106 protein-coding genes and 2 tRNA genes (2 of these 108 running past the window's edge) are annotated in these 115343 nt (G+C 33.4%); 41 read left to right on the plus strand and 67 right to left on the minus strand.

Features of this window, described 5'->3' with window-relative positions; genetic code table 11:
* Positions 1 to 1668: the 5' portion of a patatin-like phospholipase family protein gene (locus EQ921_RS00820; protein ID WP_128330206.1), read on the minus strand. 522 nt of this gene lie to the left of the window's left edge; only the first 1668 of its 2190 coding nucleotides appear in the window; its start codon is at positions 1666 to 1668; its stop codon lies beyond the left edge, outside the window.
* Between the two features lie 119 nt (positions 1669 to 1787).
* On the opposite strand from EQ921_RS00820, the gene EQ921_RS00825 reads away from it, so the two are divergent.
* The 13 genes from EQ921_RS00825 (at position 1788) to EQ921_RS00885 (ending at position 11874) form a co-directional block, all read left to right on the plus strand.
* Positions 1788 to 2339, plus strand: coding sequence for a glycosyltransferase (locus EQ921_RS00825; RefSeq protein ID WP_128330207.1), 552 nt, complete (start codon positions 1788 to 1790; stop codon positions 2337 to 2339).
* Positions 2339 to 3490: a glycosyltransferase gene (locus EQ921_RS00830; RefSeq protein ID WP_128330208.1), complete on the plus strand. Its 1152-nt coding sequence runs from the start codon at positions 2339 to 2341 to the stop codon at positions 3488 to 3490. The genes EQ921_RS00825 and EQ921_RS00830 overlap by 1 nt, the downstream gene beginning before the upstream one ends.
* 18 nt (positions 3491 to 3508) lie before the next feature.
* Positions 3509 to 4432 (plus strand): glycosyltransferase family 2 protein, encoded by a 924-nt coding sequence (locus tag EQ921_RS00835; protein WP_128330209.1) that lies wholly within the window; start codon positions 3509 to 3511, stop codon positions 4430 to 4432.
* 2 nt (positions 4433 to 4434) lie between these two features.
* On the plus strand, positions 4435 to 4971 hold the full coding sequence (locus EQ921_RS00840; RefSeq protein WP_128330210.1) for a serine O-acetyltransferase: 537 nt from the start codon (positions 4435 to 4437) through the stop codon (positions 4969 to 4971).
* A 6-nt stretch (positions 4972 to 4977) separates the two neighbouring features.
* Positions 4978 to 5517: a serine acetyltransferase gene (locus EQ921_RS00845; protein ID WP_128330211.1), complete on the plus strand. Its 540-nt coding sequence runs from the start codon at positions 4978 to 4980 to the stop codon at positions 5515 to 5517.
* Positions 5517 to 6671: a glycosyltransferase gene (locus tag EQ921_RS00850; protein ID WP_128330212.1), complete on the plus strand. Its 1155-nt coding sequence runs from the start codon at positions 5517 to 5519 to the stop codon at positions 6669 to 6671. Before EQ921_RS00845 ends, EQ921_RS00850 begins: the two co-directional genes overlap by 1 nt.
* A 6-nt stretch (positions 6672 to 6677) precedes the next feature.
* Complete coding sequence (locus tag EQ921_RS00855) at positions 6678 to 7226, plus strand: serine O-acetyltransferase (RefSeq protein ID WP_128150243.1); 549 nt, start codon at positions 6678 to 6680, stop codon at positions 7224 to 7226.
* Positions 7227 to 7234: 8 nt separating this feature from the next.
* Positions 7235 to 8350: a glycosyltransferase gene (locus tag EQ921_RS00860; RefSeq protein ID WP_128330213.1), complete on the plus strand. Its 1116-nt coding sequence runs from the start codon at positions 7235 to 7237 to the stop codon at positions 8348 to 8350.
* 6 nt (positions 8351 to 8356) lie between these two features.
* The gene (locus EQ921_RS00865) at positions 8357 to 9280 is read left to right on the plus strand and encodes a dimethylarginine dimethylaminohydrolase family protein (RefSeq protein WP_128150247.1); all 924 of its coding nucleotides are present in this window, start codon (positions 8357 to 8359) and stop codon (positions 9278 to 9280) included.
* The gene (gene ctlX, locus EQ921_RS00870) at positions 9270 to 10217 is read left to right on the plus strand and encodes a citrulline utilization hydrolase CtlX (protein ID WP_128330214.1); all 948 of its coding nucleotides are present in this window, start codon (positions 9270 to 9272) and stop codon (positions 10215 to 10217) included. The genes EQ921_RS00865 and ctlX overlap by 11 nt, the downstream gene beginning before the upstream one ends.
* A gap of 64 nt (positions 10218 to 10281) precedes the next feature.
* Positions 10282 to 10355: transfer RNA gene (locus EQ921_RS00875), tRNA-Met, on the plus strand.
* A 438-nt stretch (positions 10356 to 10793) separates the two neighbouring features.
* Entirely contained in the window at positions 10794 to 11285 is a 492-nt protein-coding gene (locus tag EQ921_RS00880; RefSeq protein WP_255424405.1) for a hypothetical protein, read from the plus strand.
* Entirely contained in the window at positions 11269 to 11874 is a 606-nt protein-coding gene (locus EQ921_RS00885; RefSeq protein ID WP_128330215.1) for a DUF4352 domain-containing protein, read from the plus strand. Before EQ921_RS00880 ends, EQ921_RS00885 begins: the two co-directional genes overlap by 17 nt.
* 74 nt (positions 11875 to 11948) lie before the next feature.
* Here EQ921_RS00885 and EQ921_RS00890 read toward each other — a convergent pair whose 3' ends face one another.
* The 4 genes from EQ921_RS00890 to EQ921_RS00905 all read right to left on the minus strand — a co-directional run bounded on the left by EQ921_RS00890 (position 11949) and on the right by EQ921_RS00905 (position 15774).
* A complete protein-coding gene (locus EQ921_RS00890; RefSeq protein WP_128330216.1) occupies positions 11949 to 12929 on the minus strand; it encodes an alpha/beta hydrolase in 981 nt (326 codons plus the stop codon).
* A 206-nt stretch (positions 12930 to 13135) separates the two neighbouring features.
* On the minus strand, positions 13136 to 14353 hold the full coding sequence (gene eis / locus EQ921_RS00895) for an enhanced intracellular survival protein Eis (protein WP_128150255.1): 1218 nt from the start codon (positions 14351 to 14353) through the stop codon (positions 13136 to 13138).
* Positions 14354 to 14438: 85 nt separating this feature from the next.
* Complete coding sequence (locus tag EQ921_RS00900) at positions 14439 to 15014, minus strand: threonine/serine exporter family protein (protein WP_128330217.1); 576 nt, start codon at positions 15012 to 15014, stop codon at positions 14439 to 14441.
* Positions 15001 to 15774, minus strand: coding sequence for a threonine/serine exporter ThrE family protein (locus tag EQ921_RS00905; protein WP_128330218.1), 774 nt, complete (start codon positions 15772 to 15774; stop codon positions 15001 to 15003). The genes EQ921_RS00900 and EQ921_RS00905 overlap by 14 nt, the downstream gene beginning before the upstream one ends.
* Positions 15775 to 15938: 164 nt before the next feature.
* Here EQ921_RS00905 and EQ921_RS00910 point away from each other — a divergent pair, with 164 nt between their 5' ends.
* The 4 genes from EQ921_RS00910 (at position 15939) to EQ921_RS00925 (ending at position 20257) form a co-directional block, all read left to right on the plus strand.
* The gene (locus tag EQ921_RS00910) at positions 15939 to 16508 is read left to right on the plus strand and encodes a DUF4136 domain-containing protein (protein WP_128330219.1); all 570 of its coding nucleotides are present in this window, start codon (positions 15939 to 15941) and stop codon (positions 16506 to 16508) included.
* A 431-nt stretch (positions 16509 to 16939) separates the two neighbouring features.
* Positions 16940 to 18277 (plus strand): sugar porter family MFS transporter, encoded by a 1338-nt coding sequence (locus EQ921_RS00915; RefSeq protein WP_128330220.1) that lies wholly within the window; start codon positions 16940 to 16942, stop codon positions 18275 to 18277.
* A 35-nt stretch (positions 18278 to 18312) separates the two neighbouring features.
* Positions 18313 to 19320, plus strand: a complete 1008-nt coding sequence (locus tag EQ921_RS00920) for a substrate-binding domain-containing protein (RefSeq protein WP_128330221.1) — start codon at positions 18313 to 18315, stop codon at positions 19318 to 19320.
* A 10-nt stretch (positions 19321 to 19330) separates the two neighbouring features.
* A complete protein-coding gene (locus EQ921_RS00925) occupies positions 19331 to 20257 on the plus strand; it encodes a carbohydrate kinase (protein ID WP_128150266.1) in 927 nt (308 codons plus the stop codon).
* Positions 20258 to 20418: 161 nt separating this feature from the next.
* Here the strand turns inward: EQ921_RS00925 and EQ921_RS00930 are convergent, their stop codons facing one another.
* Positions 20419 to 22065, minus strand: coding sequence for a fumarate hydratase (locus EQ921_RS00930; RefSeq protein WP_128330222.1), 1647 nt, complete (start codon positions 22063 to 22065; stop codon positions 20419 to 20421).
* A 257-nt stretch (positions 22066 to 22322) separates the two neighbouring features.
* Positions 22323 to 24515, minus strand: a complete 2193-nt coding sequence (locus tag EQ921_RS00935; protein WP_128150270.1) for a glutamine synthetase III — start codon at positions 24513 to 24515, stop codon at positions 22323 to 22325.
* Between the two features lie 381 nt (positions 24516 to 24896).
* On the opposite strand from EQ921_RS00935, the gene EQ921_RS00940 reads away from it, so the two are divergent.
* The 3 genes from EQ921_RS00940 (at position 24897) to EQ921_RS00950 (ending at position 27651) form a co-directional block, all read left to right on the plus strand.
* A complete protein-coding gene (locus EQ921_RS00940; RefSeq protein WP_128330223.1) occupies positions 24897 to 25880 on the plus strand; it encodes an aldo/keto reductase in 984 nt (327 codons plus the stop codon).
* A 9-nt stretch (positions 25881 to 25889) separates the two neighbouring features.
* Positions 25890 to 26609 carry a 3-ketoacyl-ACP reductase gene (locus tag EQ921_RS00945; protein ID WP_128150274.1) on the plus strand — a complete coding sequence of 240 codons (720 nt, stop codon included), beginning with the start codon at positions 25890 to 25892 and terminating at the stop codon, positions 26607 to 26609.
* Between the two features lie 70 nt (positions 26610 to 26679).
* Complete coding sequence (locus EQ921_RS00950) at positions 26680 to 27651, plus strand: D-glycerate dehydrogenase (protein WP_128330224.1); 972 nt, start codon at positions 26680 to 26682, stop codon at positions 27649 to 27651.
* A gap of 100 nt (positions 27652 to 27751) precedes the next feature.
* On the opposite strand, the gene EQ921_RS00955 is transcribed toward EQ921_RS00950, so the two are convergent.
* The 11 genes from EQ921_RS00955 to EQ921_RS01005 all read right to left on the minus strand — a co-directional run bounded on the left by EQ921_RS00955 (position 27752) and on the right by EQ921_RS01005 (position 45558).
* The gene (locus EQ921_RS00955) at positions 27752 to 28459 is read right to left on the minus strand and encodes a T9SS type A sorting domain-containing protein (protein ID WP_128330225.1); all 708 of its coding nucleotides are present in this window, start codon (positions 28457 to 28459) and stop codon (positions 27752 to 27754) included.
* A gap of 23 nt (positions 28460 to 28482) precedes the next feature.
* On the minus strand, positions 28483 to 29841 hold the full coding sequence (locus EQ921_RS00960) for a hypothetical protein (RefSeq protein ID WP_128330226.1): 1359 nt from the start codon (positions 29839 to 29841) through the stop codon (positions 28483 to 28485).
* Between the two features lie 450 nt (positions 29842 to 30291).
* The gene (locus EQ921_RS00965) at positions 30292 to 33114 is read right to left on the minus strand and encodes an FAD-binding and (Fe-S)-binding domain-containing protein (RefSeq protein WP_128330227.1); all 2823 of its coding nucleotides are present in this window, start codon (positions 33112 to 33114) and stop codon (positions 30292 to 30294) included.
* A 233-nt stretch (positions 33115 to 33347) separates the two neighbouring features.
* Positions 33348 to 35732, minus strand: a complete 2385-nt coding sequence (locus EQ921_RS00970; protein WP_128330228.1) for a hypothetical protein — start codon at positions 35730 to 35732, stop codon at positions 33348 to 33350.
* Between the two features lie 201 nt (positions 35733 to 35933).
* Complete coding sequence (locus EQ921_RS00975; RefSeq protein WP_128330229.1) at positions 35934 to 36680, minus strand: hypothetical protein; 747 nt, start codon at positions 36678 to 36680, stop codon at positions 35934 to 35936.
* A gap of 454 nt (positions 36681 to 37134) precedes the next feature.
* Positions 37135 to 38640 (minus strand): glycerol kinase GlpK, encoded by a 1506-nt coding sequence (gene glpK, locus EQ921_RS00980; RefSeq protein ID WP_128150285.1) that lies wholly within the window; start codon positions 38638 to 38640, stop codon positions 37135 to 37137.
* Between the two features lie 75 nt (positions 38641 to 38715).
* Positions 38716 to 40017, minus strand: a complete 1302-nt coding sequence (locus EQ921_RS00985; RefSeq protein WP_128330230.1) for a hypothetical protein — start codon at positions 40015 to 40017, stop codon at positions 38716 to 38718.
* Between the two features lie 119 nt (positions 40018 to 40136).
* Positions 40137 to 40997 (minus strand): hypothetical protein, encoded by an 861-nt coding sequence (locus EQ921_RS00990; protein ID WP_128150289.1) that lies wholly within the window; start codon positions 40995 to 40997, stop codon positions 40137 to 40139.
* A gap of 201 nt (positions 40998 to 41198) precedes the next feature.
* Positions 41199 to 42434 carry a glycerophosphodiester phosphodiesterase family protein gene (locus EQ921_RS00995; RefSeq protein ID WP_128330231.1) on the minus strand — a complete coding sequence of 412 codons (1236 nt, stop codon included), beginning with the start codon at positions 42432 to 42434 and terminating at the stop codon, positions 41199 to 41201.
* Positions 42435 to 42567: 133 nt separating this feature from the next.
* Positions 42568 to 43947 carry a phosphoglycerate transporter protein PgtP gene (gene pgtP / locus EQ921_RS01000; RefSeq protein WP_128330232.1) on the minus strand — a complete coding sequence of 460 codons (1380 nt, stop codon included), beginning with the start codon at positions 43945 to 43947 and terminating at the stop codon, positions 42568 to 42570.
* Between the two features lie 30 nt (positions 43948 to 43977).
* On the minus strand, positions 43978 to 45558 hold the full coding sequence (locus EQ921_RS01005; RefSeq protein ID WP_128330233.1) for a glycerol-3-phosphate dehydrogenase/oxidase: 1581 nt from the start codon (positions 45556 to 45558) through the stop codon (positions 43978 to 43980).
* A 285-nt stretch (positions 45559 to 45843) separates the two neighbouring features.
* Between EQ921_RS01005 and EQ921_RS01010 the strand changes: the two genes are divergently transcribed.
* On the plus strand, positions 45844 to 46611 hold the full coding sequence (locus tag EQ921_RS01010; protein ID WP_128150298.1) for a DeoR/GlpR family DNA-binding transcription regulator: 768 nt from the start codon (positions 45844 to 45846) through the stop codon (positions 46609 to 46611).
* Positions 46612 to 46695: 84 nt separating this feature from the next.
* Here EQ921_RS01010 and glpC read toward each other — a convergent pair whose 3' ends face one another.
* The 5 genes from glpC to EQ921_RS01035 form a co-directional block, all read right to left on the minus strand.
* Positions 46696 to 47910, minus strand: a complete 1215-nt coding sequence (gene glpC / locus EQ921_RS01015; RefSeq protein ID WP_128330234.1) for an anaerobic glycerol-3-phosphate dehydrogenase subunit GlpC — start codon at positions 47908 to 47910, stop codon at positions 46696 to 46698.
* A complete protein-coding gene (gene glpB / locus EQ921_RS01020) occupies positions 47891 to 49174 on the minus strand; it encodes a glycerol-3-phosphate dehydrogenase subunit GlpB (protein ID WP_128150302.1) in 1284 nt (427 codons plus the stop codon). Before glpB ends, glpC begins: the two co-directional genes overlap by 20 nt.
* Positions 49171 to 50826, minus strand: coding sequence for an anaerobic glycerol-3-phosphate dehydrogenase subunit A (gene glpA / locus EQ921_RS01025; protein ID WP_128330235.1), 1656 nt, complete (start codon positions 50824 to 50826; stop codon positions 49171 to 49173). The genes glpB and glpA overlap by 4 nt, the downstream gene beginning before the upstream one ends.
* A 220-nt stretch (positions 50827 to 51046) precedes the next feature.
* Positions 51047 to 51865: a 1,4-dihydroxy-2-naphthoyl-CoA synthase gene (gene menB / locus EQ921_RS01030; protein ID WP_128150306.1), complete on the minus strand. Its 819-nt coding sequence runs from the start codon at positions 51863 to 51865 to the stop codon at positions 51047 to 51049.
* A gap of 32 nt (positions 51866 to 51897) precedes the next feature.
* Positions 51898 to 52881 carry a glycosyltransferase family 2 protein gene (locus EQ921_RS01035; protein ID WP_128330236.1) on the minus strand — a complete coding sequence of 328 codons (984 nt, stop codon included), beginning with the start codon at positions 52879 to 52881 and terminating at the stop codon, positions 51898 to 51900.
* Between the two features lie 189 nt (positions 52882 to 53070).
* Here EQ921_RS01035 and EQ921_RS01040 point away from each other — a divergent pair, with 189 nt between their 5' ends.
* On the plus strand, positions 53071 to 53415 hold the full coding sequence (locus EQ921_RS01040; RefSeq protein WP_128330237.1) for a hypothetical protein: 345 nt from the start codon (positions 53071 to 53073) through the stop codon (positions 53413 to 53415).
* 30 nt (positions 53416 to 53445) lie between these two features.
* Here the strand turns inward: EQ921_RS01040 and EQ921_RS01045 are convergent, their stop codons facing one another.
* A complete protein-coding gene (locus EQ921_RS01045) occupies positions 53446 to 54846 on the minus strand; it encodes an amino acid permease (protein WP_128330238.1) in 1401 nt (466 codons plus the stop codon).
* A gap of 178 nt (positions 54847 to 55024) precedes the next feature.
* Here EQ921_RS01045 and EQ921_RS01050 point away from each other — a divergent pair, with 178 nt between their 5' ends.
* The 3 genes from EQ921_RS01050 (at position 55025) to lpxB (ending at position 57132) form a co-directional block, all read left to right on the plus strand.
* Positions 55025 to 55804, plus strand: a complete 780-nt coding sequence (locus tag EQ921_RS01050; protein ID WP_128330239.1) for an alpha/beta fold hydrolase — start codon at positions 55025 to 55027, stop codon at positions 55802 to 55804.
* A gap of 90 nt (positions 55805 to 55894) precedes the next feature.
* Positions 55895 to 56020, plus strand: a complete 126-nt coding sequence (locus tag EQ921_RS14860) for a hypothetical protein (protein ID WP_255424407.1) — start codon at positions 55895 to 55897, stop codon at positions 56018 to 56020.
* Positions 56017 to 57132 (plus strand): lipid-A-disaccharide synthase, encoded by a 1116-nt coding sequence (gene lpxB / locus EQ921_RS01055; RefSeq protein ID WP_128330240.1) that lies wholly within the window; start codon positions 56017 to 56019, stop codon positions 57130 to 57132. The genes EQ921_RS14860 and lpxB overlap by 4 nt, the downstream gene beginning before the upstream one ends.
* A 12-nt stretch (positions 57133 to 57144) precedes the next feature.
* Here lpxB and tsaB read toward each other — a convergent pair whose 3' ends face one another.
* The 4 genes from tsaB to tgt are packed head-to-tail and all read right to left on the minus strand — an operon-like array spanning position 57145 to position 60268.
* The gene (gene tsaB, locus EQ921_RS01060) at positions 57145 to 57810 is read right to left on the minus strand and encodes a tRNA (adenosine(37)-N6)-threonylcarbamoyltransferase complex dimerization subunit type 1 TsaB (protein WP_128330656.1); all 666 of its coding nucleotides are present in this window, start codon (positions 57808 to 57810) and stop codon (positions 57145 to 57147) included.
* Positions 57811 to 57816: 6 nt separating this feature from the next.
* Complete coding sequence (locus EQ921_RS01065) at positions 57817 to 58017, minus strand: hypothetical protein (protein WP_128150318.1); 201 nt, start codon at positions 58015 to 58017, stop codon at positions 57817 to 57819.
* A gap of 23 nt (positions 58018 to 58040) precedes the next feature.
* A complete protein-coding gene (locus tag EQ921_RS01070) occupies positions 58041 to 59141 on the minus strand; it encodes an LptF/LptG family permease (RefSeq protein WP_128330241.1) in 1101 nt (366 codons plus the stop codon).
* On the minus strand, positions 59138 to 60268 hold the full coding sequence (gene tgt / locus EQ921_RS01075; RefSeq protein WP_128330242.1) for a tRNA guanosine(34) transglycosylase Tgt: 1131 nt from the start codon (positions 60266 to 60268) through the stop codon (positions 59138 to 59140). The genes EQ921_RS01070 and tgt overlap by 4 nt, the downstream gene beginning before the upstream one ends.
* Before the next feature lie 483 nt (positions 60269 to 60751).
* On the opposite strand from tgt, the gene EQ921_RS01080 reads away from it, so the two are divergent.
* The 4 genes from EQ921_RS01080 (at position 60752) to EQ921_RS01100 (ending at position 63264) form a co-directional block, all read left to right on the plus strand.
* Positions 60752 to 61303: a MepB family protein gene (locus tag EQ921_RS01080; protein ID WP_128330243.1), complete on the plus strand. Its 552-nt coding sequence runs from the start codon at positions 60752 to 60754 to the stop codon at positions 61301 to 61303.
* A gap of 114 nt (positions 61304 to 61417) precedes the next feature.
* Positions 61418 to 61765, plus strand: coding sequence for a hypothetical protein (locus EQ921_RS01085; RefSeq protein ID WP_128330244.1), 348 nt, complete (start codon positions 61418 to 61420; stop codon positions 61763 to 61765).
* Between the two features lie 292 nt (positions 61766 to 62057).
* On the plus strand, positions 62058 to 62576 hold the full coding sequence (locus tag EQ921_RS01090; protein WP_128330245.1) for a pentapeptide repeat-containing protein: 519 nt from the start codon (positions 62058 to 62060) through the stop codon (positions 62574 to 62576).
* 376 nt (positions 62577 to 62952) lie between these two features.
* Entirely contained in the window at positions 62953 to 63264 is a 312-nt protein-coding gene (locus EQ921_RS01100) for a transposase (protein WP_128330246.1), read from the plus strand.
* A 1428-nt stretch (positions 63265 to 64692) separates the two neighbouring features.
* On the opposite strand, the gene EQ921_RS01105 is transcribed toward EQ921_RS01100, so the two are convergent.
* Entirely contained in the window at positions 64693 to 65901 is a 1209-nt protein-coding gene (locus EQ921_RS01105; RefSeq protein ID WP_221410453.1) for an endonuclease, read from the minus strand.
* A gap of 77 nt (positions 65902 to 65978) precedes the next feature.
* Here EQ921_RS01105 and EQ921_RS01110 point away from each other — a divergent pair, with 77 nt between their 5' ends.
* From EQ921_RS01110 to EQ921_RS01130, 5 genes are all read left to right on the plus strand, one after another.
* Complete coding sequence (locus EQ921_RS01110; RefSeq protein ID WP_128150336.1) at positions 65979 to 68774, plus strand: carboxypeptidase regulatory-like domain-containing protein; 2796 nt, start codon at positions 65979 to 65981, stop codon at positions 68772 to 68774.
* A gap of 24 nt (positions 68775 to 68798) precedes the next feature.
* Positions 68799 to 70163, plus strand: a complete 1365-nt coding sequence (locus EQ921_RS01115; RefSeq protein ID WP_128330247.1) for a DUF5689 domain-containing protein — start codon at positions 68799 to 68801, stop codon at positions 70161 to 70163.
* An 18-nt stretch (positions 70164 to 70181) separates the two neighbouring features.
* Positions 70182 to 70838 (plus strand): hypothetical protein, encoded by a 657-nt coding sequence (locus EQ921_RS01120; protein ID WP_128330248.1) that lies wholly within the window; start codon positions 70182 to 70184, stop codon positions 70836 to 70838.
* 92 nt (positions 70839 to 70930) lie between these two features.
* The gene (locus EQ921_RS01125; protein WP_128330249.1) at positions 70931 to 71692 is read left to right on the plus strand and encodes an SDR family NAD(P)-dependent oxidoreductase; all 762 of its coding nucleotides are present in this window, start codon (positions 70931 to 70933) and stop codon (positions 71690 to 71692) included.
* Between the two features lie 24 nt (positions 71693 to 71716).
* Positions 71717 to 72646, plus strand: a complete 930-nt coding sequence (locus EQ921_RS01130; protein ID WP_128330250.1) for a hypothetical protein — start codon at positions 71717 to 71719, stop codon at positions 72644 to 72646.
* Here EQ921_RS01130 and EQ921_RS01135 read toward each other — a convergent pair.
* The gene (locus tag EQ921_RS01135; RefSeq protein ID WP_128330251.1) at positions 72633 to 73364 is read right to left on the minus strand and encodes a shikimate dehydrogenase; all 732 of its coding nucleotides are present in this window, start codon (positions 73362 to 73364) and stop codon (positions 72633 to 72635) included. The two genes, EQ921_RS01130 and EQ921_RS01135, sit on opposite strands and share 14 nt — an antisense overlap.
* Positions 73365 to 73461: 97 nt before the next feature.
* Between EQ921_RS01135 and mltG the strand changes: the two genes are divergently transcribed.
* Positions 73462 to 74484 (plus strand): endolytic transglycosylase MltG, encoded by a 1023-nt coding sequence (mltG, locus tag EQ921_RS01140; protein ID WP_128330252.1) that lies wholly within the window; start codon positions 73462 to 73464, stop codon positions 74482 to 74484.
* Between the two features lie 68 nt (positions 74485 to 74552).
* Here mltG and EQ921_RS01145 read toward each other — a convergent pair whose 3' ends face one another.
* The 7 genes from EQ921_RS01145 to EQ921_RS01175 form a co-directional block, all read right to left on the minus strand.
* Complete coding sequence (locus tag EQ921_RS01145; RefSeq protein ID WP_128150350.1) at positions 74553 to 75458, minus strand: pseudouridine synthase; 906 nt, start codon at positions 75456 to 75458, stop codon at positions 74553 to 74555.
* 50 nt (positions 75459 to 75508) lie between these two features.
* On the minus strand, positions 75509 to 76411 hold the full coding sequence (locus EQ921_RS01150) for a UbiA family prenyltransferase (protein WP_128150352.1): 903 nt from the start codon (positions 76409 to 76411) through the stop codon (positions 75509 to 75511).
* Positions 76412 to 76458: 47 nt separating this feature from the next.
* The gene (locus EQ921_RS01155) at positions 76459 to 77385 is read right to left on the minus strand and encodes a mevalonate kinase (RefSeq protein WP_128330253.1); all 927 of its coding nucleotides are present in this window, start codon (positions 77383 to 77385) and stop codon (positions 76459 to 76461) included.
* Positions 77386 to 77479: 94 nt separating this feature from the next.
* Positions 77480 to 78004, minus strand: a complete 525-nt coding sequence (locus EQ921_RS01160) for an RDD family protein (RefSeq protein WP_128150356.1) — start codon at positions 78002 to 78004, stop codon at positions 77480 to 77482.
* A gap of 77 nt (positions 78005 to 78081) precedes the next feature.
* The gene (gene groL, locus EQ921_RS01165) at positions 78082 to 79710 is read right to left on the minus strand and encodes a chaperonin GroEL (RefSeq protein ID WP_128150358.1); all 1629 of its coding nucleotides are present in this window, start codon (positions 79708 to 79710) and stop codon (positions 78082 to 78084) included.
* A gap of 35 nt (positions 79711 to 79745) precedes the next feature.
* Positions 79746 to 80024: a co-chaperone GroES gene (groES, locus tag EQ921_RS01170; protein WP_128150360.1), complete on the minus strand. Its 279-nt coding sequence runs from the start codon at positions 80022 to 80024 to the stop codon at positions 79746 to 79748.
* A gap of 241 nt (positions 80025 to 80265) precedes the next feature.
* Positions 80266 to 80832 carry an HdeD family acid-resistance protein gene (locus tag EQ921_RS01175; protein ID WP_128150362.1) on the minus strand — a complete coding sequence of 189 codons (567 nt, stop codon included), beginning with the start codon at positions 80830 to 80832 and terminating at the stop codon, positions 80266 to 80268.
* A 148-nt stretch (positions 80833 to 80980) separates the two neighbouring features.
* Here EQ921_RS01175 and EQ921_RS01180 point away from each other — a divergent pair, with 148 nt between their 5' ends.
* Complete coding sequence (locus EQ921_RS01180; RefSeq protein WP_128330254.1) at positions 80981 to 81565, plus strand: RNA polymerase sigma factor; 585 nt, start codon at positions 80981 to 80983, stop codon at positions 81563 to 81565.
* On the opposite strand, the gene EQ921_RS01185 is transcribed toward EQ921_RS01180, so the two are convergent.
* From EQ921_RS01185 to EQ921_RS01285, 21 genes are all read right to left on the minus strand, one after another.
* Positions 81562 to 83094 (minus strand): AMP-binding protein, encoded by a 1533-nt coding sequence (locus EQ921_RS01185; RefSeq protein ID WP_128330255.1) that lies wholly within the window; start codon positions 83092 to 83094, stop codon positions 81562 to 81564. The genes EQ921_RS01180 and EQ921_RS01185 overlap by 4 nt on opposite strands.
* Complete coding sequence (locus EQ921_RS01190) at positions 83069 to 83929, minus strand: SDR family NAD(P)-dependent oxidoreductase (protein WP_185144499.1); 861 nt, start codon at positions 83927 to 83929, stop codon at positions 83069 to 83071. Before EQ921_RS01190 ends, EQ921_RS01185 begins: the two co-directional genes overlap by 26 nt.
* 64 nt (positions 83930 to 83993) lie before the next feature.
* Positions 83994 to 84752 (minus strand): peroxide stress protein YaaA, encoded by a 759-nt coding sequence (gene yaaA / locus EQ921_RS01195; RefSeq protein WP_128330256.1) that lies wholly within the window; start codon positions 84750 to 84752, stop codon positions 83994 to 83996.
* Between the two features lie 340 nt (positions 84753 to 85092).
* Positions 85093 to 86355: a Fe-S cluster assembly protein SufD gene (gene sufD / locus EQ921_RS01200; protein ID WP_128330257.1), complete on the minus strand. Its 1263-nt coding sequence runs from the start codon at positions 86353 to 86355 to the stop codon at positions 85093 to 85095.
* Positions 86356 to 86398: 43 nt separating this feature from the next.
* Positions 86399 to 87133, minus strand: a complete 735-nt coding sequence (gene sufC, locus EQ921_RS01205) for a Fe-S cluster assembly ATPase SufC (RefSeq protein WP_128150374.1) — start codon at positions 87131 to 87133, stop codon at positions 86399 to 86401.
* Between the two features lie 389 nt (positions 87134 to 87522).
* On the minus strand, positions 87523 to 87921 hold the full coding sequence (locus EQ921_RS01210) for a hypothetical protein (protein ID WP_128330258.1): 399 nt from the start codon (positions 87919 to 87921) through the stop codon (positions 87523 to 87525).
* A gap of 142 nt (positions 87922 to 88063) precedes the next feature.
* Positions 88064 to 88255: a hypothetical protein gene (locus EQ921_RS01215; protein ID WP_128330259.1), complete on the minus strand. Its 192-nt coding sequence runs from the start codon at positions 88253 to 88255 to the stop codon at positions 88064 to 88066.
* The gene (locus tag EQ921_RS01220) at positions 88239 to 88553 is read right to left on the minus strand and encodes a hypothetical protein (RefSeq protein ID WP_128330260.1); all 315 of its coding nucleotides are present in this window, start codon (positions 88551 to 88553) and stop codon (positions 88239 to 88241) included. Before EQ921_RS01220 ends, EQ921_RS01215 begins: the two co-directional genes overlap by 17 nt.
* Positions 88554 to 88629: 76 nt before the next feature.
* A complete protein-coding gene (locus tag EQ921_RS01225) occupies positions 88630 to 88821 on the minus strand; it encodes a hypothetical protein (RefSeq protein ID WP_128330261.1) in 192 nt (63 codons plus the stop codon).
* A 433-nt stretch (positions 88822 to 89254) separates the two neighbouring features.
* Positions 89255 to 89593 (minus strand): hypothetical protein, encoded by a 339-nt coding sequence (locus EQ921_RS01230; RefSeq protein WP_128330262.1) that lies wholly within the window; start codon positions 89591 to 89593, stop codon positions 89255 to 89257.
* A gap of 175 nt (positions 89594 to 89768) precedes the next feature.
* The gene (locus EQ921_RS01235) at positions 89769 to 90008 is read right to left on the minus strand and encodes a hypothetical protein (RefSeq protein ID WP_128330263.1); all 240 of its coding nucleotides are present in this window, start codon (positions 90006 to 90008) and stop codon (positions 89769 to 89771) included.
* 597 nt (positions 90009 to 90605) lie between these two features.
* On the minus strand, positions 90606 to 91145 hold the full coding sequence (locus EQ921_RS01240) for a hypothetical protein (protein ID WP_128330264.1): 540 nt from the start codon (positions 91143 to 91145) through the stop codon (positions 90606 to 90608).
* Positions 91146 to 91339: 194 nt separating this feature from the next.
* Positions 91340 to 91681 carry a hypothetical protein gene (locus EQ921_RS01245; RefSeq protein ID WP_128330265.1) on the minus strand — a complete coding sequence of 114 codons (342 nt, stop codon included), beginning with the start codon at positions 91679 to 91681 and terminating at the stop codon, positions 91340 to 91342.
* Positions 91682 to 91685: 4 nt separating this feature from the next.
* Positions 91686 to 93770 carry a zincin-like metallopeptidase toxin domain-containing protein gene (locus tag EQ921_RS01250; RefSeq protein ID WP_128330266.1) on the minus strand — a complete coding sequence of 695 codons (2085 nt, stop codon included), beginning with the start codon at positions 93768 to 93770 and terminating at the stop codon, positions 91686 to 91688.
* Between the two features lie 41 nt (positions 93771 to 93811).
* Positions 93812 to 94375, minus strand: a complete 564-nt coding sequence (locus EQ921_RS01255; protein ID WP_128330267.1) for a hypothetical protein — start codon at positions 94373 to 94375, stop codon at positions 93812 to 93814.
* A gap of 4 nt (positions 94376 to 94379) precedes the next feature.
* On the minus strand, positions 94380 to 94808 hold the full coding sequence (locus EQ921_RS01260; protein ID WP_128330268.1) for a M15 family metallopeptidase: 429 nt from the start codon (positions 94806 to 94808) through the stop codon (positions 94380 to 94382).
* Positions 94809 to 94887: 79 nt separating this feature from the next.
* Positions 94888 to 95226, minus strand: a complete 339-nt coding sequence (locus EQ921_RS01265) for a hypothetical protein (RefSeq protein WP_128330269.1) — start codon at positions 95224 to 95226, stop codon at positions 94888 to 94890.
* A 35-nt stretch (positions 95227 to 95261) separates the two neighbouring features.
* Positions 95262 to 96710 (minus strand): hypothetical protein, encoded by a 1449-nt coding sequence (locus EQ921_RS01270; RefSeq protein WP_128330270.1) that lies wholly within the window; start codon positions 96708 to 96710, stop codon positions 95262 to 95264.
* Positions 96711 to 96831: 121 nt separating this feature from the next.
* Positions 96832 to 100209, minus strand: coding sequence for a hypothetical protein (locus EQ921_RS01275; RefSeq protein ID WP_128330271.1), 3378 nt, complete (start codon positions 100207 to 100209; stop codon positions 96832 to 96834).
* Between the two features lie 586 nt (positions 100210 to 100795).
* Positions 100796 to 101062, minus strand: coding sequence for a hypothetical protein (locus tag EQ921_RS01280; protein ID WP_128150395.1), 267 nt, complete (start codon positions 101060 to 101062; stop codon positions 100796 to 100798).
* A gap of 72 nt (positions 101063 to 101134) precedes the next feature.
* Positions 101135 to 101653 carry a hypothetical protein gene (locus tag EQ921_RS01285; protein WP_128150397.1) on the minus strand — a complete coding sequence of 173 codons (519 nt, stop codon included), beginning with the start codon at positions 101651 to 101653 and terminating at the stop codon, positions 101135 to 101137.
* 235 nt (positions 101654 to 101888) lie between these two features.
* On the opposite strand from EQ921_RS01285, the gene EQ921_RS01290 reads away from it, so the two are divergent.
* The gene (locus tag EQ921_RS01290; RefSeq protein ID WP_128150399.1) at positions 101889 to 102620 is read left to right on the plus strand and encodes a S24 family peptidase; all 732 of its coding nucleotides are present in this window, start codon (positions 101889 to 101891) and stop codon (positions 102618 to 102620) included.
* A gap of 12 nt (positions 102621 to 102632) precedes the next feature.
* On the opposite strand, the gene EQ921_RS01295 is transcribed toward EQ921_RS01290, so the two are convergent.
* The 3 genes from EQ921_RS01295 to EQ921_RS01305 form a co-directional block, all read right to left on the minus strand.
* Positions 102633 to 103823 carry a TonB-dependent receptor plug domain-containing protein gene (locus tag EQ921_RS01295; RefSeq protein WP_128330272.1) on the minus strand — a complete coding sequence of 397 codons (1191 nt, stop codon included), beginning with the start codon at positions 103821 to 103823 and terminating at the stop codon, positions 102633 to 102635.
* A gap of 82 nt (positions 103824 to 103905) precedes the next feature.
* Complete coding sequence (locus EQ921_RS01300) at positions 103906 to 106353, minus strand: bifunctional UDP-N-acetylmuramoyl-tripeptide:D-alanyl-D-alanine ligase/alanine racemase (protein WP_128330273.1); 2448 nt, start codon at positions 106351 to 106353, stop codon at positions 103906 to 103908.
* A 13-nt stretch (positions 106354 to 106366) separates the two neighbouring features.
* On the minus strand, positions 106367 to 106981 hold the full coding sequence (locus EQ921_RS01305; RefSeq protein ID WP_128150405.1) for a thymidine kinase: 615 nt from the start codon (positions 106979 to 106981) through the stop codon (positions 106367 to 106369).
* Between the two features lie 73 nt (positions 106982 to 107054).
* Between EQ921_RS01305 and EQ921_RS01310 the strand changes: the two genes are divergently transcribed.
* Genes EQ921_RS01310 through EQ921_RS01320 form a run of 3 tightly spaced genes read left to right on the plus strand, consistent with a single transcriptional unit; the run spans position 107055 to position 108846 of the window.
* Positions 107055 to 107729 (plus strand): hypothetical protein, encoded by a 675-nt coding sequence (locus tag EQ921_RS01310; protein WP_128330274.1) that lies wholly within the window; start codon positions 107055 to 107057, stop codon positions 107727 to 107729.
* Positions 107730 to 107735: 6 nt separating this feature from the next.
* Positions 107736 to 108407, plus strand: a complete 672-nt coding sequence (gene rsmI / locus EQ921_RS01315) for a 16S rRNA (cytidine(1402)-2'-O)-methyltransferase (RefSeq protein WP_128150409.1) — start codon at positions 107736 to 107738, stop codon at positions 108405 to 108407.
* 13 nt (positions 108408 to 108420) lie between these two features.
* Complete coding sequence (locus EQ921_RS01320; RefSeq protein ID WP_128150411.1) at positions 108421 to 108846, plus strand: Rrf2 family transcriptional regulator; 426 nt, start codon at positions 108421 to 108423, stop codon at positions 108844 to 108846.
* Here EQ921_RS01320 and EQ921_RS01325 read toward each other — a convergent pair.
* Positions 108815 to 109243 carry an NUDIX domain-containing protein gene (locus tag EQ921_RS01325; protein ID WP_128150413.1) on the minus strand — a complete coding sequence of 143 codons (429 nt, stop codon included), beginning with the start codon at positions 109241 to 109243 and terminating at the stop codon, positions 108815 to 108817. The two genes, EQ921_RS01320 and EQ921_RS01325, sit on opposite strands and share 32 nt — an antisense overlap.
* A 76-nt stretch (positions 109244 to 109319) precedes the next feature.
* Between EQ921_RS01325 and EQ921_RS01330 the strand changes: the two genes are divergently transcribed.
* Positions 109320 to 109393, plus strand: a tRNA-Ala gene (locus EQ921_RS01330).
* A 58-nt stretch (positions 109394 to 109451) separates the two neighbouring features.
* Here the strand turns inward: EQ921_RS01330 and EQ921_RS01335 are convergent.
* From EQ921_RS01335 to EQ921_RS01355, 5 genes are all read right to left on the minus strand, one after another.
* Positions 109452 to 110015, minus strand: coding sequence for a flavodoxin family protein (locus EQ921_RS01335; protein ID WP_128330275.1), 564 nt, complete (start codon positions 110013 to 110015; stop codon positions 109452 to 109454).
* Between the two features lie 282 nt (positions 110016 to 110297).
* On the minus strand, positions 110298 to 112265 hold the full coding sequence (locus EQ921_RS01340) for a hypothetical protein (RefSeq protein WP_128330276.1): 1968 nt from the start codon (positions 112263 to 112265) through the stop codon (positions 110298 to 110300).
* Positions 112208 to 113029 (minus strand): hypothetical protein, encoded by an 822-nt coding sequence (locus EQ921_RS01345; RefSeq protein WP_128330277.1) that lies wholly within the window; start codon positions 113027 to 113029, stop codon positions 112208 to 112210. The genes EQ921_RS01340 and EQ921_RS01345 overlap by 58 nt, the downstream gene beginning before the upstream one ends.
* Before the next feature lie 11 nt (positions 113030 to 113040).
* Entirely contained in the window at positions 113041 to 114621 is a 1581-nt protein-coding gene (locus EQ921_RS01350; protein ID WP_164875557.1) for a DUF2235 domain-containing protein, read from the minus strand.
* A 5-nt stretch (positions 114622 to 114626) separates the two neighbouring features.
* Positions 114627 to 115343: the 3' portion of a DUF2931 family protein gene (locus EQ921_RS01355; protein ID WP_164875558.1), read on the minus strand. It continues 366 nt past the right edge of the window; the window shows 717 of its 1083 coding nt (coding positions 367-1083); its start codon lies off the right edge, out of view; its stop codon occupies positions 114627 to 114629.

Genomic DNA, 115343 nt, shown 5'->3' on the forward strand with positions numbered 1-115343 from the left:
ATTATCTCTGGTATCTGCTTTAAGAAAAAAATAAGGACTTAAAAAATAACTACCATCTTTTTTTTCCAAATCACCGTAAGGTGAAAAAGTTGTATAATTATATTCCATTCCTGCGCCAATAGCATATTTTTCAACTAAGGTAGATTGAAAATAGATTTGTTGATTAAAATTTCGTAGTCTTTTTAATTTATATAAATTTTCTTTAACTTCTGAAAAATTAAAATTAAATACATTGAAAGAAGTATTTGAACCAATGCTTGGATATATTCCGTTATCTATAAAATAATTAAGATTTGTTCGGAAATTATTACTGAAAATAACATCTAAAGATATCGTAGAGTTATTTAAAAGTAATTTATTTAATGTTATATTAGTTAATAAAGATGCTTTATAAACATCATCATAATGTAAACCGAAACGTACTGAATTATTCTTTTTTTCATCTAAATGAAGAGTTAATTTTTGACTTTCATTTGCAGAATCGTTTTTAATCTGGTAATAAACACGATTGAAGTTACCTGTGGAATACAAGCTTGATACTCCTTTGTCTAATTTTATCACAGTGGTATTTTGAGGAATTTGAATACCCATTTTACGTTTCACAAATACAGAATCCATAGATTTAGTACCTTGCACGTTAAATTGAGTTATAAAAAGATGCCTGTTATAAGGCAATTCCTTGACTCTTGGTCTGTTTAAAGTATCATAACCCTGAGCTTTAGCTATGTCCACCAATTGAGGATAAACTTTTTCAGCAGCAAGTTTTCCTTTATATAAAATAGAATCCTTTTTATCAAAATCGGTTACTGTATAATTTTTTAAATCAGGTTTAATGATTAAATCAACATAGCTCCTTTCAAAATCTGTTTTAATATTAATTCTATAGCTAATTATCTGATTTATAATGCTTAATATAGAATTTATATCTTCAGATTTTTGTAATCCAGCACCTAGATCTACACCTATTACAATATCCATTCCTTTATTCTTAAGTGCTCTTGCAGGAAAGTTATTAACAATTCCTCCATCAATTAAAACTTTATTATCTATTTTAACCGGTTCTATAAGTGAAGGGTATGCACCACTTGCTAATACGCTCAACGGTAAAAATCCGGATTCAATCTGTTCTTCATCTCCGGTTTCCAAATTGGTTGCAATACAAAGAAAAGGAATAGGGAGTTTAGAGTAATCATTTATCTGATGTACGTGACTTAATAAATCAGTCAAAAGTAAAAGTGGACCCTGGCCTTTGCTAATAGCTGATGGTAAAGAAAGTTTAAAGTTATTTATAGGAAGAGTAAGTATGTATTTTTCTCTGTATGATTTATCAAAAAAAGGAATGAAATTACGGTCTTTTTCTTGTAAAAATAGTTCCATAAAATCAACATTTCCAATTGCCTTTTTAATCTCATCCGGTGAATAACCAGAAGCGTATAAAGCACCTACAATAGCTCCCATACTGGTGCCACTGATGTAATCGATTTTTATCCCTGCTTTTTCAATAGCTTCAATAACTTCAACATGAGCAAATCCTTTTGCACCACCTCCGCTAAGAACAAGTCCTACTTTAGGCTGTTTCTTGTTGGTTACTAAGGATTGAGCAATGGCAATGTTACTAGTAAAGTAAGTAAGAATAAAAAAGAAAAAATATTTCTTACAATAATTCATAATAGCAAATATATAAATAATACTTATTCATTATAAATTTATTAATATTGAATGAATTAAATCCTATTACTAAATGTAATTTATTACTTTTGTAAGCAAACTTTATTTATCTATATTCTATGTTTTCGATTATAATTATTAATTATAACACATTTCAGCTCACGGTCGAAAGTATTAATTCTATAAAAAAATCAACGAGTACCAATTACGAAATAATTTTGATTGATAATGCATTAAAAGAGAAAGATCCTAAAGAATTTTTAGATATATTTAAAGATATTAAGCTCATTGAGTTAGACCAAAATGTTGGATTTGGAAGGGCTAATAACATTGGTATAAAACAATCAGCAGGTGATTATTATTTACTGTTAAATTCTGATACCATTATTAAAGATCATGCAATTGATGATTGTATCAATTATATGAAATATCATCAAGAAATTGATATTTTAGGTTGTCGATCAAAATTTGAAAATAGAGAAACTCAATTAACAGCTTTCAAATATGAAGAAGAATATTCACTGCTAAGATCAATCATTTATTTTATTAAAAGAAATACGTTTCTTCGGTATTCAAATAAAACTAAGCAAATTTGGATATCTATTTCAACAATAATAAAAGAATCAAATAAAATTAATGAAATAATTCCCATATTAATGATTAAAATGTAATGGAAAAAAAGAAAATTTTATTTTTTCTGCATACCATGAGGGGAGGAGGTGTAGAAAATGTTTTGTTGAACATATTTAATAATTTTGAAAAAACAAATTTTCAATTTACATTATTGTTAATTAGAAAAGAAGGAGACTTTTTTTCCCAGATTCCAAAGAATGTACAAATTAAATATTTAGCTTTGGGTAATGAATTTTTATCCAATCTCAAATTTATAAACATATTACAAAAAATATACAGGAAAGTAAAACTAAAAATATTACTAAAAAATCCTTACTTTATAAGAAAGTTTTTTATTTCTGAGTTCAACGATGTTGAAATAGCATTTTTAGGAGATTTGATCCCAATACTTGATAAAATTAAAAGAGCTGATTCTTTTACTATAGGATGGGTTCATGGTGATATATATGCGAGTCGTAGTGATTTGAATATGAAAAAGGAAATACTATCTTCTTCATTAAATTTAGATAAAGTTGTTTATGTTTCCAATAAAGCCTTAGAAAATGGTATTTTATGGAATCCAAAAATTTCAAGTAATGCAATTGTAATTTATAATCCTATAGACAAAGAAAATATTTTGAGTAAATCTTTAAAAAAAATTGATTTTAATTATGATGAAATAACATTTATATGTGTTGGTAGATTAAGTGGCATTAAAGGATATGACAATGTTTTAAAAGTGCATCAAAGACTCATTAAGGATGGATTTAGACACCATGTAATTATTATAGGAAAAGGAGAAGATGAAAGTATTGTAAGAAGTACAATAGAAAAATATAAAATAAGAGAAACATTTCATCTCTTAGGTCATAAGCAAAATCCCTTTCCATATTTAAAAGCTTCTGATATATATTTGTTAAACTCTAAAAGTGAAGGGTATCCTTTAGCAGTTAAAGAGGCTTTGTTATTAGGAAAACCTATGATTGTTACTAATGTTGGAGGAGTAACAGAAATTGTAGACGAAAGCAATGCTATTATTATCGATTATGATGAAAATCAGCTTTACAATGCTATGAAAAAAATGATAACAGATAAAGAGTTTAGAAATAAACTCCAATTAGTTAATCAAAAACATTATAAAGAATACGATCAAAACATAATTTATAATTCATATAAAAAGTTATTAAATTCTCAAAAAGTAAGCAATTAAATATAATTATATATTTCCATGACATCTCAATCGATAAATATATCTGTAATAACTCCTTCATATAATAGGGCACATACATTATATAGAGTTTTTGATTCTCTTAAAAATCAGACCTTACAAAATTTTGAGTGGATTATAATTGATGACGGCTCAACAGATAATACAAAAGATACTGTAAATGAATTTATTCAAAAAAATATTTTTCCAATCAACTATTACAAACAGGAAAATAAGCACAAATTTTTATCTCTCTTTAAAGGTTTAGAATTAGCAAAAGGAGAATATATTGCCTTTATAGATTCAGATGATAAATTATTGCCACATGCATTTGAAACTTTTTATAAAGAAATAATTAAATTACCTGAAAATGAAAAATACTATGGAGTCATAGGCTTATGCAGTTATGAAAACGGGGAAATTGCTGGAGATAAATTTCCGGTTTCTCCACTTGATACTTCTATATTTGAAATGAGATATAAGTATAAAGTCCATGGAGATAAATGGGGTTTGTCAATTAAAAAAGCTTATCAGGAAATAAAATTTGATACATCACCATACGAAAAAAAAGGATTTATTCCTGAAACTGTACTTTTATATTTATTTGATAAACAAGGATATAAAACCCGATATGTTAATATTACATCGTTGATATATGTTTCCGATGAGAATGATAGCAAGTCTTTATCTAATAATTTTTATTCATCTGAAAATTCTTTTGGATTATGTGAAAATTATAAAACTTTTATAACTTGTTATAAAGATAAATTTATTCAATATCCTTTAGTCTATTTCAGAAATTTCATTGCTTATATTCTTTTCGGTTTAAAAGATAAAAGATCACTTTCTGAATTACTCAAGCTAAATGGTTTAGCTCTAAAGTTTTTTGTATTGTTATTTTACCCAATCGTTTTTTTGTTTAAAAATAAGGACATAAAAGATTAGAAATGAAGTCAATTATACAGAAAGATTATTTCAGACATGCAGGAGTTTGGATAAAATATCCGCTAATTAAAACCATCTTTAATATAGACTTTAGATATATATATTTCTTTAGAAAAATTACGGATAAAAAAACCTATCGCATTACCAATTTTTTTTATAAATTATATTACAAGTATTTGTCAGATCAGATTAATTATTATATTGACCCGTCTGCAAATATAGATGAAGGATTTTATGTTATTCATGCACACAGAATATTTATTGGTCCAAAAGTTAAAATTGGAAAAAATTGTAATTTTTCTCATTGCACAATTATAGGACAAACAAAAGAGATAGGACATCCTTCAATAGGAGATAATGTGTGGGTTGGTACATTTTGTGTTTTGGAAGGAAATATAAAAATTGGGAATAATGTTTTAATAGCTCCTCTTACATATGTAAATTTCGATGTTCCTGATAATTCTTTAGTAATAGGAAATCCTGCAAAGATACTTTCGAGAACTCATGCTACTCAAGATTATATAAATAACGTTATTTAGATTATAATGAATTTAGTAAAATCAGATTTATACAGATATACAGGAAAAGATAATAGTTCCGTTTTTTTAAATTTTTTTAAAATAAAAGCATTCAGGTATCAGTTTTATTTTAGAAAAAGTTGTGAGAAAAATAATATCATTTTACGAATGATATTAAAGTTAATTAATCACCGATTAATTTCTAAATATGGTTTTTTTCTAGAAAGTGGAGGTCAAGTTGGGCCAGGATTAAAAGTTCTGAATACGTCTCTTATTATTATAAATGCAGGAGCTGAAGTAGGTGAAAATTGCACCTTATCTCAAGGTGTTACTATTGGTGTGGCTAACAGAGGTAAACGTAAAGGTTGTCCCGTAATAGGAGACAATGTATGGATAGGACCTTATAGTATGATAGTTGGTAAAATAAGAATTGGAAATAATGTATGGATAGGTCCAAATAGCTATATTAATATTGATGTACCAGACAATTCAAGAGTTTTTGGTAATCCGCCCCAAATTATACCGGATGAAAATGCAGTAAAAGATTATATTATTAATCCTGTCTAATGGCTAAAAAGAAAATTTTAATAAGAATTGGTTCTTTAAGACACGGTGGTGCTGAAAAAGTCTTAACAACTTTTTTGAAAAATATTCCTCCAGATAAGTATGAAATAGATTTATTATTAAATCTGAAATTTGGTAAATATTTAAAAGATATTCCTGATTGGATAACTATATATTATCTGAACAAAGGGGAAATGATAACAACCAACAGACCATTAGAAATCCCGGTAAAGATCTACAGGAAAGTATATCAAAAAATTTTAAAAATATTTCCAAAATTGCTTTATACATTTATTCTCAAAAATAAAAAGTATGATATTGAACTTATAGCTAATCATAGTTTGCTAAATGAAATGCTTAAAAGTCCATTACATAGCTCTAAAAAAGTAGTATGGATACATAGTGACATATTCAACAATGATGAAGTATTAGAGTCCGATTTACAGAACTATTTTGAAGCAGATAAAATATTAGTCATCTCAGATAAAATCAAGGAAGAATTTAATAAAATATCTAGAAATGAATCGGATAAAAATAAAATAGTGAAAATATTTAATCCAATAGATTCGAATGAGATAATAAATCTTTCTTTAGAAAATATTGACACGGAACATTTATTTTCAAACTGCAAGCTAAAAACATTTGTTTCTGTAGGCACAGTATATCCAGCAAAAGGATTCGACAGATTAATTAATGTTCATAAAAAATTAATAGATGAAGGATTTTACCATAATATTTTAATAGTAGGAGATGGCTATGATTTAGGTAAAATTGCCAGTCTAATAAAAAATTTAGATGTTGAAAACACAGTTAAACTGATAGGATTTAAAGAAAATCCATATCCATTGATTAAAAACGCCGATTATTACATACTATCCTCACGTTACGAAGGATATCCTACCGTTTTATTTGAAGCACTTACTCTTGGAAAACCTTTGATAGCAACCGATGTATCTGGAGCTGCTGAAATTCTTGAAAATGGAAAATTAGGTATGGTTGTTGAAAATTCGGAAGAAGGAATATATAATGGAATTAAAAAATTTCTTGAAAGTCCTGAAGTACCTTTGGCTTATAGCAAGGAAATGAATGACAAAAAATTGCCTTTTTCATTAAAAAATGCTGTAAATTCGTTAACAAATATTTTTGATAATCTGTAATTACTTATGACTAAAACACTGATTGAAAAAGATTATTATAGGATACATGGTAGATGGCCGGGTAAAATCATTTTTAAAAGCATGGTTGATCCTAACTTCAGATATATATATTTTTTTAGGAAAGCTTCCAGACACAGTAAAAAATCATTAAAAGGTATTTTTTACAGAATGGTGCTACATCAGTTACAAGTTCGGTTTGGATATCAAATTTATCCCGGGACAGATATTGGAGAAGGTTTTTATCTGGGACATTGGGGAACTGTAATTATTAATCCTAAAGTTAAAATTGGTAAAAATTGCAATGTAGCACCTGGAGTGACTATTGGACAAACAAACAGAGGAGATAAAGAAGGAGTACCTGTTTTAGGTAACGAAGTATGGATAGGTACAAATGCCGTTATTGTAGGTAATATAAATATAGGAAATAATGTTTTGATTGCTCCCAATGCCTATGTTACACGAGACGTTCCAGACAATTCTGTAGTTGTTGGAAATTTAGCACGTATTATACAAAATGAAGAAGCTACGGTTGGTTATATTGAAAATAAAGTGTAAGAGCAACCATGATTAAATTATTAATTGTAAATACAGATCTTCGTGGAGGAGGAGCAGAAAAGGTTTTAGTTAATCTGGTAAACAATCTTGATAATTCAAAATACGATATAACATTATTTACAATATTCAAAGAAGGAGTTAACAGAAAAGATTTAAGCCCGGAAATTAAACAAAAATGGTATTTTGAAAAGCCATTTAAAGGGTACTCGAGGCTAGCATTATTTTTTTCACCTGAGTTTTTATACAGAACCTTTATTAAAGATGATTACGATGTAGTTATATCTTATTTGGAAGGATTTCCTTCAAGAATTGTATCCGGATGTACAAATAAAAAAACAAAATTAATCAGCTGGATTCATTTGGAACTTTATAAAGATACAATATCCTATGAATTCAGAAATTACAAAGAAGCACTTAAAGTTTACAATAAATTTAATAAAATCGTTTGTGTAGCTGAATCTGTCAAAAACTACTTTCAAAAAAGTAGTAATATTCCTTCAGAAAGTCTTGAAGTAATATACAATATGCTTGATTTGAATGATATCAAAACAAAGGGAAATGCAAACCTAAATCCAGCATTAAAAAAAAATAAACTTAGATTGTGTACCGTAGGAAGACTAAATCCGCAAAAAGGCTATGACAGGCTTTTACGGATTATATCCAAGCTTAAAAATGAAGATAAACTTAATTTTGAATTATTAATTTTAGGCTTAGGCCCCTTAGAAGATGAATTCAAAAAGTTCATAAATGATAATAAACTTTCAGATACGGTCGTATTACTGGGATATCAATCAAACCCATATTCTTATATAAAATCATCAGATCTTTTTGTATGCTCTTCATATAAAGAAGGATACAGTACCGTAGTTACAGAATCGGTAATTTTAGGAACACCAGTTATAACCACAAATTGTTCAGGAATGTCAGAAATTCTCGATGAAGGAAAGTGTGGAATCATAGTTGACAATGATGAAAAATCGTTGTACTTAGGATTAAAAGATCTTTTAACAGATGAAAATAAGTTATCTTACTACAAACAAAAAACGATGGAAAGATCAAAATTTTTTGAATCCAGGAATGATACAGAAGCCTTCGATAATTTGATTCAAGAAGTAATAAATTAAAATTATATGCAATTAAACATAAAAAATGAAACATCGCAATTAAAAACAGTGGTTCTGGGGCAACCGGTATCAGTAGGTAAAACACCCCAAATAAAAGACACTTACGATGCCAAATCTTATGAAAGTGTTTCACAAGGCACATATCCTCAGGAACTAGACATAATTAATGAAATGACATGCTTTGAAAATATTTTATCTAAGCATGGAGTGGAAGTTTTACGTCCCAGAATTTTAGAAAATTGCAATCAGGTTTTTGCCAGAGATGTTGCTTTTGTTATTGACGATAAAATTATAATTTCTAATATAATTCCAGATCGTTCTGATGAACAGGAAGCCTACAAAGAAATTTTTGATACCATATACTATCAGAAAATATATAACTTACCGGAGAAAGCACACGTTGAAGGAGGAGACATTATTGTTTTTGATGATATTGTATTTTGTGGAGTTTATAAAGGAAACGATTATTCAAATTTAAAAACGGCAAGAACCAATATATATGCAATTGAATTTTTAAATGAATTATATCCAGATAAAACCTTTGTAGATATTGAATTAAAAAAAGACGATAAAGACCCTTATAAAGGAATTCTACACCTGGATTGTACATTTATGCCGGTAGGAGATAAAAAAGCAATTGTATATAAAGACGGATTTAAAAATGAGAAAGATTTTCACTTTCTAGTTGATTTTTTTGGGAAATCCAATATTTTTGAGATAACACCAGAAGAAATGTATTATATGAATACTAATATATTTTCTATTTCACCTCAATTAGTCGTATCAGAAGAAAGGTTTACCCGATTGAACCATTTCCTTGAAACAAATTGGGGTATTCAGGTTGAAAAAATTCCTTACTACGAAATATCAAAAATGGGAGGACTCTTACGATGTTCCACTTTACCTTTAATTAGACAAGATGAAAAATAAACAAAATACACAATCCATATTAATGATTGAGCCGGTTTCCTTTGGATTTAATGAGGAAACAGCAAACGATAATAAATTTCAATCAAACGATCTGAGCATAGACAGTAAATCTATACAAAGAAAAGCTCTCGACCAGTTTACAAATATGGTTGAAAAGTTAAGAAAGCATGGAATTTCAGTATATGTTGTCAAAGATACATTAGAACCCTATACACCAGATTCAATATTTCCGAATAACTGGGTTTCTTTTCATTCTAATGGAGCTGTGGCTATATATCCAATGTATGCGCCTAACAGAAGAGAAGAACGCAGAGAAGATATTCTGGATTATCTGGAAGAACAAGGTTTTCAGATCAACGAAATAACAGATTATAGTCAGGCAGAGGAAGAAGATGTCTTTCTTGAAGGAACAGGAAGCATGGTTTTAGATCGTAAAAACAATATTGCCTATGCAGCAGTATCCGAGCGTACCAATGAAGATTTGTTTATTGAATATTGTGAAGATTTTGAATTTACACCTGTAGTATTTCATGCTACTCAGAAAATTGAGGGAATAGAATATCCCGTGTATCATACCAATGTGATGATGAGTGTTGCAGATAACTTTGCCATTATCTGTTTTGACGTCATTAAAGACTTGAAAGAAAGAAAATTTGTTTCAGATTTTTTACACACATCTCAGAAAGAAGTGATTGCAATTACAGAAGAGCAGATGAATCACTTCGCTGGAAATGTTTTAGAAGTAGAAGCAGAAGATGGAACCAAATACCTTATAATGTCCAATACAGCATATCATTCATTGAACAGAGGACAGTTAGATGTTATTACTAAATACTGTGATATTCTGGTGGTGGACATATCTGTAATTGAAACTTACGGAGGAGGAAGTGCCCGTTGCATGATGGCTGAAGTATTTTTAGAAAAAGATGAAATATAAATTTTTGAAAGAATAATTTTGTATATTAATCAAATCCTGTTATATTTGCACCTCTAATAATTAAGGCGAGGTAGCTCAGCTGGTTAGAGCACTGGATTCATAACCCAGAGGTCGGCAGTTCAAGTCTGCTCCTCGCTACAAAATAACCCATATTGCATTTTAATAATGTTTTATGGGTTTTTTTATCCTTATTTTCTGAAAATTTACTATTACCAAAAATTATTAAGAAATAAAATTTTTTATAAAAAGGGTTTTATATTGATAATATATTTTACATTTGTAAAGGAGAAATTTTATAATAATAAATGTTATTTGAAAATTAAATATCGAGATAAGAATGATTAAGCGTAGACCATAATGATAACCATAAAATTGTAAATTTTTAATTATTTTACTCACTGCCAAATACTTATATTTACATTGTAGCAGACTATATATTTATAAGCAACCTTTTCATGTATTTTAAGTGTTTTTATTTTGGTAGACTAAGTTGTCAGTATAGTCAATTCCCTCGCTTATTATTTAAATAATTTCAGCTTTTAGGAATTGAAAGCATAAACTAAAAATAGAATTTTATTGAAATCAATCAATAATTTTTTTAGTAAACAAAGTATAATCTTATTATTTGGAAGTGGTGTTAGTTTACTGGCAGGTACTTTGATTTATGTTTTATTTAGAACTACTTCACTAAGAATTTTTTCTTGGAGTGAACTAGTAGGAATACGGGGACTTTTAAATAAATCAAGAGAATATTCTATTTCTTATATTAAATATGTTCCTGATTGGATATTATTCTCTCTTCCAGATGGTCTCTGGATTTTTTCTTACATCTGTTTTACGCTTTACATTTGGAAAGGTTTTATAACTGTAAATAATATAGTCTGGTTCATTATTGTCCCTTTTATTGCCATAGGATCAGAAATATTACAATTATTTCAGTTACTCCCCGGTACTTTTGATATTACTGATTTGTTATTCTATTTAATAGGATTTATCTTACCTTTTATTATTTTTAAAAAATCAATTATATATAAATTCAAAAATCAAAATTATGAACAAACATTTTAAAACCTTGGTTTCGGCTTTAACTGTAGCATTCTTTGCATTTATTGCTTTTGGGAGTCTGGATGACGATAAGAAAAAAGAGGAATCTTCATCAACTACAGAAAAGGCTTCTACCGAAACTGCTCCACCTGCAGAAAATCCTTCAACTACGGAAAGTCTTTCTAAACCGGAAACTTCATCTAATTTCACAAAAATAGGAGAACCTTTAAAAACAAAATATTTTGAGGTAACTGTTAAAAAAATGAGGATTGAAGACAGAGTAAAAACCGGAAATGAATTTGCAGACCTTAAAAAAGAAGAAGGAAATCGATATTTAATTTTAAATATGGCGATTAAAAATATTAGTGATGAAAGCAGAATGTTGAGTGAAGGTGAAGTAATAATAAATTATAATGGAAAAGAATATAAATTTGACAGATCAGAGACAGTAATGTCTGAAGGCTGGGGAGTTTTGCTTGAGCAGATAAACCCATTAACTACTAAAACTACTAATTTAGTATTTAAAATTCCTGCGGAAATTAAAGGACAAGCATTTTACAGACCGGGTCGTTCTGGTAAAGATGATTTAATTGACTTGGGTGAGATTAAATAAAAAATTAAAAAAAGAAACACAAATAAAATATTTGTGTTTCTTTTTTTAATGACTAGTATAATATATCTTAAAAATTACTTAAGATATTTTTGTAACGTTGCAGCTGAAAAGGTTATTAAGCTTCTTACCGGAGATAACTCAACAAAGCCGTTTAACAGCCCCCAATCATGAATTACTCCGTTGAAACGTACAGTGGTAGTATATACACCTGCTTCGTCCAGCTTACGACCCAAAGATTCACCTGCATCCCTTAAAATATCATTTTCCGCAACTTCAATTAAAGTGGGTGGTAATCCCTTTAATTGTTCGTGGGTAGCTCTCAAAGGAGAAACATAAATATCATCAAACTCCTCTTTTCCTGAAAGATAATTATCTCTCATCCATGTCATAAGGGAAGTTGTTAAAAATCTTTGTTCTCCGTACTTTATATATGAATCAGTATTTGTTTCAGCATCTGCATAAGGCCATAAAAGTATTTGGCATTTAATTTCAGGACCATTATTCTTTTTAGCTTTCAAGCTAGTTCCTATAGCCATGTTTCCCCCAGCACTATTACCCATTATAGCAAGTTTAGTTCCGTCAACATTAATTTCGTCTCCATGTAAAGAAATCCATAGAGCTGTTTCATAACATTGATTTAATGCTGTTGGGTAGTGAGCTTCTGGCGATCTGGAATACTCAACAAAAACACACGCAAAACCAGATTCAACGACTAAATCGCGCACCAGACGCTTATGAGTAGGATAATCTCCAAGTACCCATCCTCCTCCGTGTATAAATATAAAAACGGGTAATTTTTCCTTAGATCCTTCAGGACGTACAACAACAAGGTCAATAGATAAATCGTTTGAGTTAATGGTCTTATAAGTTTCTTCTATACCGGAAACATTAACATTTTCCGAAGATTGTGCGCCTTCCAAAACTTTTCTGGCTTCAGCGGGTGGTAACGACTCAACAGGTGTGTCGCTGGAATTTAACACTTTTAAATATTCTTTAGTACCTACACTAAGGTGCGGATCTTTTAAATAATCTGGAGCCTTTCTAGCATTATCCATATAAAATTTTTTAGTTAATTATGTGTTAATAAAATGATGATTTAGCTCATAGATGAGCTGTAAGGGCAGAAAACGGATTAGTGTTAATTAAAAGTTTAAATATAAATTTTTATAAAATTATATTCTTTACAATAATTATATAAATAATCATGCCAAATAAAATATTTTTATCTGATAAATTGTTGTTTAAATAAAAGATAAAGAATTCAAAAATAGTCAGAAAAGTAAGGTTGTTCTTTAGGAATTATATTCTCAAGTGTCCTCAGCATTTTAAAGCTGGTTTTTAAACGTTCAATTTTATAAAAGTAAGAAGGACTTCGGTAACTCATTAGCATAGCTGTTAAAGTACAGATATCAAGTTCTACGGACGGGCCAATGGGCTCTTTTATAATTTCAATTTTTCCTTTTTTTGACCAATGAAGTCCAAAAGGACCATTATTCCATTTTGCAATTGGATCGGAAATAAGAAAATGAAAAGGGCGGGAACTGAATAAAAATGGATACTTTTCTAAAAATGCTTCCACATCTACTATTCTTGCCATGTAATAAGGCTTTATAGTTTGCATAATCTGACTATCATCAAGCAAAAATGCAATAGGGTCATTCTTATATATATTTCCTTTAACGCTGTTCACCATCGAGAAATGCGCCGAAATAAAATTCCAAAGACCTTTTTGTGATTCCATATCAAGATATATAAGTTCTTTAATATTGAAAACATCACCACTTATCCAATACATAACATATCCCATAGGTTCATCATGGTTATTATAATAAACAGCCGCATATCTTTCATCTTCATTTTCCCACCTCCAGTATTCTTCCCATTCATATTGTCCTCGTATCAAAGCTCCGTGGTTAGTCTGTGCGAATCTGTTATATGTGTTTATTACATCTATGTCATCAACAGGCTTTCTTTCCACATATCCCGGCAGATCTATATGTTTAGGAAGCTGAGAGTCTTTGATAGTAAAAGTCATATGATCAGACATGATTTCCCATCCTTTTCTTCTATAATAAGGAACTGAATAAGGATATAAATAGGATATAGTTTGTCCTTTTTCTTTCATTCGTTCCAGCCCCGTAATAATCAAATTGTTCATTAAGCCCATATTGGCATATTCAGGATAAGTACCTACGCCGGTTAAACCTCCCATTTTTACAATTTTTCCGTGAATATTTACCCTGCAAGGGTAAATACACAATTGAGACACCAGATGCTCATCATTAAACCAGCCTATAGCATCAGCCCGTTGTAAAATTGGTCTTTTAGATCGCATAATCTCACCTTCTTCATACCCGCTATCTTCTAAAATTTTATTGGTTACCTGAAATACGTAGCGCAATAATTCGTTGTATTGGTCTAAATGCTGCACTCCAATTTCACGAAATTGCAATTCTTTCCTAAGTTTTTTGTTAGCCATATAAGTATAATTCAGGCAGTAGATACGAAAAAGCTAGTTCACGGTAAATATACAAATTTTACTAATCCTCTGTTAGTTTCAAAAATTAATGTTCCGAAGATTCTGAATTTTTTTTCTTTTTAAGAACATTAAGTTTTGAGAAAAATAATTGATCAAGATGAGTTTTTTTAACAGATCTGGTTTTAAAAATAAGTAGGGGAAAAACAACACCAAAAGCAAGAGATAGCAAAGTAAAACCGGTTCTTGTAACTTTTTCAAGCATTTCTACCAAATAATTAAACTGTAGAGGTTCTCCTTCTTTTAATGTCATTACTTCAATTAATGAAATCATAAATTCATATCCGGGTTTTCCAGGAATAATATTAATAACAGCAGGTATCGTGAAAACAATAGGGGGTGTGTGTACTTTATGCGCAAAATAGACACCTAAAACTCCTACAAGACTTGCCGAAATAAAACTGGCAAATACAATTTGGTCGTCAAACCAATGTAGTAAAAAAGCTCTGCAGCTGAATCCCAGTCCACCTAAAACAGCAACTACCCACATAGATCGTCTGGGTGTCGTAAATATCACTGCAAAACCGAGAGATACCCACATTGACCAGAATATTTTTTCCCATACAGATACTTCAAGTGAAGTAAATAAATTAATGAAATCCATAACCAAATAGAAATAATGATAAAAATAAGCCCATTGCAATAACAAATATAAGTACAGATCCATGCACCCCTCTGGCTATACCTTGGGCTACATAACCTTCTAAAATATCAATAAAAGAATTGATAAGAGGAACTCCCGGAATTAAAAAAAGCACACTGGCTGCAAAAGCACTATTAAGATCTAATCCAGTTAAAATTCTGAAAATGTTTACAGTTGATACTGCTGTAAAAGAAGCTAAAGCAAATACTATAAATATATTAAATTTTTTTTCTGTGAAAAATTGCCGGATAATAAGCCCTAGTACAGTTGCCAGAAAAGTAATTAAAAATTCTGGCCAGCTTCCACCCAAAATACGGCTAAGGCTGGCACCCGCTAAACCTACAAATAACCATATGCTAGGTTTTGAGTAGTGTCGGATTTTTTTTATTCGGTTAAAATGTTCATTTACCTGGTATGCATCCAGTTTTTCATTAACTACTCTCCATGATAAAATGCTTATCTCAGATATAATTTCAAAATTGACTCCTATATGTGGAATAGCCCTTACTATTGTATGCATTTCGTTGGTTTCTTTATTTCTCACGCTTAAGACTACCCCGGAAAGAGAAAAGAAAAAGTCGGCTTCATAGCCCAGACCTTGTGCAATTCTTTGGGTATTTTTCAACGTTCGGGAGGTGTTGGCTCCATTCATCATTAGCGTTATCGCTACTTCAGATAAGAATTCTCCAACAAATTTTATTTCTATTGAGGAATTATTCATATATAATTAAGATATAGAAATGCAAAATTAATAACAACAACGACTAGTTTTCATATAAAAACGATAAACATGATAACAATCACAAAATTTGTACAGTTTTTGCATTATAATAGATTACGTTAATGGTTATTATTAAATTTGTTTACAACCTAAAGAATTAGATTATGAAAAATATTGCATTAGTTTCATTACTTTATTTATTAATAAGCTGTCAGACCAATAACCTGGCAGTTGATTATGACCAGTCGTTTAACTTTAATAATGTTAAAACCTATAATTATTACAACGATAATAATTTAAAGGTTAATCAAATAGATAGTGCAAACTTTATAAGGAATTTAGATCAGGCTTTATACTCCAAAGGTTTGGTAAAAGATATAAACAATCCAGATATACTGATAGCTGTTCAGGTTTATAATCAGGCTGAGAATAGGACTTCGAACATTGCTAGCATTGGATTAGGGGGTGGTAGCAGGTGGTTTGGACTTGGTACGAGTGTAGGTATACCAATTCGCAAGAAAGTAATGAATTATTCTTTTCAAATAGATTTTGACGATGCTATAACCAAAAAGCTGATATGGACAGGACAGACGGTAAATACAATTTCGTATAATGCTACATCAGAAGCTAAAAACTCTTTTTATACATCCAATATACAATCACTATTAAAAAAATATCCCCCTCAAATGAATAGTAAAAAGAGTAAGTCTAAGAAAAGTAATTATTACAATTGATTTGCAAATTAATAGACAAACATAAAGCTCTATCCTTAAGGATAGAGCTTTTTTCTTTTACTAAGCAGTAAATTTTTTATATATTCTTTGTTTAACAGTTTAAAATTTTAGTGTTTTTAGTAAAATATGTTTGTTTACTAAATAGTGCATTTTGTTAAACTCACAGAATATAAGTACTATAGAGTGTTTAATATTAAACTGAAAAACGAATTAATTTATCTTAACAATTTCTAAATTATTTTTCACTGATTTTTTTTATTTAAATAGCTTTGTATAAAGTACTTTCATATAATTTTTTTTAATAAGAAATATTGTTCTATTTAGTAACAGGTTAAAATATGATAAAATTCATTATTTAATTCTTTGTTTAAACGGTTAAATAAAATAAATTTGCGAAATAAACCACAAAAGTCTAACTAAATTTTTTTAATATGAATACCAAATATCTATACTGGATTACTTTTATAGCGGTTAATGGGGGACTGTTATTCGGATTGAATATGGCAGGTATAGCGGGTGCTAATGACTTAATAAAAAATGACTTTAATTTAAGTGATTCGGGTCTGGGTACTGTTGCTAGTTTTTTAATGATTGGTTGCTTGATAGGAGCACTTTTTACAGGAAAGTTTGCTGAAAAATACGGAAGAAAAAAAGTAATGTTGGTGACTGCTTTGCTTTACGTTATTTCTTCTTTAGGATGTGCATTTGCAGAAGGTTTTGCAGGTTTAACCTTTTTTAGGGTTCTTTCCGGTTTTGCTGTAGGAGCAACATCGGTTGTCGGGCCTATGTATATATCTGAAATTTCGCCTGCAAGTAAACGAGGAACCTTGGTATCATTCAATCAATTTGCTATAACTATAGGTATATTTTTAGCATATGTATTTGATTATTTTTTGATCAACCTGGGTGAAAACAGTTGGAGGTATATGCTTGCTGTTCCTGCATTATTTGGTGTTTTGTATTTAATATTTCTTCTTACTTCTTTTCCAGAAAGTCCAAGATGGTTGCTTGCTAATAATAAAAATGAACAGGCAGTTTCAGTACTTCAAAAAATCGGGGGAAAAAATTATGTAGATAATGAACTTCCTGATATGGAAAACTCAATAAATTCAGAATTGAATAAGGATAAAGTCAGTTTGAAAGAACTTTTTTCAGGTAAAACAGGAAAAATAGTGTTGATAGGAACTCTTATTGCTGCATTTCAGCAAATAACGGGAATCAATGCGGTATTAATTTTTGCACCTGATATTTTTCGCTCTGCAGGTGTAGGAGGTGACACAGCATTGTTACAATCTATGGTTGTAGGACTAGTAAATGTTTTAATGACGATTGTTGCTTTAAAATTAGTTGATACCAAAGGGCGTAAAACTTTATTGTTATGGGGGGCTTTCGGTATGATAGTATCATTGGCATATCTTACCTTTGCTTTTTCTCAATCCGAGAAAAATACATGGGGAGTTCTAATCGCTCTTTTAGGATATATTTCTTTCTTTGCGGCTTCTTTTGCACCTGTTATGTGGGTAATTATATCTGAGATTTATCCTAATAGGATTAAAGGTTTGGCTATGTCTTTTTCAACAGCTGTAAGTTGGGGATGTACTTTTTTAACCGTTTATTTTGCCCCGATAATCAGAGCAGACTTAGGAGACAGTGCATTGTTTGGAATTTTTGGTATATTTACGGTAATAGCGTTTATATTTGTTAGAATATGGATTCCTGAAACTAAGGGAAAATCATTGGAACAAATTGAAAAAGAGCTAGGATTATAGTAATGATAAACTAAAAATTTAATGATAATTTAACTATGAAAAGAGTCTCAATTAAAGATGTTGCTTTAAAAGTAGGTGTATCTACAGCATTGGTTTCTTATGTAATGAATGGGCGCCATACCGACAGAATTAATAAGGATACGGCTAAAAAAATAAAAAAAGCCGCTAAAGAGTTAAATTATAGACCTAGTAAGATTGCTCAAAGTCTTAAATCTAACCGGACCAATTCTATTGCACTCTTAGTAGCGGATATAGCAAATCCGTTCGCTTCTCAGATTGCAAGAATTATCGAAGATGAAGTCAGTAAGAAAGGATATGTTGTTCTTATAGGAAGTTCAGATGAAAAAGCAGAAAAGCTTCAGCAGCTTATAGATTTATTTATGAACAGGCAGGTAGATGGTTTTATCATAGCTCCGGTTCAGGGATCTGAAAAGTGTATACAAGAATTAATCAAAGCTAAGGCTCCTTTAGTTTTAATAGATAGATATTTTGAAAATATGAAGGTTCCGGTAATTACAACCAATAATTATGGTATAGCTTATCAGGCAACTGAACATTTAATAAAAAGAGGAAGAAAAAACATTGGTGTTTTAGCTTATAATACAAATTTGCTTCACTTAAACGAAAGGGTTAATGGTTACAAAAGAGCCTTGCAGGATCATGGCATTTCAGACAATCCTGATAATGTAAAATATATCAATGAAATTGAAATACAAAAAGAAGTAGATCTAGCGCTGGAAAATTTATTTTCTGCAGATGATAAAATAGATGCATTATTTTTTACCACTAATAAACTTGCAATTTCAGGATTAAAAAAAATAATGACTATGAATATCAAAATTCCTGAAGAATTAGCTTTGTTAACCTTTGATGAATCAGAAGCTTTTGAAATTTTTAAAACTCCTGTAACTCATATAAAACAGCCTTTGCAGGATATAGCCAGAGAATCTGTTGAGATTCTTACCGGAATCATCGAAAATAAAAATTTAAAGTACAAACCAAGAGTTTATAATTCAAAATTAATAATAAAACAATCTACCTAAAATCATACAAATGGGAAATGATATAAACACAAAAAAGTCAGTAATTTGCTTCGGAGAAATATTATGGGATATATTTCCTTCAGGAAAAAAAATTGGGGGTGCTCCCTTCAATGTTGCATACCATTTAAATAAAATGGGAGTGGATGGAAGAATGATTAGCTGTATAGGTAAAGATAAGCTGGGAGAAGAATTAATTTCACGCGTTAAAGAAGCATCCATATCTACAAAGGAATGTCAGGTAAATGCTGAATATGATACCGGAACAGTTATAGCAGATATTGATGAAAATAATGAAGCCCATTATACAATAGTTGAACCAGTGGCCTGGGATTTTATTCAGTGGAAAGATGATTATGAGAATCTGGTTAAAAACTCTTCCGCTTTTGTTTTTGGAAGTTTAGGAACTAGAAACAATGTGTCAAAAAATACGTTGTTACAGTTATTAAAACTGGCACCTTACAAAGTTTTTGATATAAATTTAAGACCTCCATATATTTCACAAGTATCAATAATAGAATTTATCAAACAATCGGATTTAGTAAAGATGAATAAAGCCGAATTAAGGCAATTACTGGAATGGATAGGGAAAGAATATACTACAGAAGAAGAAGCTGTAAAATACGTTCAGAAATGCTTCAATCTGGATGGGCTGATAATCACTAAAGGTAGTAAAGGAGCAGTATATTGTGATAAAGAACAATATATATTCTCTGAAGCAGTAAAAGTAGAAGTAAAAGATACGGTGGGTAGTGGTGATTCTTTTTTAGCTGGATTTCTTTCTAAAAAAGTCAACGGATTTTCTGCGTCAGAAGCTATGAAAGAAGCTATCTCTTTAGGGGCTTTTATTACTAATCACGAAGGAGCTTGTCCGGTATATGAGATAAACGATTTTCATGATTTTATAAAAAACAGAACTGAAAAAGAGGTACATATTTAAACGATTAACTTAATTAACACTTTAAAAAGTCTGTTCCTGTCATTCAGAAAGGGCAGACTTTTCATTTATTGAGTAGCATTAATAATTTAAAAGTATTTCTATAAAATTATAAAAAAAGGCTGTGGGCAATTCCACAGCCTTTTTTCAATTATAAATTATATTTATTGACAATTCGAAGAGCAATTGTTCGTTTTAATCTGTTCAAAAAAATCATTACCCTTATTATCTACCAGAATAAATGCTGGAAAATTTTCAACTTCTATTTTCCATATAGCTTCCATTCCCAGTTCAGGATATTCCAGGCATTCTAAACTTTTAATATTGGATTGAGCCAGTATTGCTGCAGGCCCGCCGATACTGCCAAGATAAAAACCTCCGTGTTTCTTACAGGCATCAGTAACTTGTTTGCTTCGGTTACCCTTAGCAATCATAATAAGACTTCCTCCTTCCGATTGAAAAGAATCTACATAGGAATCCATTCTTCCGGCTGTGGTAGGTCCCATGGAACCAGAGGCGTAGCCTTGAGGCGTTTTTGCAGGCCCTGCGTAATATATAGGATGATCTTTAATATACGAAGGTAGTCCTTCACCATTATCAATTTTTTCCTGTAATTTAGCATGAGCAATATCTCTACCCACGATAATGGTTCCGGAAAGAGACAATCTTGTAGAAACAGGGTATTGAGATAATTCTTTTAGAATTTCGCTCATAGGCTGATCAAGATTAATTTTGATTCCACCTGCTTCACCTGCTTTCTGATATTCTTCAGGAATCAATCTGGCAGGATTATCCTCAAGTTTTTCAAGCCAGATACCCTCCTTATTGATTTTTGCTTTAATGTTTCGATCGGCAGAACAGGAAACTCCCATTCCCACTGGGCAGGAAGCACCATGTCGCGGAAGGCGTATTACACGAATGTCGTGGGCGAAAAATTTACCGCCGAACTGTGCACCTAACCCTAATTCCTGAGCTGCTTTTAACAATCTTTTTTCCATTTCTAAATCGCGGAAAGCACGTCCTCCTTCATTTCCGGATGTGGCCAGGTTATCATAATACTTAGTAGAGGCCAACTTAACGGTTTTAAGATTAGTTTCTGCAGAGGTTCCTCCGATAACAAAAGCAATATGATAAGGAGGGCAGGCAGCAGTACCCAAAGATTTCATTTTATCAACTAAAAATGAAAACAGCTTTTCAGGAGTAAGTAAAGCTTTCGTTTCCTGATATAAATAAGTTTTATTGGCAGAACCTCCCCCTTTAGCCACAAATAAAAATTTATATTCCTGTCCGTCTGTTGCATATAAATCGATTTGAGCAGGTAGATTGGTTCCTGTGTTGACCTCTTGATACATATCCAGAGGAGCATTCTGTGAATATCTCAGGTTATCTGTTGTAAAAGTATTATAAACTCCTCTTGAAAGTGATTCTTCATCTTTTCCGCCTGTCCAAACGTACTGACCTTTCTTACCCATTATTATCGCTGTACCCGTGTCCTGACAGAATGGAAGTATACCCTTGGAAGAAATCTCAGAATTTCTCAAGAAAGTCAATGCCACAAACTTATCATTTTCACTGGCTTCAGGATCTGATAAAATTGCTGCAACTTGTTGCTGATGTTCAGGTCGGAGTAAAAATTCTACATTGTGAAATGCATGCTGTGCCAGCAGTGTAAGCCCTTCAGGCTCAATTTTTAAAATTTCCTTTCCATCAAATTCGGAGGTAGATATGTAATCCTTCGTTAATAAATAATACTCAGTGGAATCCTTTCCTTGTTCAAAAGTAGCCTGATACTTAAATTCAGTTGTTGCCATATTTTTTATTAGTTTGTAGTATGTGAATGCTGGCAAAATTAAGTATTGGGTAAATGTAAAAATATGATATTTAAACGGTTTTTATTATTAGTATGATATTTATAATCATTACAAATAAGAATTTTATTAATATTCCATCAATTTCTGTATTCATGTGTACTACATGACAGATGATTTAACCGGTTAATTTTTGCAAATAAAAAAATCCGGAAAAATGTCCGGATTTTAATAATACATTAATTTATAATTGGTTACAATTATCTTATAGTAAATAATAACTCTCTGTACTTAGTTAAAGGCCACATTTCATTATCTATAAGCATTTCCAATGCATCAGAATGTTCTCTCAATAAAGAGAAAATAGGTTTAACTTTATTACAGAAAGCTTCCGCTTGTTTGGAAGGATCTTCGATTTCAATAGCTTTTTCTCTCTCTTTAAATAGCTTATCAACATTACTTTTGATTTCCGTAATATGAGTTGAAATGGTTTTTATCAAATCCAATTGTTCTTTACACATGGTTTTCATTTCCTTTTCCCCGAAAATTTCCTTTAGCCCTTTTGCATTCTCAATAAGTTTAGTTTGATAATCTACAGCTACAGGAACAATATGATTACGAGCCATATCACCTAAAACCTTGGCTTCAATAGAAATCATTTTTGAGTATTTCTCAAGTTTTATTTCATTTCGAGCCTCAATTTCCTTTGTACTTAAAATACCTAATTGTTCAAAAGGTTCGATTAAGTTCTTTTGCAGCTCAAATTTAAGTGCCTCCGGAGTTGTTTTTCTATTTTCCAGACCTCTTTTTTCTGCCTCTTTAACCCAGTCATCACTATATCCGTCGCCTTCAAATAAAATTTTTCTTGATGCTTTAATATAATCACGTAAAATATTGAAAATAGCTTCGTCTTTTTTAAGTCCTTTTTCTACCAAAGCATCTACTTCTTTTTTGAATTTTTGAAGCTGATACGCCATGATTGTATTAAGAACAGTCATCGGTTCACCACAGTTAGCCTGAGAACCTACAGCCCGGAATTCAAATTTATTACCTGTAAAAGCAAACGGTGAAGTTCTGTTTCTGTCAGTATTATCTAATAACAACTCAGGAATTTTTCCAACAATATTTAGTTTAAGATCGGTTTTTTCATCCGGAGATAATTTTCCTTTAGTTACCTTTTCAAGTTCATCTAAAACTCGAGTTAACTGAGAACCAATAAAAATAGAAATGATGGCAGGAGGAGCTTCATTAGCACCTAATCTGTGATCGTTACCAGCAGAAGCAATTGCAGAACGTAATAAGTCGCCATAGTCATGAACCGCTTTTATAGTATTGATAAAAAATGTCAGAAATTGTAAATTTTTCTTCGGATTTTTTCCTGGACTCAACAAGTTTTCACCTGTATCGGTAGACAATGACCAGTTATTGTGTTTTCCACTTCCATTAACACCATCAAAAGGTTTTTCATGGAAAAGAATGCTTAGTCCGTGTCTTCTGCTTACTTTTTTCATCACATCCATCAGTAGAGAATTATGATCTACTGCCAGATTTGCCTCCTCAAATAGAGGCGCAAGTTCGAACTGATTAGGAGCCACTTCATTATGTCTTGTAGTAACAGGAATTCCCAGTTTCATGCAATCGATTTCTAATTCTTTCATGAAATTCCGAACCCGGGTAGGAATAGATCCGAAATAATGATCTTCCAGCTGTTGTCCTTTAGCCGGAGCATGACCTAATAAAGTTCTGCCCGTTAAAACTAAATCCGGACGAGTTTGAAATAAGGAAGAATCTACCAGAAAATATTCCTGTTCCCATCCTAAGGTAGAATATACTTTAGTAACATTTTTGTCAAAATAGGCCTGACATACTTCTGTTGCAGCTTCATCTACAGATTGAAGAGCTCTTAGAAGAGGAGTTTTGTAATCCAGAGTTTCTCCTGTATAGGAAACAAATATAGAAGGAATACACAGAGTGGTATCAATAATAAATGCCGGAGATGTTGGATCCCATGCGGTATATCCTCTGGCTTCAAAAGTATTCCGTATTCCTCCATTTGGAAAACTGGAGGCATCTGGTTCCTGCTGAATTAATAAAGAACCGCTGAATCTTTCTATAGCACGCCCTTCACCAATAGGATTAAAAAATGAGTCATGTTTTTCTGCAGTTTCTCCCGTTAAGGGTTGAAACCAGTGTGTATAGTGAGTTACTCCTTTAGACATTGCCCAATCTTTCATAGCTACAGCTACCTGATCAGCAATTTCACGAGTTATTTTTTTACCATATTTCATAGCATCCAAAATGCTTTGATAAGCATCTTTGGTTAAATATTCTCTCATCGTCGATTCAGAGAATACATGTTCACAATATAATTCAGATAATTTTTTTGGAACTTCAATACGTCTGGGTTGTAGATAAGGAAGTCTTTTTAAAGCATAAAATCGTAATGTTGACATAAAGGTATGTTTTTGTAGGGCAAATATAAAAATAAAAATAAAAATATGAGCGATACCCCCTTGTTTTTTATGAGATTGTTTTTAAATGATACTAAATAATTTCGTTTTTCTATGTGTATTCTTAATAATAACAATTTTTTTTAGGTATTTGCCAATATTATAATCCTACAGTACTCATTTAATGCAAAATTGATAAATAAATAAAAAGTAAAATTTATCAGACAGTTTAAATCCAAAAAGTTATAAATTAAAAGAATAAATTGTAATATCAGTAATTCTGCTGGTTACCTGAAGTTAGATTTAATAGTTTCTTTTAACTCAAAATTAACCGGTAAAATCAATTTTAATTAGTAAATTTATCCAAATAAAACAGTAAAAAACATGGAATACAGAAAACTAGGAAAATCGGACTTATCCGTTTCAGTAATTACTTTTGGAGCCTGGGCTGCCGGAGGCTGGATGTGGGGAGGTACAGAAAGGAAACAATCTGTGGAAGCAATCAAGGCCGGATATGAAGTAGGAATGACATCTATAGATACAGCTCCCATTTACGGGCAAGGAACCAGTGAGGAAATAGTAGGGGAGGCCATTAAAGATTTACCGAGAGATAAAGTTCAAATTCTGACCAAATTTGGAATGCGTTGGGATCTGACTAAAGGAGATCTGGCTATGCACAGCAAAGATAATTCAGGAAAAGCTATTGATATTTATAAGTATGCGGGTAAAGAAAGTGTTATATACGAATGCGAGCAAAGTTTAAAAAGATTAGGAACAGATTATATAGACTTATATCAGATACACTGGCCTGAAACTGTAACTCCCATTCACGAAACTTTTGAAGCTGTAGCCCGATTGAAGGAGCAGGGGAAGATAAGATATGCTGCTGTATGCAATTATTCTGCTTCTCAGGTATCTGAAGCAGATATGGTTTGTGAAATTGTATCGGATCAGGTTCCCTATAGTATGATGAATCGTAAAATAGAAGAGGAGCTTGTACCGTATTGTATAAATAACCAAAAATCAATTTTAGCATACAGTCCCATGGAAAGAGGATTGTTAACCGGAAAGATAAAGCCTGGACATTCTTTTGCAGAAGGAGATGCCAGAAGCGAAATGAAAATATATCAGCCCGAAAGCATAGAAAAAGTAAATGCATTTCTTCAAAAAATAAAACCGATTGCTGATGAGCAAGGAGCAACGCTGGCACAATTGGTCTTAAAGTGGACTATTGAGCAGCCGGGTATTACTATTGCCCTGGCAGGAGCTAGGAATGCAGAACAAACCATTCAAAACGCAAAAGCAGCTGAGTTGAAGTTAACCTCTCAGCATATTGAGTTTATCAACTCGGAATTGTCAAAATTATAAAAGTTATATATGGAAAATTTGAAAGGAAAAAAGGCATTAGTTACCGGAGGTAGTAGAGGTTTAGGTAAAGCAGTTGCATTAGCTTTAGCAGAAGAGGGAGTAGAAGTAGCTATTACAGGAAGAAATGAACAGTCATTAAAGGAAACCACCGAATTACTTGCATCTAAAGGAGTTGGTTCCTCTTATGCTGTTTTTGACATTGCAGTAAAATCAGAAGTAGATCAATCTCTGGACAAATTACAGCAGGAATTCGGTACTTTTGATATTTTAATTAATAATGCAGGAGTAGCTGCTTTCGGTGGTTTTCTGGAGATGGATTCCTCAGAATGGCAGAGAATTGTTCAGACCAATCTCTTCGGAGCCTATTACGTAACCCAGTCGGTTCTTCCGGCGATGATAGAAAAAAAGAGTGGAGATATTATCAACGTATCTTCCACAGCAGGTCTGAAGGGAGGAGCTTCAACTTCGGCGTACAGCGTATCCAAAGCAGGACTCATTTCACTGTCCGAATCCCTGATGTTTGAAATGAGAAAGCATAATGTACGGGTTACTACGTTAACTCCGAGCACTATCGCTTCTGATATGTCTGTGAAAGAATTGAAGATAACAGACGGAAATCCTGAAAAAGTTTTGCAACCTCAGGATTTTGCTGACTTAGTGGTTGATATTTTAAAATTAAACAAACGAGCATTTGTGGCTTCAGCATCCTTGTGGTCTACAAATCCGTAAGCAAAATATACCTTGAAATAGTCCGGATTAATTCGTTAATCCGGACTTAATAGTTAAAAACCAATAGAAAATGAAAATATTTATATCTGGCATGATTCCGGAATCCGGAATTGAAATGCTGAAAAAAGAAGGCTGTGAAGTTGAAGTTTGGTCTGGAAAACAGCTCTCAGAAAAGGAACTGATTGATAAATGTAAAGATGCAGATGGCTACATCAACGTGATGACTCCCGTAACTGCTAATTTTCTTAAACAAAGTTCGCACCTTAAAGTAATTTCCACTTTTTCTGTAGGGTTCAATCACATAGACTTATCTACAGCCACTCAACTCGGAATTCCCGTGGGAAATACTCCTGACGTACTTAGTAATGCTACAGCCGATGTCGCTTTTCTTCTTATGCTTAATGTTTCCCGAAAAGCATTTTATAACTATAGTAAAATACGTACAGGTAACTGGAACCAGGGTTTTGATGCCGTATCTCATTTAGGGCAGGAATTGAACGGGAAAACATTAGGTATTTTTGGTATGGGGCGTATAGGGATTAAAATGGCAGAAAAATGCAAAGGAGCCTATGGTATGAACATAATTTACCATAACCGCAATCGTCACGAGCAGGCAGAAAAAGAACTAGGAGCTGTTTATGTATCTTTTGACGAATTATTGAAACAATCTGATATACTTAGTTTACATGCTCCGCTATCAGACGATAACAAAGGGTTGTTTAATAAACATGTATTTGAGAAAATGAAGCCCAATGCTATTCTGGTAAATACCGCCAGAGGAGCAATGGTAAATGAAGAAGATTTGGTTGAAGCTTTGAAGAACCAGCAGATTTGGGGAGCAGGACTAGATGTAACCGATCCGGAACCTATCCCAAAAGATCATCCGCTGTTAACGATGGAAAGCGTGGCAATAACTCCTCATATCGGTTCTGCAACAGTTGAAGCTAGAAATGCAATGTCAGATTTGTGCGCTAAAAATATATTAGCCGGTTTGAAGGGGGAAAAATTACCCTGTGTCGTAAATCCGGAAGTTTATAAATAAAAAATCAGCCGTACTGATTAGTAGGGTTCAGAAGAAATTAACCGGCTGGTTAAAAATAAAAAAGAGGATTCTAAGTAGAATCCTCTTTTTAGGTAGAGATTTATTTTTTAATTATTTTTCTAATATATTCATTATTATCTGTAATGATTTTTATAATATAAAGACCTGGAATTAAATCCTGTGTATTAATTTCTTTTTTATTCTCTATTTTTTTTATAAATTCTCCAGTTGAAGAATATATTTCTATAAAGAATCTTTTCTCTGAAATTTTTAAAGATAATAGATCCGTAACGGGATTTGGAAAAAGAGTCAGGTTACCTTCTGTAGTTTTTTGTGCCTCCATGTTTTTTAAGTTCCAGATATCACTTTCATTTACAAATAAAGGAATTTTATCAATAATCGATTTTCCGGAAGGTCTCTCAATTATTTTAACTATCTGATTTTTATTTTCGAAAGGAGCTAAAATGTAATTCGCAGAAGGAATGTTGGCTGAAACTTTGCAAATAAAGGTATTTTTTTTTCTACTTACAGTAACGTCTTCCATGAGTGTTCCATTTAATGAAAACAATCCAATTCTTGTATCTGTTGAGGGTTGTAAGGCAAAAACCATAAAAGTACTTTCCTGAGTTACAGCATACCTGTTGTCCTGATTCGTTTTAAGTTGAAGGTGCGAAGAGAGTTGCAGTTCACTACTAGATAAATTTTTATTCCAAATACTGTTGCCTGTAATGTTTATAGGAAGCTTATCCACAATAAAAGTACCGGGAACTCTTTCAATAATTGATATGTTTCCTTCTGAATCTTTCACATAAGGCTGAATAATGTAGTTTCCTAAATATTGTCTGAGACTTTGCAATTGAAAAAAGTATTCTTTCTGCTTTCAGAAATGTTTTCCAAAAACGTGAGTCCGTCGTTTGAGAATAACCCGATTTGTACCTGATCAATATTTGTATTAATTGATGAGTTTATTTTGAAACTTTCTCCGATGTTAATTTGATGAAGATTATCTATGGCTGTTTTTAATTGTAAATTTCCAGTTACATGAATGGTTTCAACCTTTCCTTCAACAATACTAACTTCAAATTCAGTACTTATATAGGGTAGGTACGGATTATGCATTTTACATAAAAGTTTTTTGCCTATATATTTGTCTCCGGCCATAAACAGACCATTTCCTTTTGAAATAAGTTTTATTTCCACATTATTTTCATCCAACCACTGATAAGAAGTTATATTTCCTTCTATTTCATATTCGTTATTTAAATCTATAATCTGGTTATGTCCGATTTCCTGCCCGAATATTTTGTTTTGTGGATGAGCATGAGGACCCATAAATTGAAAGTAAGTGAGGTTGGATAAACTAAGGTTGTTTTCTTTTAAATATATCCATATCAAATGAGTGTTTTTTGATACATCTAGAGAAGCTAGACGGTTTTTCTCTACATTTAATCGTCTTAAGTTGAGATTTACTGATAGATCTATTTTATTGATAAGATTGTTAAATAAATTAATTTCTTTTAAGGATGGACTATTACTTAAATTAATCTCAGATAATAAGTTATTAGAGGCATCCAACCGTAATAATTTAGTGCTACTTGGTAAAAATAATTCAGTCAACTCGTTATTGTTTACAGTTATTTCATCTAAATTAATACAGTTAGAAAGATCCAAAGATTTAATTTCATTGTAAGAAATATCTAATACCTGCAACCCAGAGGAACTTCTACTGAGTTTTAAAGAAGAAAGTTTGCTATTAGGTACAAATAAATACAACAAATTTTCATTTTTAGATATGTTTATAGAATCCAAATCATTATGTGAAGTAATAATTCCTGCAAGAAAGGTAAAGGGGGTACAATCTAAATAACCTTGAAATCTTTTTTCTTTAGGAGTTCCTGAATAGTTATTTAATGAAATTCCGGCCAATCTACCATTTGTCCAGCCTAACCTAAATGGTAATAAATCTGAGTTAGATACTTTAGAAAAGTCTATGGAATTTTTTATTATCCATTCTTCAGATGTGTACCAAGTTAAGGTATCTGATGCTTTTAAACCTGCTAATTCGTAATTTTTGCTTTGCCGGAGAAATTTTCTCAACCCTTCTTTATCGGCTTCATTATAGAGTTGTGCCTGAATTTTAGAAGTTAGTAAGCTAAGCAAAAAATAAATAAAAAGTAAATTTTTTTTCATAATGTTTTAATTAAGATAATTTAAATTTAATAATTTACTATTTATTATTTAAATTTCTATTTTCGTTTTTTATAAAAGATAAATTTAGTTTAATTAATTTTAGGAATAAAAAAAGCGGGAATTTTCCCGCTTTCAGATAATTGTAAAGAATAATTCTCTTTACTATCGTTTTGACGTATATTGGTTCTAGGTAATTATTTGCGATTGAGATTAAGCTTTGAGAAATCTGAGAAATATCTGTCAAGCAGGTTATTTCTTTTTTTTAGACAATTAAAATATTTGTTTATAAATATTATATACAAACAATAAAAGAGCACAGCCATATAGAGAGATATATATTTTAAAGCAAAAATAGGTTATTTTAAATAAAATTTAAAATAAATATTATTTTTTTTATTGCAATTAATTAATATGTTTTTAATACATTGTTTACATATATGTGCTATTTAATTATCGGGTTACTTCATCAATCAAATAAAATATAGATTTAAAGTTAATCTCACTATACTCTTCCATTCCTATTTCACACGTTCGACTGGTGGAATACCCTTCAGTACAACCTGCCGGAATTTGTTCTTTTAGATGCCTTTGTCCATGTTTATTAAGTTCAGGATGAGTAAATCCCCGATCCCCGGCAAAACCGCAACAATTTGTTTGTATAAGATTTACATCTTGAGCACATAGCCGGGTTAATTTTACCAGATCCTCCATTAGACCGGATTTTTTTACTGAACAAATAGGAAAAACCGTAGCTATATCCTTCGGATTTTTAATTTCAAGTTTGGGCATTACAAATTCCAGCATAAAATGGATAGGATCATAAATTTTTAAGTTTTCATTTGAAAAATGAGAATGGGAAGTATAATAGCAAGGACTCATATCATAAAGTATTGGGTATTTACCATTTGCAGAGGCTGTGAGTAGAGCTTTTTCTAATTCCTGTGATTTCTTGTCGCTATCATCATTAAAACCTTTACTACTGAAAGGCATTCCGCAGCAAAGAGAAGTCATATTCTCAGGATATATAACTGTGTATCCTGCACGGGTCAGAATCTGAACTGTTTTTTCGGTTAACGGAACTTCGTTTTCCTGATATTTGTTCGATATTCCCATGGTACGGTTAATACAGGAAGGATAGTATACTACTTTTAATGAATCACTTTGAGAAGCCGGAGCCATATTATTATACTTATTAGGAAATGGCATAGATGGATTCCATTGCGGAATTCTGTTACCAGATATTTTTCTTAATCCCGATGCAAAAGAATACATAGTAGTATTTCCCAGAATCTTTTGGGCTAAGCGGGTTAAATATAAGCCGTTTTGCAGCAGATGAGTGGTTTTGCTAAAATGACGGGTGATGTAATTCGCCGTTTTATTTTCAAAAGGGGTAATATGATTGTGCCTTAAAGCCTTAACGTAAATGCCGGTGTCTATTCCCACGGGGCAGGCAAGAAGACATAATCCGTCGGTAGCACAGGTTTCGTCAACATTATAAGCAGATTCTTTGACAAAGTGGTTAAGCCTTTCTACATTTTCTCCCGTTTTTTTCAATCGGGCAATTTCTCTTTCAACCACGATGCGTTGTCTTGGTGAGAGCGTTAATCCCTCAGAAACACAGGAAGGCTCACAAAAACCGCACTCCATACATTTATCAACCAAATCATGAGCTTCAGGTAAAGGTTTTAGATTTTCAAGATGTATCTCAGGATTTGGATTTATAATTACACCCGGATTAATCAGTTGATGAGGATCAAAAATATTTTTTATCTCCACCATTAATTTATAAGCGGCCTCACCCCATTCTTTTTCAACAAAAGGAGCCATGTTGCGTCCGGTTCCGTGTTCTGCTTTAAGAGAACCATCAAATTTGTCAACTACAATATCGGCAAGTTCATCCATTAAATCTGCATATCGTTGAATTTCTTTAGAATCAGAAAAATCTTGTGAGAAAACTAAATGTAAGTTACCTTCCAAAGCATGTCCAAATAGAACCGCATCGTGATATTCGTATTTTTTAAATAAATTCTTCAAATCAGAACAGGCTTCAGCAAGTCGAGGTACAGGAAAAGCAACATCCTCTATCAAGCAGGTAGTACCTTTTTTTCTTAATCCACCCACTGAAGCTAATAATCCTTTACGTGCTTTCCAGTTAAAATTGTATTCTTTCGGATCTGTAGTAAATTCATACGGCTGCATTACAGGTATAGACTCTATGGATACACGTATATTGGCTTCTTTCTCTCTTAGTTCTTCAATACTATCAGCTTGAATATCTACAAGTAAAACACCTACACTTTCGGGTAGGGTTTTAAAATATTCCGGGGCATCCACATCATTTTCTACTGATCGAATACAATCCCGGTCAAGTAGCTCTACTGCTGAGACAGGGCTGTTTCTTAATGCGGGAACTGTTTCGCATGCTCTTTCTATGGTATCATACAAAAGAAGAGAACAGGCTTTGTATTTGTAATCGGTAACAGTATGATAGGTAATATCGGAAATAAAAGCTAAAGTTCCTTCAGAGCCTATCATAAGATGCTTAATGATATCTATAGGATCTTCATAATCCACAAAAGCATTTATACTATACCCTGTAGTATTTTTTATTTTAAACTTTCTTTTAATTCTTTCGTATAAAACTGAATCTTTAAGGATAGTGTTTTTTATTTTATATATACCTTCAATGATCTCTGGATGAGTTTTACTAAAATACTCTTTACTGACTTTGTCTGAGGTGTCCAGTACGGTGCCATCATAGAGGACCATACGTATATCAGCAATTGTTTGATACGAATTTTGAGATGTTCCGCAGCACATTCCGCTGGCATTATTAGATGCAATACCACCTATCATGGCAGCATTGATGGAGGCGGGATCCGGGCCTATTTTTTTCCCGTATGGAGCTAAATATATATTAGCACGGGACCCTACAATTCCTGGCTGTAGTTTAATCTTATTTCCATTGTCAAGTATTAAATAGTTTTTCCATTTGTGAGAAGCCACTACTAAAACAGAATCTGTGATTGCCTGGCCCGATAGACTGGTTCCGGCTGCCCGAAAGGTGACAGGAATAATGAGTTTTCCGGTAATTTTGAGGATCTCTTTAACTTCTTTTTCCGTATGTACTTGTATAACTATTTTAGGAATTAACCGGTAAAAACTTGCATCGGTTCCATAGGCTAGTGTTTTTAAGGGATCGGTAATAATTCTTTTGGGATCAATTTTTTTAGATACCTCATCAAGGAACAATATATACTTTTCTGGTAACATAAATTTGGCTTTAGTTTGTATTTGTAAAGTATATCAGAATATGAAATTTAATTTTCTTGTTTGCGGCTATGTTGCATTTTAAACTAAGAAAAGTTTATTCTATGATTCTGATATTCTAAGTTAATGATAGAAAAGTAAATAACCAAATTTATTTGACTAAGGTATAAATCTCTGAAAATTATAGTTTGTAGTTTGAAAAGATAATAAAAGTTTTGAAAAAATGATCACTTTTATCAAAGATCTAATGTTAATTTTACAAATAGGTTTTGATCCAGGTTTCTTTTCTTATAGGCTCCTAATCGAGCATAAACACCAACCCCGACAAATCCTAATAATAACTTGTTTGCTTCAAAACCTACTTCCTGATAATAATCTCTGGGAACCTCAAATTCAAACAGGCTATGGTAGTCTTTATTAGACATACCTCCTAATAATCCTTTGTACAAAAGGGCAAAGTATAAAGATTTAAATTCATTGACACGTATAGGTCTCAGATGATGTGTAAACTGAAAAGATATGAATCTGTCAGAGAAAAAAGTGGAAGGATTCATCGTTTCAAAGCTTTGAAAACCTTTAACACTAAATCGTGCCCAAATACTATTCCCGTGTTTAGCAACTCCCATTCCTTCATAAGTATTCATTAAAGGGGTGTCGCCAAAAGTAGCTCCTAGGTTTCCTATAAATTCAGTAGTTCCCCATTTGGACATAAAGGAGTATAATGCTGATAAATACAGACGGTGGGTTGCGGTACTATTTTCAAATAAGTTCCAAGATTTTGAATAGGTAAAATAGTAGTACGGAGGTCGATCCTTTAAGGTGCTTTTACCGGTTACAGTTTCAATATATTTGACATTTGGTGCATATCTGAGCCTGATGGCAGTATTAACATAATTGAACCAGGCATTGGGATCATAATTTTTAAACATGTAATCAAAGTTAGCTCGCTGCCTCTGATAATCTACAGAAAATGTAATGTCAATATTTTTAAAGAAATCCTGCTGGTAGGAAAGCTCAAACTTTCTATAAGTAAAATAGTTACTGTTATAAATGTTGTTAGGTTTTGCGGAAAGTTCATCTTTGGGGGTAAGATATTTGGTTTTTGTACGACCTATAGGTAATACATCCGTTTCGGCTTTAATTGTAAGTTCTCCCCCTTGTTTTTTATTTATATAAAAAGTTATTTCACCTCCCCCCTTCACCTCTTTATCCCGGGTACCCTTTGCAATATAGGCTCCTAACTGTACATCTTTACTGAATTTGTAATTGGTATGACCTCCGAGTTGATACCTGAATGACTCATATAAGTTATGACTAAATAAGCTATATATATCCATACTCAATGGTCCCAATTCAAGCTCTCCGGAAGTTAAGCTTCTTAAAAATCGTAATTTGGGTTCTATTTTGTACTCTTTAAAAATCCTGTGAAGTTCGGTATACGTGTTTTCTTCTTTCTTAGTCAGACTATCTGTTCTGAGTGACGATATTTTTTCATCGACATTATGAGAAACACTTTTAGATATTTCATATTCGTATCCGTTAAAATCTTTAGAGGTGTATATTTCTGGACTTCTAAAATTTAAAAAGTGTGATTCTACTGTTGCTGTTGTTGTTAGCCTTGTTATAGAATGAAGACCTTTAGGAAGTATTTTATTAATTTTTTTTATAAAGCTGCTGCTCAGAATTTCAGTTTTCATGTATTCAGTCTCAGCATACCAAATATTTTTATAGGGAGCATAGCTTATTTCATAATACACATTGGATACTTTTGAAGTATTTCCAATTAGTTTAACTAAGGCATAACTTTCAGCATCTATGAACACAGTCAAATTTCTGTAAAATTGTGTTTCGCTTTTACCACGTGAATAGGTGTATACAACATAAGTTTTTCTCGAATTAATATACAGGCTGTCTACTAATCGGGATACATTACTTTGTAATTCTCGTGGCTTTAATATTTCAGGATAATCATTAACAAGAGATTGAGAAATAGCAATGTTGAAAAATTCAGGTTTATCAAAGCCGCCGGCTTTATAAGCTGTTACTAATGCTTTTTTTCCGTATCTTCGATCGTATTCGTAGACCATCGTTCTTTCCCCAATAAAAACTTTACTTTTTTCAAGTAGTTTCTTGATATTATTGTTTAATGAATCTAGTTTTTTTTTCGGATCTGGAATAAATTTTATAGAATCGGATGGTACATCCAAGGTGAATTTTACATAAGAATCGAATTTATAGTTTGGTAAAAAATCAGGATTATTTTTATTTCGATTTTCCCACATCTTTTTTAAGAAATATAAAGCCTTTGGATCACTGTTTTTATCTGAATTGTCTTTAAATAAATAAATTGTTTTGTCAAAATTTCCCACTGTCTCCGACTTGGCTAGAAAATTGTCTGCACGAATAAGTATTTTATCCTGATGAGAAGTTAAACAAAGTGTACCCTCATCATCGGTATAGCCAAGTAAATTTTCAAGTCTGTCGTAAATTGAAGCATTGGGAATCGGTAAATTATTCTCAATATCAACAACTTTTATTTTAGTCTGTGAGCTTAGATATAAAGGAAGGAGTAATATAATTAAAAATAGTAAGGTAATTTTTCCTTTAGTAAGTTTTTGCATTGATAGAGAATGTACTAATAATTATAACGTAAACTTAAATGCTTTGCTTAAAATTATGATAGTGATTGATTTAAAATAAATAATAAAAAAAATTCCAAGAACAAAAGTAAAAAAAAAACGTAATATTCAATAGATCTGTTTAAATAAAAAAATTGCTGTTTAACTAGTACCCAGCAATTTTTTATTTATCTATTTTATTTGTTAGAATAATGAGGCCGCAATCTGTACTCTGGCCTGTTTCACTGATGGATTCCACATGGCTGTAGCTGATACAGGTAGTTTATATCCTAAAACAGGAACATTTTTAGAAGCGGTAAATCCTACACTAACAACATCCACATCGTGTTTTCCGTTGCCATAAAAGTGTGAATGTCCGGTAAGTCCGAATCCGGCACCGCAGAATACTCTTAAATCAACTGCTTTTCCACGAATTACAGGATAATTCAGTTCGCCATACGATGACCAGCGTTGGTCTCCTCTTTCGTTACGGTCATTTCCATAAAAGGAAGTTCCGTATTCCAATCTTAGAGGAAATGACTCAGCAAATACGAGATATCCTCGTAAATCAAATCTGTGGCCGGACGTTTTGTGATCGTAATTCCATATATCAGCTGGTTTTCCAGTTAAACTTGTCGAGTTAAATACATCCCATACTCCTAATCCCCACATTTTTGTAGCATAGTTAAGATAGTAATTAATCTCATGATAATGTTCGCCTTTATGGTCTGATAAACCGATTCCTCCCCAGACTCCAAGTTTAAGATTCTTTTTATTGTCAAGAGCATAATGTATATCTACATCTGCTATGGGGACATCACTAACAGTTATACCTCTCCAAAGATGATTCGATCGAAGGCTTAAATTAAAATCAAGTCTATCAGCCTCCTGGCCCCATAGAACTACTGTTGACATTAAAAATGTCATAATTAAAACAAGTGTTTTTTTCATATTAATCTTATTAAATTTGTTTAGTACTTTTCACTTCAGGCACTGAAATAACGTAATACATTTAAAATTAAATTTGAAATATCCATAACAGTTTGAAAATTATTCGCTCACAAATTGGAGTAATAAAATTTAAAAACTGTTGGTTTTGGTACAAAAGAGTGTTTAGTATAAAGTAATCAGAATACTAAAGTAGCTTTTTTATGTAATTACCACAAATAATATAGATAAAGATTAGTTAAATTGAATAAAATTATTTGTTTAAATCCAATAAAAGTTATTCGGAAATATTGTGAACAGATAAAAATATTCAAATAAAAGCTTTATCTTAATTTTTGTTTATTTCAATACCTTTATAACTTGTTGTATGCTATTGCATAAAACGGATAAGTTATAGCTAAACATTTTACATAAGAAGAAATCATAATTTACAGTTTTTGTGGTTATGTTTGTTTACTTATTTATCTTCTTCGTCTACCCAATTCAATACTCTGCTGACAGCTTTTTTCCAGCCTTTAATATTGTGATCTGCAATTTCTTTTTCCATTTCAGGCTTAAATACTCTGTCTATGGATCTCTGACTTTGTAATTCATCAATACTGTTCCAGAAACCTACAGCTAATCCGGCAAGATAGGCGGCACCTAGTGCTGTAGTTTCAAGGGTTTTTGGTCTTATAACATCAAATCGGAATATATCAGCCTGGAATTGCATCATTAAGTTATTAGCACAGGCTCCTCCATCTACTCTTAGTTCCAGATCATTAACTCCTGAGTCAGCCTCCATGGCTTTAACTAAATCATACACCTGATAAGCAATACCTTCTAAAGTAGCACGGGCAATATGACCGTCAGTGGTACCTCTGGTTATTCCTAAGATTCCACCTCTCGCATAAGGATCCCAATATGGAGCTCCTAATCCCGTCAAAGCAGGAACAAAATATACGCCTCCATTATCAGGTACTGTTTTAGCCAGATTTTCAGTATCTGGTGAAGTTTTTACTAATTTAGCACCATCTCGTATCCATTGTACTGCAGCTCCTCCTACGAAAACACTTCCTTCTAGCGCGTAAAAAGTTTTACCGTTAATTTTCCATGCAATGGTTGTTAAAAGGTTATTTTTAGATAAAACCGCTTTTTCTCCTGTATTCATTAAAAGAAAACACCCGGTTCCATACGTATTTTTTGCCATTCCAGGTTCAGTACATAACTGTCCGAATAGTGCTGCCTGCTGATCTCCTGCAATACCTGCAATTGGAATTTTAGTTGAAAACAAGGTGGTTGAAGTTTCCCCGTAAATTTCACTGCTTTGTTTAACTTCAGGTAATATAGCTTTGGGAATACTAAATAATTTTAATAATTCTTCATCCCATTCTTCTGTATGAATATTAAATAATAAGGTACGGGAAGCATTGGATACATCTGTTACATGCATTTTACCACGGGTAAGTTTCCAGATTAACCAGGTATCAACAGTTCCGAAACATAATTTTCCTTGTTCTGCTTTTTCTCTGGCTCCGGGAACATTGTCTAAAATCCATTTAACTTTAGTTCCGGAAAAATAAGCGTCAAGAATCAAACCTGTTTTTTCCCGGATTTCATCTGTCAGTCCCTGAGACTTTAATTCATCACAATATTTTGCAGTTCTTCTGTCTTGCCAAACGATTGCATTGTAAACGGGTTCGCTGGTTTCTCTGTCCCAGATTATTGTAGTCTCTCTTTGATTAGTGATTCCAATAGCAGCTACATCAAGACCGGAAATTCCTTTTTTTGCAATGGCTTCTGCTGCAACAGATATCTGAGACGACCAGATTTCCTCCGGATCATGCTCTACCCAGCCCGGTTTGGGAAAATGTTGTGTATAATCTCTTTGAGCCACTGAAACTATTTCTCCGCCATGATTAAATAAAATAGCTCTTGAGGATGTCGTTCCCTGATCAAGTGCTAAAATAAATTTGTCTTTCATTTTTTTGTTATTTTAGTTAAAGTATCATTGATAATAAATTCGTGTGTTAGATAAACTAACACACGAATTTATAAATTAGAAATTTCCTTTTGTATTGTTGTACAACACGATTTGGTAACTTAATCCAAACCAGTCATTTGCTATTTTTGGCCCTCCACTTTCATCTCTGTGTTGGTAGAAAGCTGTTATCTTAGCCATTCTAGGGCTGTTTGGGTACACATAGAAGTTAACTCCTGCAGTGTATAAATATAACTTTTCATAGCCTAATCCTGTAATATCTTTATTTCCCTGATTGTAATACTCAAACCTTGCTACAGGTTCAATTCTAGGAGTGATATTTACACCGGCTAAGAATGAATATCCCAGTTTGTTGGCTTTTCTGAATTCGTGCTTGGTATAATCCATATTGTCACCAATGCTACCCGCAAGAGATCCGTCAGGCTTTACAAAACGAACTTGTTTATGAGTACCGTAATCAAATTTAAATTTATATTTATGTGGATTTACGTAATACGCAAAAGCAGAATAAGCCCAAGCTTGTTTATTACCCATTCCCGGAAGGTTTACAGAACCTATATGTCCTCCAAACTCTACATTTTTAACCGGGAAAATACGTAAAGCAGCATCCCAGCTTTTGAATTCCAATCCATGATTTCCCTGATCTTCTTTAGGGCCATCATTAAATCCTGACCAATATCTGTCTCGGTTGCTATCGCTGTTATGCCAGAAAAAGTCATATTTTACAATGTTTTTGATAGATCCTGAAAAGTTAATTCCATAATGTCTTAAATCAGGAGCCCCCATATCTGTACTTTGATTTTCCGATGTGTAAGTAAAGTCAACCAAATCCAGATCATAAGCAGAAGTCATGTTAGCGGCTCTGTTACCAGCACCTTTGAAACGTCCTAATTGTACATTTAATAATGGATGGAATTTATATTTAATAAATGCATCCGTTATTTTGCTGGCATGTAAATTCCAGGTTACACTTGCGCTTAGTTTAGGGGTTATATCCATATCAGTATGCAAAAAACCTATTTTAAATGCTGCAGGCTGAAAGTTGTAACTGGAATTAGCTTCTTTATGAACTGATTTATTTGTAGGAACTTCCTGATAAATTGTTTCCAAGACCATTCCTATTCCGTACTTAAGGGTAGGGGTAAAGCTATTTTCATCACCACCAACTAGTTCTTTTAAAAAGTCAAGTTTAATACCTTTAGCTAATTGCGAGCTATCGCTTGTCATTCTTTCAACAAAAGAAGTTTTTTTCTTAATTGAATCATTTTCAGGCTGAAAATTTTCGAGAGACATTTTTTGCCCATAGGCCAGTAAGAAAGGTGTGGATAATAAAATGGATAAATAATTCTTCAAATTCATGATAGTTATTTTATATTAATTAGTTAGATTTTAATTAGGTTGATAAAGATAAGGCAAAGTTTAACACAGAGTTACCGATGCCTTATTACTTTTATCATACATTTAAATGAGTCAAATCATTATTTAACTCTTTCAAAAATATATAGTTCATGAATTTCTTTATCATAACCTTCATAGAAACCGGATGGCATTCCCATTTTAATGATGGATCCACGATTATTTAAAATTACCAGGTCATTGGTTACCGGATCTATAGTTAAGCCTTCAATTTCACCTGCCTTTTTAAATTCAGGAATTGAACGGAACAAACTTACTCCTGCACGGGTTTGGTTAGGATCACTAACATCTGCAATATAAATATTATCCGGTTCGTTTAAATCAGCATCACCATCGTCAGCAGTAATTAAAACTTTTCCATCAATATAATAGATGCCTTGCTGCCATTGAGGAGAGGGTTGTAAATGGATTTTTCCGATGTACTTTTTAGCAGTTAAATCGTATTTGTAAATGTAATATCCTTGTGTCCAGTCGGCCATCCATGCAATATTATTTTTTTTGTCGATGGAAATACCGCATACTTCCGGCTGTTCAATTTGTCCAAAGTCTATCGAATATTTGTAATCTAAGGTTTTAGCATCATAAACAGCTATCTGGATGTTTCTAACGTTTCCGGATTCAAACCATTCTACTCCGGTATAGATTTCTCCATTATATACGTCAATATCACCAAAATGATTAACCTCTTTTTTAAAATATTCAAAAGGTTTATCGTTTTTGGTAATTAACTTTCCGTTTTTATCATATTTAAAAAGGGCAGTACTGCTGGAAACGTAATAATAATCTTTGTCAATAGCTATTCCTTGTCTTCCATCAACAGGTATAACTTTTTTAAGTTTGTAATCACTTCCTGAAGAGGCAAGTTTCTGTGCATTAATAGAGGCGAATCCTAATAACAAACACGCAAGTATTAATTTCTTCATAATCTGTTTTTTTATTAATTGTTAATTTATTTGAAAATGTTTAGTAACAGTTTTTGAATGAGTCCTGAATATGAAAATTCTATTTTTCGAACTTTGAAAATCAGGGGCTAATATAATATTTTATTGTTAATCTTCATGATTGTGTCAAGTCAATCAAACAATAAAAGAGAGGGTATATTTTTATGATATGTGGAGTTCTTATTAATAACCTAAATTGTCTAATACTGTTTTTGCATCCATAGGAGAAGAACCGCCTGAGCGTAATCCCTGATCACGATAATATTGAATCGTCATATCTGACTGATTGGTAAACATTCCTTCGCAATAAGGAGAATATTTTACCATCTGATCTTTATTATCAAATGAATACGGGTGTATTTTTAAATACGATTTGTGTATCAATTCCGCCTGCCATGGATTTAACAATTCAGGCCAATTATCAGGAGGAGTTCCTCCAGCAATAGATGGTCCTGCAAAATGAGCCATATTATCAACTGCAAAGTTTATATGTTGTATATAGGTAGAGGGCGAGTCATCGTTTATATCATCTGCACCACTACCTTTCCAGAAAAGAAGTGCCGTCGGAATTTTTCCCTGAAAGATACTTTTAAGAATGAGTAAGCTTTCATGAGAGAAGGTTTGCAATACTACTTTTCCATTGGTATTTCCGATATTCACTTTTCCATTGATAAAATGAGCCGTATCATTTGCCGGATTAGTTATAATATTCCACCCAAGTCTGTCTAACTCTTTCACTAATGCTTGTTCAATACCAGGATTTAATTTGGGCTCTTTTGTTTCTATATAAATTCCGGGTCTGTTAAGGTTGTCTTGTGGATCTATTTCATATTGAGGTCTAGGAATACCGTTAGCATCTTTTATGTAAACAACGTTATTTGTTTTTGCATCTCTAACAAAACGATATCCACTGGCAAACATAACTAAATCTTCAAGCGTGCTGATTGGTTGTTTCTGTGTACTGAAACTGTTTCTCGCTCTGTCTGATGTAGTGTTAGGATCTATATTGAACCAGCTTCCTGCATCCAGTTGTAATAATTCTTCATAAGTAAAGCTGGAAGTAGGGTTAGTGGCTCTATCCGGATATACATCTTTAATGTTAGTAGTACGGGTTAACACATCATCATGTACTACGAGAATAACTCCATCTTTCGTAATTTGAAGATCCGCTTCGAGATAGTCTGCACCTATATTACGAGCCCATCTGTAGGCTGCTTCTGTAGATTCAGGAGCCCAGTAAGAGGTTCCTCTATGCCCGATTACTGCGTTATTGGGCACATAATCTCTGACGATCTGCATGAAAGGAGAGAGCTTGTGAATTGTTTTGTCTTGTTCTGCAGATGCGTAGTTATCATCATTATTACATGAAAAACCAAGCATGCTCATACATACAAAGACAGCAAGTTTTAATGTTCTCATATTTATACTTAATTTTTGTGATTTTGTTTAGTTTTAGATGGTTGATTTAGACCAATGGTTTATAAAAATATTTCTGTTTACTTGTTCGAATACTAATAATGAAAAAAGATAACCGATGGGAAAGCTAAAGTTATCATAGCTTACTTTTTTTATTCATTTTTAGCTTATATTTTCTGTTTTCATCTGGAATTGTAAATGCCATTAATATGGAAGCCACAATAGTACTTGCAATTAGAAGTTTAAATCCTGCCCCCCAGCCAAAATGTTGTGCAACATATCCCATAAGAATATTAGATAAAATAGCAGTACCTATTAAATATCCAAAAAATCCTGTAAGACCTGCAGAAGCACCTGCTGCATTTTTAGGTGCCAGGTCTAGTGCCTGTACTCCAATAAGCATTACAGGTCCATATATTAAAAATCCAATTGATATGAGAGCAGATATGTCAATCATTATGTTATTTTCATTCTTCCAGTAAACATAGATAGCAATCATGATTAATAACATAAATATAATTGTAGTGACTGCTCTTCTACCTTTAAAAATATAATCACTAACAAAGCCACAAACTATCGTTCCAGGAATAGCAGCAAACTCATAAGCAAAATAAGCCCATCCGACTTGTTTAATGTCGTATCCTTTAACTTCATTCAGGTACGTAGGAGCCCAATCTAGTACTCCGTATCTTACGAAATAGACAAAAGCGTTAGCAGAGGCAACAATCCAAAGGATTCTATTTTTTAATACGTATTTAAAAAATATTTCTTTGGGTGTCATTACTTCTTCAGCTTTATCTGAGTAGTCAGGAGGATAATCATTTTTATATTGCTCAATACTAGGAAGTCCACAGGATTGTGGGTTATCCCTGATTAAAAGATAGGCTACGGCGGCAATTATTATAGCTATACATGCCGGAACAACGAAGATTCCTAGTTTCCAGGACTGTTGAATTCCTAAAATCGTAAGGTAGCTTGTTGCAAAAGCAGTTATTGGTCCTATTAGCATTCCTCCTATATTGTGGGCAGTATTCCAAATAGACATTTTGGAACCCCGTTCAGAAATCGAAAACCAATGGGTCATAACTCTACCGCATGGAGGCCAGCCCATACCTCCAAACCATCCGATTAAAAATTGCAATGCTCCGATAACAATTAAATTTGAAACTCCAATGTCACTCCCTGCAGCTATTATGACTAAAGAGGTTAGGATTAAACCTAAAGGAAAAAATTTTCGAGCATCACTTCTGTCCGAGATTCCTCCCATGACAAATTTGGAAATACCATACCCTAGTCCGTTACAAGCTAAAGCTGTACCTAAATAATCTATAGTATAGCCATATTCTTGCTTCAAAAAAGGCATAGCAAGCGTAAGGTTTTTTCTAACCAAATAATAAGCTGCATAGCCTATATATATACCTAAAAAGACTTGTAATCGTTTGGACTTATAAAATTGATCTTTAAAATATGTATCATCCCTTTTTACGGGTTTAGGCGGTGATAAAAAATTTGACATTCCAGTAATTTTTTATTTTTTGTTGATTTTTTAATAATTTACTAATAAATATCCTTTGGCCAGTTCTTTAAATTCCTGTACTTCCTTAGTTACCCAATCATTATCATATCCTAGTTCTTTTGCCATAATCTCAGCTACACTTTGGGCACAATCAATGGAGGCTCTAGCATCAACGAATAATAACCGGACTCTTCGGGCCAACACATCTTCCACTTTTTCAGCCATTTCTTTACGTACTGCCCATACAACTTCTGCTTTTGTATAAGCGTGGGAAGGATGTAATTTTTCTGCAAATTCAGGATTTTCTTGTTCCAGCTTTTTGATTTCCGGAATATCTGAACCGTAAATATAATCGTGTTTACTTCTGTCTACTTGTTCAGCAGGAATATTTCCATGAATAGATAGATTTACTGTTTTACATGGTCGGGAAGGGATTTTTCCTATTGTAATAGCTTTATCTATAAAATCTTCAGCCATTTGTCTGAATGTAGTCCATTTACCACCGATAATTGATAATAATCCGGTATCGGAAACAAGAATTTTATGATTTCTGGAAACTTCCTTAGTGCTACCACCGTCTTTGTCCGGAGCTGCCAATGGTCTTTGTCCTGCATATATAGAAAGAACATCTGCGCGAGTCGGTTTTTTTGTAAGATACTGAGAAGCTGTTGCCAGTACAAATTCAATTTCTTTCTCAAGTGCTCTTGGCTCTAAACTAGGATTTTCAACTAGAACATCTGTGGTTCCTACGACCAATCTGTTGTGCCAAGGGACAGCAAATAATACTCTTCCATCACTGGTTTTAGGTATCATTAAAGCATTGTCGCCTGGAAGGAAAGATTTGTCTAAAACTAAATGGATCCCCTGGCTTGGGACAACCGTTTTTTTATGGTTAGGATCATTCATGTTTAGAATTTCATTTGTAAATACTCCTGTAGCATTAAGAACTACCTTACCTTTTACTTCATATTCGGTTCCGTGAATTTCATCTTTGACTTTAACTCCACAGATTTGATTTTCATTGTCTTTTAATAAACCGGTAACTTTCATGTAGTTGATAATAGCACCCCCATGATCTACAGCTGTCTGAGCAAGGTTAACGGCCATACGGGAATCATCAAACTGACCATCGTAGTAAATAACTCCTCCATGTAGCCCTTTGGGTTCAACCGTAGGAAGCATTTCCAATGTTTTTTTCTTATTGATATGTTCTGATTTTCCTAAACTTAATTTTTTGGAAAGCATATCGTAAATTTTTAAACCGATGGTATAGAAAGGACCATCAATCCATTTATAATTAGGAATTACAAATACTTGTTTTTTAGCCAGGTGGCTGGCATTTTTTTCAAGAAGGCCTCTTTCTCTGAGAGCTTCTTTAACTAAGGCTATATCTCCCTGTGCTAGATAACGCACTCCTCCGTGTAATAATTTAGTGGAACGGCTGGATGTAGCCTTTGCAAAATCATGAGCTTCGAATAAAATAGTTTTATATCCACGGGTGGCAGCATCTACTGCAGCACCTAAACCACTGGATCCTCCACCAATAATAATTACATCCCATTCATTATTTGTTGAGTTGCTTAGTTTGGATAATTGCTCTGTTCGTTTCATTTTGTTTGATTATTTTTTGCTTCTTTTGTGTAGATTGTAAATTTACAAAAAAAAGAATACGAAACAATATGATTTTTTCCAATATCTTTTTTTCTTAATTTTATTTAGTTAATCCTTTTTCAGTAAAGATTTACAGGGTGATTTGAACTTGTACAATGATTAATGAAATGAAAGTTAAACAAAACTTTTTTTTAGTTTTGTTTATTTCTTTTTATTGACTTATAACGTAAAATGGAGGATTTATCTGAAAAAAATGATTAATTTTAAACTTTAAAAAAATGATTCATGGTGAGGTTAAATAGACGGCAACAACTGATAGCAGATGAGTTGGATAATCATAACTTTATAAAAGTAAATGATCTTTGCGAAATGTTGAACGTTTCGGCAGTTACTATTCGTAAAGATTTGCAATATATGGAAAATAAAGGGCTTTTGTACCGAACTCATGGTGGTGCAAGTAAACAATCTTTGTATGCATTTGAAAAAAACATAACTGAAAAGGAGTTTGTTCAGGTATCACAAAAACAAAAGATAGCGAAAGCAGCTCGCCAGTTTATTAATGATCAGGATTTTATAATTATGGCATCGGGCACTTCCGTTTATTATCTTGCTAAAATTTTATCGGGTTTTGAGAAATTAACGGTGGTAACTTCTGCTCTAAGAATATCAATGGAATTGAGCACAGATCCTTTTATTGACGTTATTCAGTTAGGGGGAGACTTAAGAAAAAGTTCTATATCTATTGTTGGCTCATTGGCGGAATCTGAATTAAGAAAATTTTCCTGCAATAAATTGTTTCTGGGCATAGATGGTATAGATTTAGAATTTGGACTTTCCACTTCTAATTCTACAGAAGCTCATTTAAACAAGGTAATGATTGAATCAGCCGAAAAAGTATTTATTCTGGCAGACTCTACTAAAATAAATAAAAGAGGTTTTGGTAAAATTTGTGGATTGGATAAAGTGGATGTATTAATTACAGACAGTGAGATTTCTGATAAAGATTTAAGTGCTTTTGAGGATCATGGAGTTGAAGTTATTATAGCTAAATAATTTAGCTATACGATTTATATGTTTTTTAATAATAAGAAGCCCCTGTATTACAGGGGCTTCGAAGTTAAAAAATTGTAAAATTATCTATGCTAACACTTTAGCCAGAATTGAGAGTGGGTGTTCACATTTTTTAGATGTAAACATTTCAATTTGCCACTTACAGGTTTCGCAATCGGAGGATACCAGATCAAATCCTCCCTCTTCAATTTGCTTAAACAGGGATTCTCCGATTTTTTTTGAAGTTTCATGATTTTCTTTTTTAAATCCAAAGGTTCCGGCAATACCGCAGCAATTGGAGTCGAGAACTGTAACTTCTACATTAGGTATTAATTTTAATAATTCAATTGAATAGTATGACCAGCCTAACTTTTCCATATGACAGGGAGTATGATAGGCTATTTTTAATTTACCATTATTAAATTCAGGAATATTAGATTGGTTTGTGCTTAATAATCTGTATATATATCGGGTTGCCAGTTCGATCTCGTCTCGAACTTCACGATTATCTATTCCTAATAAATGAGGATGTTCATCTCGTATAGTAAATGTGCAGGATGAAGAAGTAGTAAGTACGGGTAATTTTTTCTCTAATACTGATTTTCGTATTTCTTGCTCATCCAATTTTGCATTTTTGGCAGCTTTATCAATAAAGCCATTCGATATAAGAGCAATCCCGCAGCATCTCTCTTTTTCTAAAAGTTGAACACCAATATTTAGCGAATTCATTATTTTTATTAGATCTTTTCCTAGCTGTGGATTATTGTAATTTACATAACATCCGTGAAAATAAGAAACCTGCTCAGCAAAAGTCTTTTGCTGTTCCGCTATCTTTTTATACCAGTTTCTGAATGTGCCAAATGAATATTTGGGCAGATTTCTTCTTTTATCAATTTGAAGTAGCGGATCCAATATTTTTTTAACTGGTTTTGCTGAGGTTATAGCATTTACAACAGGAGCAAAAGGCGTGGCTAAAGTGCCCATAAAATCGGTATGAGCCAGAATAGTATCCCGAAGTGTTGGTTTTTTTTGACTGTATTTAATTCGGGCCATTTGTATGATATCTCCTATTTTTACATTTGAAGGGCAAGCTACTTCGCAGCGTTTGCAATTAATACAGTATTTTAGTGATTCATCGTAAAAATCAGGATTTTTAAGGCGAAGTCTTTCTCCATCCGGACCGGATTGTTTAGGTCCAGGGTATTCAGGATTTACTTTAGATACAGGGCAATACACTGTGCAAATAGTACATTTAATGCATTGTTCAAAGTTATTTTCGCTTTTATTGACCAGCAGATTCATAGGTTTGTTCTTTAATTAAAATTTGATTAGCAACATATAGAGCTGTTAGTATGGATACACCAGCACCGCAGCCTTCTTTTATGGGGTTAAAGCCATTTAGTATTGCACCTGTTACAAACAAATTGTCAATAGGTTTTCCATTTTTTAGTCCTCTAAAGTTGTTGTCTGTTTTTACTCCGAATTGTTGATATTTCTGATTTTCAAACAGATTTCGGTTATACCAGTCACTTCTTTTTTCTAAAAAATCTGTATCTAGCGAAAAAACAGGTTCATATACTTTATTCATATCTGCAATTATTCCCTGACTGAAAAAACTGCCTGATGAAAGAATTACATTGTCTGCTTTAAAAGGGATATTTCCATGATTTTTTGTGAATACTTCGGTTACACGGTTATTTTTAATATTGGCTTCTGTGACAGAGTCACCGAGCATATAGGTTCCACCCAATTTAGTAAAGCAGTCTTTAAGAAATTGCTGGGTGTATACTCCGATCAACGAAGGGGGGAAGGTAGGCAGCAGGAATATTGGTTTTCCTATTTCTTTCATAACATCTGACAGTAATGAACTATTTTTATGACCCCAGCAGTCCGGAAGTATTAAAGCATCAGAGTTTTTACTAAAAACTGAAAAATCCTCAATCATTTTCTCCCGTGAAGATTCTTTGTCGAGTATGATTGAAAGATTAGTAGATCTGAATTCACTTGGGTTTTTACGGATTCTATCCAGTTCCGGAAGATCAAAAAACTGAATTTCTGTTTTGACACCTTTCGCTTTAAAAGCTTCCGATACAAATTCTGGATGAAAGTCCAGAAAACCTTTAATATTAATAAGGCATACTTTTTTCCAAGGTAGCAATGAATCATTATGTGTAATAGCAAACTGAGGCATTGTAAGCCAGGTTGGTTTGAGTTCTCCTAAAGGTGTTATTCGGAAATGATTTTTTTCTGAAGAGCCCTGGACATGTAGTCCTACTTGTTTTAGTAATTGCTCAGCTTGTTCTGTAAGCTTATTAAATTCATTTTCACCTAGTTTGGTATAAGGGTGTTCGGGGAAATTTTTTATAAGTTTATTAATTTCCTTTTGAGGATATGCAACTTTTTCTCCATTTGGCAGAAAATTTAATAAATCAAAAGAGCCGGAAAAAAAATGTAAGGCACTTTGTCCGGAAGATATAATTGCGCATTTTTTTTTGTTTTGTAGTAAGCGTATCCCGCTAATTAAACCAGATAATCCTCCTCCTATAATTACTGTATCAAACGTCATTTTTTTGTATTTTTTAGTTGTTCTTCTGATAGGTTCAGCCCACAAACCCCTTCGTATATCCAGCTGGTAAACTCACTTTCCCGTAGGGTATCTCCCCAGGCAATAGGTCGTATTCCTTTCCATCTTTCGTTAAGAAATACAGATAGGGATTCCTTACATTTATTTGCAGGTAAATTACTATATTGATTCATAAGTCCTGCAGCTCTGCACGCACAAAGTTCTCCCTGACAGGTGCCCATACCTACCCGGGTTCTTCTTCTCAGATCTATTAAGTTGTTAACATGTAGTTCTTTGAAAGCATATTCAACTTCACCAGCAGATACTTCTTCACATTCACACACCAGGCTGTTTTCAATGTCTGTATTGCAGGATAAGTTTTCAGCTTTATCACCCATTCTATAGATAGCTGATTCCCTTATAGAAGAAGGAACTGAGATAATTTTTTTATTTACTTCTTCTTTTGTAAGTCGCGAGCCTGGAAGATTTACTTCGGCAGTTGTACATCGGGTAGTATTATTCAGTTTTTTACAGATTAAATTGGTAGCCCATTCAGCCATTAATCTGTATGTCATTAGCTTACCGCCCGTAATAGTTATAAAACCTTCTAATCCATCTCTAATTTCATGATCGAGGAGTACAATTCCGCGGCTAACATTTCTGCCGGAAGGATCATCATCTGATGCAACCAGAGGTCTTACTCCTGCGTAACCTCTTAGTATGCGAGTGTTTACAAGTGATGGGGATAATTTTTCTCCTTCTCGCAGGAGTATGTCAACCTCCTCAGGGGTAACGTACATTTGATCTACTTCTTCAAAAGGTACGTGGGTTGAGGTTGTTCCTATAAGGCATATCGTATCACCGGGAACTAGAATATCTGCATCGGCAGGTTTTCTACAACGGTTTAAAACCATTTGATTTACACGATGTCCGAAAATCAGTAAAGAACCTTTTGCCGGGAACATTTTAATTTTCAAATCTGCATATTCAGCTATTTTTTGCCCCCAAATGCCGCTGGCATTTACAATGATGTTTCCGTAAATATCTTTTTCTTCTTTGTTTACATGATCGTAAATTTTTACTCCTATAATTCTATTTTGTTCTTTTATTAATCCTAAAACTTCATGATAGGTTAGTATTTCAGCACCATGTTCTTTAGCATCTAAAATGTTTGATAGAGTTAGTCTGAAAGGATCAACAGTTCCGTCCGGGACCAGTACTGCCCCAATAATAGTAGGATTAGCAGAAGGTTCTCTGAGTAAGGCTTCTTTTGGATCAATAGCTTGTGCATTTATTCCTGCTGCCTGGCATGACTCTATAAATTTTGACTGATAGCTTAAATCATCTTCAGGTAAGGTTAAGAACAGACCGTCTGTCTTTTCTACGCAATGACGGGCTATTTTTTTGAGAATCATATTTTCTTTTATACATTCTTCTGCTGACTCCCGATCAGTTACAGCATACCTGCTTCCACTGTGTAATAATCCATGATTTCTGCCCGTGGCTCCAGTAGCAATATCATGTCTTTCCAGCATTAGTGTTTTCAAACCTCTGCGAGCACAATCTCTTGCAGTTCCTGCACCTGTAGCTCCTCCTCCTATGATAATTACATCCCAGGGTTCCGTATGAGTAGATGCTGTCGTTGTTGTTTTCAAAATTCTTTTGATTTGTTTTGTATATCAAAAATACGAAACAAAACGAAAGAAAATGTAATCTTTATATCTGACATTCGTCAGTAAATTATTATATTAATTTAGTCTAAATATAAATAATTTCAATATGTAAAAGGTTTTATTGATAGTTTCAAAACGAAACAGCTTTATTAAGCATGCAGATAATAAAAAATAAAAGGCCATTTTATAATGGCCTTACTATTTATGGAAATTTTGGAAATTTTTTAAAATCAGGTTTTCGTTTTTCAAGAAATGCTTTTTTACCTTCCTGCGCCTCATCCATCAGATAATACATAAGAGTAGCATCACCGGCTAGCTGCATTAATCCATGCTGTCCATCCAGTTCAGCATTCAGGCATCTTTTAATCATACGTAAAGCAAGTGGACTTCGTTCCTGCATGATCTGACACCATTCTACAGTAGTATTTTCAAGTTCTTCCAAAGAAACAACTTTATTCACCATCCCCATATCCAGAGCTTCCTGAGCTGTATACTGTTGACATAAAAACCATATTTCTCTTGCTTTTTTCTGGCCCACACTTCGTGCAAGGTAAGAGGAACCAAAACCTCCGTCAAAGCTACCCACTTTAGGTCCTGTTTGTCCAAATTTAGCATTTTCTGAAGCTATGGTTAAATCACAGACAACATGAAGAACGTGTCCGCCTCCAATAGCATATCCGTTTACCATGGCAATCACAGGTTTAGGAATTTCACGAATTTTTTTATGCAAATCCAGTACATTTAATCTGGGAATTCCATCTTCACCTACATAGCCACCCACTCCTTTAACATTCTGATCGCCTCCACTACAAAAAGCTTTATCACCTGCACCGGTTAAAATGATTACGTCAACTTCAGGATGTTCACGGCAATAATCCATTGCTTCCAGCATCTGAAAATTGGTTTCCGGTCTGAAAGCATTGTATACTTGTGGACGATTAATGGTTATTTTTGCTATACCTTCCCAGTATTCAAATAATATATCGGAATACTCCTTTATAGTTTGCCAGTTTCTTGCCATTGTATCTGTTTTTATAATATATAAATTTTAGTTTATTTTCTTATTTTTAATAAAATTATAATATCTAAAAGAGAATAGAATTTTTTTCTTAAAAGAAAAAAATCAATTTTTTGTAGTAGTGTTCTAGGTTGAATTTTATTGACGAAATCTTCCGGAAGTTGATTTAAAAGTTTTAAATTTTCGATTCTTATTTTTTTTGATTTTTCCTGATAAAGTACGCTTCTAAAAGCATAGATAAATTTATTATTATAGTTTTCAACTTTCAGATTTTTTAAAAATTCCTTAAACTTTGGATCAGCCTTACTCTCTAGTTCGTTGAAGTAATTATAATAATACACCATATATAAATAGTAGCTCTTGAAGTTAGCAGTCCTGCTTAAAGAATCTTCACGATAGTAGTAATTATAATTTGCTTTTTTTAAAAAAAATAGTTTATTAACATGGGTTAGATAATTGTAATAGAAAATTTCATCTTCATTTATATTTAAATCCTCTGGAAACAAAATTGAGTTTTTTTTCAGAATTCCAAGATTGTAAAATTTATTAAAAGGATAACCGTGTGTATATTTATAATTATTAAGAAAGGTATCTAGTTGATCGTTAAGATCTATTATCTCATTAGCATAACCTTGAGAAAAAGGTTCAAAGACATTATGAGTAAACCTGTTAATGTCTTGAACTAAAAGCAGAGAGGGGCTTGAAAGATGATCCATATAATCTTTTAAATAATCTGGATTTACCCAATCATCTGAATCAATAAAACATATATATTCTCCTTTCGCTGAATTAATACCGGTATTTCTTGTAATTGAAACTCCTTTATTTGTCTGATTGATAATACAAATTCTAGAATCATTTTCAGCATATTCCTTACAAATGTTAAGGCTGGAATCTGTGGATCCATCATTAATCAGGATTAACTCAAAATTTTTATATGTTTGATTAATAATACTATCCAGACATTTTTTTAAAAATTTTTCAGCATTATAAACGGGCACAACTATAGATATTAACATTCAAAATGGATTATTTAATATCAAATATAAATAATTTAGAGAGATGACTTGCATATAATTATATCAAAAGAATTCTTAAGAGTAAGAAGTTATGTATATAAGTACATAGATAATCTAATTTCTAATTTTTAATTTTTTCATTGTCAATAATATAAGTTTTTTTAAATTAGAAATAAAAAAACGTAAGTAATGAATCTATTAAATCGTGTCTTTAGTCAGATACCTGCAGTTTTATCTAGTAAACTATCCATTTTCATTTATCTTTTTCTATTTTTTTATCTGGTGATATTTGCCCTGATGTGTGCAATAATACCTACCTGGAAAGAATATGCTCCGTCAGATACTTCACAACTGATTTTCGGTAATTATACTAATGTTCTAAGTGCATTGGGAGCATCTATTGCTGCAGGGAGTGGTATAGTTATACATAAAAATATCAGAACGATACATCAGAATCATAAGGAGCTTCTGGATTCAATAAATAAACTGCATGAGCACCTGAATCAAGTAAAAAACCCTGATAAAAACGAATAATATCAGGGTTGTATATGGTATAAATATTTCTTAATCAGATTCGGAAAAAGGTTTCCATTGACTTTTTATTTTTTTAGGAATCAGGAAATAACATATCCCTAAAATCACAAACCAGAAGGGAGTAAATATAAGAGCTTGTTGAGTATCTCCTTCGAACCAAAAAGTTACAATAAGAATGATAAAGAAAAGTAAAGACAGATAAATGGAAAATAATCCGCCGGGAACTTTAAATTTGGATTTTTTATGAAGTTCTGGCCTCTTTTTACGAAATGCTATATAAGAAAATAAAATCATAGACCATACAAATACAAATAGTACGGTAGCTACAGTGGTAACTAAAGTGAAAGCTTTCATTACATCATCATTACCTATATACAGTAAGAATACTGCAGGTATCAGGCACGCACATGAAAATGTAAGACCATAGGCCGGAACCGATGCTTTTGAAAGTTTATTAAATATTTTGGGTGCCTTGCTGCTGGAAGAAAGACCGTATAACATACGGCTGGTAGAAAAAATTCCGCTATTGGCTGACGATGCGGCAGAGGTTAAAACAACAAAATAGGTAATATGGAAGGCCGCAGCAATACCTGCAAAAGAAAATAGTGTTATAAAAGGGCTTTTGTCCGGATCAATAGTCCGCCATGGCATAACAGACATAATTACAGCTAAGGCCAATACATAAAACAGGATTACTCTGACCGGAATGGCATTAATAGCTTTAGGTAGTGTTTTTTCAGGATCTTTGGCCTCTGCTGCTGTGGTTCCTACAAGTTCAACACCTACGAATGCAAAAGCAGCAATTTGGAAACCAGCCATAAAGCCAGTAAATCCCATTGGAAATATTCCCCCGTCATTCCAAATATTCGATAACGAAGTCGTCACTCCTGATGGCGTTTCAAACTGATAGATAATTAAAAAAATACCTACCAGAATCAACAGGGCTATGGCTAATATTTTAATAATAGAAAACCAGAATTCAGTTTCGCCAAAAAGTTTTACAGTCAATAAATTAAGAAAGAAAAATAATAAAACACATAACAATGCAGGAATCCAGGGAGCTACTAATCCGGGGTATAATTGTTCTATGTATCCGGATATAGCTATCAAATCAGCACTTCCTGTTACAATCCAGCAGAACCAATAGGTCCATCCCATAAAAAAGCCAGCCATAGGTCCTAGTAAATCCGTTACGAAATCAACAAAAGACTTGTATTTTAAATTCGATAAAAGTAATTCTCCCATGGCACGCATGACAAAAAATATGATAAAACCAATAATGGCATAAACCAATAATATGGAAGGACCTGCCAGGCTGATAGTTTTACCGGAACCCATAAACAATCCTGTACCTATAGCACCACCAATTGCAATTAACTGGATATGTCTGTTGGTGAGGTGTCTTTTTAAATTTTCATTTGAGTTATTCATAAAATCTGACTTTTTATAATTAATTGTAAAGGCTTTTTAATAAAGTATAGTTCAAAAATACATTTTTTTATTATATATATACCAATTTTTAAAATACAAGAGTTTAAAACTAACGAAATTTTATGTTGTATTATTCTGTGATAATATCTGTATTTTTGTAAAAAGTTATTGTAAATAAATGGAAAATCAGATTTTACACTCAAAAATATATGAAAAGCCGGAAACAACCCCTATGTTAATATTTCACGGGTTATTTGGTATGCTGGATAACTGGGGAACATTGGGTAAGAAATTTGCAGAAGACAGGGAAGTTCATCTTATTGATCTGCGCAATCATGGAAGAAGTTTTCATTCTGACATTATGGATTATACTTCTATGTCTGACGATATTGTGAATTACTGCAACCACTACCAGTTACAAAAAGTTATTTTACTGGGTCATTCATTAGGAGGTAAAGCTGTAATGGAATGCTCAATCAAGCATCCCTCATTGGTTGACAAACTCATAGTGGTTGATATGGCACCCAAAGCATATCCACCTCATCATCAGGCAGTCATTAAAGCATTGCAGAGTGTGGATTTTTCCCGAATCAACGACCGTAAAGAAGTAGAAGAAGCATTGTCTGCCTATATTCAGGAGCCGGGTATTATTCAGTTTTTAATGAAGAATGTTTACCGTACAGATAAAGAACACTTCGATTTTCGATTTAACCTCAAATCTCTAACTGATAACTATACTCAGTTAATAAATAAACCTATATCGTTTGGTATCTATAAGGGGCCTGCATTATTTATTGCAGGTGAAAATTCCAATTATATACTAAAACAAGATGAATTTTATATCAGACAGCAGTTTCCTAAAGAAAAACTGGAAGTAATACCTAAGGCATCACACTGGGTTCAGGCGGACAATCCTGTTGCGTTTTATGATGCGGTAAATCATTTTTTAAATGTGTAAACCTTTTTTAATACTTGATTTTAGCTTTTTCCGTTCAGTATTCATTTTTGAAATTGATTGAAAGTATATTCTTATTCATTTTCTAAAAGTATGTCAAAAGCCTTATGGTTATCAGGTGTAAATAAGGAAGAATTTTCAGCTATTAACTGGAAAAATATTTTTAACAATATGTGGAGGGGTTCAAATCCTTCAAAACCTAGATTATTATACGTATGAAATATTATATTATTGCAGGCGAGGCTTCCGGAGACTTACACGGATCCAATTTAATGAAAGCAATTAAGAATGAAGATTCTCAGGCTGAATTTCGCTTCTGGGGAGGGGATTTGATGCAAGCCCAGGGAGGTGATATGGTAAAGCATTATAAAGAACTGGCGTTTATGGGATTTGCAGAAGTTATTATGAATCTGAGAACTATCCTCGGAAATATTCGATTCTGTAAAAAAGATATTCTTCAATATCGTCCGGATTGCGTTATTTTTATTGATTATCCGGGTTTTAATCTCAGAATATGTGAATTTGTCAAAAAAGCAGGAATTAAAACTTTTTATTATATATCGCCGCAGGTTTGGGCATGGAAATCAGGAAGGGTGAAAACCATCAAAAAGTATGTAGATCGTATGTTTGTGATTCTTCCCTTTGAAAAGGATTTTTACAAGAAATATGATTATACGGTTGATTTTGTAGGTCATCCTTTGCTGGATGTATTAAAAGATATGCCGGATTTAAATGAATCTGAATTCAGGAAAACCCATGGTCTTTCCACAAAACCTATCATTGCTTTACTTCCGGGAAGCAGGAAGCAGGAAATCAGAAAAATGCTTTCAGCTATGCTCTCCGTTGAAAAAGATTTTACGGAATATGAGTTTGTCATTGCAGGTGCTCCATCCATGGATAAAGAGTTTTACCAGCAGTTTTTAAGCTCTCATGTTAAAATTGTATCCAATCAAACCTATAGCCTTTTAAGAATTTCTCAGGCTGCTTTAGTAACCTCCGGAACAGCAACACTTGAAACGGCTTTATTAAATGTGCCGGAGGTTGTCTGTTATAAAGGAAGCAGGATTTCTTACGAAATAGCAAAACGCTTAATTAAACATATACGGTACATATCACTCGTTAATCTGATAATGGATCGTTTAGTAGTACAGGAGCTGATACAAAATGATTTGAATTATAATAATTTAAAAAAGGAATTAACAAAAATTACCCAGAGTGATTATCAGAAAAAACTAAAGAAAGAGTATGACGAACTCAGGCATAAACTTGGAGATTCGGGAGCATCTAAAAATACCGCTCATTTATTGGTAGAAGAGTTAAAAAAAGGGTAAACTAAAAAAAGATTATTTCCACTCTTTTAGATATAGCGGATCGAAGTAAGCAACGTCTTCCCACTGTTTAGAATTATATTTTTGGAAAGAAGCTTCAATCATGTTTTTAGCCGAGGGGTATGAGAGTTCGTATGTGAAAAAATTTTGCAAATCCGGATCAAGATCCCTGAAGAAAGATTGGGTTTTTTCTACAGCATCTCCTACAAAAAGGATTTTTTTATCTCTGTATTTTTCAAATGAAGATTCGGCAAGGACGTGCGGGTGGGTGCTTTCAACTTCGTTTCCTGTCGGGTCGTATACGCAGGTATACACTTCCATTCTTCGCGCATCCATAACGGGAATAATAAAGTCGTATTCCAAATGAAAAAAAGGAAAAGCTAATGAATATAAAGAATTGATGGAAAGAAGCGGAATATCGTTACCAAAACAAAATCCTTTAGCCGAGGCAACACCAATTCGCAGCCCCGTGTAGGAGCCGGGACCTTTGCCTACCGAAACAGCATGAAGATCCTTTAGTTCTATTTCAGCACCTTCCAGAGCCCATTCCACAAAAGTGTGCAATTTTTCATTATGTTTAAAATCCAGAGAAATTTCCTCGCATAAAGAATTCAGCTTTCCATTAGTTCCGAGGGATACAGAGCAGTTTTTTGATGAGCTTTCGATGTGAAGGATATGAATCATGAGTTACTTATCTTTTTTCTTTTTTCTCGTGTTTACAAATATTTGGGCACTAAAAGCAACAATTCCTATCAGCAGGTATAAAACAGCCATATATATATTTTTTTCATCTTCGCCATTGCTGTTTTTATACCAGAAATAAGCACGGACTATAAAATAGAGACCTATTAAAAATGCAATTATATTTGCCAGTTTGTTTTTGTTCATGATTTTTAAATATAACTAATTACTTATGCATAGGCACGTTTAAAATATAAAATCAGGGTAACGATTCCAAATACAAAATTCGGAAGCCATACAGCAAACCAGGAAGGCATAATTCCTTTGGAAGAAAAAACCTGAAGTGCCTGGAATGAAAATATATAGAGAAAGGCAGATGAAATACCTATGGCCAGGTTTAACCCGATACCCCCTCTTCGCTTAGTCGAAGACAATGAAAGAGCTAAAAAGGTAAGGATCAAAACAGCTACAGAAGCGCTGGTTCTCTGGTGCAGTTCATTAAGATAAATATTTACGTTATTAGCGCCTTTCATCTTCTCTTTCTTAATGAATTTCAGCAGTTCCGGAGTATTCATGGTTTCTGCAACAAAGGCTTCCGGAAGAAGCTCGTCGGGAGTAAAATTAAAATGTTTTTTTAGGGTTTGTCCGTTTTTAAGTGTAAGGATTTTTCCTTTATCAGAATAGGTCTTTTCAAAATATCCGCCTAAAACATAAGTGTTATCCTTATCAGACCAGTATATTTCAGTGGCACGTATTTCTTGCAGTAAAACTCTCTGAGAGTTAAATTTCTGATACATAAAGCCGATACCTCTTTGAGACTGTCTATTGTAGCTGTTTACAAACAAATATTCTGTAGGCGATATCTGTGATGAGATGTTCTGGTTCGCAAAATAAGCTTCCCTTTTACTACCGGTAAGAGTTTTTACATTAAATTCATTTTTTTTAATATTCGCCCACGGAAGGAGAAAGTGGTTGGTCACCAAGGAAAGAGAGGCTATAAAAATGCCCACGAGTAAATAGGGGCGTGAAAACCGGAAAAAGCTGGTTCCCGAACTGGTAATAGCTACAATTTCCGTATTATTGGTTAGTCGTGAAGTAAAATAAATAACCGAAATAAATACCAGAATGGAGGCAAAAACATTAACCGCCCAAACCACGTAATACGGATAATACATCCGTAAGGTATCTACAATGCTGAATCCGTTTTCGTTAAAATCCTGATAGTTGCTCTGAATATCAATAATCACAAAAATTGCGATAAGAAGGATAAGCATAAAAAAAAGCGTTCCCAGAAAGTTACGGATAATATATCGATCAAGTATAGTTATCATAAGCGGTTGCGCAGCTGCGGGGTTACGGAGTTTTTCCAGGCATTGAAATCTCCTGCCAGAATATGTTTACGTGCTGTGCGTACCAAATCCAGGTAAAAGGCTAAATTGTGAATCGATGCTATTTGTTTACCCAAAAATTCGTTGGCTGAGAAAAGATGTCTCAGATAGGCACGGCTGTATTCCTGATCTACAAAAGAAGTACCCTCCGGATCCAGCACGGAAAAATCATCTTTCCATTTATTATTTTTTATATTGATAACTCCCTGCCAGGTAAAAAGCATACCGTTGCGCGCATTTCGGGTGGGCATAACACAGTCCATCATATCTACTCCCAGTGCAATAGATTCCAGAATATTCCATGGAGTACCTACTCCCATAAGATAGCGGGGTTTGTCTTTGGGTAAAATATCTGTAACTACCTCAGTAATACGGTACATTTCTTCTTCCGGTTCACCTACGCTCAATCCCCCGATTGCATTTCCATCGGCTCCTACAGAAGCGATAAATTCAGCAGAAATTTTCCGCAAATCTTCAAATGTACTGCCCTGCACAATGGGGAATAAATGTTGTTTATAATCATAAACCTCCGGATTTTCCTCGCACCAGCTGACGCATCGTTTCAGCCAGCGGTGAGTAATGTCCAGTGATTTCTTGGCATAGGAGTAATCACAAGGGTAGGGGGTGCATTCATCAAAGGCCATAAAAATATCTCCTCCGATATAACGTTGAATTTCCATTGATTTTTCTGGTGTGAAAAAATGGTACGAACCATCTATATGAGATTTAAAACGTACCCCGTCTTCCTGAATTTTTCGTGTCTGGGAAAGTGAAAACACCTGATATCCTCCACTATCGGTAAGAATAGGGCGATCCCAGTTGATAAATTGGTGAAGCCCTCCGGCCTTATATAAAATATCCGTTCCCGGACGTAAATACAAATGATAAGTGTTGCCCAGAATAATCTGTGCCTGAATATCGTCCTTTAACTCTCGCTGATGTACAGATTTAACAGTTCCTACAGTACCCACCGGCATGAAAATAGGTGTTTCAATACTGCCGTGATCCGTTTCTAAAATTCCGGCCCGCGCCTTAGAGTTTTTATCGGTTTCAATTGCTTTAAAAAACATAGATGCAAATATATAAAGAGATTTAAGAAATCTTCTGAAAAATAGAAGATTTTAACATTTTGTTCGCTCTTATAATGGATCGGATGGTTGAAATCGGGTAAGTACTTATTAGTATTGTGAATCGCTTTCAAAATTTATTATCTTTGTGATACGTCGCAACAATGATTTGACTATTGCCAATCATCGGTTAAGTTCTTTATTGCAAGATCTCCATAGAGATTCTTTCCGTATAAAGAAAATGATTTGTTTGAAGCTGTTGAACCTTTAAATGTTCCAAAGTTGCAAATTGTAAGAGAAAACGATATGGATGTCTTTTTAGATTTCGCATCTTTTTTTCGAAAAAATTTAATTGATTCATGAGAGTATAGACACAACAGAAAGCATGTCTATCCAATATTTTCTAGAAACTTAGAAAAGAGTGTAAATAATTTAATAAAACAATTAAAAATATAACTTTAATAGTTTTATAATGGAGGTAAGGCTATGGATAATAAATATAACAAAGAAAAAATTAGAACATCTATTCCAAAAGAATTACCAATGAATTTAGAATTAGCAATAAAACATTTATATGCTGAATCTGGGATGAAAATAACACAATATCCTGTTAGAGAAAATGAAAGTTTGAAATACAATGCCTGTAGATTTAGTATAAAAAATAAAAATGTCTTATTTAGGGAAGGTAAGACAACTCCAACTAAAATGGGTCAGTTTGTGACCTGTTGGAAAAGGCTATCGGATATCATCCTTCCTTTTGATAGCAACGATGATATAGACTTTTTAATTATTGGATCTGCAGATAAAGATAATATAGGACAATTTATTTTTGATAAGAATATTCTGATTAAAAAAGGTATCATGTCTAATGAAGATAATAAAGGAAAAACTGCTTTTAGAATATATCCTCCCTGGACTTTTCCAACAAGTAAACAAGCTATAAAAACGCAAAAATGGCAATTACAATTTTTTGTAGATTTTACGAATAAAAATATTCCAATTGATAAAGAAAAAGTAATTTCTTTATTTCAAATTTAAATACTCCATTGAATGTCAGCGAGGTGTTTGTCTCAATTTAAATATTGAAAATATTACAACTCAAACCTTTGGAGGAAGTTTAGATCTAAAACCATTCATTAAATTATAAATTTTATGGAGACAGCAATTTATTCAACGATATATTCTAACGACATAAATACAATTGAAGAAGTATTAAAAAGAATTCTGCTAGAAGGAAATTTTAAGAAAATTGAACAAGGAACAATTTTGATCTATGAAGATAACAAAATCGAATTATCAATTGAACCTTACTCTAATTCATTTTATTTGTCAGGAAGAATCAAAAACAATTTATTAAACAGTAAATTACTTATTAATAAAATTGTAAATGTTTTGAAAGATGCAGAAATGCAATTTTCATTAGATTATCAAGAAGAAAATGAGGCTGGAGTAACAACAACTCCTGAATATCATATTTCTTACATGAAAAAAATAAATTAAAAGTTTATGCTTGGAGGTTCTGGGAAATTTGTCGGACATTTATTTAGTAATCTTTAGTAGAATAGATGATTTAAATAATTAGAGGAAAAGTTACTCGAGAATGGATTCTTTCGATGGAGAGTATTGAAGAAAATATTAAAGCAATTTACTTGGAAAACGAATTTTTATCTGGTATTTAAGTGTAAAAAAGTATATAAAATTATTAAATATCAATTATTTAGAAAAAATAATAAGTGAGAATTAAAATATCAGGATGAGACGAATTCCATTGTTCCATTAATACTTGAGAAACATGAGAATATTAGATAATGAAAATTTGAAAAAAATTATAGATGATCTTCGGATAAAAAGTGGGAAATCAAATTTTCTTATCCCAATAGATTTAGAAAGTTCAATTATTAAAGATCTGATCGTTGAAAGAGGTGGGTATATCTATGCAAATGATTCAAATGTATATTTTGAGAATTCGATTTTCAATGAGTCTGATTTAATTAATACCCCTTTTGCTTGTTATAACTGGAAATTCGATAATTGTATATTTATAAAGTGTAATTTATCTAAATTATTCATTCCCGAAAGCGAAATAAAAGGTTGTAAATTCATTGAATGTAACTTATTTGAGATGAATTTGGAAGGAGCTTTAATTGAGGATTCGATCTTTCTCACTTGTGATTTTTCGGCTGCTGACTTCGACGAAGCAACGATAAAAAAAACAAAGTTTATAAATAATTATAACTTGTCTAAAGAATACGGGTTTAAGAATATTATAGAAGATTGTAATGTTTGGGATAATAAAATTATACCTCTTTAGATCAAAGAACCAATATATAACACATAGCCAATAAATAAAGTTTTTAATACTAAAGATAGTAGACTAATATTAATAGATGGTATAAAATAAAAAGCATATGGAAAGTTATAAAAAAACTATTTTTCGAATAATGTGTAATAGTGAGGATTATTTGAAACAAACATTGGAATGGTACAATGAAATGTATAATACTGATTTCAAAATAATAAATGTAATTTACTTTAACTGATATTTTTAATATAGGCTATCAATTTGGAGTAAAAGTACAACGTTTGCGAGAAAAAGGGGAGATTGATTGGTAAATAATATCTGCCCCCCCCTGCTGGAGCGGACTTCCAGTCCGTGTGTTGCGCAGTAAAAATAGATTATAACTATTATGAGTAGAAGATATAAATTTCATAATCCTGATAGGCTTTACTTTATCAGCTTTGCTGTTAAAAATTGGGTTGATGTTTTTACCCGTAATGAATATAAAGATATATTGGTTGACAGTTCGAATTTTTGTCGGAACCATAAGGGCTTGGAACTGTTTGCATGGTGTATAATGACCAATCATGTTCATATGATTGTTAGAGCAGAGGAAGGGTGTTTGCTACAAAATATATTGAGGGATTTTAAAGGCTTTGCATCCAGAGAAATATTAAAAGCAATCAGTAATAATCCATGGCTGGATGATGCTATTAAATAAGTATTAATATTAGCTTTGAGCTTACTGTTGTCAGAAAATTAATAATTATACTAGCGGACTTAATCAAACAAATAAATCAGTCAATATCTGATTTATTTGAAAATTGTCATCTTTACAAGAGATATTAGAATTCAAGACTCATCTATGATAACAGCAAACACAAAAGATATTAATCTTATAGTTCTATGGTTGAGCAAAGTAAATTTGATGAGATTATAAAGTCATCTAATTGCGGAAAATAAGATAAAATATAGTGAATTTTGATTTATCAAATATAAGTAGTGCAGAATTAAGAAATTTAGCACAAGATATTCTGAATAATAATTTTCATTTAATCGCGGTGCTAATAAAGATATTAGATATAATTATTTTCGTTTTATTATCAATACAAAGTTTGATAATGGAGGGGTAGAAGGGGTAAAGAGTTTAAAAGTAACATTGTAATCTAAATTTCTCATCTTAATGTTGAAAATATATCTATAAAAGTAAAAACCAGGAATTTGGTATAGAACCATTTATGAATTTAAACAAATTTAGAGGAGGCGGAAGCATAAATGACTCTGACCCTCAAATATTGTATGAAAATTTAAAAAAAGGTATTTCCAAATCTATCATACAGAACGAGGATTTTTGGATATGATTATGAATATGTTGAAAACTATTTTGAACTATATATAAATACAACTGATAGCGTTGAATATTTTATTCATATAGATTACGAAGGTTATGAAGCAAATTTCATTAAAATATTAAAACAAATTGAGGAAATCTTAGATGATTTATCTTTGGACTTCGACTTGGGATATTATGAGATAGATCAAGATGAAAATCAAATATTAGGAGATATAAATTTTAGAGGATAACTTTTGCATGTTTATGAAGGTTATAGCTATTGATGATACTAAAATAAAATAGGTTTTTACGAAGGAAATTGTCTAATAACTTTTAGGAAATCAATAGTCTATAGTTTAGGAAAATGGTTTTTAAAACTATGGTAAAAGATTGAACAATCATAAGGTAAAAAACAAGAATTAATAAAACACATCCGTTTTACTAGTACACTGATACAAGATTTTGTATAACTGCATTTAATGAAAAAATCGTAAAAGATATAATAGAAGAAAATATGTTATGGTTTTCTAATGATTGATAATCTAATAAATTGACAGTATTTTATTGAAAAAAAGGACTAAGGTTAGTTTAATAGAAAATCTTTAGTTTATAATATGAATTATAAGGAACTAAGATTATATTGTAAATCATTTTTATTTATTTTTAACAGTTAAGTTTGCCTCGACTATTTTCAGGGCTTTTTTTATGAAGTAAATTCTGATATTTTAAAAAAATCGAAAAAAGATAGTACATTAAAAAAACCGGCATTCTAAATGAGAATGCCGGTTTTTTTATTAGGTTGCTTATCGAGGATATCTATGGGTTAATTTCCTTGATTAAAATTGTGTAAACCGGAAAATGATCGCTGTATCCGCCGGTATAATTATCTCCCGAAAACGAACGGAAGGGGTAGCCTTTCCATTGTCCTTCTTTAGTAGTTAAATAAAGTGGGGAAAAAACATTCATAGAGTAATATTGATATCCTTGGTTGGGATTGCTGACCATAGCCGGAGACATGATTTGCTGATCAAAAAAGCTGAAAATGTCCTGATAAGCTAGAGTACCGGATCCTTTTTTGTATAATTGTTCTGCCGGATTAAAATACAATCCTTTTTTTACATCGCTTTTTCTGGAAAAAGTTCCGATGGTTTTTTTAATGCTGGGGCTGGTAGGATCGTCGTTGTAATCTCCCATAGCCAGGATTTTAGCATCAGGGTTCACAGAGAGAATACTGTCCATGGCTTTTTTTAGCACCTCTGCCGCTTTAATTCTTTTCGGCATGCTGGCCTGTTCTCCTCCTCTTCTTGAAGGCCAGTGATTGACAAAAAAATACATTTTTTCACCATCCAGCAGTCCTTCCACCCATAAAATATCCCGAGTATATTCCCGGTAGCCCGAGTTCCTTTCCAGACTGACAATCAGTCTTTTTTGTCCTGTTACGATAAAACGGGACTTGTCATATAAAAGTCCGGTATCTACCCCCCTCGCATCAAAAGAATTAAAATGTACAAACCCGTAAACACTTCCTTTCTTTCGCAGTTCCTTGCACAAGTCGTTTAAAACGTGTTCGTTTTCAACCTCGCATAAGCCTACAATGGCAGGGGAAGCATGTGTTTCGGTTCTGCCCGCCTCAGATATTACTTTGGCCAGATTACTTATTTTCTGGTGGTATTTTTTTGAATTCCAGACCTTGGTGCCCTGATAGTAAAACTCATCCGTCAGAATCTGTTTTCTTATCACCTGTTTTCCTTTAAGCTTTTCAAAACTAAGCTCTCCCTTGTAAATTTCTAACCCTGAAGCCAGAGCACTGTCTTCAGGAACGCTGATTTGATAGTTGGGATCTTCCGGTAATAAATTGCCATTTATGATATCTGCCGATTTGATGGTGTCGTATAAGTTTTCCACGTTATAAAACATAACGGTTGCCGTCTTAAAATTCCTCGTTTGAGAGTTCTGTGCATACACATTTGAATAAAGCGTAATAAAAAAGCAAGGAAATATGATTCTTAACAATAAATTATTCATTTTGATTGATTTATTTGCACAAATGTAAAAATAAATAATTAGTTTTGTTAACATAAGTTTAACGAAAATAACTAAGTATGATGAAATTTAGGCTGAGTTGTCTGATAGTGTTTTTCTATCAGGTAATCATTGCACAAACTATGATTTTCGGCTATCTTAAAGATCAGGATGGCAAGCCCGTAAATCATGCCACAATAAGCTTAGGGGAAGATCGCTCTTTACAGGTTTCTACAGATTTTGTCGGATATTTCCAGATAAAAGATCTTACTCCGGGAAAATATCTTTTAATTGTAACAAAATCCGGATACATTCCTTCCACATTATCTTTTACACTTTCACAGGGAGAAATAAAAAAAGATATGGGCGAAATTAAATTGGAATACAATCCTTCGCAGGTAGATGTCGGAATGATCACGTTAACAGACGGAGATTTATCTACAGATGAAGGATCTACCGTAGGACAAACAGGAATAGGGTTGTTACAGGCTTCAAGAGATGTCTTTTCACGTACTGCAGCCTTTGAGTTGGGAGCGTATTGGTTTAAAGTCCGGGGTACGGATAACCGGTATTCCAATATTTTATTTAACGGTATACCCATGTCAAAAAACCATACCGGGAGACCCGATTTTGGTAACTGGGGAGGGCTGAACAACGTAATTAAATATCCGTATGAGTTGGCCGAGAATAATACCGTATCCGATTTTTCTTTCAGCGATCTGGGAGGAACCACCTACTACGATACGCGGGCATCCAACTATCGCAAAGGATTAAATTTATCTTATTCGTTAACTAACCGTACTTATCAGCATCGTTTAATGGCTACCTATTCTACAGGTATGCTCCCTTCCGGATGGGCTTTTACTATTTCGGGATCCCGCAGATGGATGGAAGAAGGTGTAATTGACGGTACCTATAATGATTCTTATGCATATTTTGCTTCTATAGAAAAAAAATTGTCGGATAAACATAGAATTAACCTGACAGCTTTTGGCTCACCTTCAAGAAAATCGGGTTCCAGTCCTAATACACAGGAAGCATATGATTTAAGAGGCAAGAACTACAACTCGTATTGGGGTTGGCAGGATGGAGATAAAAGAAATGAGAGAGTAAAACGTATTTTTGAACCCATGTTCATGCTGAGCCATTACTGGGACATTTCACCAAAGACCTTATTGACAACCACAGCCTCTTATCAGTTCGGGTATAATAAAAGTTCCCGTTTGAACCGTTTCGAAGCCGATAATCCATCCCCTACTTATTATAAAAATTTGCCCAGCTACTGGTTAAGTGTAGGAAATGCTACTGAATATCAAAGAATGCTGGATGCATGGGAGAGCAACGATACCTCAGTTACTCAGGTAAACTGGGAACGGTTATACAATGCAAATTATAATGCTCCTACTTACACAGATCCGTATAGCGGGATAACCGGCAGACGTGCAACTTTTTTCTTGGTAGACGATGTGATTAAAGATAAAACCTTTAATGCTGCCACTCACTTAAGTACTCAGTTTGCAGATAATTGGAAATTTATCCTTAATTTGAATTATCAGAATCTGAATTCTGAAAATTACAGGGAAGTCAACGATTTGCTGGGAGCAGACCTTGTAATTAACAAATCTTCTTTTCTGAAAGGAGATGGTTCTGCAACTTCAATTGATGATTATAATATTGAACGCCCGGGAAGTGTAGCCAGAAAAGGAGATAAAACAGAATATTATTACAAACTACACCGTCAGGAAGTATCTGCCAATGCAACTACCCGGTTAACTCTGGATAAATGGGAAATGGCTGTGTCTTTATTATTTGCCTGGAATGAGGCCTACAGAGACGGTAAATTCAGACATGGTCTATACGCAGATAATTCTTACGGAAAAAGTAATAAAGCTAATTTCATAGAGTCAGGAATGCGGGCAGGTCTTACATATAAAATGAACGGGCGTAATTTTATTACCTTAAATGCGGCCTATTATGAATCTGCTCCTACCTTAAACGAAATATTTGCTAATCCTCGTTTAAACAATCAGATGAGTCCTAACCTGACCAATCAAAAAATAAACGCCAGTGATATTAGTTACGTGCTTCGTACTCCAACAGTAAAAGCAAGGGCTACAGGATATTATACGAAAATTAAAGATGCAGTGGAAATTACCCGCTACTATGCTCAGGGGGTTAGTCTGGATGGTAATGGGGATGCATTTATATCTGAAGTGCTCACCGGGGTGGAAAAAGATTATCTGGGCACAGAAATCGGTATTGACTGGAAAATCATGACTTCGCTTACATTATCGGGAATTGCTTCTGTAGGACAGTACACTTATAAAAATAACCCGGATTTATATATTTTAAGCGATGTGGCTACCGGTGTAAACAGCTTTGGTAAATCGTATATAAAAGATTACAAAATAGCAGGAACACCTCAAAAAGGATATTCCTTAGGACTTAGATACAATAATCCCAGATATTGGTGGGTAGGAGTAACCGGAAATTTCCTACAAGATATATATTCAGATATTTCAGCACTTTCCAGGACTAAAAACTTTGTTATGGAAGATCCTGCTTATCCGTATGAAGGAGCAACACCGGAAACTGTACGGGCTGTATTAAAACAAAAACAATATCAGGACGTATTTATGCTGAATGCAAATGCAGGCAAATCTTTCCGTTTTGGAAAATACAGTATGGGAGTAAGTCTTTCAGTTAACAATATTTTTAATGAAAGAGGATATGTTACCGGAGCTTTTGAACAGGGACGATATTCAAACTATGCTCAGCTTGCAGAAGATCAGGCAAGGACTTATCCCTTGTTTGGAAACAAATTATTTTACGATAGGGGTAGATCTTACTTCCTAAATGTGTATTTACGATTCTAAATGAAAAGTGACAAATTAGTGATTATGAAAACAGTTAAAACGTTTCTTAAAATATGGATAGCCTTTTTTGTTGTTTATTCAACTACGGCCTGTGTCCACGATGATGATTATAAAGCCCCTGCTCCAAATGCAGGTCAGGAGTTAACACCTACTCGTACCCTGACGGAGATACGATCTTCCGCTCCTCTTTTTACCGGGAAAACGGTAAATGACACTCTTGCTGAATCTCTTCCTTTTGGCGACGATGATATTCTCGAGGGATTTGTAATTTCTTCCGATCAGGCAGGGAATATTTATAAAAATTTATTTATAGTAACTGCCGATGGAAAGGAGGGAATTATGCTAAGTATTAACAAATCCAGCATTTATACCTATTATCCTTTGGGGGCAAAAATATACGTGAAGCTAAAAGGACTTTATTACGGAAAACAAAATGGAATGGTACAGATTGGAATGAAGCCTACACAATCTACACGATATATTGTGGATCAGATTTCTCCAAGCGTGATGACCTCTCAGATAGTTCTTGGCAACGAGAGAAAAGATGAAGAAGATTTAGTTATAAAAACAAATGCTTCAGGAAAACCATTAACGGTAAAAGATGTAAACAATAATGAAGCCTATTTGTGCACGTTGGTTGAGCTGAGTGATCTTGAATTCAATGAGGCAGGCTCAACTTTTGTAAGAGAAAAAACAGCTACTAATAATCAGGTAAATGACTTGCCAACGGATTATTTTACCGTAAGGGTAAGTGATTATGCAAATTTTGGTTCTTATACCATTCCGTACTCAGAAGGAAGGGCAAGGGGAGTGGTCACTCGTTATGATGGCTCATACAAAACCTATCAGTTTCTGCTTAGAAGCATTAACGATTTACAAGGTTTTGATAAAACTCCACCACTGTTTTACGAAACGTTTTCCAATTGTCTGAAAGCAGATGGAACAGCATGGGCAAGTCCGTGGCCGAAAATATCTAACGTAACCGGGTTTGACATGGGAGCTCCTGTACAGTACAGCGATGCCAACGCTACGGCCGATGTACGTTCAACAGCTTCTATTAACAAACATGTCTGGTTTCCTGCCAATCGGGCTTCATCATTAACCATAGCGGGAATAAATACTTCCGGAATTACTAATGTTAAGGTATCATATAAGCTCAGAACGAACAATGCGGTTTCTTCCGATGCCTCAATTTTAAAAGTAAAATGCAACGGAATAGAGTTAACCATTCCTCCCACAGAAATATCCAACAGCGGGTATGTAACTATTAAACCTTCGGAGGATTTGCCTTCTACAGAAACTATGACTCTGGAGTTTTATACAACAGCAACGCTGAATACGGTAGGGATACGTATTGATAATATAAAAGTAACAGGTGATTCAAAATAACGGTAAAAGAAAATTAGTATGAAAAAAATAAAAAAATTATACATATATTCACTGATAGCTATTTTAGCGGCTGTAGTTACCTTATCCTGTGTAAGCAACGATGATTATTCAGTACCTCCGGTTCCTGCTGCCGGTTTTTTTAAAGAAACTTTTAATCAGGTGACTAAAAGCAACGGAGATCCTATATCAGCTAGTCCCTGGCCTAAAGTAGCCGCGGTTATTAATTTTGATAATGAAAAAGAAGGGGTAGCGTATAGCGATGCTTATGGAACCGCCGATATTAGAAAAATAAACGGGACTAATGATTTGGCTAAAAAAGGATTTTTTTTGTGGATGCCTGCTGCTAAAAATTCATCTCTAACATTAGACCATCTGATGATAGGCAATAGAAAAAATATTACTTTAAGATACCGTTTCAATGCTAATGTTTACAATGCCGGAGATATTGGAAATACAAACTTGTTGACAGTAACTCTTAATGATCAAAAACTGTCAATTCCTGATACGGAACTAAACGTATCCAACAATAAAAATAAGTATATAGGAGTAATGGTTCGTATTCCGGATAATTTAATTATGGATAATTCTAAACTGGAATTTTCAGTATTGTCAACGGATAACACAAGGGGATTTAGAATTAAAGATATTGAGCTCATAGAGAATTATGAATGGTAATGCCAAATAGTATAATATATTTAAAATAGCTGCTTACAGAGCAGCTATTTTTATTTTCATTTTGTACCTTTATCAAACAAAAAAACAAGGGTATGCAAAAGACAGCTTTAATTACAGGATCTACTTCAGGAATCGGAAAAGCAACAGCAGAACTGTTTGCGCATCACGGTATTGATTTAATTCTTTGTGGAAGAAGGGCAGAACGTTTGGAGGAAGTTCAGTCTGAGCTCAAGGAAAAGGTAAAAGTGATGACCTTACAATTTGATGTGAGTGACAGAGACTCGGTTGTAAACGCTATAAACAGTATTCCGGAAGAATGGAAGAAAAAGCTGACTGTTCTTATTAATAATGCAGGGAATGCTCACGGGCTGGATTCTTTTCAGGAGGCATCTTTGGATGATTTTGACTCTATGATTGACTCTAATGTCAGAGGTGTTTTAAATGTTTCCAAGTCAGTGGTTCCTATAATAATTGCAAATGGTCAGGGTGGACATATCGTAAACCTCAGTTCAATTGCAGGTAAAGAAACCTATCCCAAAGGTTCCGTATACTGTGCTACCAAACATGCTGTTGAGGCTATAAGCAAGGGGATGCGGATGGATTTACTTTTGGAAGGAATCAAAGTGACTAATATAGCTCCCGGAGCTGTAGAAACAGAATTTTCTCTTGTTCGTTTTAAAGGAGATGCTCATAAAGCTGATGCTGTTTACCAAGGTTTTGAACCTTTACGGGCAGTAGATATTGCGGATGCTATTTATTATGCTGTTTCCAGACCCGATCATGTACAGATAGCAGACATGACCCTATTACCTAAAGCTCAGGCATCAGGAACTATATTTAATAAAAAATCATAAATAATATTAAATTTGGTTTTTACTATGTTAAAAATAAACAAACTTATTCTTGGATGTTTTGTATTACTTTTTTGTGGATGGTTAAGCGCGCAGAAAGTTAAAAACAAACAATCGATTGTATATGAGTCTACTATAAAATATAGTAACGCCGTTATTTATTATCGGAATTTTGTTGTTTTACAATTGAAGAAATATGAAAATGTTCTGGCACAGTCGGAAAATAACTTCATAAAAATTAAATATGATGCACAGCCGGAACCTCTTATTTTGCCTTTAGTAATTCAAGATTCCGGTCAGCGTACTCAATATCTCGAAACCTATAAAAATATTTCTAACCTGCCGGTAAAAAATGAAATACATAAAAAAATTATCCTAGCGGAAAATCAATATGCTTCCTATTTACGTACTTGCCAGGAGATATCGGATTATTTTGTCCTTCGAAGATATATAAAAGATGATGATCGTAAGCTTTATAATTCTTTAAAAGACAGTCTTAATGCTAAGGTTACAAATGCAGTAGCTTTATGGGATGAGGTATCTCACGAAGCTGAGCTTATTGGTAATGAAGCAGAAAAAGGGTTATTACAAACCAGTAAAATTGCTGAGTTTGTTGTTCCTATGAAAGAAAATCTAACTCAGGTTCAAGGAATATGGAAGGAGCTACAGCAGGCCACTTTGATTCGGGAGTCTTTGTCTCAAAAAAACAAAGAATTTTTTAACTCTATTCAACATAACAAAAATTTGCCTAAGAATAATTCTTTATTAAAATCTGCAGATTATCTGATTGTATACCAAGATTTTTATTTATCCTGCGGTCTAATACATGAATATGTGGGAATTCTTCTGCAAAAAGTAGAAAAAGCGGATTATAAATCTGCTGAGACGTATTATAAAATGATCGGAAATGAATACGATAAATTAGTATCTTTTTACAATACTTTTATTCAGCAATGAATCCGGAATTCCAGATATCCCAGGCGGCTTCTGCTTGCAGGTGAAGCATTTCCAGACCGTTCTTAATTTGAGCTCCTTTATTTCGGGCTGCGGTTAGCAGTCGGGTTTCCTCAGGATTATAGATGAGATCATAGACCAGATGTTCAGGAGTAAAATGCTCAAAAGGAACAGAAGGCATATGTTCGATATTAGGAAAAGTTCCCACGGGAGTTGTATTAATAATTAAAGGGTGATTATCCAGAATTTTCTGATCCAGTAAGTCGTAATTAGTATTTCCTGTCCTGGAAACAACCAGGTAATCAATCTGTAAAGAATTTAAAACATAGGCTACAGCTTTGGATGCACCTCCACTGCCTAATATAAGGGCCGAAGTATGATGAGGTTTTAATAAGGGAATCAGCGAATTTTTAAAACCAACAGCATCTGTATTATAACCTGTTTTTTTATTTCCGGATATTTTTACTGTATTAACTGCACCAATTTTCTCAGCTTCAGGGCTTAGTTCATCTAAATACTTAATAATCTCCTGTTTGTAGGGTATGGTGATATTGAAACCGTTTAGTTCTTCCATTTCAAAAAGTGTAGAAATATCTTTCTTATCCTGTATATCAAATATTTGATATGTATATCCATCCAAACCTAATGTTTTAAATTTTTGTGAAAAATAATTTTGTGAAAAGGAATAAGATATGTTTTTTCCCAGAAGACCCAGATTCATAGTTATAATTTTAACAATTTTTAGTAAATACAAAGATATAAATTTATTGTATTTTTGCGTTATACCTAAATATTGAAGTGCGGAAATCCCCAAGTGTATGAAAAAAGTTTTCAGACTAATCTTAGTTCTTATTTGTATAGGTGTTATAGCAGGAATATTTATCGGCTACCCTTATTACAAAAAAAATTATTCTTCTAATATTTCTAAAAATGGAATCGTTTTTATACCTACTCATGCAACTTATGATCAGGTAAGAAAAATACTATCGCCTTATTTAATTGATGCCGCCAGTTTTGATCATTCAGCTTATCAGTCGGATCTGTCAAAAAAAATGAAAGCGGGAAAATACAAATTGTTAAAAGGAGAAACTAATAAGGAGATTATTCGCAAAATAAGTCTTGGTTTGCAGGAAGAGATACATTTACGCTTGAAGAGCTATGATGATGTTTATGAGCTTGCCGGCGATTTAGGAAAAAATCTGGAAAGTGATTCTATAACATTTATCAATTATTTTAAATCCGTTGCTCATCAAAAAGGATTTTCAGATGTAGAGCAACTGAAAATATTCTTTACACCGGATACCTATTTTATGTATTGGAATACTCCTCCTCAGGAATTTTTTTCAAGATTCGATAAAATGTATACTAATTTTTGGACAGATCAAAGAATTGACCAGGCTCAGACATTAGGCTTAACAAGATTGGAAGTTTACACCTTAGCCTCTATCGTTCAGAGAGAATATATGAAAAAGGACGAACTACCTGTTATTGCAAGTTTATATCTAAACCGTTTAAAAAAAGGTATGAAGCTTCAGTCTGATCCTACGGTTATCTATGCAGAACGAAAGGTAAAAGGATTTAAAGTACTCATTCGAAGGGTAAAAAATTTATCGGTTGACTCTCCTTATAATACATATAAATACAAAGGCTTACCCCCATTACCTATCTGCATGGTTAATGAATTTGTTATAGATGCGGTTCTCAATCCTGCCAAAACTGACTATCTGTTCATGTGTGCAATTGAGAATACAGGTAGACACGCATTTACTTCCAATGCTGATGAACATATGAGAAATGCCAGAGCTTATAGAGAATGGCTGGATAAAAGAGGGATTAAATAATTATTTTTTGGGTATTGTAATGTGTAGGATCTGAATGTCAGAAAGTATATATAAAAAAAATGCTCCCATTAGAGCATTTTTAAATTATTTATTTCCAGGTCTGTTAGAATTCTCCAATATCCTCGTTTGAGTGATTTTTTAGTCAATCCGGCAAACATTACCCGGTCTAATTTTTCAACATTATAACCCAGTCTCTCAAACATTCTTCGGATAATACGATTCCATCCGATATGAATTTCAACACCTACTTCATTTTTAGGAGCTCCTTCTATAAAGGATACTTTATCCACTTTTGCAACTCCTTCTTCAAAACGAAGTCCTTCCAGAAGTTTATTGAAGTCTTCAACTGAAACTTTACGATCCAGGGTTACATGATATATTTTTTTCATTTCATGAGAAGGATGCGTAAGTTTTTTGGTAAGCTCTCCGTCATTGGTAAGCAGTAATACTCCTGTGGTCTGACGATCTAATCTTCCCACCGGATATAATCGGTATGGAGATGCATTAGCAACCAGATCCAATACGGTTTTTCTGGCTTTTTCATCTTTGGTGGTAGATATATATCCTTTAGGTTTATTTAAAAGCACATAAACGTTTTTTTCCGGTCTGATGTATCTTCCATCAAAAAATACATCGTCACCGGGCATTACCTGATATCCGAATTCGGTAATTGTTTTACCGTTCACCTGTACAACTCCGTTTTGTATAAATAAATCGGCTTCTCTACGGCTGCAAACTCCTGAATTAGCAATATATTTATTTAATCGGGTTCCTTCTTTTTCAGGAGTTTTCTTTGTCTGATTTTTTCTGAACGTTGGAGGAGATTTAAAATCCCTTTTTGGTTTATCTTCTCTTTTATTGTCAAATTTGGAAACTTTGTTTTCCTTACGGGTATCTTTTGAATATGAAGAATCTCTCTTATACGATTTTTCATTTCTTCCTGAGCCTCTTCTGTTATTTGAATTATTTTTCATTACTTTTGAATATACTTAATATTTGGCGTAGAGGTAATATATTGATTCTACTAACCTCTAAAATGCAAAGGTAAGGGATTCCCATCAATAAATAATAGGGAAATAGTTCCTAAAAAAATCCAGAATTTAATCATAATTATCAGAACCTGAATTAAGCGTCGATCAGAAAACCAAAGTCCGGGTATAAGCCCCATGCATAATAATGCTGTGAGCAGGTAATAAAGCCTGATTTCGACTAAATGTGGTTCAAAGGTAAGATGTACGGAAACCCAGGTTAAAAGTATAAGTAAAAAGATAAGTATTATTTTGGTTGGAATGAACCCCAAAGTGTTAGGAAGAGTATGGTATTGAAAAAGTGTGTCATATTTTACCGAATGAAAATCTTTAAAAATATCCCGGATCAGAATAATGAGAAAAAGGAAAACGGCAAGATATAAAATGTAGGGAGCATAATTTTCATAGAACAGAAAGAGTGCCAGGAAAGGAAATATCATCAATATAGAATTGGTGAGATTATTAATAAAAACCAACCGGCTGAGTTTATGACTATATAACCATATTAAGAATTGGTAAACCAGAAAAAAAATAAAAATTCTATAAGACAAAAATAAAGTAATTGTGAGGGATATAAAATTGAAAATCAGATAAATTCTTAATGCAGTGCTTTGTTGTATAAATCGTTGCATCATTGTAGAAATAGGTCGATAAATTTGATCTTTATCCTGATCGTAAAAAAAATTAATGATGTAGCCCGCCATCGCACTGAGTGCCGAAGAGAAAACTATGCCGTGAAGTTTTATATTTTTGAATTTTTCCCAGAAAAGACCGGTGTGATCAAACAGGTAGAAAGCCGAAATGTACATTGCCAGAATTAGCATGATCACATTTAATATTCGTACTCTCACCAAAAGAGACAAATTAATAAGTAAAATATTAGTACTTGAAGCTTCCATAGAAGGGTTATGTCAAGTAAAAGTACAAAAAACTTATAATTGTAGACTTAAAATCGATAAACTACTTCTTTATTATAGCCTTCCAACATTTTTTCAGTCGCTTCATAGTCCTGAGTAAAGCCAAGTATATATCCACCACCACCGGAACCGCAAAGCTTTAAATAATAGGTATTGGTATCAATTCCCTTTTTCCATATTTTTAAAAACTCGCTTGGAATCATCGGTGTGAAGTTATTGAGTGCCCAAAGAGAAAGCTTTTTTAAATTTTTAAAGAAAGGTTTCATATCCCGATTCAGGAATGATTCAATACAGTCATTATTATATCGGATAAATTCTTCTTTAAGGGTTTTACGGAAGCCTTCATTTTTTAGCTTTTCAAAAAAGATGTTTACCATGGGCTCAGTTTCACCGGGCATACCGGAATTAATTAAGAAAACAGCGCCCTTACCTTCCGAAGTACGAGTTACACCCACTTTGTCAACCTCTGAATTTGACTGAATTAACAAAGGAATATTCATGTAACAAATCAAAGGGTCAATACCTGAGCTTTTTCCATGAAAAAAAGATTCCATTTTTCCAAAAACTAATTTCAGGTCGGTTAAATCCTGTTTGGAAATTTGTTCGGAAGATAATTTATTTAAAGAATATTTTTCAAATATGGCTGCTACCAAAGCTCCGGAGCTTCCAACTCCATAGCCTTGAGGTATATTGGAATCAAAATACATTCCTTTTTCAATGTCATTTTTCAGACTAGCAACATCCAGCTCAAATTTAGTGGGTAAATCTAGTGTTTCTAAAAAATCTGCAAATTTTTGCAGAGATATATTTGAGGCAAGATGTATCTTATCTTCTTGTGAAGAAAACTTCAGAGTCCCTTTGTAGGAATCGAAAGGTAAGGTGAGGCCCATTGAATTTTCAATGATTCCGTATTCTCCAAAAAGTAAGATCTTTGCGTAAAATAAAGGATTTTTCATGTGAATATTTGTTCCCTATTTAAAACGTTGCAAAATTACTAACAATTTTTCAACTATAAGCATTTTTATTAATAAATTTGCAAATGTAGTTGGTTTATAATGAAATAGATGATAGACCTTCGTCAGGATTTTCCTTTCCATCGATTTGGTCAATAGCCTGTAAAGCATTCATATCTCTGTCAAAATCTTTTTCTTTCACTACTCTTGTGTTTGACCATTTATCGTGCCAGCCAGTTCTCCCAAAAAATGAAAGAAATTCAAAGGGTACAATACGAGAAAAACTTCTGGACAAATAATTTTGCAGGGTAGGAGTTTCACCATATTCAGTTACTACTTTAGTTCCGGTTATGAATTTTCCAAAGCTCTTTCCTTTTAGTAAAGCTTCAACCGCCCACATAAATAAAGCATATAGAAGCATATTAATAAGTCTTGTCATAAGTTTAATTCCAGGCTCATTTACTATTTTTATTATATCCATAACAGTATATTCTGAAAAATAAAAAGGACCTATTAATAAAATGAAGTATATGAGGATAAATACCACATAGTCTATAAAATAATTAATAAATCTAAGGCTTTTTGGAGCCAGATTATTTTCAACAATCGTAAATTTTTCCATAGTTAGTTTTTTTGCAAAAATAAAAAAACTGTCAAAAAGATCTTTTTGACAGTTTTATATTTAAAAAAATTATTTTATTACATCATTCCTGGCATACCTCCACCCATTGGTGGCATCGCAGGTTCATCTTTTTTGATGTCTGTAATTACACATTCAGTAGTTAAAAGCATTCCAGCTACGGAAGCTGCATTTTCTAAGGCTACACGAGTCACTTTAGTTGGGTCAATGATCCCAGCAGCAAGCATATTTTCATATTTTTCTGATTTTGCGTTGTATCCGAAATCATCTTTACCTTCCATAACTTTATTAACTACAACAGAACCTTCTCCACCTGCATTAGCTACAATCTGACGTAAAGGTTCTTCAATAGCTCTGGTTACTATTTTTATACCGGTATTTTCATCCTGATTAGCTCCTTCCAGTTTAGCCACTCCATCAATAGCTCTTACTAAAGCTACACCACCTCCAGCAACTATACCTTCTTCAACAGCCGCACGGGTAGCATGCAAAGCATCATCTACACGGTCTTTTTTCTCTTTCATTTCTACTTCAGAAGCTGCACCAACATAAAGAACAGCAACTCCGCCTGCAAGTTTAGCAAGTCTTTCCTGAAGTTTTTCTTTATCATAATCTGAAGTTGTGTTCTCGATTTGAGCTTTGATTTGGTTTACTCTTTGTTTGATGTTTTCATCACTTCCGGCACCGTTAACAATGGTAGTATTATCTTTATCAATAGTTACTTTTTCAGCAGTACCTAACATTTCCAAAGTAGCTCCTTCTAAAGTTAATCCTGCTTCTTCGGAAATAACGGTTCCACCGGTTAATATAGCGATATCTTCCAGCATAGCTTTTCTTCTGTCTCCAAATCCTGGAGCTTTAACCGCTGCAATTTTAAGAGAACCTCTTAATTTATTAACAACTAAGGTAGCAAGAGCTTCACCATCAACTTCTTCAGAGATGATAAGCAGAGATTTACCATGTTGAGCAACTGGTTCTAAAACCGGAAGTAAATCTTTCATGCTGGATATTTTTTTATCACATAATAAAATATACGGGTTATCCAGTTCCGTGATCATTTTATCAGTATTTGTTACAAAATAAGGAGATTGGTACCCTCTGTCGAACTGCATACCTTCAACTACATCAACATAAGTATCTGTTCCCTTTGCCTCTTCCACGGTGATAACTCCTTCTTTACCCACTTTTCCGAAAGCTTCAGAAATTAAAGAACCAATGGTTTCGTCGTTATTAGCTGAAATAGAAGCAACTTGTTTTATTTTTTCAGAATCTGAACCAACAACCTGAGATTGTTTTTTCAATTCTTCAACAATTGAAATAACCGCTTTGTCAATTCCTCTTTTCAAATCCATAGGATTAGCTCCAGCAGCCACGTTTTTAAGACCTTCTCTAACGATAGCCTGAGCTAATACAGTAGCGGTAGTAGTACCATCACCTGCAATGTCGTTAGTTTTAGAAGCAACTTCTTTCACCATTTGAGCCCCTAAGTTTTCGATAGGATCTTCCAGCTCAACTTCTTTAGCTACAGTTACACCGTCTTTGGTAACATGAGGAGCTCCGAAAGGTTTTTGTATTACTACATTTCTTCCTTTTGGTCCTAAAGTAACTTTTACTGCATTTGCTAAAGCATCTACTCCTTTTTTAAGAGCGTCTCTAGATTCTATATTAAATTTAATATCTTTTGCCATTGTATTTTTTTTTAATGTTTAAAATGAATTTTTAATTAAACGATTGCTAAAATATCTGATTCTCTCATAATAAGATAATCTTTTCCGTCCAGTTTCAATTCTGTTCCTGAATACTTACCGTAAAGAACTTTATCACCTACTTTTACAGTTAATGGTTCGTCTTTTTTTCCGGTTCCAACGGCTACGATTACTCCTTCCTGAGGTTTTTCCTTAGCACTATCAGGGATAATAATTCCTGATGCGGTTTTTGTTTCAGCGGCTGCCGGCTCTACTACTACACGGTCAGCTAATGGTCTAATTGATAATTCTGACATATCCTTATAATTTTTTTTGTTTTAATTTAATTAATAAAATGTACTTATTGAGTTTTCGAAAAACATGCCAATACCTACAAGAATGACAAAATGAAAGTAAACGTGTCAAGTTGTCGTTATAATTTGTTGTTTTAAAGTACTGTAGTCGGGGCGATAAATATTCAAGATGTATACGCACAAAAAATCCCGGCTTTTGTATTGCAACAATTTAAAAGCCGGGGTTTTTTAACTGATAGAAAATTTACTCTATATTATCTTTAATGTTTTTAAGGCTGAACGAAAGGCCTATATAATAAATACCTAAGAAAATAAGGGATATACTAATCCAAATTAGAAGAGCAGCTAACCCTACAGGTGGAAAAAGTATAATGACAAATGAAAGAATGAGTTCCAAAATTCCTAATACCAGTAGCCATCCCCAACTGTTTATTCCTAAATTCTTAAGATCAAAGGAATGACCTATTAGGCTTACACCTTTAAACAAAAGCCAGAAACCAATGAAGAAAGCTAAAATTCCCATTTGTGTAATCATGCTGGATTTTAATAATATGATACCGATTAGTAAATCTAATATACCTCCGGCAAGATACCATCCCCATGAACTGGTATGAGTGTTACTTAAAGAAAAGAAAATTTCGAAAATACCCAGAACAAAGAAAGAAACTGAAAAAAATGTGGTTAAGAATACTAATGAGGGCGCAGGTTGGGTTACTGTTATTACCCCTGCAATAAGGAAAAGAATACCTAGAATAAGCATTACCCACCAATTTTTGACAATTCTTTTGCCTGTTTGAAGAAATGGTTCCATAATATATATTTTTATATTGTTTCTATATTTATACGATTCAAAAATAATGCCATTAAACTCTTTTTAATTAACGGATTTCAAGAAAATATGTGTAGTTATGATATGTGTGATTATGAAATATAGAATACAATTATTTTAGGTATTATTATTGCAGTTTATTATATTACCTGTAATTAATGATGAAAACGTGGACTTATTAGAATTAATAGAAGAAGCAAAAAATTCCCGTCAACAAGCACAGAGCAAGTTGGTTAACTTGTTTTGGGCCGATATAAAAGGATATATTTTTTCTTTAGTAAAGGAGGATGATGCCGCTGAAGAGCTAACGGTAGAGACTTTTACTAAAATTTTACAGAAACTTTCTCTTTATAATTCAGATTTTGACTTTAAAACCTGGTTAATTTCCGTTGCTCACAATTCCACCATCGATTATCTGAGAAAAAAAAGTAAAGATAGAGGGGTACATACCGATGAGTATCCGGATTTGGAAGATACCGGACCTTCTCCTGAGCAGCTTTTCATAAATCGGCAAAATCTGGAAGCTTTAGAACATAAGCTGGAAAGTTTACCCGGTAACTATCGTAAACTGGTACAGTTACGCTATCTGGAAGGAAAAAAGCTTAATGATATAGTAGAAGAAACAGGATTGTCTCTGGCGAATGTTAAAGTGAGCCTTATGCGAGCAAAAAAATTGTTGGTTGAAATGCAGGAAACTAAAAAGTTAAAAGATTAAACAGGAGCGTGTAGCTGCAATAGTTTATTTTTGTCCGGTTTACCCATAGGGGTAAGCGGCAGATGATTGATAAATGTTATTCCTTTGGGAATCTGATACCGGGTAGCTCTCCCTTTAAGCCATTCCTGTAAAACTGTTTCGTCAGATACCCTCCGGTTTTTACTTACAACAAAAGCCCAGAGCCTCTGACCAAAATCGTCATCTTCAATTCCAATTACAACTGCCTCTTGTATATATGGATGTTCACAAAGAATAATTTCCAGTTCAAGGGGATATACGTTTATGCCTCCAGATATGATCATTTCATCAATTCTTCCTGTAAGATAAATGTAACCTGATTTATCTTTATATCCTAAATCGCCGGTATTTATTAATTGATTTTTATGAGCTGACCATGGGCAGGATACAAAAATTTGTCCTATTTGATTAATGCTTGTTGTGTTTCCATGACGATCTTTAATCGTTACAAAAGTCCTGTTGATGGGTTTTCCGATAGAGTTAGGGAAATGAGCAATATCCGAAGGGGTTGCAAGAATGCAAAATCCAACTTCAGAAGTTCCGTATGCGTTATATAGATGTACCTGATTCAGGTGATTATTAATGTTTTTAATTAGAGATGGTGATAAGTGAGAGCCTCCGGAAATAATGCAACGTAAAGTTTTAAGTTTTTTTGAATAAGAGATTAGTCGGTTTAAAATGGTGGGTACTGTTGTAATGACTTCAATTTTTTCCGATTGAATAAGGTTCGCACATTTTTCAGCATCAAAATCTGCTGTAAGGTTTATATGGCTTCCTAAAGAAATTGACAGACAAAGTGCAGCAAGTCCAAATCCATGATAAACCGGGGTGGTGATGTAAACGTTATTGTATTGATATAATTTTAGTTCGGAAAGTAATGAGTAAAAAGGGGATAAGAAATCAGATACTGAAGTTTTCCTTTCCGCAGGTTTAGGTTTTCCCGTACTTCCTCCGGTAAAAACAACAAGTTTTCCCCCATAAGATTTGGGTAATGATAAATTGACTTGTTTCTGAGTTGAAAAAAATTGAATAGAATCTTCAAATAATCCGTAAGCAGGAATAGCTCGCTGGTCAGGCTGAGCAGTAATTACATTTCTTTTGTCAGAATCGTAAACTAGGAGATCCAACGGATGTAATTGTATAAAGTCTGAAAGTTGTTTCTCAGACATTTCTGTATTTAAAAGATATATATCTATCCCTAATGCAGAAAAAGAAAAAATTGAATACAGCAGAGAAAGGTGATTTTTACATAAGATTCCCGCTTTATTACCTGGGCTCAGATTGAAACAATGTTTTAATTTTACGGCTGTTTGAAGAGTTCTAATATATAATTCTTTATAGGTAACGGATTCACAATCATCTTTAACAGCTATTCGGTTGGGATATATTTTAGAAACAAATTTTAAAAGAGTTAATAAATTGATACCATGCAGGCAAAAAGCTAAAATGAGAAAAAAAATTCCTTTCGGTGAGAGGAAATTTGCTTTATAAAGAATTCCTATTTTTTTCATTTTTTTTCACATAAAAAGTACATATTATTCTAAACCATTTACTTGCTGTCAGTGAGGCAAACTGACAGATAAATAACCACCAGGGCTTGTAACTGTTTTGTTTTGAAATAATCGCTTTTGCAATTATTATAGCAGCATCTATGGGTTTTCTTGCAGGAAAATTTTTATATATCGGAGTGGGGGCTATCATTCGTGTTTTCACTAATGGCAGATAAATAATGCTAGTAGTAATGCCCATAGTATTTAATTCGGGTATATTAGAGCGTAACCATTGGTCAAATGCCGTTTTTGATGCTTGATAAGCAGCCCAATATGGGGCAGGTTCAAGAAGAACATTTACAGCAGAGACGGAGATAATATGTCCTTTGTTTTTTTTTAATACCGGTATTAAGTAAAGACAAAGTTGAACCGGAGCAAAGTAATTCAGGTTCATGGTTCTCTGATAATCGTGAAATCGTTCTAGCGACTGATTCAGCGGTCGTCGAATTGATTTTCCGGCATTGGATATAAATATATCAATTCCCCCACTTATATTTTTGAGAAAGTTAATTAAATTTTCACATTCTAAGGTATTGTATAAATTACAACTAAAAACAGATACTTTGGTTCCTTGTTTTTCAATTTCAGATTTTAGGATTAAGAGCTTATCTGTAGAACGGGCAGTAATCACCAGATGAACAGACATTCCTGCTAATAAATGACATAAAGATTTGCCGATTCCATATGATGCTCCGGTTATGAGTAAGGTTTTGCCAGATAACTTTTGTTCAAGCTTTTCCCTGTTTATATTTAAAGGAGGGAACATAAAATATTCACAAAAGTTGAATTTTTTCATTTTTGGGTAGGCGAATGAAAATTTTTATTTAACTCAAATAATTAAGTATAAGCTTTCGGCAATGTTACCGGATGAAAACTAAACGAGTAGCGTCCGAATTTTTTTCTGAAAACTCATATCCATCTTCATGATAGGTTTTTAAATCTTCCACCTTTTTTATTTCATTTTCTGCGCACCAACGGGTCATTTTTCCTCGTGCATTTTTAAAATACATCATAATGCTTTTAAGTTTTCCATCTTTGAAATCTTTAAAGTCCACTTCTATAATCGGATGGTTTAATTCTTTGCTATTTAAAACTTTAAAGTATTCTTTACTTGCTAAATTTATGATTGGTTCGTCTTTTTTTAAAGTAGATTTCAGGTGGGTGGTTAGGGTTTCACCCCAAAACTCATATAAATCCTTAGAATTACCGGTTTTTAGTTTTTTCCCCATTTCCAGCCGATAGGGCATAACCACATCCGAAGGTTTCAATAGTCCGTAAAGACCTGAAAGAATAAAGAGATTTTTTTGTAAGTAATCTAATCCTTTTTTTGACAGTGATTCTGCCTCCAGCCCTCTGTATACTTCTCCTTTAAATGCTAGTACCGCCTGAAGACTCTCATTATTAGATGGTTTTGCTTTCCATGCCTGATTCCTTTCCCAGTTTTCTTTAGATAGTTTTGGAGATATATCCAGTAATTTTTCCAGCTCCGAAGGATTATATTCTTTTAGAATGGTTTGTAGCTGGTTACTACGTTCTATATATTCAGGCTGAGTTCGTTGGCTCCATTCTGATGAAGATTCCATGCTCATAAGCTTGGCTGGAGATAAAAGGATTTTCATGATTTATAAGGTTTATTATTGCTAAGTTATTAAAAAATGATTAGACTCATTTTATTCTCATAAATATTCGTAGAATATTTGTGATACATCCTTGTACTTTGATAATAATAAAATTGGCTATATTTTCTTCTGTTTTGTTATTTATAACAACTGTAATGTTGGTTATGCTTTAAATAGTGTTTAAAAAAACAAGCCCTTTTTTTATTAACAGTATTGAAATTCAGATTTAATTTGTAATAATGCGAATGGTTAATTATTTGATTTGAAAATCAAATAATTAATTTTTAAGTAAAAAAGCTGCATGTTTTATGCAGCTTTTTTTACATATTTTAATAGTATCTTAAAAGTCGAAATCTAAAGAAACATCCAGTTTCTTAGCGATTACTTTATTAATTGTATTTTTTAATTCAGGAAGGGTAACTGTTTCCATTACGTCTGCGGCAAAAGCAAACATAAGAAGTGCTTTTGCTTCCTTTTCGTGAATTCCCCGTTGCTTCATGTAAAATAGGGCATCGTTATCCAACTGACCCACAGTACACCCATGAGAACATTTAACATCGTCTGCAAAAATTTCCAATTGTGGTTTAGTATCTATATTAGCCTTATCTGAAAGTAATACGTTGTTATTTTGCTGAAAAGCGTTGGTTTTTTGTGCAATCTCATGCACTTTTATTTTACCATTAAAAATTCCGTGCGCATTCCCATTATAAATACCCCGGTAGAGTTCGTGGCTTTCACAGTTTGGCTGATTGTGCTGTACCAGCGTATGATTTCCTACTTCTTGTCCATCTCCGATGATAGTTATTCCTTTTAAAGTTGAATTTATATTTTCACCTTTATGATCAAAGGAAAGTTCATTTCGAGTGATTTTTCCTCCAAAGGTAAACGTGTGTATATATGCCTGGCTATCTTGTTCCTGTGCAACAAAAGTACTGTCCAGTAAATTTGTTTCCGGAGCATCATCCTGTATTTTATATAAACGGAAATGAGAATTCTTCCCCACAAATATTTCCGTAACCATGTTGGTTAAGAATTCGTGTTCGGAAAGAGTATGTACTTTTGCTGTAACCGAAGCCTGCGAGTTATCTTCAACAATGAATAAGTTTCTGATAGTCTGCAAAGCTGGTCTTTCCTGAGAACTGTTAATATACAAAAGTTCCACCGGTTTTTCTTCTACGGTATTTTTAGGAACATAGATAAAAGTACCTTCCTGTGTGGAGGCTGTGTTTAATATTGTGAAATATTCCTGATTTGTAAGCGTATTGAATTTTTCTGCAAAAATCTGCTGATACTTTTCATTTTTCAATGCTTCTGAAAACGGGAGTACTATAAGTTTGTCTTTTGGATAGTTAGAAAATTCAGGAGTAAATATGCCATCTACAAAAACAATTTTGAAAGAATCCAGATTTTGTATGGAGTTTTGGCTTATTATTTCCTGAGTGGCGGGCTGATGAACTGCCGGAATGAAATTTTCCGGTTTAAATGCAGATACCCGTGTATATTTCCAATCTTCGTCTTTTTTGCTTGGAAATGCCAGCTTTTCAACAGAAGACTGTGCCTGTGTCTTTATTTTTTCTAACTCTGTATGTTGTAAAATATTCATTTCAAAAATTTAATTAGCAAGATTTTAATTGATTTATTTGGTTTTATAACCAATCGTATCCTCTTTCTTCTAATTCAAGAGCTAGTTCTTTAGTTCCGGATTTTATAATTTTTCCGTCACGGAGAACATGAACAAAATCGGGAACTATGTAATCCAGTAAACGTTGGTAATGAGTAATAACTAAAACAGCATTTTCACTGTTCTTAAGTTTATTTACCCCATTGGAAACAATACGCAGGGCATCAATATCCAGTCCGGAATCGGTTTCATCTAAAATAGCCAGTTTAGGTTCCAGCATAGCCATCTGAAATATCTCGTTTCTTTTCTTTTCTCCTCCTGAAAATCCTTCGTTAAGCGAACGGGAAAGAAAATCTTTTCTTATTTCCAGCAACTCTGATTTTTCTTTCACTTTTTTCAGAAATTCCTGAGCAGAAATATCTTCCTGTCCATGAGCTTTACGGTTAGCATTTATGGCTGATTTTAAAAAGTTAGAAACACTTACTCCCGGAATTTCAACCGGATACTGAAAAGACATAAATATTCCGGCATTGGCTCTTTCTTCTGGTGCTAGCTCCAATAAATCTGTCCCTTCAAAAAGTATACTTCCTCCAGTAACTTCATAATCATCCCGTCCGGTAATAACATTGGAAAGAGTGCTTTTACCACCTCCATTCGGACCCATAATTGCATGAATCTCACCTTTATTTATTTCCAGATTTATCCCTTTAAGAATTTCTTTACCATCTATTTCTGCATGCAGATTTTTGATTACTAACATATTTTGTTTCTTATTTTTCTTAATATTCTATTCTGTAGGCAAAGATACTATCTTTAGCTAAGCGAATAAAAAAGGGTGATAGATTTTATTTATTTTTTTATTGGAGAGATTGTTTTGTTAAACTATAAATCATTTAATAATCTCTTTTTTTATCACTTAGATATCTTTTTGATTTTCCAATGCTTGTTCTTTGTTTATCATAATTTTATTATCTTAATGTTAAAACTCTGTCTATACAAACTCCCTGTCGTTTGGAGGGAATGTCTTTTAAGTTAAATAGTCATGTTTTAACTATATTATAGATATATAATTGTATTAAAAGTTTCGCTAATAACAAAACGTAGACAAAAATAAACATCCTGAAATGTATACTTCAGGATGTTTATTAGTTAAAAATGAAAATCTAATTTCTTCTTTAATTCAAAAGTAATAGGATCAAAGGTTTTATAAGTCATAACATCCGTACCGGAACGAATAATCGGATATTCTTTTTTTCCAGGTCTATATATAAAAATAGAGGAATGAGGAATGCCTAGTTGGTGTACTAAAGGAATAAAAAGCCCGTTAAAATAACCTTTGGTTACCACCTCAAACCCATGATCCGTGATCCGGGAGCTGTACCATTCCCATTCCCTAATACTCTGAAGCCTATTTATAATATTGAAAATACCAGTTACCAACTCATCCCTATAATCACTATTTTCCAGTTGATTGGTAAATTCAACGAGCTTTCGGGGAAGCAATTTTTCCCATTTAAGACTTTCGGCACTAAGGTTTTTATTCTCCAAAAATACTATAATACTTTGTTTAAAGGCATTAAGATCGTCCTCTGGATTAGGGATGTTTTTAATTCTAAGAATATCGTATTTTTCATCAGGAAGTTCCCCGTTATTAAGTGTTAGTATCCTTTTGTTTTTCTGTCATGGCAATTTATTTTTGAATGGTTACAAATTTTTTATAAAATACTTCTTCAAAATCCTCTAAAAAAATGCTGTAAGAGGATCCCTGAAATTGAGGTAGCGGATCTCTAACATATACTCTTCCGTTTTTTATCTTGTCAACAACTATGGCATGTGCTCCAAAATCTTCATGCCAGACACTTACATTATTCTGGGATATCACTAATAGTTATAATGTACTCTCTTTTTTTAAATTTATTTAGCATAAACAAAAGATCTTTATGGTAAATTTTAAAATATACATATAATTCTTTATTAGTATACCGTGTTGGAAACAGACTGTTAAAATCATATTCAGGGTGAGCAAGTATCCATTCAAAAATACTAATTTCCTTTTTAAATGATTTAATCGTATATTTACTTATGTCTTTTGATGTATAATCTTTGTGTGTTTTAATGCTTTTTACATTTGCATAATAAATAGCTTCATGTATAGTATATAAAAGTGTTTTTTTGTCCATAATTAGAAATCTGATTTAAATATTATATTTTCTTTATTGTTTCCATAGATAAAATAGTCTCTGTAAGATAATTCATCTAATAAATTTGTTTATTAATTTCAATATTAGGCAAGTAATGACCACTTTTATTTGTTATCATTTTAATGATACCGTTTTCAATAATTATTTCACCTGCTGCTGCTACTTCTTCGCCAGCAACCAGACTGGAATGGTGGAATTTTCCAACTTCATTATATTTTGAAATGTAAATATTTCCTTTTTTAGACATAACAAATATGGCTTTATTACTTTTATCTATAAAAGATCCATTAATTGAAATGCTATCAATAGTGTTAAATAATTCTCCTTTAAAATCAACTATTTTATCATACTGTACAAAAATTTCATATTCAGATCTTTCCTGTATGGTTAAATATTTTACTTTTTTTTCAAAATCCTGTAAGCTTCCTTGTACATAAATGGATTCTAGTCTTTTTGTTTTTTTGAATAATTTTCCTGAGGCTGGTATTTTCTCAAAATAAATCCATGATTCATCAAAAACCTTTCCTTCAGTTTTAACAATTTCATTGGTTTTTCCTTTAAAAAGTTTTTCGATAAAATGTTTAAAACCGTTCCAGCCTTAGCTGCATGTTTCAACAAATATAAAAGAAAAAGCCTGATTTTATATATCAGGCTTTATAAGGTTCTATATAGCAATGGCTTTACTTGTTTCTATACATTTGCTTTACAATTTCATATTTACCTTCTTTGTTTAAAGCAATTTCGTAATGTCCGGTGTAGTGGTGGAAACTGATAGCTTCTCCTTTTTCATCATCTATCTTAATAATCCATTCTGTATATTTTCCCCAGCTATCATCCCCAACAGCTTCCGGGTCGCTGTAATCGTACCCCCCTCCCCAATTATCAATGCCTAAACGATTGTCTTCATCTGTTGCTTTTTCGAAAGTACAAAATATAGGATATTTATCGCTATGGTCTAAATTTAGATCATCATGTACCTGAGCTATTATTTTTTTTACTTGTTCTTTGGTTAAATTCATGGTTTTATTTTTTAGGATATTTGGGTACTAATTTTTCTATTTCCTTATTTTTTGTTGGTTTTATACCCCTTTTTTTACAATAATCTACATAATATAAATACGCATCTACCGTTTCAAACTCACTCCATTTATTCCGGTTTTTATAGATACGGTTCCAAACCGCTTCCTCATGCAGCTAGGGAGTTTTTTTTGAAATATCGGTATATTTTTTCCATCCCATAGTTAAAAAATCCTCTAAATGCCAATTCTCATGATGCCAGGTTATTTTAGGACAGTCAGGGCGAATGTGTAATTTCAGATTTTTCTTATTCATAGTAACTTCTAAAACCCCCATTTTATTTGTATAGAAATAAGGATGAGCATCATCAATCCAGCTTATTTGTAAATGAATACCTCTTCTTTTACACCTTAACACAGCATCATTTACATACTTAGTAAGTAGACTTGGAGGAAGAAGCTCATATCCGGCATTATCAAAAAATCGTTTCGCTTCCTGTTCAAATACCTTCGCTTCCGTTTTAACAATCTCATCGGTTTTTCTGTGAAGGAGCTTTTCGATAAAATGTTTAAAACCGTTCCAGCCATTGCTGAATGCTTCAACAAATTTAGATAAAATAAAACCAGCCGGAAAATGATTTCCGGCTGGTTTTATTTTAGTATCAGTAATCCTGTTTTTCGTATTTCCCTTTACTGTTTTTAATAATTTTTCCTTTCCATTGTCGGTGTCCTATTTCGTAAGGTTCTCCGGTCTCATCTTTTATTTTTACCCACATAATATTTCTGCCCTTCCAACCATCATCTTCAGGGAAATCAAAATGAACACTCCAATAAGGATATAAGAGAGCAATATACTCTTTAAATTTAGGGTGTTTTTTTTGTGTACTTACTTGCTCTATTTGCTTTTAAATAGTATAGTCTAAAGGAATAGCCCCTCTCTTTTCATCATAGGGCCAATCAATATTTTTCATAACCTGTAAGGCTATTTTTATTATTTCTTGCTCTGTATGTATCATTATCTAAAATTAAAATATTTATTAATTTTTAACTGTTCAATATATTCATTTTTAACATTAGGGAATTTTTTCCCTGTTCTATTCCATTGATTTATAATTTCATTTATATAATCATAAGCATCAATCAGTTCCGCATTGGTCCATTTATGAGTATCTTTAGCTTTAAAAATAGCATCAAAAACATATTTTTCCTCATCAACAATATGCATTTTAGGTAATTTATCAAGCCACACTTCCATATGAATTTTTTCATGAAAAACAGTAAGCTCCGAAGCATTGTTAGATCTTAGTATCATTACTGGGGGAGGTCCCTCGTGAAATTTACCTACCACTCCTCTTCTGTTCCAGTCTTTTAATAATTCATCGGAACGAATCCATTTTGTCTTCCCGTTTTTGGTAACCGGCAGTTTTTGGAATCCTTTTTCCTTATCAACAAGCCTGAGATCTACTCCGAGCTTTGTCTTTAATTGTTGTTTTAATAATTTTAATTCTTTTTCCGTGTACAGTCGTCTTCCCAGATGATCAAAAAGATCATCCACTCGTCGCTCCAATTCATGTAACTCATCAAGAATCTTCCCTTCCGTTATAACAATCTCATCGGTTTTTCCTTTAAAAAGTCTTTCGATAAAATAGTATAAATTTAGTTAGCTAAATTTATATGAGCTAACAAATATAAAAGAAAAAGCCTGATATGTAAAAATCAGGCTTTATTAGGTTCTGTATAGCAAAGACTTTACTTGTTTCTATACATTTGCTTTACAATTTCATATTTACCTTCTTTGTTTAAAGCAATTTCGTAATGTCCGGTGTAGCTATGTATAGCAATTGCCTCTCCTTTTGCATCATCTATGGTAATGAGCCATTCTGAGCCAGGAGATCTTAACCATTCATCCCCAACAGCTTCCGGGTCGCTGTAATCGTATCCTCCTCCCCAATAGTCAAATTTCCAATCATTATATTCGTCATTTTTATGTATAAAATTAGTTAAAATAGGATATTTATTATCATGCTCTAAGTTTAAATCCTTATGAACTTGAGCTATTATTTGTTTTACTTGTTCTTTGGTTAAATTCATACTTTTATTTTTTAGAATATTTAGGTAGTAATTTTTCTATTTTTTCATTAATGACTGGATTTACCCCATGTTTATCCTTGCAATACCATTTATAATATTTATAAGCATCTATAGTTTCAAATTCACTCCATTTATTTCGGTTTTTAAAGATGCGGTTCCAAACCGCTTCCTCATGCAGCCAGGGAGTTTTTTTTGAAATATCGGTATATTTTTTCCAGCCCATAGTTAAAAAATCCTCTAAATGCCAATTCTCATGATGCCAGGTTATTTTAGGACAGTCAGGGCGCAAATTTAATCTAAGTATTTTCTTGTTGTGTTTGCTAACATCTAACCGCCCTAAAACACTACTATTATACAAAGGATGAGCATCATCAATCCAGCTTATTTCTAAATGAATACCTCTTCTTTTACACCTTAACACAGCATCATTTACATACTTAGTCAGTAGACTTGGAGGAAGAAGCTCATATCCGGCATTATCAAAAAATCGTTTCGCTTCCTGTTCAAATACCTTTCCTTCCGTTTTGACAATCTCATCGGTTTTTCCGTGAAGGAGCTTTTCGATGAAATGTTGGAAACCGTTCCAGCCTTTCTTACATGCCTGAACAAATTTAATAATTAATATTTTACCTAGCTGCAAAAGATCCACAATACCCATGGTGGCAGTAGAGAGTACCTCGCGCGCAATAAGGTTCAAAAATTTGGTAAACTTTTGTCCCGACTGAGCAATGGCTGAGGCACCTCCGGTAAATAAAGCCATAAGTACCCCGATAACCACTTCAAACATAAATGAACCCGTAAAATAGGCATAGTCGTATTTTGTAAGACCTTTCAGTTTGTCAGTAAATACTTTCAGTACTGAAGATAGCTTATCCAATGAGAAATCTTTTACTAAGGATTGGACAGAAGAAAATAAATCAGCGGCGTTTTTGCTCAATATATCGTAAAGATCTTCCACCATTTCCATATAGGATTGATATTCCTGAATTTTTTCTCCGGTAACCTGTTTATGAGCATCGGTAACCAATACTTTCTTTACCACCCATCCGGCAATAATCAATACCATTTGCAGAAGGGAAAGAAAACCGTTAACAAAGCCCATAAGCAATGCCCGGAGCATGTACATCTGTTCAGCAGCATACCTAAGGCCTGTTTCTGTAACCTTTTTTATCAGGTTAGCTCCTTGTTGTACCAAATTCCATACATTTCGCAGAAGTGTTTTCCATTCTTCGGGAATAAGATTCCAGGAAACTTGTGAAATGCCGGAAACCAGACGATCAAAATTTTGGGAAATGAGGTTTTGAATTTTCTCCGGCAAAAGGAGCTTTGTTGTTTGTTTACTAAAATCGTACAATCCCTCTACAAAATTTTCAAAGGAAAATTCTCCTTCGGATTTTGAAGGGGTATAATCTTCTTTGGTAAATTTATGGTTTTCGATAAAGGTGTTGAGTCCTTCAGTACAATAAGAAATACCTTTTTCCAGTCCTCCGAAAAAATCCCCTAAAGTTATGCGGTCCGAACGATAAGCCACATCCATAGCAAAACGGACTCTGTTTTGAGATATAGAGACTTGCTGATCGGTTAAAAAAGAGTGTATTATGGGTATTAATTCATTGTAATTGGTAATGCGCGGACCACCGGTAATTTTATTTTGGATAGATTCCGGGTTTCCGGATTTTAAATCCTGTATAAGTGTCCGGAAAGCATTTCCGTATTTTACTATTAAAAAGGTTCCGAAAAGGTTTGATTTTTCAGAAGGGGTTTCTTCGCAGAATAAAAGCATTTGATTATCGAGAGGAGAGTCTGATTTATGAAAGCTGGATAAAACTTCAGAACCGTTTTCTTGTGGTTTATATACCGGGTAGTATGTGTAATCTTTTCCGGAATCATTATTGAAAACTGATATGGGCTTATCTAATAATAAATAGCTTCCGTCTTCGGGTTTACTTATTTCAAAAAATGGACTTACATAGGAATCTTCTTTTGGCACGGTTTCTCTATTTTCGTTTAGTCGAAACATTTGGTCAAAGAGATAATCTGTTGGATTATTTTTAATATTTCGATCATATATTTTTTCTTCTTCGGTCATAGTACTTAATTTTTTTTCTTTAATTTTACAGGAATAGCAGGTTAAATCCGGATAAATGTATAGCTGATTCCTATTCCCAGAAAGGAAGATAACCCTTGTTGGAAATTGGTTCCATATCCTGCTATAATACCTATTCCTAAGGGCTTAAAAGTATTTTTTCTTTTTTTATACAGTTCTATTTGTTGATCTTTTTCCCTACGCATATTCTCAGATATAGTCAGCTGATTAAGAGTGTTCACGTTTTGTGTATTTTGTAATAAGAGGAGACTATCTGAGAAAGTAATATGATTTTTTAATTGATGAACATCTTTTTTGCATAAGCTATCTGTATAATTATCAGTTCTTTCTTTTGTAATATATCTTATATTTTGCTTTCCTTGTATATAAATGGTTTTCACCATCTGTTTCTGCTTTTCTAAAACAGTATACACTTTTTGCAGGCTGTCATATTCTTTTTGATAAGTTTTTACCTTTGTTTTGGATATTTTAATTTCGGATTGTACCTGCTTAGTTTCAACAGAATTTTTTCCTGAGCGAAAAGCGATAGTTCCTACAGAAAAAACCAGAATAAGAATTCCTGTCCATATGCATATATTTGATTTCATAGGTTTATTTTTTTAATTCGAAATGAGGGGTATCTTTAAAAGATTTCCAGTTTCCTCCCCATTCAATCATGATGTTTAGTTTTTTTCCGGTTTGAATAATATGCTGTGCAATAGCTGTAAGTCTTTTAGCTACCTCTTCTCCTTGCACTTGTACAGCCCCTTCAAAATATGGGTAAAGATCTACGGCATAGCCGAAGCTGTCTTCTTTTAACTGATGGTTTGATTTGTTTTTAATACCGTCTGTATAGGTGACTTTAGGGCCGGGTTGTGAACGTCCTTTTGAATATAATTCCTGTTGTTCTGAGGTAGTTCGGACTCCGTTGGTAAGAGTGAAATCGTAGGGACTATTTTGTATAGCAGTTACTAAAACGGTAATGAGATCAGGGTGTATTCCTTTGAGGGTATTGTAACTGCGTTGACTAAATTTATACATGATTTTCAGATTTATAAGGTTTAATCAGGTTTAAGAACTTGTCCTTAAACCTGATTATAATTAATTGAATAAATTGGAATTAAAGGTTGAAGTGTTTGTTAATAAGTTTTTTAATAAATTCAGGGATCCAATTGATGAGTTGCTCCATTCCGTCCAGCACTTCACCGGTATAAGCTCCGGTAATGGCACATACTACCATAATGGTGTTGGTGGATACGTCCGTATATTCCTGTAATAATATTCCTACTACAATTCCGGTGATGGAAGAAATGGGAACTTTTAACAATAATCTTTTTACAGAGGTGCCTTTGTAGACTGCCCTAGCAATCATGCTCAGGCTGGTAGCAAGGATTAGAATCCCGAATCGGTTAATAAACTCCAGAATAGGTTGACCCAATTCTGTGAAATGATTTTTCATAGCGGATTTTATAAGGTTTTTTATAGGAACGCATATCAGTCTAAATACAATTCAATTCCATCTAAGCAAACCCATTGCTCATTAGTAATTGAATTCATTACCTGGACGTTTCCATTAGCTAAAATATCCACCCTTACGGCAATGTTTCCAGAGTACAAAGACGTAGCTATGAATCTTTTTTGAGGTCTGAAACCTTCGGGTAGGGTAAAGAGTACGGGTTGAGAAAAATCTTTCGTAAATTTAACTAAGCCTCTTAAAACAAGCTTACAACCTATTTTTCGGTATTGAGAATCATTGTAATAAGCACCAAAGTCTAGAATATTTTCATTTAATTTTATGTTTATCCAGCCTGAGTCTTTGGGGTTGGTATTAATCGTAACAAGTTTTCCTTTTTCAGTCACTCCTAGTGGCGTTGCTCCTTCAGTTACAGGTGTTTGGCTAGTAAACTGAGTAAAGGTTACCCCACTGTCATTAGCAGTTCTACTATTTATTTCTAAATAATCCTTTGGATTATAAGTATGGATGCCAACGTAGGTTTTAGAACCGGTCATAGCTTTGGCAACTATAGCCTCGTTGTTTTTAACACTATTGGGGGCAATAATAACTCGTGTCTCTTCATCGGTGGATTCTGTAAAAGTTCTCGTTCCTATTACCAGATTGGCTCCACCACCCCCTTGTTTAATTATGACAGAATCACCTTTTCTTGCATTTTTGTTAAAATGTCCATTATCTGTAGCAATAGCTAAATTCAAGGTAGGGTATCCAAATTTACCCATATCATTGGAAAGTAAAATACTGGGAGCAAATTTATTTTCAGCATGAAACCGGGCAATTTCATTTGATTGCGTTTGTGAGCAATTATCTCCAAAATTAACTCCGGATTCAGTAAACTTGGCTATTTGTTTATTATTTGTCTTGATGACAAAATCGGCTTTATCGGTAGTGCCGATAAAATCGGATAATGGACTGGTTTTTGAATTGCCTTTTCTACTCCATAGTGTTGCATCCGAAATGTTTTGTGACAGATAATTTAGCCAATCTTTTTCAGTACCTGTAAAGCCATTGTCTAAAGCTACCTCATAAGCAGATTTACCATCTCTTCCGTTCATTATACTTACTTCATTTTCAACCTGTAATATTTTAACTTTTACATTTTGATTTTCTTCCCAATCAGAATTATGCGTGTTCAGGTCATAAATGTCTGATAAACAAAACGTATCACGGTTTACTATTTTATAAGTATTTTTATCTTTAATTATGATTACCAAATGATAGATACCCGTATATTTTTGTTTGTCTGCCGGAAACTGGAAAGAAATTTCTTCTCCATTAATAGTGTAGTTTGGAATAAACATTGCTTCAGGCAGCTCCTGGTGGATAATTTTTATCCATATTTCAGCTTTATTGAGTTCGACTTTATAATTTTCTTTATTTTTTATTTTCCAGATAAAAAAAATGTCATTTCCTATTAAAATTTTTTTCATATAATTTTTTTAAAGAGGTTTACTGTTATCTTTTTCCTTGTAAGCAGTGAAATGAATTTTATTTAAAGGATAGTCTAAAAGTAGCCTATCGTTTAGTTATGTAAGTTTATATTTTAAACAGTTATTTTTCTATATCTTCAGTTTTAGCGCTTTCACCTACCTTTTTGTCGTTGGACGTTAAGGTTCCCATTCCTTTATCTTTATGAAAGCAAGGAAGTCCGGAAGCATCAACAGAAACTCCACTACTTTGTAGAGCTATTAAAGAAGTAGGAACGACAGTTTCCCATGTTTCTTCTACCACATATTCCTGTTCTTTTAATTCGTCCACAATAGATAAATACAAAGGATCTCCAATAATAGGAACTTCCCCGCCATTCCATATTTCCCCGGTTGCGATATAATGCATAACAGCATCTTCAAATCCGGGTTTAACTGTAACAATAACTTTAGCCATACCTGATTGCATAAAGTTTTTAAATAAGGAGTCATTGCAATCAAACTGATATAGATCGCCCCATTCTTTTTTGTTTCCCCAATAGAATGGATAGAAGGTATAGCTCATCATGTTCCACTCAAAGGCCTGTTCTAAAAATTTAGCAAGATTTCCATATTCCTCCATTTTTTGGCTACTCATGATCTGAAAATCCTGCAAGCTATGATTATCTCCATCTGAATACATTTTTTGCCCTATAGAGTCATGACCAGTTAAATAAGTTATGCAGTTTTTTCTTAAAACAGTTTGTTCAATTTGACGATAATATAAAGGATTGGTTTCCAAACGGATTTTGTTTTCCGTTTTCATTTCAGATAATCGATTATTGTATTCATCCAGCTGAGATTGGTAGGCTTCTAAGATGTTATTGAAAGTATCTAATTGCCATTCCTGATAAGCTTCTAAGGTAAGTTCACATTTTACAGACAAGCTTAACGAATATACCTTAACTCTCCAGGAATTGAATGAATATTCTAATGAATTTCTCACACTTAAATTGTTGGCGGATAAATAGTATCTTCTATGTGGAGCACCATTTTCAAGCGGGGCAGAAAACATTCTATCTGCAATGTATATAAAAGAACCACTTTGTCCGTTTCCATTTCCGTGTGATCCAGTTTTAGTTGTAGCTAACTGACCACTAAAACTAATAGCTTGATAATTTTTAGGAAGTTCTACTTTTCCATTTCCACATTCTGCCCATTCATCACCATTTTCTTTAGAATAGGAATGTGAAATAGTAATTATAGCATCTGGTACGGCTTCTACTTTTGCTTTATATCTAGAAGCCCATTTTTTATAATTTAATTTGTTTAAAACAGTGGCTTCGCTTAATCCGCACTTTCTCGGATCTATAGGTTTTTCGAGAGTATTTACATTGTCTGTTTGTGAATTATTTAGCCATAAAGTATGAAATTTAGATGGCTGAGGGACTGTAAATTCGTACATCAGACGTTTCCCGTAATTGTATATTTGGTTTCGATAAATTGCATTTATAAACCGATATACTCCGGATACATGGTGATCTCCCTTACGATTATCAAAGCCATGTTTGTTTTCCTCTGTAAATTCATTTGTGATTTTAGTGCTTGTTTCTCTCTTAATTTTAGATACAATGCGTTCCATTGCTCGTTGAGTCAGTTCTTTAGCTTCGGTTAGAGCCTGACGGTTAGATTCTTCTTTAGAATTTGAAGTGGCAAAACCTGCACCTAAATCTATTGAATAGTTTTTGCCGTATCCATAATGCACGTTAGTATTGATAGAAGAATTTCTTTGTTCCTGAATAATTTTAGCAATTTCCGATTGCATTTCAAATCGTTCAGTGGAAGATATATCAGAGATATTCTCGGTTTCAGTTTCCGAACTTTCTGTAATTAATTTCTGATTTTGCAGGAATTTTTTTGTAGCTCTTTCTTTGTATTCCCGGGCCATTATATTCTCAATGTGAGATACTTCTCCGGGATCGTAACATATGACCTCCGAAACTACTTTTTTATAATCTGCAATTCCTAATCGGGTTATGCCAAAACTTTTATAAGATGATTCTATTTGAGTTTCGTTTAGAGTTAGATAAGCAGACGTTTTTGAGTCAGGAGTTGTTGAAAAATCAAACTCGTAATGGCTGCCATTTTCAAAAATAAGTATTCCTGAGATTTTCTGATATTCTGCAGTGCTCCCCTGAATTAGTATACTAAGAATTTTTTCATCGTTACTATAACTATATTTATATTTTTGAGGTTTAGGGGTTAAAGTGTTGTCCTGAGCATTAAAAGTTAAATTTGAAAAACGATAACTTTCATTAGGTATATATATGTCAAGTTTAATATTATAATTATCAGAATCAATACTTTTATAAGCAGAGCTTTTAAAAGGAATAAATTTGTAGTCAGGTTGTGACTGTGCTAATGATGTGACGCTATTACCTACTATTGCAACTGTTTCTGTTGTTTTACTATTTGAAGAAAGATAATATTGTGCTTGTTCAATTTCATTTTTTAAGTGCGTTATTACGTCATCTGTGTCTGTAAGTTTGCATTCTTCAGAAATCTTAGATAGCTGAATTTTGTAGTTGTTTTCAGGTATTTTCTGCAATAAGGAAGAAAAATCAGAAGAACGATTTTCAAAAATAAATTCAGGCAATTCTGGTTTCTCTACCATAGGCTGATAAGTTGCTGGGTCAGCTTTATCTGTTTCTTCCTTTTGTTGAAGCATTTTGTTTTCCTGATCCTCATATGCCTTAAGTACTGGTTTTAGTTTCTTTTGATATTCTTCCTGGGCTTTAACATACAGTTTTTGGTATTCTTCTTTTTCTTTTTGATTCTGTTTTTCAACAAATGAAAGCAAAGAATTATATTCTTTAATTTGTGCTTGAGCGTCTGCTCTTTCTAAAGCTTTTTCAAATTCTATTGTTAAAAGAGGATTGGGTTTACTGATATTAACTGATTGAATATTTTTTTCTTTTTTGTAAAATTCTTTAGGAATAACAATTCTTGCTTGTGCGAGAATTGGTAGTTGGGTTGAAAAATCTGAAATATTGGTGCATTCTTTTTTGTATTTCAGAATATTTTGTAATATAAGAACATGTATTAATGATTCTTTTATATAAATTGATGAAGATGTTATGATTTGATAGTACAGTTGTTCCCATAGAAATAATTCGCTATCTGCTTTAACAGGGTTCAATCCGTTTAATTTTTCAAGGACAATGGTTTCTGGTAGATTAAATCTGTTTTGGGAAATCCATTCAGCAAGCGATAAAAAACTTTTGCCACAAAGATTTTCAATATCTTCATTCGTAGTAAATGCGTTAAAACTATCAGTTTTTTGCTTAACTGAATTTGCATTTGCACTGTTGTGAGAAGCTGATTTTATCGTATTATAAAGTTCGCTTTCAGAATTTTGCGGGTAGAAAATAAATCTGCTGTTTTGTTTCTCATTTTTTGTTAATTCCGGACTTCGTAGGCTGACAAAGCGGAATAATGTGTTTTGTTTTTTTACGTTACTCATAAAAAATGTAATTAATTTTAAGATTGATTTTTATTTGTTATGCTTACAAGGAAAATTGTATAACTCTGGTTGGTTTGTATTTGGTTTGCGAACAAGCAAACGTGTTTTATTTTATTTTTAATTATTGCTTTTTTATATTTTATTTATTTAAACATCTTTATATTATCTATTTTAAGTTTATATAAAATTGGATGATATGTAAATTATTATATTAATAATTTAATAAAATAATGTTGCTTGAACATAGCTCAATGATACTTGTGTTAGAATCATGGGGTTTTATATTTATTAAGTGAATATGCTTGCTGGTATTAAATATCTTCAAGCCGTTAGTTAGATTTTTAAAGCATAGCTTGATTTATTTCATCATTACTAAAACAGCATTTTGAGTTTAAAATCAATCCGGAAAATGTGTCAGGTGCTAAATGTATAGACTTAAAGAAGAAAAATGAAAATGAGTAGGTTTGAAAAATATTAATGAACAAGGATGGGTGTATTAAAAAGAGGTCCCTGACAAGTAATTTTTCCGGATTGATTGGATATGGTTGACTAGTAGTTTTTAATTTTTAAATGTAGGTGTATAATTTTATTTTATTTTTACTCTTACAATCGAGCCTAGCTCTTTTTCAAATCGGTATTCAGGTCTTCGCCATCTTCTCCGCTTAATTTCCGTAAGTTTGGATTTAATTTTTTCTGAAAGCTCAGGCGTTAGTTCCAAAGGATAGGAACGGTTAATAATTTTGATTTGATTTAAATGAATCATGCATCTTTCATTTAGGCTCAAAAACTTTTTCTCTTCTGTATCGTAAGATAGACAAGTTCGTAAATCTTCAATTTTTATTTTTTTTCTCATAGGAATCATATTAAGGTTGTTTTTTCGTCTCTGCGTACTAATTCTTGTAATAAATATTCTCTTTGTGCTGTTTTAAGCAATCGGTCCTCTCTGTTTTCGGAAGTTTGTATTTCGTAACTTAAAAGACCCACTCTTTTTACGAGATTCCTTTCCGGTACCTGTTGAATTTGATAACGGATAAGGTAATAGGGATTGTTTTTCATGGACTTTTATATTAAGTTGATTAAGAATGCCAGGATTAATATAGTTCCAGTCAGATGGTGAAAAATGAGTAAGCTCTTCGAAGCCGGCAGATAGGAATAAAGACATGTCTTTATTTATATTTGCTGTATTTGTATTCACTCCGGCTTTTTTAATCAATTCATTGATTTTTAAACTCCAGGAATATTTCCACCAGTTCCAGAACAGAGAAGAAGATAAAAGAATATTGACATCCCTTTTCCAGTTTACCCTATTGTTTTTCTGGCAGAAGGTTTCAGCATATTTACATCCGCAAGTAAAAAGCATTTCATTATAAGCTACTGAGGTAATTTCAGATAATCGGCAGAAATGATAGTTGGTTTCTTCAATAAAATTAGTTTTTGTTAACATGGCATTATGGTTTTTCAATATTTCACAAATACGTTTGTATTTTTTAGGTTTTTAATTATATCTCAAAAATGTGATTTTAAATTGTATTTAATTGTTAATCAGTTGTTTGATTTTATTATTTTTTTTAATGATTTAATTTATAATTAATTATCTTATTATTTCAAAATTGTTTAGTAATTTTGTCAAACAATCATGAGGCAAATATACAAACATATTTGATAAAATACAAACAAAGATGAAAATTAATACAACTTTTTTTGAAAGAATCGTGCAACTTTTAGAGTATAAAGGATTTAGAAGTGTAAATGATTTCTCAGTTAATGGTCTGGGATATAGCTCTTCAGAAAAAATAAACCGATTAAAAAAGTTAGGAGCCAAGCCTTCATTCGATATTTTAGAAGATATTGCAAACAAGTTTGAAGATGTAAATGTGAACTGGCTTTTAACAGGCAAAGAATCCATGCTTAAATCTGAAGGGAAAGAACTCGCAGGTCAGCCTTTTTATGCTGCGCCTATCAGTATTCATCGAAAAACAATAGATCCTATTCAGGATTTGCAGGATGTTCCTTTATACGATTTGGAAGCAACAGCAGGTTTGGTTGAACTTTTTAAGGGAACACCCAGTGATGCAGTTCTTGACAGAATACGTATTCCAGGAATTGCAAATTGTGACGGAGGTGTGTATGTGAAGGGCGATTCTATGTATCCCTTACTTAAAAGCGGCGATATTGTCCTTTATAAAGAGATAAGTGTAGAACGCATATTTTGGGGAGAAATGTACCTGCTTTCTATAAAAATAGATGAATGGAGTGAATATATAACTGTTAAATTTGTGCAAAAATCAGAGTTGGGAGAAGAGTATGTAAAATTAGTTTCACAAAATCAACATCATCAGCCCAAAGACATACCCGTTGAGCAAATCACAGCGATAGCCCTGATTCGTGCCAGTATAAGAATCCATAACTAAGGATTCCGGTTATTATCCTTTCACAACAAAAGTTGCTGTAGATTTTGGTTTGGCGTTTTCTTTGTCTGATTTTTTTTGAGATTTGCCTGTTGACTCTCGGATGATGTTTTGTAATAAATTTCCGGATTTGGAGTTAATTACCAAAGCTCCCTCTGAAGCTTTATTTCCATAAAGCGGCGTGGCTGCATTACCCTTGATAAAGGATATAGAATCAATATCCTCCGGATTAAGTCTTCTCACAATAGCCATATATAAATCAGTCCGCTCAATTCTCGTTCCATCAATAACATATAAAGGCTGAGCCTGCTCAGGATAATTTTTACTAATAAGCAATGCATCATATACATAGTTGGAATGATTCGGATAATATAAACGAACAATATCAGAATTGCTTTGTTGTATTTTTTCGGAAACATTTATTACTTCCGGTTTGGGAGCATTAACTTTTATGTCTTCCTGGTTTGCCACTTGAATGGATTGAATGTCAGATATCTTTATTTCTTTAAAATCTTGTTTTGCATTAACAGGTACGCCGTTTATTACAATATGTGATTGGGTATCCGGCTTTTCAGGAGAAAAATCCGGTGTCTCTTGAGAGTCTTCTATATTCCTGGAGGACTTTTCAATTGATGGAATTGACGGTTCTTTTATATTCTGAATTTCTGTATTTTTTTCCTGGGCTGAAATCGTTTCAGACTGAGTGTTTGAATCCGCAGGCTGATTGTTTTCTACAAAAGTAGATGTTCCTGTTTCAGTATCTTCTTCCTTTATATTTTTAGCTTGATAAGCAAAGGCCTGAGGCTGATCGGACGAAACAAAATTGCCTTCAGAAGTAAGATATATATAATCTCCGGAAATATCATCTTTGGATGATTCGGTAGTGGTACTCAATTGTACTTCTGTATTATTTTTTACAGATACTGGTTCTGAAACTTTTGGATGTAGTGTTTCGGCTGTTAAGTCAGTAGTTTCAATTTTGGTGCTTGCTTCTACCGACGGATTATTTTCTTCTGTTTGTATTTCTGTTTTTTCAAAAGCAGTTTCTGTTTTTGCAGGCTCTTCTTGCTGTGGAGACGAAGCTTGTTTAGCTTCTTTAGACTGACAGCTTTGTAATAAGTATAAGCTGAATGCTAAAAGAAAAGCTGCGGATAATTTGATTAAAGATCGAGTGTTTAGTTTTTGAGTAACAGTTGAGATAAACATTTTGTAATTAATTATTTAAGTTTTAAAATTTGCGATAAATGTAGAAAAAAATTATGATATATAATAATTATATATCCGATAATTATTCTCTATAATAAATTCGCTTGACTCTGGGAGAAATAGAGGTAAGTATTTCGTAAGGTATTGTCTCACACCATTCAGCATATTCTTTCAACCCCGGATTTTCTCCCAATATAACCACTGAATCACCTTCTTTGCAGGGAATGGCAGTAACATCAATCATCAGCATATCCATACAAACAGTTCCTACTATCGGAGCTTTTTTCCCAGAAACGGTTACATATCCTTTTTCATTTCCAACCATTCTCCGGATACCATCTGCATAGCCTATCGGTAAAGTAGCTATAGAAGATTTTCTTTGGGCTTTAAATCTTCTCCCGTATCCAATGGTTTCACCTGTGTCCAGAATATGAATATTTGAGATGACCGTTTTCAGGGTAGCTACATTCTCCAGTTTTTTAAATGCTTTATCATTTTCAATATAACCATACATACCAATTCCCAGCCGTACAGCATCGAACTGATATTCCGGGTAATTAATAATTCCCGGGGAATTGGAAATATGTAATAAAGGTTTATAACCTAAAATATCAATTATAATTTCATAGGACGATCTAAGTCTTTTCGCTTGTAAGCGGGTAAAATCTTCTTCCTGTTCAGGCATATCCGAGGCTGCGAAATGACTGAAAACAGATTTAACTTCTACAAAAGGATTATTTTTGAGTTTCAGAGCCAGCTCTTCTACTTCTTCAGGTAAAAATCCCAGACGATGCATACCGGTGTCTATTTTTATATGAATCGGATATTTTTCGGAAATAGACTTTTCTTTTATTTTCCTTATAAATTTTTCCAGTACGCGGAAACTGTATATTTCGGGTTCAAGGCTGTTGTCAATTACTGAATCATAACTGCTGATTTCAGGATTCATAACCATAATAGGAAGGTAAATACCTTTTTCACGAAGTAAAGCTCCTTCGTCTGCATATGCAACAGCCAGATAATCTATATGATAATATTGGAGAACTTCGGCAACTTCAAAACTTCCAAGTCCGTACGAAGAGGCTTTAACCATTCCTATTATTTTTGTTTCAGGCTTTAAAAGGCTTTTAAAATAATTTACATTCGTCATCAAAGCATGCAGGTCCACTTCCAATATGGTGTCATGAGTCTGCATTTCCAGATGAGAAGCAATTTTTTCCAGGCTAAATTTACGTGCTCCCTTTATAAGTATTGCTGTATCTCTTACCGGATGAGTATCCAGAAATTCTGTAATTTCCTGCTGAGATGAGAATAGTTGTGGTTGGGCTGTAAATAAATGCTGGTATTCTTTTATATTATCTCCTATCAGGAAAAGATTATCAACAATAAAAGAATTTACCAGTTTGGAAATGTTGTGATATAATTCTTTTACGGGTGTGTGGGATTGCAGAATATCTGATAATATTAATGCTTTTTTAGGTTTGTTCTGAAGAGATAAGAAATTGAGAGCAATTTCGAGCGATTTATAATCGGAATTAAATGAATCATTAATAATTACGTTGTTATTCAGTCCTTTTATTATTTCCAGGCGCATGGAGACAGACTGAAGCTGACTGAATTTTTCCTTTATAAATTTAAAGTCAAATTGTAATTCATTTAAAATGGCTACCAGGCACAAAATGTTTTGCACAGAAGCTTCATCCGTGAATGCTATGGATAATGTTAGGAGTTTATCGAAAACCTTTATTTTTAACTCTCTTCCGGAAGAAGTAATCTGAGAGTCTATTAATTCAATGTCAGCATTTTTTAATCCGAAAGAAATGAGCTTTCTATCACTATAGTTGCTGTTGATTTGCGCTTTAATTTTTTCTTCAGCCGGATATATTATGACGGGTGATTTTCTAAAAAGCTTTATTTTTTCAGATATCTGTTCTTCTTTATTTTGAAAATATTCAGAATGAGCAGAAAGTACATTGGTTAATACACCATAGGTAGGATGAAGCATTTTTTCCTGTTTGAGCATTTCTCCGGGTTGAGAAATACCCACTTCAAATATACCCAGTGTATTTTCTTCTCCAGACTGAAGAATTGAGACAGGCAGGCCTATTTGAGAATTGAAACTCTTCGGGCTTCTTACAATATTATATTCTTCCCAAATACACTGATAAAGCCATTCTTTTACTATGGTTTTGCCATTGCTCCCGGTTATGCCTATTGTGGGGAAACTGAATTGATCCCTATGAAAAGCCGCCCATTTTTGAAGTGCTTGTAGCGGGTCCTTAACGATTAGATAAACAGCATCTTCGTGAAATATCGGAATATGCCTGCAAACAAAAATACGGATGCTTTTCGCGTACGCTTCTTCTATAAACGAATGTCCGTCATGTATTCCGGATATAGCAAAAAAAACTCCGTCCTGCGGAGCAATGATGCATCTGCTGTCGTAAAACAATTGTGTGATACAGGCATCGGGCTTGCCTACAATTTCTGCATCTACAATTTTTGCTAGTTCTAAAACGGAATATTTCATTTCAGCCTTTTGTTTAGGTTTTCGTATTGTTTTTTGCTTCTTGTTCTTTTTCTTTATTGAGCGCTTCCCAAAAAGCCTGGCGGCTTAAAGGCTCGTATTTGTCTTTTTCACCCAGTTCCACCAGTTTTTTACCTGAGGAAATACGATGTGAATAGTTGGCAAGATTACCTGTTTTTACACAAATAGCATGTACCTTGGTTACATATTCGGCTGTAGCCATAAGGTTGGGCATAGGACCAAAAGGCCTGCCCATGAAATCCATATCGAGCCCGGCGACAATCACTCGTTTTCCGTCATTTGCGAGCAGGTTGCAGACATCTACAATGTTTTCGCTGAAGAACTGAGCTTCGTCTATGCCCACCACATCACAGTCTGCTGCCAGCAAGGGAATTTCCATAGGGTTGTCAATTGGAGTGCTGGGAATGGAATTCTCATCATGGGAAACTACTTCATTTTCATCATACCGGACATCTAGGGAAGGTTTGAATATCTCAACTTTCTGCCGGGCAAACCGTGCTCGATTTAATCTGCGGATGAGTTCTTCCGTTTTTCCGGAAAACATAGACCCACAGATTACTTCAATCCAACCGGTTTGTTTAGTGCTATTTATTGTATTTTCAAGAAACATTTGTAAATTTCGGACGTTAAAAGAAAAATTTTTTACAAAAGTAGAAATTAAGTAACAGATTAAAAAGCAAATTATGGAGTCGAAGGAATTATTTCAAAAACAGGTACTGGAAGATATCAAGGCTATAGCAAAAGATTTAAGTATGGTTCATAGCTTTTCGGGGTTGTTGGCTCATCAACAGAAAATCCAGAATCTGTATGAAAAATATATATTTTTAAAACAATTACATACTTCTCGATATGAGCATTTTATGGAAGGAACGGTCCTGCCTGAAATGGAAAAGAATAACGTGAAAGAAGCAATTGCTGTTGATAAGAGGGATTTTCAGGAAATGCAGCCGGTTGAAGAAGTTAGTAAAATAACAGAAGCATCAGCAGAAAAAATCATAGCCGGTGCGGAGCTGAAAGTTTTGGAGGATGAAAAGCCCGCAGAGGTGAATGAGGCCAAACCTGCAAAGGAAAGTTTAAAACCTTTGGGTATTCAGATTGCAGAAGTTAAGCCTGTGGAAAAGGATCGTAAACTAAATCCGGTAAAGCTCGATTTTAATGATTCAATAGCATTTATCAGTCAATTATTCGGAGGAAATAAATCTTATATGGATGCGGAGTTTGTATTACTTAACGAAACCCGATCGATGGTAGAAGCTAAAAAGTGGATGGAAGAAATGTTTCATAAATATAACTGGAGAGATAAAGAGGAATACGTAGAAAGATTATCGGCTCTTATTGTTCATCGTTTTGAATCGTAATTGTTCATGAGCGGAAAATTATATTTGGTGCCTACTCCGGTAGGTAATCTGGAAGATATTACCCTTCGTGCCCTAAGGATACTGAAGGAAGTGGATTTAATTCTTGCAGAGGATACCCGTACATCGGGGAAGCTTCTGAAGCATTATGAAATACAGGTGCCTATGCAATCGTACCATTTGCATAACGAACATCAGAAAACGGAATATTTTACAGAGCAAATGCTGTCGGGCAAGCACTTGGCTTTGATTACAGATGCGGGTACTCCGGGAATTTCTGATCCGGGGTATATGCTGGCAAAATCCTGCATTGACCACGGGGTGGTATTGGAATGCCTGCCGGGAGCCACTGCTTTTGTTCCGGCATTGGTGGTATCCGGGCTACCTTCGCATGAATTTATTTTTGCCGGTTTTTTGCCTCATAAAAAAGGGAGGCAAAGTAAGCTGAAAGAGCTGGCGGAAGAAAAAAGAACCGTTATGTTGTATGAAAGTCCGCATAAAATAACGGCTACGTTGGGGCAGGTAGCAGAATATTTTGGTGCGGAGCGGAGAGTAAGTATCAGTCGTGAAATTTCCAAGATGTACGAAGAAACGTTGAGGGGAACAGCGGTTGAAATTTACGAATTATGCAAGCAAAAACCACTGAAAGGTGAAATAGTTTTAGTAATTGAAGGAAAATAGTTATATTTAAAGAATGATATCTAATCGGTGTAAGTATGCTTTAAAAGCATTAATCTACATAGCGAGGCAGGAAGAGGATAAAAGTGTGTTCTCATCAGAAATTTCCAAAGATGAAAATATTCCTAAAAAGTTTTTGGAAAATATTCTCAGAGATTTAAAAAATGCCCAGTTTCTTACCAGTAAAAGGGGAGCCAAAGGAGGGTATCGTTTAAACAAAGATCCGGAAGAAGTTACACTGATAGAAATAATACGGATTATGGATGGTCCTATTGCTTTATTGCCTTGTGTTTCGCTTATGTACCATCAGCCTTGTGATACGTGCTCTACAGAGGAAAACTGCACGATACGTGATGTATTTATCGAGGTGCGGGACGCTACGCTGTCCATCTATCGAAAAACCACTTTAGCTAAGCTTGCCGGTCTTCCTTTGTGTCATTAAAAAGAAGATTAAAAAGTTGCAGCACGCCCGGTACCTGAGCTTTTTCCTTTTTATAGGTTTCCAGGTCAAAAAAACGAAGTTCTTCTATTTCTTTGGAAGGGGTTGGCTTTTCTTCAGGTAGTAATTTGTATTTGAAACATTCCTGTTCCATACTGATGTTTTGTTTTTCACCGTAGGCAGGAGCAGTGATATGGCAGAAGTAACTCAAACGGTTAACGTCTAAGGTAACATTTATTTCTTCTTGTATTTCCCGTACTAAAGCTTGCAAGGCTGTTTCGCCTTTTTCTATCTTTCCTCCGGGCAAATACCAGGCTTTTTTGTTTGTACTGTAAGCCAGAAGTATTGAGTTTTTATTACAAATCAGTAATCCCGAGGTATGGAGTAGTTGAGGTTTCATAGATAAAAAAATGAAGCATAAAGGTAATAACTTTTTGTTTAGTATGTAAAAATGTTTACTTTTGCATGAAAATTCAGGGGCTGTAGCTCAGTTGGCTAGAGTGTTAGACTGGCAGTCTAAAGGTCGTGGGTTCGAGCCCCATCAGCTCCACATAATTATAAGTTAACAAAAAACACCGGACTTTATAGTCCGGTGTTTTTTGTTATTATCAGCGAATAAATTGCGTGGTGATTTCAGCCACTCTTTTTCCCAGGTATTGAGCGGTATCCAGATCGTCTTTCCCAGGAGTTACTTCTGGGCTGTCATCGTCTGACTGAGCCATAGAGCCCAGCCAGCTACCCAAACGATTTAAATTTTTTGTTGGAACATTATTCTTTTCATTGGCAGGATGTAAGTCCAGTCCGGTCCATATCATTCCATGCTGAGCAGCAAATAAGGCTATGGTTATCAGAGAGTTTAACTTATCTCCGCTAAATGCTCCTGAATTGGTAAACCCGGCAGCTATTTTATTTCTCCATTTAAACTCCAGCCAGGCAGCTTTAGTAGAATCTTCAAAAAATTTTTTCAGTCCTGAACTTATTGTTCCGTTGTAAGTCGGTGAGCCAAATATAATGGCATCGCTTTTTTCTAAAAGATCCCATTTAATTTCTGTATCATCAACTGAAATTAAGTGAACGGTTGTGTCTTCGTTTATTTGTGCTCCTTTGGCAACTGCCTGTGCCAGTTTGGCTGTATGTCCGTATACACTGTGGTAAACTATGGATATTGTCATTTTTATTTTTTTAATGGGTTAGAGATACAAATTTATTGTAATTTAAAGTTTATAGGATTACCCTAATTACAGGATTTTTAACCTGTATTACAGTTTTTAGTCCGTAATGGATAATGTTTGAAAAGGCTGTCAGAAAAGGTTATTCATTTTATGCTTGTATGTTCATATAGGTATATGTCTCAATTAACCAATCGTGCTGAAATAAACGGGAATTTAAAACCGTTATTTTTTGAAGCCTATACTCAGAGGTTTCTTTTTTGACATAGAACATGGAAAATTGGTTTAGTCTTTTTCTGTAAAATAATTACATACGATAGAACCGTTTTCTACCTTATCACCAATAGCATACACGGTAAATTTACCCGAGAATCCCGAATATTTTGAATGATTTTTATCTGTTTCGAGATACACACAGGATGCCCAGTGAAAAGATGCGGGTTTTTTACATCCAAAAATTATACAATTTCTAGCGTTCTCTTCCTCATAGGAGCGGTATTTTAGAGTTCCGTTTAGTATCCATACTGCTTCTAAGTAGCATTTATCTTTTACGTTAAGCCTATACATACTGCATTTTTCCCCATCGGCCATTCCCAACATATAAATTTCTTCTTTTTCATCAATAAGGAGGTTAAGGTTCTGAAATTCACCTACTTTTTCAAATCGAGCCTTTTTGATTACTTCTGTCTTTGTACTGTTGATTTCATATATATCCACAGACTGGTTATCCCCCCGAACGGCTACCGTCCATTTATGATCGTGATAAACAATACCTACAGCTGAAGCTAAGTCACTATCAGAAGGATTTGTTTCTTTAAATTTCAATTCTGTTTGCTGATCTTTGTACTTATAAATGCTCATATGAGGAATAGATGACGGATATTCTTCAGTACCATATTTTTCGTCTCGTATTATTCGTAAATTTTTAATTTCTGTATTTGAATTTGTATCAAAAAAGCAAACTACAGAATTTCCTTTTACATAAGCTCCTAAATATGCATATTCCTCTAATCCTATGGCAAGTATTCCATTTGATGATTGAAGCCCTCCCGGATGTTTATACTTGTGAATATACTTTTCGTTAAATATTAAATCTCCTAAATGATCATCTTTACCGTTTATTATATAGGTATATGCGGGAACCCATCCTGTACTTCCCGATATATAAAATTTTTGCTTATCTCTGTACATACCTTGGTGATGATGTACAGGAGCAAAATCAAAGAAATTACTTGTGCCAGGAGCTTTTATAATATTATTGAATGCTGTTATCTGTGGATTATTGTTATCTACCCGATAAAAAGCAGCAATGATATGGTCTTTTATTTTTACTGATTTCGGGTTGCTTTCTATGGAAGGTTCGTCAGAAAGAAATGCCTGAAAAATAAGGGTCTTGTTATGCCATTCTTCCGGCACGGGAAAATAAATAGTTGAGCCGGTTAGATTACGTGGATATCCTATAATTTCTATTCTATCCGTAAGATTTACAAATTCTGTTTCTTCACCAGAGAAATCTTTCTTAATACCGACTTTCCATTGAATGGCTTCGCTTTTATCTTCTTCGCAATTTACATATTCTGCTTTACATTCTATTTCATGACAGACCGTTGGATGAATTTCTCTTGCGATTTCTGTATAGCGGTTATCCCATCCGGTGATAGAAGTGATCAGAAGTGTTCCCCAAACGAGTATTTCCGGTTCATTGATTTGTCCGGAGGTTATAAACTCTATGTTTCCGCTTTCCGGTGTGGTAACTCCGGGAATTGAACCTACTCCGGGAAGCTTGGATTTTTTTATAAGAACTTCATTTCCCTGAACTTTGGTGGAGCCGAAGTCTTTCCAGTCTTCTAATGCGGATAATACGAAACCATCGTAAAAGATAAAATTAGCGGGTTGTTTCTCTACTAGGGTTCCGGTTAGTTTTTCCTGTGTAGTGGGAACGTCTGCCAATACTTTGAATATGCCTTGATGTGCATTAAATTTTATTAGGGCACCGTCTATAACTACAAGATCTTCTTCCCGTAGTTGTTCTTCTTTTGAATCTTCCTCCCTTGCAGGTTTTATAATTCGTTTTGCATTTTTTTCTTCGCGGGAGCGGGCTTCTCCTGTAATTTTTTGTTCGGGAGTAGCTAGTTGGCCAATGACGGGAACATCTTTGGTAGCCTTTTCGTAAGCTTCTCTTTTGGAAATTTTATCTAAGGTTTTTGAATAGTCTTTTTTTCCTCCGTTGAATATTGTGTCAAGCCAGTCCATAATAGCGTGTGTTTTCTGAAATGATTGTTATAATGTGTTTCTATTCCGGCATCAATAAGCCGGTTTCCTTCGTAAATGAATGTACCTTCATATTTTTTTAAAAGGTCTTTCTGTTGTGGTTTGGCGGGGTCTATTGCCTGTCCTTTAACTGAAAAATATATTTCATTTTGTTGCTGCTGGGTGTTCTGCTTTTTCCAGAGTTCCTCAATACGGGTACTTAGAAGGAATTCGGGAGCCACGGTTTTTTTATTTTCTGTGAAGGCCGCAAGGTTTCCAAAAACAGTTCCGTTAAAAAATAAGCCTAACATGACGTAATCTGAGAGAAAGTTGATAATTTTCTGTTTGTCTTCTAACAGTTGATCTATAGAGTTAAAATAATTTTGTACAGAATCTCCCTGATTGATTTTTTCGAGTTCCCTGCGCATTTCTTTCCATCGTTTTTGAATGGTGGAAAGATTATTTAATTTTTTTATTTCTCCCTCTGCACTCACAGAAATCCGTACATCATCGAAAAGCCGGAATTTGGTTTTCTCCAGGCTGTATATGGGGGCACTGGCTGAACGGTCTTCTACTTTTAGGCAGAAAACCTGAAAACGATACCCTTCTTCTTCTCTTCCGGTAAATATTATACCGATGTCTCTTACCCATACTTTATCCTTCGGACTTTTGAGTGTGACATTGTTTCGTATGGTGCTCTTTATACGGTATTCATGCATCTGACCGAAACCGGAAAAGGGGATAGTTATCGAAATGGGTTCCTGCATATTCCGGTGATTTAAAATTGTTGTCGTTTTCTGTCCGAGTTAGGATCCATTCCTACTCCTTCACGTTTGGCTGACCAGTGCAGGTATTCATTCCTCAAAGTTCGTAAAAGTTGCTGAGGGTTGATGCCGTCTATAATAATCTCTTCTAAATCTGCTCCGTTATAAATCGGTTCTTCTGGAACTGTTTCCGGTGAAGGTTCAACGGTTGCTTGTTCTGATATCTTTTCCAGCGTTTGTTTTATTCCTGCTTCAAGATCCGAAAATAATTTCCGGAGTTTTAGCTCCTCATCGCTAATGAATTCCCATTTTTTTCCTCCTTTGTTAAACACATAAGGCTCCAGGTAGGCTTTAGCATTAACCAGTGTTGAATTATTGTGTATGGGATATTCTGTCTCTAATGATTTAATAAGCAGGGAAGGAGCTTCTGCCAGAAGAGTCTCAGTAAAGTACGTTCCCATAAAATGAAGGGGGATATAACTGTACTCTTTTTGTAGCTCGCGGGTTCCTTGTAAAGCCCAATAAAAAAATCCTCCGGTATATTCCAGCTGTTGGTCTTTATACCAGTATTCGGAGATAAGCTTTTTCCTGAAGGGTTCTAACTTGCTTTTAAGCGACCAGGATGTTTCTAGTTCCTCCACAATTTCCGTTTCTGTGTTGTAACTACCTCCGATGTCGCTATGTACTCCGGGGAATTCTTTGGTTATTCCTATGTGCATAGGGGTGAGCGAAAAGTTTTCCCGATGCTCATCCATGGCGGTAAAATGAACCGCTTTGCGGGGAGCTCCCAGTTCATTCAGGTGCAGTTTTTTAATATATTTTTTAAAGTCAGGTATTAAGTTATAAGGATCATAAGATGCTACAGTATCATATACTCCCAGAAAACGGACCCTTATCTCCATTGCCTCAATCAATTCCCGGTCTAAGCCGGCCTTAAGCAGGGCAATTCCCAGATCTCCTCCAGGGGGAAGCTTACCATCTTTTAACCAGGATTTATCAATAGGTATACCGTTATAGTCTATAGGATAACTCTGATTATATTCTCCATAGATAGAATAAATTTCGGGAGTATAGGCTTTTTTCTGTAAGTTATGAGCAAAATTGCGGGCTGCTGCCGCTCCCCGGCTAAAGCCAAAGATATCGACAATTATAGAAATATATTTTGCTTTATCGTTATTTTCTTTCTTTTCTTTAATTTTTTTAGCTAGCTTCTCACAGCCGGACTTCACTTTGGCCAGTACACCGGTTTCTCCTCTTCCCCAGGCAAAGCCGGCTGTACTGTCTCCTTTTTCATCTGTGGTGCCGATTCCTTCGGTGTAAATTGTGTATGATTCTTTACAGCATAAGGATTTTCTTGCCACGTTGGAGAAATCATTAGCAAAGCTATTGTCTTCCTTACTTTTTTTTTGGTAAATTTTTTGTTCTTCTTTGGTAGCTGCCTGATTTTTATATTCTTCTATTTTGTGTACTTTTTTACGTATTTCGGTATTTCTTCTGTTGTTCAGGGTTCCGTCAAAAAACATTCCGTAGCTGATTTGCAGTGTGCCTGCAAGAGATTTAGCTTCGCCGGTATTATAAACAAATGTTTTCCCCATAATCATTAATATTTTGAAGTGTCAAATATTTCTATTACAGAATCTTTAATCCATATTTCTTTTCCATTTCCGCTTAGTAGTATAGAGGCATCATCCTGTGCGTTATTTACCCGAATAATTAATTCGGCTTTTCCTTCCGGATGTTCCCTAAAAACCTCTTCAAAAGCGGAAAAAATTTCTTTTTCGTTAAACGCAATCTCACCTACATACAATATATTATTATTCAACCAGCTAATTTTTAATTCTTTAGGGATCGGTGGTTTTTTTAAATTATTCCATTTCAATTCAGATGGTATATCAACATATTTGTTTATTTCGGATTGTCCAAATAAAATTTCTCTTTCCCCATTATAATAATAAAAAATTATTTTTTTGGATATACCATTATCAGGTAATTTAAAACTAGCTTTCCAATTATATTTTTTTCTGTAGGAATCCCAAAGTCCGAAAGGAATGGGTTGGGTTTTGTTTTCTTCCTGTATCTCTTTAGGTACGATTCCGGGATTTTTTAGGATGTTTTTCCGGTATTCGGGGTCAAAGATATTTTTAATTGGATAATCTAACTGATCGATCTGATCTTGGGGGATGGTCGCTTTTTTTCCCTGGTAACTACCTATTTCAATTTGCCTTCCTACTCCAGCCAACCATACCACTACAGTGCCTCCGGGAGCAAAGCCAACAATTATCCGGTTATATTTTTCCTTAAAAGGTTCTGGACGTGA

Origin of the sequence: Apibacter sp. HY039, assembly GCF_004023655.1 — a bacterium.
GTDB lineage: Bacteria > Bacteroidota > Bacteroidia > Flavobacteriales > Weeksellaceae > Apibacter > Apibacter raozihei.

What these genes read in the sequence shown, in the direction of transcription:
- EQ921_RS01175 (WP_128150362.1), bottom strand. Translation starts at nt 80,832, where the DNA reads ATGGAACCATTTCTTCAAACAGGCAAAAGAATTGTCAAAAATTGGTGG.
- EQ921_RS00835 (WP_128330209.1), top strand. Translation starts at nt 3,509, where the DNA reads ATGACATCTCAATCGATAAATATATCTGTAATAACTCCTTCATATAAT.
- yaaA (WP_128330256.1), bottom strand. Translation starts at nt 84,752, where the DNA reads ATGAAAATCCTTTTATCTCCAGCCAAGCTTATGAGCATGGAATCTTCA.
- EQ921_RS01260 (WP_128330268.1), bottom strand. Translation starts at nt 94,808, where the DNA reads ATGTATAAATTTAGTCAACGCAGTTACAATACCCTCAAAGGAATACAC.
- EQ921_RS00855 (WP_128150243.1), top strand. Translation starts at nt 6,678, where the DNA reads ATGACTAAAACACTGATTGAAAAAGATTATTATAGGATACATGGTAGA.
- EQ921_RS01010 (WP_128150298.1), top strand. Translation starts at nt 45,844, where the DNA reads ATGGTGAGGTTAAATAGACGGCAACAACTGATAGCAGATGAGTTGGAT.
- eis (WP_128150255.1), bottom strand. Translation starts at nt 14,353, where the DNA reads ATGGCTAACAAAAAACTTAGGAAAGAATTGCAATTTCGTGAAATTGGA.
- EQ921_RS00945 (WP_128150274.1), top strand. Translation starts at nt 25,890, where the DNA reads ATGGAAAATTTGAAAGGAAAAAAGGCATTAGTTACCGGAGGTAGTAGA.
- EQ921_RS01080 (WP_128330243.1), top strand. Translation starts at nt 60,752, where the DNA reads ATGGATAATAAATATAACAAAGAAAAAATTAGAACATCTATTCCAAAA.
- EQ921_RS00860 (WP_128330213.1), top strand. Translation starts at nt 7,235, where the DNA reads ATGATTAAATTATTAATTGTAAATACAGATCTTCGTGGAGGAGGAGCA.
- EQ921_RS01340 (WP_128330276.1), bottom strand. Translation starts at nt 112,265, where the DNA reads ATGGACTGGCTTGACACAATATTCAACGGAGGAAAAAAAGACTATTCA.
- EQ921_RS00865 (WP_128150247.1), top strand. Translation starts at nt 8,357, where the DNA reads ATGCAATTAAACATAAAAAATGAAACATCGCAATTAAAAACAGTGGTT.
- EQ921_RS00825 (WP_128330207.1), top strand. Translation starts at nt 1,788, where the DNA reads ATGTTTTCGATTATAATTATTAATTATAACACATTTCAGCTCACGGTC.
- EQ921_RS01265 (WP_128330269.1), bottom strand. Translation starts at nt 95,226, where the DNA reads ATGAAAAATCATTTCACAGAATTGGGTCAACCTATTCTGGAGTTTATT.
- EQ921_RS01225 (WP_128330261.1), bottom strand. Translation starts at nt 88,821, where the DNA reads ATGTCTAAAAAAGGAAATATTTACATTTCAAAATATAATGAAGTTGGA.
- EQ921_RS00995 (WP_128330231.1), bottom strand. Translation starts at nt 42,434, where the DNA reads ATGAGAACATTAAAACTTGCTGTCTTTGTATGTATGAGCATGCTTGGT.
- lpxB (WP_128330240.1), top strand. Translation starts at nt 56,017, where the DNA reads ATGAAATATTATATTATTGCAGGCGAGGCTTCCGGAGACTTACACGGA.
- tgt (WP_128330242.1), bottom strand. Translation starts at nt 60,268, where the DNA reads ATGTTTTTTAAAGCAATTGAAACCGATAAAAACTCTAAGGCGCGGGCC.
- EQ921_RS01100 (WP_128330246.1), top strand. Translation starts at nt 62,953, where the DNA reads ATGAGTAGAAGATATAAATTTCATAATCCTGATAGGCTTTACTTTATC.
- EQ921_RS01250 (WP_128330266.1), bottom strand. Translation starts at nt 93,770, where the DNA reads ATGACCGAAGAAGAAAAAATATATGATCGAAATATTAAAAATAATCCA.
- EQ921_RS01065 (WP_128150318.1), bottom strand. Translation starts at nt 58,017, where the DNA reads ATGAACAAAAACAAACTGGCAAATATAATTGCATTTTTAATAGGTCTC.
- EQ921_RS00845 (WP_128330211.1), top strand. Translation starts at nt 4,978, where the DNA reads ATGAATTTAGTAAAATCAGATTTATACAGATATACAGGAAAAGATAAT.
- EQ921_RS01135 (WP_128330251.1), bottom strand. Translation starts at nt 73,364, where the DNA reads ATGAATCTGGGTCTTCTGGGAAAAAACATATCTTATTCCTTTTCACAA.
- EQ921_RS00950 (WP_128330224.1), top strand. Translation starts at nt 26,680, where the DNA reads ATGAAAATATTTATATCTGGCATGATTCCGGAATCCGGAATTGAAATG.
- EQ921_RS00930 (WP_128330222.1), bottom strand. Translation starts at nt 22,065, where the DNA reads ATGGCAACAACTGAATTTAAGTATCAGGCTACTTTTGAACAAGGAAAG.
- EQ921_RS01035 (WP_128330236.1), bottom strand. Translation starts at nt 52,881, where the DNA reads ATGTTAATATCTATAGTTGTGCCCGTTTATAATGCTGAAAAATTTTTA.
- EQ921_RS00985 (WP_128330230.1), bottom strand. Translation starts at nt 40,017, where the DNA reads ATGAATTTGAAGAATTATTTATCCATTTTATTATCCACACCTTTCTTA.
- EQ921_RS01285 (WP_128150397.1), bottom strand. Translation starts at nt 101,653, where the DNA reads ATGTTAACAAAAACTAATTTTATTGAAGAAACCAACTATCATTTCTGC.
- EQ921_RS01155 (WP_128330253.1), bottom strand. Translation starts at nt 77,385, where the DNA reads ATGAAAAATCCTTTATTTTACGCAAAGATCTTACTTTTTGGAGAATAC.
- EQ921_RS01120 (WP_128330248.1), top strand. Translation starts at nt 70,182, where the DNA reads ATGAAAAAAATAAAAAAATTATACATATATTCACTGATAGCTATTTTA.
- sufC (WP_128150374.1), bottom strand. Translation starts at nt 87,133, where the DNA reads ATGTTAGTAATCAAAAATCTGCATGCAGAAATAGATGGTAAAGAAATT.
- EQ921_RS01125 (WP_128330249.1), top strand. Translation starts at nt 70,931, where the DNA reads ATGCAAAAGACAGCTTTAATTACAGGATCTACTTCAGGAATCGGAAAA.
- EQ921_RS01220 (WP_128330260.1), bottom strand. Translation starts at nt 88,553, where the DNA reads ATGGACAAAAAAACACTTTTATATACTATACATGAAGCTATTTATTAT.
- EQ921_RS00840 (WP_128330210.1), top strand. Translation starts at nt 4,435, where the DNA reads ATGAAGTCAATTATACAGAAAGATTATTTCAGACATGCAGGAGTTTGG.
- EQ921_RS00915 (WP_128330220.1), top strand. Translation starts at nt 16,940, where the DNA reads ATGAATACCAAATATCTATACTGGATTACTTTTATAGCGGTTAATGGG.
- EQ921_RS00920 (WP_128330221.1), top strand. Translation starts at nt 18,313, where the DNA reads ATGAAAAGAGTCTCAATTAAAGATGTTGCTTTAAAAGTAGGTGTATCT.
- EQ921_RS01050 (WP_128330239.1), top strand. Translation starts at nt 55,025, where the DNA reads ATGGAAAATCAGATTTTACACTCAAAAATATATGAAAAGCCGGAAACA.
- EQ921_RS01040 (WP_128330237.1), top strand. Translation starts at nt 53,071, where the DNA reads ATGAATCTATTAAATCGTGTCTTTAGTCAGATACCTGCAGTTTTATCT.
- EQ921_RS01110 (WP_128150336.1), top strand. Translation starts at nt 65,979, where the DNA reads ATGATGAAATTTAGGCTGAGTTGTCTGATAGTGTTTTTCTATCAGGTA.
- mltG (WP_128330252.1), top strand. Translation starts at nt 73,462, where the DNA reads ATGAAAAAAGTTTTCAGACTAATCTTAGTTCTTATTTGTATAGGTGTT.
- EQ921_RS01090 (WP_128330245.1), top strand. Translation starts at nt 62,058, where the DNA reads ATGAGAATATTAGATAATGAAAATTTGAAAAAAATTATAGATGATCTT.
- EQ921_RS01310 (WP_128330274.1), top strand. Translation starts at nt 107,055, where the DNA reads ATGGAGTCGAAGGAATTATTTCAAAAACAGGTACTGGAAGATATCAAG.
- EQ921_RS01145 (WP_128150350.1), bottom strand. Translation starts at nt 75,458, where the DNA reads ATGAAAAATAATTCAAATAACAGAAGAGGCTCAGGAAGAAATGAAAAA.
- EQ921_RS01270 (WP_128330270.1), bottom strand. Translation starts at nt 96,710, where the DNA reads ATGAAAAAAATTTTAATAGGAAATGACATTTTTTTTATCTGGAAAATA.
- EQ921_RS01300 (WP_128330273.1), bottom strand. Translation starts at nt 106,353, where the DNA reads ATGAAATATTCCGTTTTAGAACTAGCAAAAATTGTAGATGCAGAAATT.
- EQ921_RS01185 (WP_128330255.1), bottom strand. Translation starts at nt 83,094, where the DNA reads ATGAAAAAAATAGGAATTCTTTATAAAGCAAATTTCCTCTCACCGAAA.
- glpK (WP_128150285.1), bottom strand. Translation starts at nt 38,640, where the DNA reads ATGAAAGACAAATTTATTTTAGCACTTGATCAGGGAACGACATCCTCA.
- EQ921_RS00960 (WP_128330226.1), bottom strand. Translation starts at nt 29,841, where the DNA reads ATGAAAAAAAATTTACTTTTTATTTATTTTTTGCTTAGCTTACTAACT.
- EQ921_RS00885 (WP_128330215.1), top strand. Translation starts at nt 11,269, where the DNA reads ATGAACAAACATTTTAAAACCTTGGTTTCGGCTTTAACTGTAGCATTC.
- EQ921_RS01130 (WP_128330250.1), top strand. Translation starts at nt 71,717, where the DNA reads ATGTTAAAAATAAACAAACTTATTCTTGGATGTTTTGTATTACTTTTT.
- rsmI (WP_128150409.1), top strand. Translation starts at nt 107,736, where the DNA reads ATGAGCGGAAAATTATATTTGGTGCCTACTCCGGTAGGTAATCTGGAA.
- EQ921_RS00940 (WP_128330223.1), top strand. Translation starts at nt 24,897, where the DNA reads ATGGAATACAGAAAACTAGGAAAATCGGACTTATCCGTTTCAGTAATT.
- EQ921_RS01190 (WP_185144499.1), bottom strand. Translation starts at nt 83,929, where the DNA reads ATGAAAAAATTCAACTTTTGTGAATATTTTATGTTCCCTCCTTTAAAT.
- EQ921_RS00935 (WP_128150270.1), bottom strand. Translation starts at nt 24,515, where the DNA reads ATGTCAACATTACGATTTTATGCTTTAAAAAGACTTCCTTATCTACAA.
- pgtP (WP_128330232.1), bottom strand. Translation starts at nt 43,947, where the DNA reads ATGTCAAATTTTTTATCACCGCCTAAACCCGTAAAAAGGGATGATACA.
- EQ921_RS01245 (WP_128330265.1), bottom strand. Translation starts at nt 91,681, where the DNA reads ATGAATTTAACCAAAGAACAAGTAAAACAAATAATAGCTCAAGTTCAT.
- EQ921_RS00830 (WP_128330208.1), top strand. Translation starts at nt 2,339, where the DNA reads ATGGAAAAAAAGAAAATTTTATTTTTTCTGCATACCATGAGGGGAGGA.
- EQ921_RS00925 (WP_128150266.1), top strand. Translation starts at nt 19,331, where the DNA reads ATGGGAAATGATATAAACACAAAAAAGTCAGTAATTTGCTTCGGAGAA.
- EQ921_RS01105 (WP_221410453.1), bottom strand. Translation starts at nt 65,901, where the DNA reads ATGAATAATTTATTGTTAAGAATCATATTTCCTTGCTTTTTTATTACG.
- EQ921_RS00900 (WP_128330217.1), bottom strand. Translation starts at nt 15,014, where the DNA reads ATGGATTTCATTAATTTATTTACTTCACTTGAAGTATCTGTATGGGAA.
- groL (WP_128150358.1), bottom strand. Translation starts at nt 79,710, where the DNA reads ATGGCAAAAGATATTAAATTTAATATAGAATCTAGAGACGCTCTTAAA.
- EQ921_RS01325 (WP_128150413.1), bottom strand. Translation starts at nt 109,243, where the DNA reads ATGAAACCTCAACTACTCCATACCTCGGGATTACTGATTTGTAATAAA.
- groES (WP_128150360.1), bottom strand. Translation starts at nt 80,024, where the DNA reads ATGTCAGAATTATCAATTAGACCATTAGCTGACCGTGTAGTAGTAGAG.
- EQ921_RS01230 (WP_128330262.1), bottom strand. Translation starts at nt 89,593, where the DNA reads ATGAATTTAACCAAAGAACAAGTAAAAAAAATAATAGCTCAGGTACAT.
- EQ921_RS14860 (WP_255424407.1), top strand. Translation starts at nt 55,895, where the DNA reads ATGTCAAAAGCCTTATGGTTATCAGGTGTAAATAAGGAAGAATTTTCA.
- glpC (WP_128330234.1), bottom strand. Translation starts at nt 47,910, where the DNA reads ATGAATCTGCTGGTCAATAAAAGCGAAAATAACTTTGAACAATGCATT.
- EQ921_RS01280 (WP_128150395.1), bottom strand. Translation starts at nt 101,062, where the DNA reads ATGAGAAAAAAAATAAAAATTGAAGATTTACGAACTTGTCTATCTTAC.
- sufD (WP_128330257.1), bottom strand. Translation starts at nt 86,355, where the DNA reads ATGAATATTTTACAACATACAGAGTTAGAAAAAATAAAGACACAGGCA.
- EQ921_RS00975 (WP_128330229.1), bottom strand. Translation starts at nt 36,680, where the DNA reads ATGAAAAAAACACTTGTTTTAATTATGACATTTTTAATGTCAACAGTA.
- EQ921_RS01290 (WP_128150399.1), top strand. Translation starts at nt 101,889, where the DNA reads ATGAAAATTAATACAACTTTTTTTGAAAGAATCGTGCAACTTTTAGAG.
- EQ921_RS01005 (WP_128330233.1), bottom strand. Translation starts at nt 45,558, where the DNA reads ATGAAACGAACAGAGCAATTATCCAAACTAAGCAACTCAACAAATAAT.
- EQ921_RS01115 (WP_128330247.1), top strand. Translation starts at nt 68,799, where the DNA reads ATGAAAACAGTTAAAACGTTTCTTAAAATATGGATAGCCTTTTTTGTT.
- EQ921_RS01335 (WP_128330275.1), bottom strand. Translation starts at nt 110,015, where the DNA reads ATGACAATATCCATAGTTTACCACAGTGTATACGGACATACAGCCAAA.
- EQ921_RS01160 (WP_128150356.1), bottom strand. Translation starts at nt 78,004, where the DNA reads ATGGAAAAATTTACGATTGTTGAAAATAATCTGGCTCCAAAAAGCCTT.
- EQ921_RS01085 (WP_128330244.1), top strand. Translation starts at nt 61,418, where the DNA reads ATGGAGACAGCAATTTATTCAACGATATATTCTAACGACATAAATACA.
- menB (WP_128150306.1), bottom strand. Translation starts at nt 51,865, where the DNA reads ATGGCAAGAAACTGGCAAACTATAAAGGAGTATTCCGATATATTATTT.
- EQ921_RS00905 (WP_128330218.1), bottom strand. Translation starts at nt 15,774, where the DNA reads ATGAATAATTCCTCAATAGAAATAAAATTTGTTGGAGAATTCTTATCT.
- EQ921_RS01305 (WP_128150405.1), bottom strand. Translation starts at nt 106,981, where the DNA reads ATGTTTCTTGAAAATACAATAAATAGCACTAAACAAACCGGTTGGATT.
- EQ921_RS00990 (WP_128150289.1), bottom strand. Translation starts at nt 40,997, where the DNA reads ATGAAGAAATTAATACTTGCGTGTTTGTTATTAGGATTCGCCTCTATT.
- EQ921_RS01345 (WP_128330277.1), bottom strand. Translation starts at nt 113,029, where the DNA reads ATGCAGGAACCCATTTCGATAACTATCCCCTTTTCCGGTTTCGGTCAG.
- EQ921_RS01275 (WP_128330271.1), bottom strand. Translation starts at nt 100,209, where the DNA reads ATGAGTAACGTAAAAAAACAAAACACATTATTCCGCTTTGTCAGCCTA.
- EQ921_RS01295 (WP_128330272.1), bottom strand. Translation starts at nt 103,823, where the DNA reads ATGTTTATCTCAACTGTTACTCAAAAACTAAACACTCGATCTTTAATC.
- EQ921_RS01070 (WP_128330241.1), bottom strand. Translation starts at nt 59,141, where the DNA reads ATGATAACTATACTTGATCGATATATTATCCGTAACTTTCTGGGAACG.
- EQ921_RS01045 (WP_128330238.1), bottom strand. Translation starts at nt 54,846, where the DNA reads ATGAATAACTCAAATGAAAATTTAAAAAGACACCTCACCAACAGACAT.
- EQ921_RS00850 (WP_128330212.1), top strand. Translation starts at nt 5,517, where the DNA reads ATGGCTAAAAAGAAAATTTTAATAAGAATTGGTTCTTTAAGACACGGT.
- EQ921_RS01320 (WP_128150411.1), top strand. Translation starts at nt 108,421, where the DNA reads ATGATATCTAATCGGTGTAAGTATGCTTTAAAAGCATTAATCTACATA.
- EQ921_RS00890 (WP_128330216.1), bottom strand. Translation starts at nt 12,929, where the DNA reads ATGGATAATGCTAGAAAGGCTCCAGATTATTTAAAAGATCCGCACCTT.
- EQ921_RS00965 (WP_128330227.1), bottom strand. Translation starts at nt 33,114, where the DNA reads ATGTTACCAGAAAAGTATATATTGTTCCTTGATGAGGTATCTAAAAAA.
- EQ921_RS01150 (WP_128150352.1), bottom strand. Translation starts at nt 76,411, where the DNA reads ATGGAAGCTTCAAGTACTAATATTTTACTTATTAATTTGTCTCTTTTG.
- EQ921_RS01350 (WP_164875557.1), bottom strand. Translation starts at nt 114,621, where the DNA reads ATGGGGAAAACATTTGTTTATAATACCGGCGAAGCTAAATCTCTTGCA.
- EQ921_RS01255 (WP_128330267.1), bottom strand. Translation starts at nt 94,375, where the DNA reads ATGAAATCAAATATATGCATATGGACAGGAATTCTTATTCTGGTTTTT.
- ctlX (WP_128330214.1), top strand. Translation starts at nt 9,270, where the DNA reads ATGAAAAATAAACAAAATACACAATCCATATTAATGATTGAGCCGGTT.
- EQ921_RS00970 (WP_128330228.1), bottom strand. Translation starts at nt 35,732, where the DNA reads ATGCAAAAACTTACTAAAGGAAAAATTACCTTACTATTTTTAATTATA.
- EQ921_RS00910 (WP_128330219.1), top strand. Translation starts at nt 15,939, where the DNA reads ATGAAAAATATTGCATTAGTTTCATTACTTTATTTATTAATAAGCTGT.
- glpB (WP_128150302.1), bottom strand. Translation starts at nt 49,174, where the DNA reads ATGACGTTTGATACAGTAATTATAGGAGGAGGATTATCTGGTTTAATT.